This window comes from Ectopseudomonas khazarica (assembly GCF_017915135.1).
GTDB classification, from domain to species: Bacteria; Pseudomonadota; Gammaproteobacteria; order Pseudomonadales; family Pseudomonadaceae; genus Aquipseudomonas; species Aquipseudomonas khazarica.
Genome location: NZ_CP068551.1, coordinates 5,293,997 through 5,384,159, shown reverse-complemented (window position 1 = coordinate 5,384,159; position 90,163 = coordinate 5,293,997). Strand labels below are relative to the sequence as shown.

Below are 90,163 nucleotides of genomic sequence, written 5' to 3'. Positions count from 1 at the left end.
AAAGCCTTAGTTACATTCATCAGGCTTATCTTGGGCGCGCTAAACCTTGTGGATAAGCGCCCCTGAACATTCTGCAAAAGCCTGGGGATGAGTGCAGGGATAAACGACCTGTGGGTAAACCGGCATTCTGTCCTCAGGCTGTACCCAGCGGGCACACACCTCACGCACCCGTTTCAGACAGGCTTATGATTCCGCGCACGCCACAGGCAGCCGGCTCTGCAGCGGGTTTTCCACAGCGGGGCACGGCGCTAATCATCATAAAAAAAGAAAAGGTTCTTTAAACCCTTTCCTTCTTTCTATTCTTATCTGGCGAATAAGGTTGGTTGGAAATTGACCTACCGTGCGGCTTTCTCTAGAATTGCCGGTCTCTTTAAACCGGGGTCATTCCGACCCTAGTCGATCACCCAGGTAACGCACCATGAAACGCACTTTCCAACCCAGCACCATCAAGCGCGCTCGCACCCACGGTTTCCGTGCTCGTATGGCCACCAAGAACGGCCGTCAAGTCCTGTCGCGTCGTCGCGCCAAGGGCCGCAAGCGTCTGACTGTCTAATTCATCCAGACAGGTGGTGAGTCGAGGCTTCGGCCGGGAAAAGCGACTGCTGACTCCCCGGCAATTCAAGGCAGTCTTCGACTCCCCAAGCGGTAAGGCTCCGGGCAAAAGTGTCCTGTTGCTAGCGCGCGACAACCAGCTTGATCATTCCCGTCTAGGTCTGGTGATCGGCAAGAAGAGCGTCAAGCTCGCCGTCGAGCGCAACCGCATCAAGCGTCAAATCCGCGAGTCGTTCCGGCTCAATCAGCACAACCTGATTGGCTGGGACATCGTGGTGGTCGCCCGGAAAGGGCTAGGCGATCTGGAAAATGCCGAACTCGCTCAGCAGTTCGGCAAGCTCTGGAAACGCCTGGCCCGTAACCGGCCCAGTCACGACGCAGAACCATCCCCCGGGACAAGCGACACGCCCCATGCGTAAAGTGGCCCTAGCCTGCATCCAGGTTTATCGCTACGCCATCAGCCCCCTGATGGCCAGCCACTGCCGCTTCTACCCAAGCTGTTCCTGCTATGCCTACGAAGCCATCGATCAACATGGCTTCCTGCGTGGTGGCTGGCTGACAGCCCGCCGGCTAGGTCGCTGCCATCCCTGGAATCCAGGTGGCTACGACCCGGTGCCCCCCGCGAAAACATCCCGATCCCCTTCGATGGCCGAATAATCATGGATATCCAACGCTCGATCCTGATCGTCGCCCTGGCAGTCGTGTCCTACCTCATGGTCCTGCAATGGAACCAGGACTATGGCCAGGCTGCCCTGCCGGCCGAGGTAAGCACCTCGAACGTCGCGACGCCCAACCTGCCTGACACGCCAGCGGCATCCGCCAGCACCAGCGGCGATGACATCCCCACTGCCGTGGCCGAGCCCAGCGCTGCTGCCGTGGCGCCGACCACTGTCACCAGCGACGAGCTGATTCGGGTCAAGACCGACGTGCTCGAGCTGGCCATCGATCCGCGTGGTGGCGACGTCGTGCAACTGCGTCTGCCTCAATACCCCCGCCGTCAGGACCGCCCGGACGTGCCCTTCCAACTGTTCGATAACGGCAGCGAGCGCACCTATCTGGCCCAGAGCGGCCTGATCGGCCAGAACGCTCCGGACAAATCCAGCGGCCGTGCCCTGTGGAGCAGCGAGAAGCAGAGCTATGCGCTGGCCGAAGGCCAGGACAGCCTGGTGGTCGACCTGACCTACAGCGAAAACGGCGTCAGCTACATCAAGCGCTACAGCTTCAAGCGCGGCCTCAACCCGCAGTGCTCGGCCCGTGAGCAGCAGTTGAAGAAGCCTGGCTGCATCGATCCGTCCGCCTACCAGGTCGACGTTCGTTACCTGATCGACAACCAGAGCGACCAAGCCTGGAGCGGCAACCTGTTCGCCCAGCTCAAGCGTGACAGCAGCGGCGATCCGTCCTCGACCACCGCGACCGGCACCGCCACCTACCTGGGCGCCGCCGTCTGGACCCCTGACGAGCCCTACAAGAAGCTGTCGATGAAAGACATCGACAAGCACGCCTTCAAGGAAACCGTCCAGGGTGGCTGGGTGGCCTGGCTGCAGCATTACTTCGTCACCGCCTGGGTGCCGAGCAAGGATGCCAGCAACCTGATCCAGACCCGCAAGGACAGCCAGGGCAACTACATCGTCGGCTTCACCGGCCCGGCCGTACAGGTCGCTGCCAGCGCCAAGGGCGAAACCGGTGCCGTCCTCTATGCCGGTCCCAAGCTGCAGGAACACCTGGGCACCCTGTCCCCAGGCCTGGAGCTGACCGTCGACTACGGCTTCCTGTGGTTCCTCGCCCAGCCGATCTTCTGGCTGCTGCAAGTCATCCACAGCCTGCTGGGCAACTGGGGCTGGTCGATCATCTTCCTGACCATCATCATCAAGCTGATCTTCTTCCCGCTGTCGGCCGCCAGCTACCGCTCGATGGCACGCATGCGTGCCGTATCGCCGAAGCTGCAGGCCCTGAAAGAGCAGCACGGTGACGATCGCCAGAAGATGTCCCAGGCGATGATGGAGTTGTACAAGAAAGAGAAGATCAATCCGCTGGGCGGCTGCCTGCCGATCCTGGTGCAGATGCCGGTGTTCCTCGCCCTGTACTGGGTACTGCTGGAATCCGTGGAGATGCGTCAGGCGCCGTGGATGTTCTGGATCACCGACCTGTCGATCAAGGATCCGTTCTTCATCCTGCCGATCATCATGGGCGCGACCATGTTCATCCAGCAGCAGCTCAACCCGACGCCGCCGGACCCCATGCAGGCGCGCGTGATGAAGCTGATGCCGATCATCTTCACCTTCTTCTTCCTGTGGTTCCCGGCTGGTCTGGTGCTGTACTGGGTGGTCAACAACTGCCTGTCCATCGCCCAGCAGTGGTACATTACGCGCAGGATCGAAGCCGCATCGAAACCGGCCAACGCCTGATTCGACAAGGCTTCCAAGCATCAAGCAAACGCCCCATGATTGGGGCGTTTTGCTATCCATCGTCCCCGTAGCGACCCTGGCCCTGCCTACAACCGAGTGAATGCCATGACCCATGCCCGAGACACCATCGCAGCCGTAGCCACCGCCCAGGGACGCGGCGGCGTCGGCATCGTGCGGGTCTCGGGGCCACTGGCCGGGCAGTTGGCGCAGACGATCTGCCGGCGCGAGCTGAAGCCCCGCTTCGCTCATCACGGCGCCTTTCACGGCGAGGCCGAGCAGGTGCTGGACGAAGGCCTGGCGATCTATTTTCCCGGCCCGAACTCCTTCACCGGCGAAGACGTGCTCGAGTTGCAGGGCCACGGTGGCCCGGTGGTGCTCGACCTGCTGCTGCGCCGTTGCCTGGAGCTGGGCGCACGCCTGGCCCGACCCGGTGAGTTCAGCGAACGTGCATTTCTCAACGACAAGCTCGACCTGGCCCAGGCCGAAGCCATCGCCGACCTGATCGAGGCCAGCTCCGAACAGGCCGCACGCAATGCCCTGCGCTCGTTGCAGGGCGAGTTCTCCAGGCGCGTGCATGCGCTGACCGAAGCGCTGATCCAGCTGCGCATCTATGTCGAGGCGGCCATCGACTTCCCCGAGGAAGAAATCGATTTTCTCGCCGACGGCCATGTGCTGAAGCAACTCGACGGCGTTCGCGCAGACTTATCCACAGTATTGCGCGAAGCTGGCCAGGGAGCCCTGCTGCGCGACGGCATGACAGTGGTCATCGCTGGTCGTCCCAACGCCGGCAAGTCCAGCCTGCTCAATGCCCTAGCCGGGCGCGAGGCGGCCATCGTCACTGATATCGCCGGCACCACCCGCGACGTCCTGCGCGAACATATCCACATCGACGGCATGCCCCTGCACGTGGTCGACACCGCCGGCCTGCGCGCTACCGATGACCAGGTGGAGCGCATCGGCGTGGAGCGCGCGCTGAAGGCCATAGGCGAGGCCGACCGGGTCCTGCTGGTGGTCGACTCCACCGCACCGGAGGCAGCCGATCCCTTCGCCCTGTGGCCGGAGTTTCTCGAGCAGCGCCCGGATCCCGCACGCGTCACCCTGATCCGCAACAAGGCCGACCTGTCAGGCGAGGCCGTCACGCTGGCAACCAGCGCCGATGGCCATGTCACCCTCAGTCTGTCGGCCAAGTCCGCCGAAGGCCTGGAACTGCTGCGCGAGCATCTGAAAGCCTGCATGGGTTATCAACAGACCGCCGAAAGTGGTTTCAGCGCCCGTCGGCGCCACCTCGAAGCCCTGCACCAGGCTGAACAGTACCTCGATCACGGCCGCAACCAGCTGACCCTGATGGGCGCAGGCGAACTCCTCGCCGAAGACCTGCGCATGGCCCAACACGCCCTGGGTGAGATCACCGGCGCCTTCAGCAGCGACGACCTGCTGGGGCGCATCTTCTCCAGCTTCTGCATCGGCAAGTGACACTGGCAGGCTGAGACAGGCCGCCGCGTCGCTCTCTTCCCGTGGTACGAAGCGCGCTCCTCCAGCCTTCTCCCAGCGCCGACTCAGCCTTCCTTGCCACTTCCTGGCTCGCATCCGGGCTGATGCCCGCTGCCTGCAGCTTTCCTTCGCCTCACATATCCAGCGTGCGCCGCCTCGCCAGCGAGTTATTCAGGCCCCGGATAAACCCTGTGGAAAACCGCCCCTGAACCCTGCCCATAAGCCTATGACAAAGCTGGGCGTAACCGCCCCTGTTGATAACCATCCATTCCATCCACAGTGGTTCAGCAGCTTTCCCAGCGCAAACGAGCAGGATCGACACAGCCTTATCATTCTCTGTACACCCTGAAGTACAAGGCCTGTAGCTTGTTATCCACAGAAATGGCCTGCTCTATACATAAACATAAAGAACAAGCTTTATAAAAATTCTCTCTTTCTATTCTTTATAAGCCAGTACCCGCTTTGGCAGGTCAGGAAGGTGATCAGGTCGGGCGCACAGGCGTAGAGAACGGCGGTAACCGATTGGCTATTTTTTGTGCAGAAGGCTTCATTCAGGAGAGCGAAGTCCCTATACTTGCCGCCTTTCTTTCAGACCCCTTTCTCAACAGGCACGAGGTGCGTGGTGGATTTCCCTTCCCGTTTTGACGTGATCGTGATCGGCGGCGGTCATGCCGGTACCGAGGCAGCCCTGGCTGCAGCGCGCATGGGCGTGAAGACCCTGCTGCTCACCCATAATGTCGAGACCCTTGGCCAGATGAGCTGCAACCCGGCCATCGGCGGGATCGGCAAGAGCCACCTGGTCAAGGAAATCGATGCCCTCGGCGGTGCCATGGCGACTGCCACCGACAAGGGCGGCATCCAGTTCCGTATCCTCAACAGCCGCAAGGGTCCGGCCGTTCGAGCGACTCGTGCGCAGGCCGACCGCGTGCTGTACAAGGCGGCGGTACGCGAGATTCTGGAAAACCAGCCCAATCTGTGGATTTTTCAACAGGCCGCCGATGACCTGATTGTGGAAAACGCCGAGGTCAAGGGCGTGGTTACCCAGATGGGCCTCAGGTTCCATGCGGATTCCTTGGTGTTGACCACAGGCACCTTCCTCGGTGGACTTATCCACATCGGCCTGCAGAACTACTCCGGCGGCCGCGCCGGCGACCCGCCTTCCATCGCCCTGGCCCAGCGCCTGCGCGAACTGCCGCTGCGTGTCGGTCGCCTGAAAACCGGCACTCCGCCGCGCATCGACGGACGCTCCGTGGACTTCTCGGTGATGACCGAGCAGCCGGGGGACACACCGACGCCGCTGATGTCCTTCCTCGGCAAGCGCGAGCATCAGCCGCAGCAGATCAGTTGCTGGATCACCCACACCAACGCCCGTACCCACGAGATCATCGCGGCGAACCTCGACCGTTCGCCGATGTATTCCGGTGTCATCGAGGGCGTGGGGCCGCGCTACTGCCCGTCGATCGAAGACAAGATCCACCGCTTCGCCGACAAGGACAGCCACCAGGTGTTCATCGAGCCGGAAGGCCTGACCACCCATGAGCTGTATCCCAACGGTATTTCCACCTCGCTGCCGTTCGATGTACAGCTGCAGATCGTGCGCAGCATCCGCGGCATGGAGAACGCCCACATCGTGCGTCCGGGCTATGCCATCGAGTACGACTACTTCGATCCGCGCGACCTGAAGTACAGCCTGGAGACCAAGGTCATCGGCGGCCTGTTCTTCGCCGGGCAGATCAACGGCACCACCGGCTACGAAGAAGCCGGTGCCCAGGGCCTGCTGGCGGGCTGCAACGCCGGCTTGCGTGCCCAGGGAAAGGATGCCTGGTGCCCGCGCCGTGACGAGGCCTACATCGGTGTGCTGGTCGACGACCTGATCACCCTCGGCACCCAGGAGCCGTACCGCATGTTCACCTCGCGGGCCGAGTACCGGCTGATTCTGCGCGAGGACAACGCCGACCTGCGCCTGACCGAGAAGGGCCGCGAGCTGGGCCTGGTCGATGACGAGCGCTGGGCGGCCTTCGAAGCCAAGCGTGAGGGCATCATCCAGGAAGAACAGCGCCTGAAGAGCACCTGGGTACGCCCGGGCACCCCGCAGGGCGATGCCATCGCGGCGCGTTTCGGTACCCCGCTGGCCCACGAATACCACCTGCTCAATCTGCTGGCCCGTCCGGAGATCGATTACGCCACCCTTGCCGAAGTGACCGAGTCACCGGCTGTGGATAACCAGGTGGCCGAACAGGTCGAGATCAAGACCAAGTACGCCGGCTACATCGACCGCCAGCAGGAAGAGATCGCCAAGCTGCGGGCCAGCGAGGACACCAAGCTGCCGGAGGACCTGGACTACAGCGCCATCTCCGGCCTGTCCAAGGAAATCCAGTTCAAGCTGGGCAACACTCGTCCGGCCACCCTCGGCCAGGCCGGGCGCATTCCCGGTGTCACGCCGGCGGCGATCTCCCTGCTGCTGATTCACCTGAAGAAACGCAGTGCGGGTCAGAAACTGGAGCAGAGCGCCTGATGTCGGTCACCCAGCGTCACGCCGAAGAACTGATCCAGGGCGCTCGCGAGCTTGGCGTCGAGCTCAGCGAGCCACAACAGCAGCGACTGCTCGCCTACCTGGGCCTGCTGATCAAGTGGAACAAGGCCTACAACCTCACCGCCGTGCGCGATCCCGACGAGATGGTGTCGCGTCACCTGCTCGACAGCCTGTCGGTGGTGCCCTTCGTGGCCGAGCGTGGGGATAACTGGCTGGACGTCGGCAGCGGCGGCGGCATGCCCGGCATTCCGCTGGCGATCATGTTCCCCGAACGGCGTTTCACCCTGCTCGACTCCAATGGCAAGAAGACCCGTTTTCTGGTCCAGGTGAAGCTCGAGCTGAAACTCGACAACCTCGAGGTTGTCCACAGCCGGGTCGAAGCGTATCGGCCCGAGCGGCCCTTCGATGGCATCAGCTCGCGGGCGTTCAGCAGCCTGCAGGATTTCAGCGACTGGACGCGCCACCTTGGCAATGCCGACACCCAGTGGCTGGCGATGAAAGGCGTCCACCCGGACGATGAGCTGCAGGCGTTGCCCGCGGACTTCCGCCTCAGTGCCACGCACGTGTTGCGGGTTCCCGGTTGCCAAGGCCAACGCCATCTGTTGATACTGCGTCGCTCGGTCTAAGGGGGAAGGAAGATGGCCAAGGTATTCGCGATCGCCAATCAGAAAGGCGGCGTGGGCAAAACCACGACGTGCATCAACCTGGCTGCTTCTCTGGTGGCGACCAAGCGCCGCGTGCTGCTCATCGACCTCGACCCGCAGGGCAACGCGACCATGGGCAGTGGCATCGACAAGCATGCCCTCGAGCACTCGATCTACGACGTGCTGATCGGCGAATGCGATCTCAGCGAGGCGATGCAGTTTTCCGAGCATGGCGGCTACCAGCTGTTGCCGGCCAACCGCGACCTGACGGCCGCCGAAGTCGCGCTGCTGGAAATGAAGATGAAGGAAAGTCGCCTGCGCTATGCCCTGGCGCCGATCCGCGAGAACTACGACTACATCCTCATCGACTGCCCGCCGTCGCTGAACATGCTGACCATCAACGCCCTGGTCGCCGCCGACGGTGTGATCATCCCCATGCAGTGCGAGTACTACGCGCTGGAAGGGCTCTCCGATCTGGTCAACAGCATCCAGCGCATCGGCCAGTTGCTCAATCCCAAGCTGCAGATCGAAGGTCTGCTGCGTACCATGTACGACCCGCGCATCAGCCTGACCAACGATGTCAGCGCTCAGCTCAAGGAGCATTTCGGCGACAAGCTGTACGACGCCGTGATCCCGCGTAACGTGCGCCTGGCCGAGGCTCCGAGCTTCGGCATGCCGGCGCTGGTCTATGACAAACAATCCCGTGGTGCCATCGCCTACCTGGCATTGGCCGGCGAGCTGGTGCGCCGTCAGCGCGCCGCCGCGAAAACCGCTACCGCTTAAGGAACATCCGCATGGCTGCGAAGAAACGAGGTCTGGGTCGAGGTCTGGACGCCCTGCTCGGTGGCAACACCGTCAGTGCACTGCAGGAAGAGGCCGCCCAGGTCGATACGCGTGAGCTGCAATACGTGCCGCTGGAACTGATCCAGCGGGGCAAGTACCAGCCGCGTCGCGACATGGACCAGACCGCTCTGGAAGAACTCGCCGCCTCCATCCGCGCCCAGGGCGTGATGCAACCCATCGTGCTGCGGCCGATCGGCGATGGTCGTTTCGAGATCGTCGCCGGTGAGCGTCGCTGGCGAGCCAGCCAGCTGGCCGGCCAGGACAAGATCCCGGCCATGGTTCGCGAGCTGGCGGACGAAGCCGCCATCGCCATGGCGCTGATCGAGAACATCCAGCGCGAGGACCTCAACCCGATCGAGGAAGCCGTCGCCCTGCAGCGCCTGCAGCAGGAATTCGAGCTGACCCAGCAGCAGGTCGCCGATGCCGTCGGCAAATCGCGCGTCACCATCACCAACCTGCTGCGTCTGATCGCCCTGCCGGACGAGATCAAGACACTGCTGTCCCATGGCGACCTGGAGATGGGTCATGCCCGTGCATTGCTCGGTCTGCCCCTCGAACAGCAGGTCGAAGCTGCGCGACACGTTGTCGCACGCGGTCTCACCGTACGCCAGACCGAAGCGCTGGTTCGCCAGTGGCTGAGTGCCAAACCGGCGCCGGCAAAAGCCAAGCCCGACCCGGACATCAGTCGCCTCGAACAGCGTCTGGCAGAGCGTCTGGGCTCGCCAGTGCAGATAAAACACGGCGCCAAGGGCAAGGGCCAGTTGGTCATCCGCTACAACTCCCTCGACGAATTGCAGGGCGTGCTCGCTCACATCCGCTGAAACAATTCGCCACACCTGACCATGTAGCGCATGGTCGGAAATCACTACCGGACAGTTGAATGGGGGGAATACGCCCCCTATACTCTGCGCGCAATTTTGTTGGCACTTTTTATGCCAATTCATTGAGTTAAAGCGGTCGATAGTCGAGGGACATCAGTTGATGGAACGCCGCATGCCGAAGCGCCTGCCCTTCCATCGCCTACCGGTCTTCCCGGTGCTGATGGCACAACTCGTCGTATTGCTGCTCGCTGCTACGCTGACCTGGCAATGGCGAGGCAACGTGGCGGGTTATTCGGCACTGTTGGGGGGCATGATCGCCTGGTTGCCGAATCTGTATTTCGCCCACAAGGCGTTCCGCTACAGCGGCGCGCGGGCGGCTAGGGAAATCGTCCGTTCTTTTTATGCGGGCGAAGCGGGAAAACTGATTCTGACGTTCGTGCTCTTTGCACTGACGTTTGCGGGCGTGAAACCCCTGGAGGCACCGATGTTGTTCGGTGTCTACCTGCTGACCCTGATGGTCAGCTGGTTCGCCCCGCTGCTGATAACGAAATTTTCAAGACCTTAAAGCGTTCGAGGCAAATAATGGCAGCAGAAACCGCTTCGGGTTACATCCAGCACCACCTCACCAACCTGACCTATGGTCAGCACCCGGTGAACGGCTGGAGTTTCGCCCACACCGCACAGGAAGCCAAAGAAATGGGCTTCTGGGCCTTCCACGTAGACACCCTGGCGGTGTCGGTGGTTCTCGGCCTGATCTTCATCGTCCTGTTCCGCCTGGCGGCGCGCAAGGCCACCTCGGACCAGCCGGGCGGCCTGCAGAACTTCGTCGAGGTTCTGGTCGAGTTCGTCGATGGCAGCGTCAAGGACACCTTCCACGGTCGCAATCCACTGATTGCCCCGCTGGCCCTGACCATCTTCGTCTGGGTCTTCCTGATGAACTTCATGGACCTCATCCCGGTTGACTGGCTGCCGAAACTGGCTGCCACCCTGGTTGGCGATCCGCACCTGTACTTCCGTGTCGTGCCGACCACCGACCCGAACGCGACCCTGGGCCTGGCCCTGTCGGTGTTCGCCCTGATCCTGTTCTACAGCGTCAAGGTCAAGGGCATCGGCGGCTTCCTCGGCGAGCTGACCATGCATCCGTTCAGCTCCAACAACATCGCCATGAAGATCCTGCTGGTCCCGGTGAACTTCCTGCTGGAATTCGTCACCCTGATCGCCAAGCCGGTCTCCCTGGCACTGCGACTGTTCGGCAACCTGTATGCCGGCGAGCTGATCTTCATCCTGATCGCCATCATGTTCAGCGGCGGCATGCTGCTGGGCTCGCTGGGTGGTGTGCTGCAGCTGGCCTGGGCCATCTTCCACATCCTGATCATCGTGCTGCAGGCGTTCATCTTCATGATGCTGACCATCGTCTACCTGTCGATGGCGCATGAAGACAACCACTAAGGCGCGCTAAGGTTCCGCGGCGCCGCTCAGGCGGCGCCTGCCAGGACAAACCCTCACTGCCCGCGGGCATGAGGGCTGCTGTAAACAAACGATTTCGCTTTACCGCTTCAACAAAAACCTTAACCAATACGACTGTAAGTCGGGAGGAAAAATGGAAACTGTAGTTGGTTTGACCGCTATCGCCGTTGCACTGCTGATCGGCCTGGGTGCCCTGGGTACCGCCATCGGTTTCGGTCTGCTGGGTGGCAAGTTCCTGGAAGGCGCTGCGCGTCAGCCGGAAATGGTCCCGATGCTGCAAGTTAAAATGTTCATCGTCGCCGGTCTGCTCGACGCCGTGACCATGATCGGTGTTGGTATCGCACTGTTCTTCACCTTCGCGAACCCCTTCGTTGGTCAAATCGCAGGCTAATTCACTCGTCTTCGAGTGAATTGGTGTGACGGACAACGAACGAGCGAGGTGTTGGCGTGAACATTAATGCAACCCTGATAGGCCAGTCCGTTGCCTTCTTCATCTTCGTGCTGTTCTGCATGAAGTTCGTATGGCCTCCGGTCATTGCGGCTTTGCAGGAACGTCAGAAGAAGATCGCAGACGGCTTGGACGCTGCCAACCGCGCGGCTCGTGATCTGGAGCTGGCCCACGAGAAAGTGGCCCAGCAACTGCGCGAAGCCAAAGGTCAGGCCGCCGAAATCATCGAGCAAGCCAATAAGCGTGCTGCTCAGATCGTCGACGAAGCCCGTGATCAGGCCCGTGTCGAAGCTGACCGCGTGAAGGCTCAGGCTCAGGCCGAGATCGAACAGGAAATCAACGGCATCAAAGACGCCCTGCGCGCCCAAGTGGGTGGCCTGGCAGTCAGCGGTGCGGAGAAGATCCTGGGCGCATCCATCGACCAAAACGCGCATGCGGAGCTGGTTAACAAACTGGCAGCCGAAATTTAAGCGAGGGCGCGATCATGGCAGAACTGACCACGCTGGCCCGACCTTACGCTAAGGCTGCCTTCGAGCACGCCCAGGCCCACCAGCAACTGGCCAATTGGTCAGCCATGCTCGGCCTGGCTGCAGCGGTGTCGCTCGACGACACCATGCAGCGCGTGCTCAAGGCCCCGCGTCTGACGAGTACAGAAAAGGCCACCACCTTTGTCGAGGTGTGTGGTGACAAGTTCGACGCCCAGGCACAGAACTTCATCCGCGTTATCGCCGAGAACGATCGTCTGGCCTTGTTGCCGGATGTCTTCGCCCTGTTCGAGCTGTACAAGGCCGAGCAAGAGAAGTCGATCGACGTGGATGTCACCAGTGCCTTCGCATTGAGCGATGAACAGCAAGACAAACTCGCCAAGGTTCTCAGTGCACGGCTCGGCCGAGAAGTGCGTCTGCACGCCGCGGAAGATGCCACCCTGATCGGTGGTGTACTGATCCGCGCCGGCGACCTGGTAATCGATGGCTCGGTTCGCGGCAAGCTCGCGAAACTGGCCGAAGCATTGAAATCTTGAGTTTGAAGGGGCAGCAGAGCTATGCAGCAACTCAATCCTTCCGAAATTAGTGAAATCATCAAGGGGCGCATCGAGAAACTCGACGTCGCCTCCCAAGCCCGCAACGAAGGCACCATTGTCTCCGTTTCCGACGGTATCGTGCGTATCTACGGTCTGGCCGACGTCATGTACGGCGAAATGATCGAGTTCCCGGGCGGTGTCTACGGTATGGCACTGAACCTGGAGCAAGACTCCGTCGGTGCCGTTGTGCTGGGTGCTTACACCAGCCTGGCCGAAGGCATGAGCGCCAAGTGCACCGGTCGCATCCTGGAAGTCCCGGTTGGTCCGGAACTGCTGGGCCGCGTCGTCGACGCACTGGGTAACCCGATCGACGGCAAAGGCCCGATCAACGCTCAGGCAACTGACGCGGTTGAGAAGGTTGCACCGGGCGTGATCTGGCGTAAGTCCGTCGACCAGCCGGTACAGACCGGTTACAAGTCGGTCGATGCCATGATCCCGGTCGGCCGTGGCCAGCGCGAGCTGATCATCGGTGACCGTCAGATCGGTAAGACCGCTCTGGCCGTCGACGCCATCATCAACCAGAAAGACAGCGGTATCCGCTGCGTGTACGTGGCTATCGGTCAGAAGCAATCGACCATCGCCAACGTCGTGCGTAAGCTGGAAGAAACCGGTGCGCTGGCCAACACCATCGTGGTGGCCGCTTCCGCTTCCGAATCCGCCGCACTGCAGTTCCTGGCGCCGTACTCCGGCTGCACCATGGGCGAATACTTCCGCGACCGCGGTGAAGACGCCCTGATCGTGTACGACGACCTGTCCAAGCAGGCCGTTGCCTACCGCCAGATCTCCCTGCTGCTGCGCCGTCCGCCAGGCCGTGAAGCCTACCCGGGCGACGTGTTCTATCTCCACAGCCGCCTGCTGGAGCGCGCTTCCCGCGTTTCCGAGGAATACGTCGAGAAGTTCACCAATGGCGCCGTGACTGGCAAGACTGGTTCCCTGACCGCTCTGCCGATCATCGAAACCCAGGCGGGTGACGTTTCCGCGTTCGTTCCGACCAACGTGATCTCGATCACCGACGGTCAGATCTTCCTGGAATCGGCCATGTTCAACTCGGGTATCCGTCCGGCCGTCAACGCCGGTATCTCGGTATCCCGTGTGGGTGGTGCCGCTCAGACCAAGATCATCAAGAAGCTCTCCGGTGGTATCCGTACCGCTCTGGCTCAGTACCGTGAACTGGCGGCCTTCGCCCAGTTCGCCTCTGACCTGGACGAAGCCACCCGCAAGCAGCTCGAGCACGGTCAGCGCGTTACCGAGCTGATGAAGCAGAAGCAGTACGCACCCATGTCGATCGCCGACATGTCCGTGTCTCTGTACGCTGCCGAGCGTGGCTTCCTGACCGACGTGGAAGTGAACAAAGTTGGCGCCTTCGAAGCGGCCCTGCTGGGCTACTTCAACCGTGAGCTGGCCGATCTGATGGCCAAGATCAACGTGAAAGGTGACTTCAACGACGAAATCGACGCGGGCATCAAAGCCGGTATCGAGAAGTTCAAAGCCACCCAAACCTGGTAAGCCGCAGCGGGCGTCGCAAGACGCCCGCCTGCTAACCCGATAGGTGTGAAATGGCAGGCGCAAAAGAGATTCGCAGCAAGATTGCGAGCATCAAAAGCACGCAGAAGATCACCAGCGCCATGGAAAAGGTGGCGGTCAGCAAAATGCGCAAGGCACAACAGCGCATGGCTGCTAGCCGTCCCTACGCGGAGCGTATCCGCCAGGTGATTGGTCATCTGGCCAACGCCAACCCGGAGTACCGCCATCCCTTCATGATCGAGCGCCCCGTCAAGCGCGCCGGTTATGTAGTGGTGAGCAGTGACCGTGGTCTGTGCGGTGGCTTGAACACCAACCTGTTCAAGGCCCTGGTCAAGGACATGGCGAAAGATCGCGAGCAAGGCGTGGAGATCGATCTCTGCGTGATTGGCTCCAAGGGTGCGGCATTCTTCCGCAACTTTGGTGGCAATGTCGTCGCTGCGATCAGCCACCTCGGCGAAGAGCCGTCGATCAACGACCTGATCGGTAGTGTCAAGGTCATGCTCGACGCTTACCTCGAGGGGCGTATCGACCGTCTGTCCGTGGTCTCGAACAAGTTCATCAATACCATGACGCAGAAGCCTACAGTGGAGCAGTTGGTTCCGCTGGTGGCCGATCCGGATCAAGACCTCAAGCATCACTGGGACTATCTGTACGAGCCCGATGCCAAGGAACTGCTCGAAGGCCTGATGGTTCGCTACGTCGAATCCCAGGTGTACCAGGCAGTGGTCGAGAACAATGCGGCCGAGCAGGCTGCACGGATGATCGCGATGAAGAACGCCACCGACAACGCTGGCCAGCTCATCAAAGACCTGCAGCTGATTTACAACAAGGCGCGTCAGGCAGCGATCACCCAAGAGATTTCGGAAATCGTCGGCGGCGCTGCCGCGGTTTAAGAACGGTTCAAATATTCAGAGGAACCAAAGATGAGTAGCGGACGTATCGTTCAAATCATCGGCGCCGTTATCGACGTGGAATTCCCGCGTGATCAGGTGCCAGCCGTATACGAGGCGCTGAAAGTAGTCGGCGCCGAAACCACCCTGGAAGTTCAGCAGCAGCTGGGCGACGGCGTGGTGCGTACCATTGCGATGGGTTCGACCGAAGGCCTCAAGCGCGGTCTGGACATCACTCGTACCAACAAGGCCATCTCGGTACCGGTCGGTAAAGCGACCCTGGGCCGTATCATGGACGTGCTGGGCAACCCGATCGACGAAGCCGGCCCCATCGGTGAAGAAGAGCAGTGGGAAATCCACCGCGCTGCGCCGAGCTATGCCGAGCAAGCGGGCGGCAACGACCTGCTGGAAACCGGCATCAAGGTAATCGACCTGGTCTGCCCGTTCGCCAAGGGTGGTAAGGTCGGTCTGTTCGGTGGTGCCGGTGTCGGCAAGACCGTGAACATGATGGAACTGATCCGTAACATCGCCATCGAGCACAGCGGTTATTCCGTGTTCGCCGGTGTGGGTGAGCGTACTCGTGAGGGTAACGACTTCTACCACGAGATGAAGGACTCCAACGTTCTGGACAAGGTAGCCCTGGTCTACGGTCAGATGAACGAGCCACCAGGCAACCGTCTGCGCGTCGCCCTGACCGGCCTGACCATGGCCGAGAAGTTCCGTGACGAAGGCCGTGACGTACTGTTGTTCGTCGACAACATCTACCGTTACACCCTGGCCGGTACCGAAGTATCCGCACTGCTCGGCCGTATGCCGTCGGCAGTAGGTTACCAGCCGACCCTGGCCGAAGAGATGGGCGTTCTGCAGGAGCGCATCACCTCCACCAAGAAAGGTTCGATCACCTCGATCCAGGCCGTATACGTACCTGCGGACGACCTGACCGACCCGAGCCCGGCGACCACCTTCGCCCACTTGGACGCCACCGTCGTACTGAGCCGTGACATCGCTTCCCTGGGTATCTACCCGGCCGTTGACCCGCTGGACTCCACCAGCCGTCAGCTGGATCCGAACGTCATCGGCAACGAACACTACGAGACCGCTCGTGGCGTTCAGTACGTGCTGCAGCGTTACAAGGAACTGAAGGACATCATCGCCATTCTGGGTATGGACGAGCTGTCCGAAGCGGACAAGCAGCTGGTATCGCGCGCTCGTAAGATCCAGCGCTTCCTGTCCCAGCCGTTCTTCGTGGCCGAAGTGTTCACCGGTTCCCCAGGCAAGTACGTCTCCCTGAAGGACACCATCGCTGGCTTCAGCGGTATCCTCAAGGGCGACTACGACCACCTGCCGGAGCAGGCTTTCTACATGGTTGGCGGCATCGACGAAGCCATCGAGAAAGCGAAGAAACTGTAATCACCCATGCGCCTGGCAACGGGCGCATCAGGTTTGTGGATAACCTGGGTTGTCCACAGCCTGCAACCTGAGGCAAGCGTATGGCTATGACAGTCCATTGCGATATCGTCAGCGCGGAAGCGGAGATCTTCTCCGGCCTGGTGGAGATGGTGATTGCGCACGGCAACCTGGGTGATCTGGGTATCGCTCCAGGCCACGCGCCACTGATCACCGACCTGAAGCCGGGCCCGATCCGCCTGATCAAGCAGGGTGGTGAAGCCGAGGTGTTCTACATCTCCGGTGGTTTCCTCGAAGTGCAGCCGAACATGGTCAAGGTTCTCGCCGACACCGTGCAGCGTGCAGCAGACATCGATGAAGCCGCTGCTCAGGAGGCCCTCAAGGCCGCCGAGAAAGCGCTGAGCGAGCAGGGTGCTGAGTTCAACTACAGCTCCGCCGCCGCTCACCTGGCCGAAGTCGCAGCCCAGCTGCGTACCGTCCAGCAACTGCGCAAGAAGTTCGGCGGCTGAGGCCCCCACTTCAACCGTTGCAAGAGAAAGGGTAGCCTAGGCTACCCTTTTTCATTTCTGCCGTTTCACCCTCCGGCGCCCCGCGACGGAGGCTGCCAAGGAATCGTCGTTCATGTCGCTCGATATCGTCATCCTCGCTGCAGGGCAAGGCACCCGCATGCGTTCCGCCCTGCCCAAGGTCCTGCACCCGGTCGCTGACAAGCCCATGCTCGGGCATGTCATCGCCACCGCACGCAGTCTGCAGCCCAGCAGCATCCAGGTGGTGATCGGGCATGGCGCCGTTACCGTGCGCGAGCGCCTGGCCGCCGCCGACCTGAACTTCGTCATTCAGGCCGAGCAGCTCGGCACCGGCCACGCCGTTGCTCAGGCGCTGCCGCAGCTCAGCGCCGACACCGTGCTGATCCTCTATGGCGACGTGCCGCTGATCGAGAGCGCGACGCTCGAACGCCTGCTGGCCCTGGTCAGTGATGACCAGCTGGGGCTGCTCACCGTCGAGCTGGCCGACCCGACAGGCTACGGCCGCATCGTCCGTGATGACAACGGCGTGGTGCAGGCGATCGTCGAGCACAAGGACGCCAATGACGCGCAGCGGGCCATCCGCGAAGGCAACACCGGCATTCTCGCGGTTCCGGGCAAGCGCCTGGGGGACTGGCTGGGGCGCCTGTCCAACAGCAACGCGCAGGGCGAGTACTACCTCACCGACGTGATCGCCATGGCCGTCGCCGATGGCCTGATCGTGGCCACCGAGCAGGCGGCCGACGAGATGGAAGTGCTGGGGGCCAACGACCGTATCCAGCTGGCGCAGCTGGAGCGCCACTATCAGCAGCGCGCCGCGCGCCGCCTGATGGCGCAGGGCGTGACCCTGCGCGATCCGCAGCGTTTCGACCTGCGCGGCGAGGTGACGGTGGGACGTGACGTGCTGATCGACGTCAACGTGATCCTCGAAGGCCGGGTGGTGATCGAGGACGACGTGCAGATCGGTCCGAACTGCGTGATCAGGGACTCCGTCCTGCGCAAGGGCGCCATCGTCAAGGCCAACAGTCATCTGGAAGGTGCCGAGATGGGCGAGGGCGCCGACTGCGGTCCGTTCGCGCGTCTGCGTCCGGGCACCCGACTGGGGGCCAGGGCCCATGTGGGTAACTTCGTCGAGCTGAAGAACGCCGTGCTGGGCGAGGGCGCCAAGGCCGGTCACCTCAGCTACCTGGGCGATGCCGAGATCGGTGCGCGGAGCAACATCGGCGCAGGCACCATCACCTGCAACTACGACGGCGCCAACAAGTTCCGGACGGTGATGGGCGAGGACGTGTTCATCGGTTCCAACAGCGCCCTGGTGGCGCCGGTCAACCTTGGTGATCGTGCCACCACGGGCGCCGGTTCGGTGGTCACCAGCGACGTGCCGGCAGACACCCTGGCCGTCGGTCGGGCCAAACAGCGCAACATCGAGGGCTGGAAACGCCCGCAAAAGCAGCGATGAGCTGCAAGCCTCCAGCTGCAAGTAAGAGCCCTGGCTGACGCCATTTCCTCTATGCTTTGTGGCTTGTGGCTTGTGGCTTGTGGCTTGTGGCTTGTGGCTTGGAGTTGACTTCATGTTCGGTGTGACGGATTACGCCGCCTTCGTGGTGGCCTTCATCATCCTGCTGGCCATTCCCGGCCCCGGTAACCTGGCGCTGATCCTGTCCACCGGCAAGGGCGGCATTCGCGGCGGGCTGGCCTCCACCTTCGGCATCATGTTCGGCGACCAGGTGCTGCTGTGGCTGGCGGTGGCCGGTGTCGCCGCGCTGCTCAAGGCCTATCCGACAGCCTTCTACCTGGTGCAATGGCTGGGGGCGGCCTACCTGATCTATCTCGGCCTGCGCATGCTGCTGGCCAAGCCGGGGGCTGCGCCGACGCTGAATATCGAGCCGCGCCACTACCTGTGGCAGACGCTGATGATCACCGTCTTCAACCCCAAGGCGATCATCTTCTACATGGCGTTCTTCCCGCTGTTCATCGATCCGCAGCGGCATCAGGGGCTGATCACCTTCGGCTTCATGGCCGTGACCATCATGGCGCTGACCTTCCTCTACGGGCTGCTGATCGTGCTGCTGACTCACTTTCTCGCCGAGCGCATGCGCGCCAATCCACGTATCGCCCGTGGCCTGGAGAAGCTGGCGGGGCTCAGCCTGTTGGGCTTCGGGGTGAAGCTGACCCTCAACTGACCGACGGTTGCTTGCAGAGCGAACGGCCTTATGTTTTGATTCGCGCCATTATCTTTCGAATCGAAACTTAAACATGTCGAAGCGCAACACACCGCAGCGTCGCCACACCATCCTGGCCCTGCTCGCCGAGCAGGGTGAGGTGTCGGTTGATGCGCTGGCCCAGCACTTCGCCACCAGCGAGGTGACGATTCGCAAGGACCTCGCCGCGCTGGAAAAGAACGGCCTGCTGCTGCGTCGCTATGGCGGTGCGGTGCCCATGCCCCAGGAACTGATCGGCGACGGCGCCCAGCCGGTTTCCCCGCACAAGCAGGCCATCGCCCGCGCCGGCGTGGCGCGCATCCGCGAGCACGCGCGGATCATCATCGACAGTGGCACCACCACGGCGGCGATGATTCCCCAGTTGGGGCACAGGCCGGGGCTGGTGGTGATGACCAACTCGCTCAACGTGGCCAATGCCCTGCGCGACATCGAGCACGAGCCCGTCCTGCTGATGACCGGCGGCACCTGGGACCCGCACTCGGAGTCCTTCCAGGGCCAGGTCGCCGAGCAGGTGCTGCGCTCCTACGACTTCGACCAGCTGTTCATCGGCGCCGATGGCATCGATCTGGAGCGTGGCACCACCACCTTCAACGAACTGCTGGGGCTGTCGCGGGTGATGGCCGAAGTCGCCCGCGAGGTCATCGTCATGGTCGAGAGCGACAAGATCGGTCGACGCATCCCCAATCTGGAACTGCCCTGGAGCAGCGTCCATACCCTGATTACCGACGAGCGCCTGGATGCCCAGGCTGCCGAACAGATACGCGCGCGCGGCATCCAGCTGATCCTCGCGCCGCTGGAAAACTGAAGGAGAGCCCCATGTGTGGAATCGTTGGCGCCATCGCTGAGCGCAGCATCACCCCGATCCTGGTCGAAGGCCTCAAGCGCCTGGAGTATCGCGGCTACGACAGCGCCGGTGTGGCACTGCTGACCGAGCAAGGCACGCTCGACCGCCGCCGCCGTGTCGGCAAGGTCAGCGAGCTGCAGGCGGCCCTGCAGGACGAGCCCCTGGCGGGCCGCCTGGGCATCGCCCACACGCGCTGGGCCACCCACGGCGCACCCAGCGAGCGCAACGCGCACCCGCACTTCTCCGGGCACGAACTGGCGGTGGTGCACAACGGCATCATCGAGAACCACGAGGCGCTGCGTGAGCGCCTCAAGGGCCTGGGCTACGTCTTCACCTCCGATACCGACACCGAGACCATCGTCCATCTGCTCGACCACAAGCTGCAGCAGTTCGGCGACCTCAGCGCCGCGCTCAAGGCGGCCATTCCCGAGCTGCATGGTGCCTATGGCCTGGCCGTGATCAGCGCCAGGCAGCCGGATCGCCTGCTCGCCGCCCGCAGCGGCAGCCCGCTGGTGATCGGCCTGGGCCTGGGCGAGAACTTCCTCGCCTCCGACCAGCTCGCCCTGCGCCAGGTCACTGACCGTTTCATGTACCTGGAAGAGGGTGATATCGCCGAAATCCGTCGTGATGGCGTGCAGATCTGGGATGCCAGCGGCAACCCGGTACAGCGTGAAGCCGTGCAGTACCACGAGGGTGCCGAGGCTGCGGACAAGGGCGAATACCGCCACTTCATGCTCAAGGAAATCCACGAGCAGCCCAAGGTGGTGCAGCGCACCCTGGAAGGCCGTCTGGGCAGCGATCACGTGCTGGTGCAGGCTTTCGGCCCGCAGGCCGCCGAGCTGTTCGCCAAGGTGAAGAACGTGCAGATCGTCGCCTGCGGCACCAGCTTCCACGCCGGCATGGTCGCCCGCTACTGGCTGGAAGAACTGGCCGGCATTCCCTGCCAGGTCGAAGTGGCCAGCGAGTTCCGCTACCGCAAGGTCGCGGTGCAGCCGGACACCCTGTTCGTCAGCGTCTCGCAGTCCGGTGAAACCGCCGACACCCTGGCGGCGCTGCGCAATGCCAAGGAGAAGGCGCCGGGGCAGGGCGGCTACCTGGCCAGCCTGGTGATCTGCAACGTCGGCACCAGCTCGCTGGTGCGCGAGTCCGACCTGTGCCTGCTGACCCAGGCGGGCCCGGAAATCGGCGTGGCCTCGACCAAGGCCTTCACCACCCAGCTGGTCGGCCTGATGCTGCTGACCCTGTCGCTCGGGCAGGTACACGGCACCCTGGACAAGGCGCTGAGCGCCGAGCTGGTGGAAGAGCTGCGGCGCCTGCCGACGCGCCTGGGCGAGGCGCTGGCCATGGACAAGACCGTGGAGAAGATCGCCGAGCTGTTCGCCGAGAAGCACCACAGCCTGTTCCTTGGCCGTGGCGCGCAGTACCCGGTGGCGATGGAAGGTGCGCTCAAGCTCAAGGAGATTTCCTACATCCATGCCGAGGCGTACCCGGCCGGCGAGCTCAAGCATGGTCCGCTGGCCCTGGTCGACGCCGACATGCCGGTGGTCACCGTGGCGCCGAACAACGAGCTGCTGGAGAAGCTCAAGTCCAACCTGCAGGAAGTGCGTGCGCGTGGCGGCGAGCTGATCGTCTTCGCCGACCAGCAGGCAGGCATGAGCAACGGCGAGGGCACCCACGTGGTGGCCATGCCGCATATCCACGACCTGCTGGCACCGATCCTCTACACCGTGCCGCTGCAGCTGCTGTCCTACTACGTCGCCGTGCTCAAGGGCACCGACGTCGACCAGCCGCGCAACCTGGCCAAGAGCGTGACGGTCGAATAACGGCTTTCGCCGGGCCGGCAGCTCATGCCTGCTGGCCCAGTTCCTCCAGCAGAAAGTCGATGAACACGCGGACCTTGGCCTGCAACTGACGGCGTGACGGGTAGATGGCGTAGAGCTGCGTCTGCATCATCTGCCAGTCTTCGAGCAGCGGCTGCAGCCTGCCCTGGGCCAGGTCGTCGCGTACGTAGATCTCCGGGACCAGGCTGATACCGTGGCCGGCGCGCAGTGCGGCGCACAACGCCAGGCTGGAGTTGACGCTGTAGCGTCCGCACACCTCCAGGCGGCGCACCTGCTCACCGCGCTGGAACACCCATTCACGGGCATGCCCGGACAGCGAGAACTGCACGCACTCCAGCGCCTGCAGGTCCTCCGGTACCTGCGGCGTGCCGTGCCGGCGCAGGTATTGCGGGGCGGCGCAGAGCACATGGCGCAGTGTCAGCAGCGGGCGAGCGACCAGGCTCGAGTCCTCCAGACGATCACTGCCGCGCACCGCCAGATCGAAACCCTCGGCGATCATGTCCACACGACGGTCATCGAGCTGCAGGTCGAGCGTCAGCTCGGGGTAGCGGGCGAGAAAACGCGGGATGGCATCGGCCAGGCAGACCAGGCTGAACGACATCGGCGCGCTGACGCGCAGGGTGCCGCTGGGAGTCGCCTGCAGCTCGCCCAGGGAGCTGTCGGCCTGCTGCAGGTCGTCGAGGATTCGCGCCACCTGCTCGTAGTAGCGCTGGCCAGCCTCGGTGAGGCTCATGGAGCGTGTCGTGCGGTTGAGCAGGCGGACTGCCAGGTGGGCTTCCAGTTCGCCGATGTTCTTGCTCACGGCGGCCGCTGAAAGCTTCAGGTGGCGGGCGGCGGCGGCGAAGCTGCCACGTTCGACGACCTGGCGGAACACGGCAAGGGCGGTCAGGCGATCCATCGATTATCAACTTCTAGTGAATGGTCATCACACGATAAACGAGATTATCAACCAGGGTCCATGTAACTAACCTGTCGATCATTCACTCACGACAGGACATCGCCATGACCCACCCTCTGCTTGCCGCCATCGAACAACGCAACTCGGTCAACCACTTCGACGCGCAGTACCAGCTCGACGACGCCAGCATCGAAGCCCTGATCGGTTGGGCCGGGCGCGCGCCCAGCGCGTTCAACCTGCAGAACTGGCGCTTCGTCGCGGTGCGCAGCGCTGTGGGCAAACAGCGCCTGCGCGAGCTGGCCTGGAACCAGCCCAAGGTCAGCGAAGCGGCTGTGACCTTCATTGTCTGCGGCGTGCTGCCGTGCGCCGAGTCGCTTGGCGAGCGCCTGTCGCCTGCGGTGGCGTCGGGGCTGATGCCGAGCGAGATGGCGCTCAGCTGGCAGTCCAGCGCTGCGCGAATGTATGCCGAGGTGCCACACAGCCGGCGTGACGAGGCCGTGCGCAGCGCCACCTTCGCCGCGTCGAACCTGATGCTGGCTGGCCAGGCACTGGGGCTGGCAGCCAGCCCCATGAGTGGTTTCGACATCGCCGGCGTCAGCCGTGCCTTCGCCCTGGGCGACGAGGAAATCCCTGTGATGCTGGTGACTCTGGGCAAGGCGCAGGCCAACAACTGGCCGCAGAAACCGCGCCGCCCGGTGAAGGAGATTCTCGAGCTGGCGTGAGAGCGGCGCCCGGCTCAGGCGCCCAGGCGCTGCTCGTCCGGGCGCAGGGTCAGCACACGGACGCCATCACGGGTGACCGCCACCGTGTGCTCGAACTGCGCCGAGAGGCTGCGATCGCAGGTGACCACCGTCCAGCCATCGGCCAGCGTGCGTACATCCGCCTTGCCCAGGTTGAGCATGGGCTCGATGGTGAAGGTCATGCCTTCGCGCAAGGTCAGGCCGGTATTGGCCTTGCCCCAGTGCAGCACTTCGGGCGGCTCGTGCATGTCCCGGCCGATGCCGTGACCGCAGTATTCGCGAACCACCGAATACCCATGGGCCCGTGCATGCCGTTCTATGGCGTGGCCTATGTCGCCGAGGCGGGCACCCGGGCGCACCGCCTCGATGCCTTTGCACATGGCTTCGTAGGTGACGTCGACCAGCTTGCGCCCGGCTTCTGAAACGGAGCCGAGCAGGTAGGTCTTGCTGGAATCGGCGATGTAGCCGTTCTTCTCCAGGGTGATATCGAAGTTCACCAGATCGCCATCGCGCAGTATGTCGCTGGCGCTGGGCACGCCATGGCACACCACCTCGTTGCGCGAGGTGTTCATGGCATAGGCGAATCCATACTGGCCCTTGCTCGCCGGGCGCGCCTCGAGCGTGTCGACGATGTACTTTTCCACAAGGTCGTTGACCTGCAGCGTCGACAGGCCGAGCAGATCCAGACGATCGAGATAGCCGAACACCGACGCCAGCAACCTGCCGGACTCGGCCATCAGCGCTATCTCCTGCGCGGTCTTGGTCATGAGGTCGCTGCCAGGCTCGGCTGCACGGTAATGCCGGCTGCGCGCATCTCGGCCGCCATCACGTCGTTGAAACTCAGCGTCGGGTTCATTTCGCAGAGCATGCCGATGCGAATCCAGAACCCGGCCTGAGCATTGATGGAGCGATGCGACACGCTGCTCGCCCGGCGAATCTGGTCGTGCAGTTCGTCATCGATGTTGACGATACCCATGGAACCTCCTGGCTATATGATTCGTATATAAATCATATAGCCACGTTTCGTCAGTTTCTTCAACAGGGGGCGCCATCCTTTAAACTGTGGGGGCTGTTCGCATGGCAGGTGCGATGGCAGGACATTGCAGTCAGGTTGAAACGGGAGAAACGATGAAACGTGCGGATGTAAAACGCAGAACGGCTGAAGGGGTCATGTTCGACACCCAGATCATGGCGAACCCGGCCAATACCGCCGAGTGGATCGTCTTCTTCAAGAAAGACGCCGGGCGCAGCTTCTTCCTGGTGGATGCGGCCGAACAGGTCGAGAGCTTTGCCAGCCTCGACGAGCTGGTGGTCGAGTTGCGGGCGGTGGGTATCAAGCGGTTGGAAGTACAGCTTTGAGCGGTTGCTAACAGTTGGCGTGGATCATCCTGTGGATATCCTCGTGATACCTGGCTGAAGTCCTTGTGCTCAGGGCGTTTCAGGCAGTTGTACAAAAACTGAGCCTTGTTTCAGGGCTATCCACAAAGAGTTGGGATAAGTTCTTTTCTAACCTGTTGATAAGGTTCTGCAGGCCTCTGTTTACGGTACTCTCAGCGCTTTGTGCAGTTTATCGCCAGCGCAGCTCGGCTCAGTCGCTGCTCGGGCGATAGAGATGACGGTGCGCGGCGTCATACAGCGCCGACTCGGCGAAGGCGCCCGGGTCGAGCACGCGGCCGACGAGGATCAGCGCCGTGCGGCGGAAGTCCTTGGCTGCGACCTTCTCCTCTATGTCGCTGAGCGTTCCTTGCACCCAGTCCTGGTCCGGCCAGGTCGCTCTGTGGATAACCGCGACGGGGCAGTCGGCGCCATAGTGCGGCAGCAGTTCGCCGACGATGGCGGGTAGCTGGCGCACGCCGAGGTGGATGGCCAGGGTCGCCCGATGCCGGGCGAGATCGTGCAACTGTTCACCTTCGGGCATCGGCGAGGTGGTGCCGTAGCGGGTGAGGATCACCGTCTGGGCGATGCCCGGCAGGGTCAGCTCGCTTTCCAGCAACGCCGCGCAGGCGGCGGCGGCGGTGACGCCGGGAACGATCTCGAAGGGAATGCCCAGGCGGCGTAATTCGCGGATCTGTTCGCCGATGGCGCCGTACAGCGAAGGGTCGCCGGAATGCACGCGAGCCACGTCCTGGCCGCGTTCATGGGCCAGGCGTAGCAGCTCGACGATTTCCCCGAGATGCAGCTCGGCGGTGTTGACCACCTGCTCGGCGCGATGGCCCTGCAGCACGGCTTCGGGCACCAGCGAGCCGGCGTAGAGGATCACCGGGCAGCTGTGGATAAGCCGTTGGCCCTTGACGGTGATGAGCTCGGGGTCGCCGGGGCCGGCCCCGATGAAATAGACGGTCATGCGGACTCTCTCGTGAATGCTGCCAGGGCGCAGGTTGCCCTGGCGGTTTTGCGTTTTTCGCCAAGCAGGTGCGCCGTGCTCTTGCCCATGCGTCTGGCCAGCGCGAGCGCACAGGGCTCGGCCACGGCAGCAGCGCCAGTGGCTGCTTGGACACGGGGGTTGCCGGGTGCTGGTGGCTGGTAGGGCGAGAGCTCTGCGGCCGTGAACAGGTGCAACTCCAGCTGCAGATGCTCGGCCAGTTGCTGCAGGCCCGCCTCGTTGCGCTTGTGGGCGCTGCTGGCCAGTCCTGCCAGGTTGCCCAGCGTCAGCTCATGCTGCGCCAGGCTGTCGACGAGCAGGTCGAGCAGCTCCTGCATGGCGCAGCCACTTCTGCAGCCCAGCCCGGCAACGACCTGCATCGGCGAGGCTGGATGGCGTGCGGAGGGGGTCGGCAGCATGAGCGGCATTCGGCTTGGACGGGGGCGTAGCTCATCATGGCACCTGCCGGCGGTCAACCGTGATTGACCGGCCGCCGTGGCCTGCGTAGCCTTCGCGCATTCGAGGTTCTTCACGGCGCGGTTGTCGTGAAGCTAAGAGGGAACAGGGTCGATGCCCTGGCTGCCCCCGCAACTGTGAACGGTCTCAAACCCTTCGATACACCACTGCCCAGGGCGGGAAGGTGAAGGGCGCACCCTGTGCAGACCGTGAGCCAGGAGACCTGCCTCGTTTCGTCAGCCAACTGTTCGGACGGGGTGATCCGATGCGGCCTGCATGCTCGCGCGTGCCTGTCTGCCCGTACCCGTCCGCCGAATTCATCGTCGCCACGGGGCCTTTCATGCAAACCCTCGCCAAACTGCCTGTCACCATCGTCACCGGTTTTCTCGGTGCCGGTAAAACCACCCTGCTGCGCCACCTGCTGGCCAATGCCGGCGGCCGTCGCATCGCGGTGATCGTCAATGAGTTCGGCGAGCTGGGGATCGACGGCGAGATCCTCAAGCAGTGCTCCATCGGCTGCAGCGAGGAAGAGGCCAGCGGCCGCGTGTTCGAGCTGGCCAACGGCTGCCTGTGCTGCACCGTGCAGGAAGAGTTCTTCCCGGTGATGCGCGAGCTGGTGGCGCGCCGTGGCGACCTCGACCATATCCTCATCGAGACCAGTGGCCTGGCCCTGCCCAAACCGCTGGTACAGGCCTTCAACTGGCCGGAAATCCGCAACGCCTGCACCGTCGACGCGGTGATCACCGTGGTCGACAGCCCGGCGGTGAGCGTAGGCACCTTCGCCGCCTTCCCCGAGCAGGTCGACGCGCAGCGCAAGCTGGATCCCAACCTCGACCATGAGTCGCCGCTGCATGAGCTGTTCGCCGATCAGCTGGCCAGTGCCGACCTGGTGATCCTCAACAAGGCCGATCTGCTCGATGCCGAAGCGCTGGCGGCGGTACGCGCGGAAGTCGCCGAGGAGCTGCCGCCGGCGGTGAAGGTGATCGAAGCGCATGGCGGCGATCTGCCGATGGATGTGCTGCTGGGACTGAACAGCGAAACCGAGCTGCATATCGAGAATCGTCGCACCCATCATGACGATGAAGACGAGGATCACGATCATGAAGAATTCGACTCGTTCCACGTGGAACTACCGGAAGCCGAGGAGTCGCGCCTGCTGGCTGCGCTGAAGGCGGCGGTGGTCAAGCACGGCATCCTGCGGGTGAAAGGCTTCGCCGCCATCCCCGGCAAACCGATGCGTCTGCTGGTACAGGGCGTGGGTCAGCGCTTCGACCGTCACTTCGACCGTGCCTGGCAAGCCGACGAGCCGCGCATCAGCCGTCTGGTGGTGATCGGCCAGCAGCTCGACCGTGCGGCCATTCAGGCCGAGCTGCAAGCGGCGCTGGCCTGAGTGAGCATGGGAGGGGCTTCAGCCACGACCTGGCTCGCTGATCGTCGCGGCTGAAAACCCCTCCCACGGATCGACCATGCATTTATTACGCACCCAGCCCGGCGCCCAGCTGCCGGCCGACAGCATTGCCGACCTTGGCCAGACGCCGGCCGAGCTGGTGATTCTCTGCACCGGCGACTCGCACCTGTCTCTGCTCGCCGAGGCCGCCCGGCAGTTGCCGGACGATTACCCCAGCCTGCGCCTGGCCAGCCCGGCGCAGTTGAGCAACCACGCATCGGTGGACTTCTACGTCGAGCAGGTGCTGCAGCATGCGAAGGTCATCCTGATTTCCGTGCATGGCGGGGTGAGCTACTGGCGCTACGGGATCGAACGCCTGGTCGAACTGGCCGGGCTCGGTGCGCAGGTGATCATGGTGCCGGGCGACGATCAGCCCGATCCGCAGCTGATGGCCATGGGCAACGCCTGCGAGGACGACAGCTGCCGTCTCTGGCAGTACCTGCGCCAGGGCGGGCTGGACAACGCACAGCAGTTGTTCCGTTTCATCGGCAGTCGCTGGCTGGGACGCAGCGACAGCTGGGTCGAGCCGCAGCCGTTGCCCCGGGTCGGGCTCTATCACCCGCACCGCAGTCCGGCCACGCTGGCCGATTGGCAGGCGCACTGGCAGCCCGGTGCGCCGGTGGTGGCGCTGCTGTTCTACCGCAATCACGTGCAGGCGGCGAACACCGCCTTCGTCGATGCCTTCTGTGCGCAACTGCGCCACCAGGGGCTCAACCCGCTGCCGATCGCCGTGGCCAGCCTCAAGGAGGCGGCCTGCCTGGCCCAGGTGCAGGACTGGCTGGATGAAACCGCCACCGCCCTGATCATCAACACCACCGGCTTTGCCCTGTCCAATCCCGAGGCGCCGCAGAATCGACCGTTCCGCCGCGACATTCCGGTGCTGCAGGCGATCTGCGCGCTGGATAACCAGGCGCAGTGGCAGGCCAGCGCCCAGGGCCTGGGTGCCCGCGACCTGGCCATGCACGTGGTGCTGCCGGAGCTGGACGGGCGCCTGATCGGCACGGCGATCAGCTTCAAGGGCCTGGCCTGGCGCAGCGAGCGCAGCCAGAGCGATGTGGTGTGCTACCAGGCGCATGAGCAGGGCATGTCTCATATCGCGGAAATGGCGAGAAAATGGTGCGATCTTGCGAATAAAAGCAATGAAAGCAAACGTATTGCGCTGATTCTTGCCAACTACCCGACGCGTGACGGGCGGATTGGCAACGGGGTCGGTCTGGATACCCCGGGCGCTGCGCTGAACATCCTCCGCGCCCTGCAGGCCGAGGGTTACCCGGTGGATAGCCTGCCGGACAGCGGCACGGCGCTTATCCACAGCCTGCTCGGTGGCGTCACCAACGACCTCGATGGTCTCGACATGCGCCCCTGTGCGCAGAGTCTGGCGCTGGACGACTACCTGGCGTTCTTCCACCGCCTGCCGGCGGCCAACCAGCAGGCAGTGCGCGAGCGCTGGGGCGAGCCGCAGGACGACCCGATGTTCCGCAGCGGGCGGATGATGGTCGCCGGCCTGCGCTTCGGCCTGACCTTCGTCGGCATCCAGCCGGCGCGTGGCTATCAGCTCGACGCGGCGGCGGTCTATCACGACCCCGACCTGGTTCCGCCGCATGGCTACATCGCTTTCTACGCCTGGCTGCGCACGGCGTTCGCCGCCGATGCGCTGGTCCATGTCGGCAAGCACGGCAACCTGGAATGGCTGCCGGGCAAGAGCGTCGGTCTCTCCGCGAGCTGCTGGCCCCAGGCGCTGATCGGCCCGCTGCCCAACGTCTATCCGTTCATCGTCAACGATCCGGGCGAGGGCGCGCAGGCCAAGCGGCGCACCCAGGCGGTGATCATCGATCACCTGATGCCGCCGTTGACCCGCGCCGAGAGCTACGGCCCGTTGCGCGACCTGGAGCGCCTGGCCGACGAGTACTACGACGCCAGCCAGCTCGACCAGCGCCGCGCCGTCGAGTTGCGCGGCGAGATCCTGGCCAAGGTGCGCGAGGCCAGCCTCGACCGCGAGCTGGGCCTGCAACTGAATGACGACGGTGACAGCTGGCTGCCACAGCTCGACGCCTACCTGTGCGACCTCAAGGAATCGCAGATCCGCGATGGCCTGCATGTGTTCGGCGAATCGCCCTGTGGACAACTGCGTCGCGACACCCTGCTGGCGCTGCTGCGCATCCCCCGCGGCGACGGCCAGGGCGCCAACGCCAGCCTGCTGCGTGCGCTGGCTCGGGGTCTCGAGCTGGGCCTCGACCCGCTCGACTGCGACATGGGCCAGCCCTGGGACGGTGCCCGTGCGGATGCCCTGCAGGCTGTGGACAACAGCCCCTGGCGCACGGTCGGCGATACCCGTGAGCGGCTCGAGCTGCTGGCGTTGGCGCTGATCGAGCGCTGCCTGAACGGCGAGCGTATCGATGCCTTCGGCGCCGACGTCGCGGCGATTCTCGATGGCCTGGCCGGGCATGTCGCGCCCCTGCTGGATGCCTGTGGTGATGCCGAGATGGGCGGCCTGCTCGCCGCGCTGTCAGGGCGTTTCGTCCCTGCCGGGCCGAGTGGCGCGCCGAGTCGCGGGCGCCTCGACGTGCTGCCTACCGGGCGCAACTTCTTCACCGTCGACGTGCGCCACCTGCCCACGCCGACGGCCTGGCGTCTCGGTGTGCAGGCCGCCGAGCGCCTGCTCGAACGCCACTTGCAGGACGAGGGCGACCACCTGCGCCAGCTCGGCCTGTCGGTGTGGGGCACGGCGACGATGCGCACCGGCGGTGACGATATCGCCCAGGCGCTGGCGCTGATGGGCGTGCGCCCGGTATGGCAGCCGGGCAGCCAGCGTGTCGAACGCTTCGAGGTGCTGCCGCTGGAGCAGCTGGGCCGGCCACGGGTGGATGTCACCCTGCGCGTGTCGGGCTTCTTCCGCGATGCCTTCAGCAACCTCATTCGCCTGTTCGACGATGCCGTGCAGGCGGTGATCGAACTGGACGAGCCGGAAGACATGAACCCGCTGTCGGCGCGGGTCTGGCGCGAGTCGCTGGCGCTCGAGGACGGCGGCCTGGACGAAGCCGAGGCGCGTCGCCAGGCCGGCTGGCGGGTGTTCGGTGCCAAGCCGGGCGCGTATGGCGCCGGGGTGCAGAACGCCATCGAGGAGCGCCTGTGGCAGAGCCGCGAGGATCTCGCCGAGGTGTACCTCAACTGGGGCGGCTATGCCTACGGCAGCGGCGCCGAGGGCGCGCCGGCGCGGCAGCGCTTCGTCGAGCGCCTGGAGCGGATGCAGGCGGTGTTGCACAACCAGGACAACCGCGAGCACGACATCCTCGATTCCAACGACTACTACCAGTTCCAGGGCGGCATGCTGGCAGCGGTGGAGACCCTGCGCGGGCTCAAGGTGGCCAGCTACTTCGGCGACAACAGCCAGCCGGATACACCGCGCATCCGCAGCCTCAAGGAAGAGCTGAACCGCGTGGTGCGCGCCCGTGCGGCCAACCCCAAGTGGATCGAGGGCATGAAGCGCCATGGCTACAAGGGCGCCTTCGAGCTGGCGGCGACCATCGACTACCTGTTCGCCTTCGACGCCACCAGCGAACTGGTCGACGACCACCAGTACGCGCTGCTCACCGATGCCTACCTGCTGGACCGCGACACCCGCGAGTTCATCCAGCAGCACAACCCCGGAGCCCTCAACGACATGCTCGAGCGTCTGCTGGAGGCCCAGCAGCGTGGTCTGTGGGAGCATCCCGGCGAGTACCGCGAGGCGCTGGAGAATCTGTTGCTCGACAGCGAGGAATCCTGAAGCGACTCGTTTCCGTAGGGTCCTGAAACGGTTTCCGTTTTCCTGAACCTGCACCCCCGGATTTCATCCGGGCTACCCTGTCTGGCGGCTTGTGGGTGGCCCAGTTCCCGTAGGGTGGGTTAGCCGCCTGACGCAGCGCTTAGGCGGATTGCTGATGTGGGGCGGCGTAACCCACCATCGTTGTCAGGCTGGGCATCGTTCGGTGGGTTACGCGGCGCACTGCCTTTCTGCGCGGCTGCAGGACCGGTGTCCTGCGCCGCTAACCCACCCTACGGGGCATGGCGGCTCCTGAAAGGGTTTCCGTTTGCCTGAGCCCGCACTCCCGGATTTCATCCGGGCTACCCTGTCTGGCGGCTTGCGGGTGACTCAGTTCCCGTAGGGTGGGTTAGCCGCCTGACGCAGTGCCTGGGCGGATTGCTGATGTGAGGCGGCGTAACCCACCATCGTTGCTAGGTCGAGCATCGTTCGGTGGGTTACGCGGCGCACTGCCTTTCCACGAGGCTGCAGGACCCGTGTCCAGCGCCGCTAACCCACCCTACGGGGTATGGCGGCTCCTGAAACGGTTTCCGTTTGCCTGACCCCGCATTCCCGGATTTCATCCGGGCTACCTTGTCTGGCGGCTTGCGGGTGACTCAGGGGATGGAGTTATCCACAGCAGGCACAGATCAAGTCGCCACTACTTGGGCACGGAACACTTCTCCTCGCTGACCCAACACTTGTCGCGGATGCCTCGGGGTCTTACCCTGAGCGCTCATTTCATGTCGGAGTCTCGTCCAATGCGTCAGTAATGCCGTCGTGTCCGCACGACCAGTGATCGATCGCGGCTTCAGCCCGCGCGTACTCACGGCATTGCCTGGAGGCATGGATGACCGATTCCCCGCATATCGCGCTCGAGCGCGTTTCTTTTCGCTTTGCCGATGGCGTCATGCTGTTCGAGGGGCTCAGCGAAGTATTCGATGACCGTCACACGGGTCTGGTCGGACGCAATGGCGTTGGCAAGACGCTGCTCGGCCGCTTGCTGGCCGGTGACCTGCAGCCCAGCGAGGGGCGTGTCGTGCGACAGGGGCGTATCGCCTACCTGCCGCAACGCATCGTGGCCGCCGCCGACGCCCGTGTCGTCGACCTGGCGGGTTGCGCACACTGGTTCGATGCCATGCAGCGGGTCATGCGTGGTCAGCCGCATGAGGACGATATCGAGCGCCTCGAAGGGCGCTGGGACCTGGTCGAGCGGCTGCAAGCTGCCTTGCATGAGGAGGGCCTCGGTCACCTCGATGTACAGACGCCGGCGGCGCAGCTGAGCGGCGGGGAATGCAGCCGCATTGCCCTGCTTGGCGCGCTGCAGGCGGATGCCGATCTGCTGATTCTCGACGAGCCCGGCAACCACCTCGACCAGGCCAGCCGCTCGCGCCTGGGCCAGCGCCTGGCGAGTCGGCGCGGCGGCGTGCTGCTGATCAGCCATGACCGTGACTTGCTGGCGGGCATGCAGCGTATCGTCGAGCTGTCGGCTTCCGGCTTGCGCAGCTACGGCGGTGACTATTCCTTCTATCAGGCGAGCCGTGAGCAGGAGCGCGAGGCTGCGTGGCAGACCTTGAGCAGCGCCCGTGTCGAGCGCAAGCGAGGTGAGCGGGCGTTGCGCCAGCAGCATGAGCGTCAGCAGCAGCGCATGGCCAGCGGCCTGCGCCAGGGCAAGGACAGCAACCAGGCGAAAATCCTCCTGGGCACGCAGAAGAACCGCAGCGAGAGCAGCGCCGGGCGCGTTGCCACGCGTTTGCAGGCGCAGCGCCAGAAGCTCGACGAGCAGGTGCGCGACGCCGCGGCGGCGCTGGACGAGGAGCGGGAGGTGACCCTGCACGGGCAGGCGGCGCCGCTGCCGCCGGGACGCCGGGTTCTGTCCTGGCGTGATCTGCGCCTGCCGTTCGGCTCGGCGCCGTTGCCGGATGTCGAGCTGTTCGGCTCGCGGCGGATGGCTATCGTGGGCCCCAACGGCTGCGGCAAGTCGAGCCTGCTGGCGGTGCTCAGCGGTCGCCTGGCCGCGCGCTCGGGCGAGTGTCGGGTCGAGGTGCCCTGGGCGTTGCTCGACCAGGAACTGCATGGTTTGGCGCCGCAGGAATCGGCGCTGGAACATCTGCACCGCCTGGCACCCGGCAGCGCGCAGAGCGTGCTGCGTACCCGCCTGGATCACCTGGGCATCGGCCCTGATGCCGCGTTGTTGCCCTGTGCCAGGCTCAGTGGCGGTCAGCGCCTGAAGGTGGCGCTGGCCGGGGTCCTGGCCCGTGAGCCACAGCCCCGACTGCTGATGCTGGATGAGCCGGACAACTCAATCGACCTCGACTCGCGCCTGGCGCTGGAGCGCTTTCTGCGGGCCTATCGAGGGGCGCTGCTGGTGGTTTCCCATGACGGCGCCTTTCTCGACGCATTGGCCTTGACCGACCGCCTGCAGTGGACGGCCGCTGGCTGGCTGCACGAGGTGTTGTGAAACGCCAGTGGCCGAGGGCTCTGGTCTACAATGCCGATCTTTGCCGCCAGTGAATGCCGCCATGACCGAACATCACTTCCCCCTTGCCGCCGTGGTCGGCGCCGACTCGCTGAAGCTGGCGCTGTGCCTGGCGGCCATCGACCCGGCCATCGGCGGGGTGCTGATCGAAGGCCCGCGCGGCATGGCCAAGTCCACCCTGGCCCGTGGCCTGGCCGATCTGCTCGACGGCGGGCGTTTCGTCACTCTGCCGCTTGGCGCCAGCGAGGAACGTATCGTCGGCACTCTGGATCTGGACGCTGCGCTGGGTCAGGGCCAGGCGCGCTTTTCCCCGGGTTTGCTGGCGCGCGCCGATGGCGGCGTGCTGTATGTCGATGAGGTCAACCTGCTGCCCGATCATCTGGTCGACCTGCTGCTCGATGCCGCTGCCAGCGGGGTCAACCATGTCGAGCGAGATGGCATCTCCCATCGCCACGCCGCGCGCTTCGTGCTGATCGGCACCATGAACGTCGAGGAAGGCGAGCTGCGCCCGCAGCTGCTTGACCGCTTCGGTCTCAACCTGGCGCTGGACGGCCAGCCGCAGCCGGTCGAGCGCGCCGAGATCGTTCGTCGGCGCCTGGCCTTCGATGCGTCTCCGGATGCCTTCGTACAGCGTTGGCAAGCTGAACAACAGGCCCTGGCGACGCGTTGCCAGAGCGCCCGCCAACAGCTAGCCGCCATTGCCCTGGATGATGCGTCGCTGGGCGAGATCAGCCAGCGCTGCTTCGCGGCAGGCGTCGACGGCCTGCGCGCCGACCTGGTCTGGCTGCGCGCCGCCCGCGCCCATGCCGCCTGGCGGGGTGCCGGGGCCATCGAGCCTGTGGATATCGACGCGGTGGAGGACTTCGTCCTGCGTCATCGCCGTCGCCAGCAGGCACCACAAGCGCCTGCCGCCACGCCGCCCGAGCGGCCGCAGGCGCAGCAATCCGAGCAGCCGCCACAGCAGGGCGAAGGCCAATGGGGCGAGTTGCCGGCGCAGGTGCAGGCCATGGGTGAGCGGCGGGTGCCGCCGCGCTGGACAAAAAAGCCCTGAGCATCCGCCCGCGCAACGCCACAGGCGCGGATGCCGGCAAACGGCCCGGACGACTCGGCGGCGGCTTGCGCGGCGCCGCGCGGGCGGGTGCGCACGGCCGCATCGACTGGCCGGCGAGCCTGCGCCATGGTCGCCCGCTACGCCGCGAGCACCTGGTGCTGCGGCCGCGCAGCCGTCAGGCCGATGAACTCTGGCTGGTGCTGGTGGATGCTTCTGCCTCGACCCGCCGCCATGGTGCGCTGAGCCTGAGCAAGGGCCTGCTCGCCGAGCTGTTCGACAGCGCCTACCGTCAGCGTGCGCGCCTGGCCGTGCTGCAGGCCGGCGGCCGCGAGGCGCAGTGGCTGTGGCAGGGGCGCAAGGCCAGCGCCGAACTGCATGCCTGGCTGCAGCAACTCGGCGCCGGCGGCGGTACGCCACTGCTCGATGCACTGCAGCAGGCCGGTGACTGGCTGGTGCGGCGGCGGCGACAGAAGCCCGCCGAACAGCAGCGCCTGCTGATCCTCACCGACGGCCGCCTGCGCGACTGGCCGGCCATGCACCCACTGGGCTGCCCGACCCTGCTGATCGACAGCGAACGCGCGCCGATCCGCCTCGGTCGCGGCCGCGAGCTGGCGCGCCAGCTGGGCGCCGATTACCAGCACATCGATGACTTACTACCCTGTAGGAGCCCGCTGGCGGGCGATGATCGCCGGCAAGCCGGCTCCTACGGGTTGTCCATTCCCTGGAGAACCCCATGAAAACCCTGCTGCTGGTCGGCATCGGCGCCGGCGACCCGGACTACATCACCTACCAGGCGATCAAGGCGCTGCGCCGCAGTGACGTGATCTTCCTGATGGACAAGGGCGCGGCGAAGCACAAGCTCAATGCCCTGCGTCGTGAGATCTGCGCACGCTTTCTCGATGGCCACACGCCGCGTTTCGCCGAGGGCCAGCAGCCGGAGCGCGAGCGCGAGGCCGCCGACTACCGCGCCAGCGTCGACGAGCTCAACCGCGACAAGCAGGCGGTATTCGAGCAGTTGCTCGACGAGCAGATGGCGGACGGCGAGACCGCCGCCTTCATGGTCTGGGGCGACCCGTCGCTGTACGACAGCAGCATCCGCATCATCGAGGCCATCGCTGCCCGCCGCAGTGACTTCGCCTACGACGTGATCCCCGGTATCACCAGCCTGCAGGCGCTCACCGCACGCCATCGCATCCCGCTCAACAGCATCGGCCGCGCCGTGGAAATCACCACCGGCCGCCTGCTCGCCGAAGGCTGGCCGCAGGGTGTGGACAGCGTGGCGGTGATGCTCGACGCCAAGGACACCTATCGCCGCTTCACCGGCCAGGGCCTGACCATCTACTGGGGCGCCTACGTCGGCACCGCCGACGAAATCCTCATGGCCGGCCCGCTGGACGAACTGGCCGACAAGATCGCCGTCATCCGCGCCGAGGCGCGCGAGCGTAACGGCTGGATCATGGACAGCTACCTGCTGCGCAAGGAAGGGACGGTGCAGGCTTGAGGTGAGGGGGCGTTGTTCGCCCTGCGCCGGGTCATGCGTAGGGCGGACATCGCTTTTCATGTCCGCCAATATGTGGACTCAGGAATCCGATGGGGGGATGAAGAGCGTCGTCCACCTTCTTGCTTGACCAGGCTGCTTCCGCGCAAGAATGCTGGGCAGCGAAGCGTTATCCACAAGCCGGCAGCGTCTTTTCCATCACCACGGTGCGTTCCGCCCCATGGAATTCATCACGTACCTTGCGGTAACCGAGGCCTGCGTAGAAGCTTTCGGCAGTCAGCGACGACGGCACCAGCAGCTTGGCCATGCCGAGGTTCAGCGCTTCGGCGTGGAGCGCTTCCATCAGTCGGCGACCCACTCCGCCGCCCTGGTACGCCGGATCGACGAAGACCGTCCTGACCACCTCGCCATCGAGGCTGGCGGTGGCGATCGGCATTCCGTGCAGCGAGGCGACGAAGACCCTGCGCGTGCCGAGCAGTGCAGCCACGGCTTGAGGTGTGAAGCTTTGCTCGATCCGAGAGATCACCTCGGGTGCATAGTCCCGGGCGTTCGACTCGCGTAACGTGGCAATCACGACTCGACTGATCGCTGCCGCATCGTCCTGTGTCGCCGGTCTGATCATGCAGTCCATGCTGTTCTCGCTCCGTTGCCGGTCAATGACTCAATCGGCGTTGTTGATCTCTTCCTGATAGACCCGCATCCCTCGTGCCTGATAGTTGGCCAGTGCAGCTGGATGGTCGAAGGTGCAGGTGTGTACCCAGACACGTTCGGTACCGGGCCACTGCCATGCGGAAGCGATGGCGTGGCTGAGCAGGGCGCCGCCGAAGCCACGGTCGAGAAACTGCGGGGCCAGGCCGAAATAGCGGATTTCGGTGTTGTGACCATCGGGGCGCAGCAGCTCGTAGTAACCGGCGATGGCGCCACGGTGGTACGCCACCCAGGTGCGGTGCGCCGGGTTCTCCACCATGGCCTGCCACTGCGCGTCGTCCCAGTCGTCCAGATCACCCCATTCCCAGGCCGAACCGACCAACTGGTAGAGAAAACGGTTGAACGCGCCTTGTGGCTCCTCGCATTCGACGATCTGCAGTTCGCTGCGTGGCGCCTTGGCGCGCAGCTGTTCGGCGCGGGTCATCTCCAGGTAGTAGGTGGTATAGGGTTGGCTCATCACGGACCTCACGGACAGAGCCGGACTATAACCCGGCGCTTGCCGTGCGTTGTTATCGTCGGCGTGTTGGCGCTTCGTTGGAGGACAAGCTTCGCGTTGTCCACGCTATGCCGGGTCATGCGTAGGGCGGACAGCGCTTTTCATGTCCGCCAATTGTGGACTCAGGAGTCCGATGGGTGGATGCAAATAGCGTCATCCACCGGCGAGCAGGGCGGTTTACAGCCAGCTCCAGGAAACCCCCGTGTATACCCCGAACCCTTCCCCGGGCGTGGAGCGCGCGGCGTCCGCGCCCTTGTCGTCATAGCCGGGAGTGACGGTGGCGGCGTAGCGCTTGTCGGTGAGGTTGCGCAGGTCGAGCCAGGCCTGCCAGTCGTCCTTCGGCGAGGTGTAGCCGAGGGTGGCGCCGAAGAGGGCATAGGCGTCGGCGTAGTAGGAGTTGGCGTAGTCCACCGCGACCCTGGAGGCGTACCGGGTATTCACCCCGGCATAGAAGCCGCTCGGGTGGTCGTAGCGCAGTTCGGCCTGGTAGTAGTGGCGCGGCAGGCCAGGCAGGCGATTGTCGCCGAAGCTGTCGTCATCGCGGTAGTGGAAGTCGCTGAAGGTGTAGGCCTGACGCAGGCTCAGGGCGCTGCCGTGGTCTTGCCAGAGCAGGCTGTTCAGGCCGGCTTCGATGCCCTGGTGCACGGTGGGGCTGGCGTTGGACTCACGGGTGACTGCTGGGGCGACTTCGACGCTGAGCAACTCGTGGCGTACTTGCGCGTGGTAGAGCGCCAGGTCCCATTGGCCGAGCGGCGAATCGCCACGACCACCGACTTCGAACGTCGTTGCCGTCTGGTTATCCAGAGAGACCGGGGCGCGGTAGCGACCTGTCGCCGGGCCGCTGCCGGCCGGAAAATAGTCGTTCGAGCTCCAGATCATCGACCAGGCATGCGCTGGTTCCACCGAGCGGCTGATGTTGCCATACAGCTGTACGGCGGGGGCGAGCTGGTAGCGCAGGCCGATGCGGGGAGCGTAGTCCCAGGTGTCGGTGTCGAGCCTGTAGGGATTGGCCGGAGCGGTCACCTCGACCTTGCGCCGGGTATTGATCAGCGCCAGGCCGGTATCCAGCCACAGCTCGGGGCGTAGCTGCAGTTCGTTGCTGATGTGCAGCGTGTTGTCCGAACCCTGGTGGATGTATTCGCGCATCAGGGTGCCGGCCGGGTAGGTGTTGCCATCGACGGTCAGCGGTTGCGTGGCGTTCTCTCGCGCTTTGCTGCCGGGCAGGTTGCGGGTGCTGCGCAGGCCGACGCTGGTGCTGCTGTCCAGACCGAACAGGCTGTGGCGGCGTGTGTAGTTCAGCGTGGCGCTGATGTCGCTGTAGTCGACGCGGACACGGTAGGCACTGTTGCGGTAGGGGCTCTCGACGATATCCATCGGGTAGTGGTGGTACGCCAGGCCGGCGACCAGGGTGGCGTCGTCGTCCAGGTACCAGGTGGTCTTGTTGGCCAGCCAGGTGCTGCCAGGCTGGTCTCGGTGGGCGTCGATGCGCAGGTTCGCGGCTGCGGCATCGCGCGGATCGTGCTTGATCTGTGCCTTGCTCAGGCGCCCCGGCGTGTCGTGCTCGGTCTCGCGGTAGCGCAGGTAGAAGCGCGTTTCCAGGCTGTCGTTGAGGCGATAGCCGACGTTGCCGGCAATGCCCTTGCCCTGTCCGGAGGCGTGATCCTGATAGCCGTCGTAGTGGCTGTCGGTGAGGTTGAGGTAGTAGTCGACATCGCCCAGCACCTGGCCCGAGGCGATACTGCGTTTCTGGTAGCCATGGCTGCCGGCCTCGTAACGCAGTTGCAGCTTGGGTGCGCTGTAGCCGGTGTGGCTGATGTAGTCGATCGCACCGCCGAGGGCCAGCGCGCCGCGTTCGAAGCCGTTGGCGCCGCGCAGGACTTCCGCGCGACTTATCCACAGGGGTTCCAGCAGCTCGTAGGGGGTGCCACCGGAGCCGGTCAGCGGCAGGCCGTCGAGCAGGATGTGCGTGCCGGAGGCATGGGCGCCGGGGCCACGGTTGATGCCGGAACCCCGCATGCTGATCTTCACGCCTTCGTTGCCCGGCGACTGCGCGTAGACGCCCGGCTGGTAGGCCAGCACGTCGGCGACACCGGCCACGCGGCCCTGCTCGACCTGGTCCATGTCTACCAGGTTGGTGGCACCGGATACGCGCTCGAGCGTCTTGCGCGCGGCGTCCGCTTCACTGACCGGTGTTGCGCTGATGTGCAGTGCATCGAGCTGCACAGGTGCGTCGGCCAGGGCGTGATTGATGCCCAGGCTGGCGAGCGCCAGCAGGGTGAGTCGGGCAGGTTGGCGGGAAAGTGGCAGGGGCGGCATGCAAGGGCTCCGTTGAGCGGACAGCGAGTGTGTCTGATGGATGCCACCGGGGATTGGTCACCACCGACGGGCTCGTCACTCGCGCTACGCTCAGGGAGCCACGGGGCGCTCGGGCTATGGCCGACCTCGCCCTGTAGACGGGCCCTCAGGCCAGACCGGCCTTGTCCAGTCCGTACAGCTTGTCGGCGGAGCCGGGGACGTTGCGGAAGGCCACGCTGAGGCGGTTCCAGCCGTTGATGGCCACCACCAGCAGGGACAGATCGGCCAGCTCCTGCTCGGAGAACTGCTCACGCACGCTGTTGTAGATGGCATCGCTGACGCCGTGCGGCGACAGGACGGTCAGGGCTTCGGTCCACTCCAGGGCAGCCCGCTCGCGGTCGGAGAACAGCGGCGATTCGCGCCAGACGGCGACATGGTGCAGGCGCAGTTCGCGTTCGCCGTGAATCTTCGCCTCCTTGACGTGCATGTCCACGCAGAAGGCGCAGCCGTTGATCTGCGAGGCGCGCAGGGTGACCAGGTGGGCGAGTTCGGTGAGGAACGGCGTCTTGCTCAGCAGGGTGGAAAATTCCGCGTACTTGCTGGAGGCCTTCGGGGAGAGTTTGAAGTAGTCGAGACGCTGGCTCACGGTTTTCACCCTTAATCCGAGTCGAGAAGAAACCGATGCGTCTCTGCGACTGGCAGAACCACAACGGCCCGGTGAAGAGAAATCTACGCACCGGTGGGCCAGTCACATAGATCCATTTCACCCAATTCTGCTTGGTCCACTTTCGTGCAGAGGCGTGTGCCTCCCGCTACTCGGTGCAGTTGCCGTGCGTGGCAGTCCGACACGACGGTGGCGTTGCTCTGAGCGACTTCAGCCCTGGGGGAACTGCGCCGGGTCGGAAAAGCAGGCGCGCAGGTGATCGAATACCAGGCGCACTCTGGGCGATACGGGGCCTTGTTGCGGGCGGTAGATGAACAGCTGCCAGGGGGCGGGGGCCTGCTGCGCCATCACGGCCTGCAGGCGGCCGCTCTCCAGGTGCGGCTGGGCCAGGTAGGCGGGCAGCTGCCCGTAGGCCAGGCCGGCGAGCACGACTTCCAGCTCGGCTTCGGGGTCGTCGCAGGTCAGTGCCGGGTTGGCGGGAAGCAGGCTTGGGCCGTCCGCGAAGGTCCAGGGCCAGGGCCGGCCGCTCTTGCGGTCGATCAGTACCGAGAGCGGGCGTTGCTGCAACTCGGCTAGCGTGCGCGGGCTGCCGGTAGTGGCAATCAGTTCGGGCGTGGCCACCACCTGCAGCGGCACGGGCGCCAGGGTGCGGGCGACGTAGCGGCTGTCGCGCAACGAGCCGATACGGATGCCGATATCGATCTGCGCATCGACCGCGTCGGTGATCTCGTCCTCCAGGCGCAGGGTCAGCTGCAGGTGCGGGTGGCGCTTGAGCAGGGGCTGCAGGAAGCCGACCAGAAAGCGCTTGCCGATCGCCTGTGGCGCGGTGATGCCGACACGCCCGCTGAAGCCCGACTCGGTATCGGCGCGATGGCCACGAAACAGCGAGTCGAAGCCTTCCAGCGTCTGCCGTGCCCGCACGGCATAGGCCTCGCCGAAGGCGGTGATGTGTACCTGGCGGGTGTTGCGGTGGAAGAGAATCTCGCCCAGCTCTTCCTCCAGCGCCTTGATCGCGCGCGTCACGGCCTGCGGGGAGACGCCGAGCCGCGTCGCTGCCTCGCGGAAATTGCTGCAGTCGGCCGCGCTGCAGAAGATGCGGATCATCTCCATGCGGTTGAGCATGTCGCTACGCCTTTGTATTCCAGAATGTGGAATAGCCTAATCCAAACACTTCCATTCATTGAAACGAAAATCGCCTCTAGTGTGAGCCCATGTCCGGCATACGGCGCGGACACTTCAACGAATCCGAAAGAGAGGCTTACCGATGAGCAACAACATTTCCGGCAAGGTCGTGGTCATTACCGGCGCCAGCAGCGGTCTGGGCGAAGCCAGCGCACGTCATCTGAGCAAACTGGGCGCCAAGGTGGTGCTGGCTGCACGGCGCAAGGAGCGCCTCGAACAACTGGTCGGCGAACTGGTCGCTGCCGGTGGCGAGGCGGTCGCCTACCAGACCGACGTCACGCGTGCCGATGAGGTCAAGGCCCTGATCCAGGGTGCCGTGGATACCTACGGCCGGGTCGACGTGCTGGTCAACAACGCCGGGTTGATGGCCATTGCGCCGATGAGCGATCTGCGCACCGACGAGTGGGATCGCATGATCGACATCAACATCAAGGGTGTGCTGTATGGCATCGCCGCTGCGCTGCCGGTGTTCCAGCAGCAGAACGCCGGGCATTTCATCAACATCGCCTCGGTGGCCGGGATCAAGGTGTTCAGCCCGGGCGGTACCGTGTACAGCGGCACCAAGTTCGCCGTGCGCGCCATCTCCGAGGGCCTGCGTCACGAGGTCGGCGGCAGCATCCGTACCACCACCATCGAGCCGGGTGCGGTGGACTCCGAGCTGAAGTTCGGCAGCTCGCACCAGCAGAGCCGCGACTTCGTCGTCGACTTCTACAAGCAGGCCATCCCGGCGGATTCGGTGGCCCGCGCCATCGCCTATGCCATCGAGCAGCCGGCGGATGTGGATATCAACGAGATCGTCCTGCGTCCGACCGTGCAGGAGTTCTGATCCCGATCCGCTGCATCCGGGCGCTTGCGATGCTGGTCCGTACGGACCAGCATGCAGGCGCCTTTTTCGCTTTCAGGAGTCTGCATGAGCGCGTCCATTCGTCCGGTCGATCTGGCCAAGGCTTACCGCCTGCTCAACCACGGCCCCACCGTGCTGGTGTCCGCACGTCACCAGGCTGTGGATAACGTCATGGCGGCGGCCTGGTGCTGTGCGCTGGATTTCGACCCACCGAAGCTGAGCCTGGTGCTGGACAAGGCCACCCGCACCCGTGCGCTGGTCGAGGGCAGTGGCCTGTTCGCCGTTCAGGTGCCGACCGTGGCGCAGCTGCAGCTGACCCAGGCGGTGGGCAATGCCAGCCTTGGCGATGACCCGGCGAAGCTGGCGCACGCCGGGGTCGACCTGTTCGAGATGGCAGGCCACGATGTGCCCTTGGTTGCCGGCTGCTCGGCCTGGCTGGTCTGCCGGATGATCAATGAGCCGCATAACCAGCAGGCCTACGACCTGTTCATTGGCGAGGTGATCGCCGCCTGGGCCGACGAGCGGGTGTTCCGCGATGGCCGCTGGCACTTCGAAACGGCCGACCCGAACCTGCGCAGCCTGCATCATGTGGCGGGCGGGCACTACTACGCGGTTGGCGAGGCGCTCAAGGCCTGAGTGGACGAGGTGCCTGAAGCGCTGCAGCCAGGCGCTCGCCTCAGCGTGCCAATGGCAGCGCCATGCCGATCAGCACGAACAGCGTGCCGCAGCTGCGGTTGAAGGTGTGGCCGCCGCGTTGCAGCCAGGGGCGTACGCGCACGGCGGTCAGGGCCAGCAGCAGTTCGACGAGGAACTCGACCACGGCGAAGGTCGCCGCCATCACCACGAACTGCACGGCCAGGCCGCGCTGGGGGTCGAGGAACTGCGGCAGGAAGGCGCCGTAGAACAGAATCACCTTGGGGTTCGACAAGGCCGACAGCAGGCCCTGGCGAAACAGTCGCCCGGCGCTGGGGCGCACGCCGCTGTCGGCCAGCGTCAGGTTCATCGGCGGGGCGCGCCAGAGCTGGATGCCGAGCCACACCAGGTAGGCGCCGCCGATCCACTTGAGTGCCAGCAGCGCGGTGGGTGCGGTCTTGAGCAGGGCGCCAAGGCCGAACATGGCCAGGGCGATCAGCGTGCCGAAGCCGACCACGCCGCCGAGGATGGTCGCCAGCGCCATGCGTGCGCCGTACAGCCCGCCATGGGTCAGCGCCAGCAGGCTGTTGGGGCCGGGCGTCAGCGCCAGGCCGAGGGTTGCGACGAAGTAGACGAGCCAGAGTTCGAGGGCCATGTGGGTCTCCTGGGAAGGTGGCCAGTCTACTCAGCGCTGCAGTCAGTAATGAGGTAGATTCTGGTCATCTACCAGTCGATTCTGGACGACTCATGTCGCAACGCCCTGACCTGCGCTTCCTCCTGCTGCCTCTGCCGGAGTTCGCCCTGCTGCCGTTCGGCGGCTTTCTCGACAAGTTGCGCTTCAGCGCCGACGACGAGGATTACAGCCGTCAGCGCTACTGCACCTGGACCATTCTCGGCCTGCAGCCGGGGCATGTGTCGTCGAGCAGCGGTGCGGCGTTGCGAATCGAGGCCACGCCGCAGGAGCTGACGCTGGCCGAGCACGACTATCTGGTGCTGTTCGGCGGGCGTAACGCGCAGGCCACGGCGGCGCTGGCGCCGGCCTACCGGGCCCTGTTGCGCCGCGCCGTACGTGCCGGGGTGAAGCTGGTGGCGATCGACAACGCCAGTTTCCTGCTGGCCGCCTGTGGCCTGCTCGATGGCCATCAGGTCGCGGTGCACTGGCGTCACCAGGCGGAGTTTCGCGCCAGCTTCGCCCACCTGCGGCTGGCGCACGAGCGCCTGTACAGCATCGATTCCGAGCGGATTTCCTGTGCCGGGGGCACGGCGGCCATCGATCTGGCGGTGGAGTTGCTGGCCCGTGGCAGCGGACGGGCGCGGGCGCTCAAGGGCCTGGCCGACATGCTGGTGGACGAGACGCGCAGTGGCCAGCACGCGCTGCGCTCGCTGCATGGAACGTCCAGCGGCGAACGTCATGTCGACCGTGCCATCGCCCTGATGCGTCACGGCCTGGCCAGCGCCGACGGTATCGAGCAACTGGCGGCCAGTGTCGGTATCAGTCGCCGGCAGCTCGACCGCCTGTTCCGCGCCCGCCAGGGCATGAGTGCCCGCGAGTACTGGAACGAGCTGCGCCTGCAACACGTGCGCTGGCGCCTGCTCAACTCCAGTCACAGCCTGGCGCAGATCGCCGACGAGATCGGTGCCAGCGACGCCAGCCACCTGGGCAAGCTGTTTCGCCAGCGGTTCGGTGTCGCTCCCGGCGCTTTTCGTCGCCAGGGCGCCATGTCGTCGTAGGGTGGATCACGCTTCACCGATCCACCGTCAGCGCATGCGCACTGTGCTTCATCGATCCATCAGCAACGGCAGCCACACCGATGCCAGCAGCAACAGCGCCATGGCCCGGTTGAACAGCAGCAGTCGCGACGGTTGCCGCAGCAGGCGGGCGCTGCCGGCGCCGAGCAGGCCCCAGCTGAGCAGGCAGGGTGTGGAGACCAGCAGGAACAGCGCGGCATGGATGGTCACGCGGCTTGGTGAAGCCTGGCCATCGAGAAATATTGCCGTGACCGAGAGGGTCATCAGCCAGGTCTTGGGGTTGATCAGTTGCAGGACGGCGCCCTGGACGAACCCCTGGCGTCGCTCGATGGGCCGTGCCTCGATACCGGCCGCGTCGCGGCGCATCAGCTTGCAGGCCATCCAGCTGATCCAGGCGGCGCCGGCCCAGGTCATCGCCGTTTGCAGCAGCGGCGTGCGCGCCAGCAGCTCGCCCAGGCCGAGGCCGACCACCAGCAGCATGAGACTGGCACCCAGGCTGGCGCCGAGGGCGATGGTCAGGGCAATGGGCAGGCCGAAACGCGAGGCGCTGCCGAGGATCAGCAGGTTGGTCGGCCCCGGGGTGATCGAAGCCGCCGAGGCGAAGAGGATGAAGGGCAGCCACTGGTTCATGGCCGGGGCCCTGGTGCGGTGAGGGGCATCGATGATCGCTCCATGTCGGGTCATGGTGGCGATTGTCCAGTGGCCCCGCTCAGCGGTCTTGAAGCTTTGTGCAGAGGCTGCGGTAGGCGCCGGGGGTGACACCATTGGCGCGGCGGAACCAGCGGCCGAGGTGGCTCTGGTCGGCGAAGCCCAGGTCGCTGGCGACGTCGGCGGGCGCACTGCCGAGGGCCAGTAAGCGGCGCGCGCGCACCAGGCGCAACTGGATCAGGTAGCCGTGCGGGGCGATGCCGAAGGCGGCCTTGAAGGCTCGCGTGAGGTGGAAGCGGTCCACGCCGCAGACCCGGGCCAGTTCACCGAGGCCGATGTTCTCGTGGAAGTGCGCGTGCAGGTAGTCGCGTGCGCGCAGGGCCACGCCGGGAATCTGCGGGTTGCCCTGCATGCGCTGGCGCCATTGCAGGTTGCGCGATAGGCGTTCGAGCAGGCCATCCAGGGCCGCATCGCGGACCATGCGCGGCTCGCCCTCGCGCAGCGCCTGCAGGGCGTTGGCGATGTGCGGCAGCAGGCCGGGGTCGTCCGGCTGGGTGCGTGGCACGCTGGGCAGGCAGTCGACGGGAGCCTGTTCGAACAGCGCCGGCAAGGCGCCTTGGAGCCAGGCCGGTTCCAGGTACAGCGTGGAGTAGGTGAAGCCCCCTGGCGCCGGGGCGTTGCCGTCATGAATGTCGCCGGGCTCGAGGAAGAAGGTCTGCCCCGGCACGCTGCTGAACAGGGCGCGGCGGCAATTGAACTGCTGCACGCCCTGCTCGGTGAAACCGATCAGGTAGCTGTCGTGCCAGTGCGGATCGTAGGCATGCCCCTCGAAATGCGCGCGGATCACCTCGATGCCGGTATCGGCATCCTGCTTGAGGTCGACCCATGATTGCGCGTTCATCGCCCGGCTCACAGTGGAAAGTGGAACGCCCGAGCTTAACCCGTTTGCCGGGCATTCCTAGAACGTTTGTGCAGATGGCAGGGGCTGTGAATAAAAACAGGCGCCTTGATCCGTAGGAGCGGCTTCAGCCGCGAAATTCGCGGATAAATCCGCTCCTACGAACGCTTGGCAATACTGCTTGAGGACGATGGTCTAGTCGGCCTGCGCGGGGTACCAGCGCGGTGTGTAGACCCAGTCGCCGCCCTCGGCGCGGGGGAAGCGGCGGGTCTGGCTGGAGCCGATGATCACCAGGGTGCGCATGTCGACCATCTCCGGGGTCAGCTCGCCCAAGGTGAGGCTGCGCAGCGCTTCGGCCGGGCGGCCAATGTCGCGGCCGAGCACCACCAGGGTTTCCGCCGCACGGTGCTGGCGCAGCAGTTCCAGCGCGCGGCCGAGCTGCCAGGGGCGGGCCCTGGAAATCGGGTTGTAGAAGGCCATGGCCAGATCCGCGGCGGCGGCGTGCTGCAGGCGCTGCTCGATCACCGCCCAGGGTTTGAGGTTGTCGGACAGGGAGATAAGGCAGAAGTCATGGCCCAGCGGCGCACCGGCCTTGGCGGCGGTGGCCAGGGCAGCCGAGACGCCCGGCAGCACCTCCAGTTCGACCCCGCGCCAGGCCTCGCTCTGCGGGCTTTCCAGCGCTTCCATCACGGCGGCGGCCATGGCGAACACGCCGGGGTCGCCCGAAGAGATCATCACCACCCGCCGGCCCGTGGCAGCCAGCTCGAAGGCATGGGCGGCGCGCTGCAGTTCCTCGCGGTTGTCGCTGGGGTGCAGGCGCTGGTCGGCGCGCAGCGGGCCGGCCATCTTCACGTAGGTGTCGTAGCCGAGCAGGTCTTCGGCCTCGTCCAGGGCGCGGCGCACGGCGGGGGTCATGTGCTCGGCGGCGCCAGGGCCGAGGCCGACCACGCTGAGGCGGCCACGACGCTGGCCAAGGCGTTCGACATCCAGCGGCTGCTCGGCCAGCAGCAGGCGCAGGCCGTCGCCGGCGAGCTGCCGGGCGGGCAGTTCTGCGCTTGCGCCGTGAATGAAGCGCAGCGGCAGGTTCAGCTCGCGCGCGGCTGCGTGCAGTTCGGCATCGGCCATCCGGGCCTTGTCCGCAAGCAGAGCGGCCAGGGCCTGTGGCGCCAGGTTGGCGGCGCTCAGCGCCCGGTGAATGCGTGCCGCCAGTTGGTCGTCGGTTCGCTCGACCAGCACGGCGACGCTGCGCGGATGGATCAGCAGCTCGTCGGGCTGCGCCGGGCGGGCCTGCTGGGTGATGTGGATAACCCGCTTCGCAGCGTTATCCACAGGCAGCTGGGCGGCCTCCAGCCAGGGCGCCTGGCCTTCGATGCGCACCGTTTCGCCGCCGAGCAGGTCGCTGACGAAGCGCTTGCCCTGTTGCAGGTCGGCCAGGGCGTAGCCGGCCGGCGGCTCCAGCAGGCAGGTGCCGAAGCGCAGCTCGCCGCTGGTGGTGATCGCCGGCGTGACCTCCAGGTGTGCAGCGATCTCGCGGGCCAGGCGATTGACCCCGGCCAGGCCACCGAGCAGTGGCACCACGGCGCTACCGTCTTCGGCGAGGGCCAGCACCGGTGGCTCGCTGCCCTTCTCCGCCAGCAGCGGGGCGAGGCTGCGGATGACGATGCCGGCGGCGCACAGCACCAGCAGCGGTTGCCCGGCCCGATAGAGCGCACGCAGGCTGTCGCCGAAGTCGTCGTAGTGACGCTCGGCAGCCTCGACCCGGCCGCGCAGGCCATGGATCAGCGCCTGTGGATAAAGCGTCTTGAGGCGTTGTGCAGTGGCCAGCGCGCTGCTGCCGAGGATGACGATGTTCATGCGGTAGATCCTGTAGCCCGGATGAAATCCGGGGTGTGTGTTTCCCGGATTGCATCCGGGCTACGTGCGAGCTGGGGGAGCGTGTAGGGTGGATGGCGCTTCACCCATCCACCGCCACGATGGTGGATGAAAAACGTCATCCACCCTACGAATCCAGGAGCGGCTGGGCCGCATTCCGCTCCCACAGGGAATCGATCACCCCCGCCATTTCTGGCCGGGCACCAGAATCATCGAGAAGTACGGCGAATCCATCGGCTCCACCTCGTCCAGCGCGACGATCTTCTGGCTGGCCATGGTCGCGCGCTCGACGTAATGGGCACGGTCGTCCAGGCCGAGCTTGCGCAGCACGCGGCGGACCTTGTCGAAGTTGCGCCCGAGCTTCATCACAACGGCGGCCTCGGCGTCGCGCAGGCGCTGTTCGAGTTCTTCCTCCGGCAGCACGCCGGAAAGCACGCTCAGGCTCTGGTTGCGGTACACCAGCGGCGTGCCCAGCACCGAGGCGCAGCCGAGCATGGAACACACACCAGGCACCACCTCGACGTCGTAGCGCTCGGCGAGGCGGTCGTGCAGGTACATGTAGGAACCGTAGAAGAACGGGTCGCCCTCGCAGATCACCGCCACGTCCTGGCCGGCGTCCAGCAGCTGGGCGATCTGTTCGGCGCAGGTGTCGTAGAAATCGGCGATCACATCCTCGTAGGACAGCGGTGCGGCGAGCTTCTCGGTGGTCACCGGGTAGACCAGCGGCAGGCGCTGCTGGGCGTCGTCCAGGTGCGCCTCGATGATGCCGAAGGCGTTGCCACCCTGGCCGGCGTTGTGTTTCGCCTTGGCCACGAAGTAGGCCACCACCGGCGCCGACTTGAGCAGGCGCAGCGCCTTGAGGGTGAGCAGCTCGGGGTCGCCGGGGCCGACGCCGAGACCAAGCAGACGACCGGCCATCACTCCACCTCCGAGGCCAGCGCGTTGACCGCGGCCACCGCCATGGCGCTGCCGCCGCGCCGACCGCGCACGATCACATAGGGCACGCCACGGCTGTCTGCGGCCAGGGCGTCCTTGGATTCGGCGGCGCCGATGAAGCCCACCGGCATGCCGATGATCAGCGCCGGTTTCGCGGCGCCGGCGTCGAGCATTTCCAGCAGGTAGAACAGCGCGGTGGGGGCGTTGCCGATCACCACCACGCTGCCCTCCAGGTGTTCGCGCCAGTGTTCCAGGGCCACCGCCGAGCGGGTGTTGCCGACCTCACGGGCGAGTTCGGGCACGCCGGCGTCGTGCAGGGTGCAGAGCACCGGATTGTTCGCCGGCAGGCGCGGGCGGGTGATGCCCTCGGCGACCATGCGCGCATCGCAGAGGATCGGCGCGCCGGCCAGCAGGGCTGCGCGGCCGGCGGCGCCAGCTCCGGGGGAGAAGCGCAGGTCCTCGACCACGTCGACCATGCCGCAGGCGTGGATCACCCGCACGGCGAGTTTCTCCAGGTCGGCGGGAATGCCGGACAGGTTGGCCTCGGCGCGAATGGTGGCGAAGGAGCGGCGGTAGATTTCCTGGCCGTCGCGGATGTAATCAAGCATCAGGGAGTCCTGCGGGAAGGTGGCGGGCGAACCAGGCGCCGGCCTCGTCGATGGTCATGGACGGCACCAGCAGGCGACCGAAGCCGGTCACCTCGGGGGTGCGTTGATAGAGCTGGTAGTGATCGGGCGTGCTGGCCAGCAGGGTGTAGGGCTGTACCCGCGCGCTGGCGCAACTGCGCGGGCAGGCGCTGAGGTGAGTCTGCGGGCGGGCGCCGTTGGCGCGCAGCAGCTCGGCCAGGTGCAGCGCGTGGTGCTTGCTGTCGGCCAGGCCACGGGCGCAGGCGGCCGATCCGGTGCAGGCGACCAGCCCGAGCAGTGGGTCGCCGGCCTCGTGCAGCAGGCCGAGTTCGCCCAGTGCGTTGCTCAGGGTTGCGGCCTCAGCCTGCGGCACGTTGCCCAGCAGCAGGCCCTGCCAGGGGGTCAGGCGCAGTTCACCGCCGGCATACCGCTCGCTCAGCTCGGCGAGGGCCAGCAGCTGTTCGGCGTGCAGGCGACCCAGCTGGGCCCCGGCGACGACCATGCACAGGCCGGCCCGGGCCTGTGGATAAATCCCTGCGGGCGCCCGCTCGACGCCTGCGGGCGTCTGCCAGTCGGCTGTTGGCGGCTGCAGGGGGAAGTCCAGGCGTGCCTGCAGGCGCTGCAGCAGTTCGCTGGCCGGGAGCTGCGCCAGCAGCTGGCGCATGCGTGATTGTTCGGGCGTGGCCAGTTCGAGGAACAGCAGCAGCAGCTGGTGCACCAGCTCGACCGCCTGCGCGGCTTCGATGCGCGCCAGCGGCGCGTCGCTGGGGCAGCCGGCCAGGCCCAGCAACAGGTGGCGTTCATCTGCGGCGGCCAGCCACAGGTCGTGCGGGTGTTCGCGCATCGCCAGGGCTTCGCCGCCATCCAGCTGCAGGGCGAACTTGGCTGACAGGGCATGCAGCGCCGGGGTGTCCTGCAGCAGATCGAGGAGTTGCCCGGCGAGCGGGCGAACGTCCATCCGTGCCTGCGGGTCGAGGCCAGCGGCAGGGCTGAGCAGGAGGTTGCGTACGTCGTCGGCGGCGGCCACGCGCGGACCGAGACCGGCAGCGAGCAGTGCGCCGATCAACGCGCTCTCCTGGCCGGGCAGCACGCCGCGAATCTGCAGGTTGCTGCGGTTGGTCAGCTCCAGGGTACCGCTGGCGTAGCGCCGGGCAGCCTCTCCGATCGCACGCGCCTGGGCACTGTGCAGCACGCCGCCAGGCAGCTTGACGCGGCAGATGCCGCCGTCCAGTGCGGGCACGATGCGCAGCAGGCCCGGACAGGCAGAAGCCCGAGGGGTTGGCAGTTCGGCGGTGAGGGGACAGTCGCGCACAGGGTTCACCAGCAACAACGACGCGGCGACCGGACCAGCGAAACCCGTCGAGAGGGTTTCATGGCATCGGTACACCCCGCCCGATGTTGGCACTCGCGACCAGCGTTCGTCGGCAGGTCTCCTGGCTGACAGGTCTTCATCCGCTACGGCCTTCCCGGTTGCCCAGTGGCGCATGTGCAGCGGACTCGCTGTTTACAGTTGCGGGGGCAGCTCGGTGGCGATGGTTGATCGCTCCGGATTCCCTCTTCGAGGCTGTCGACGATCCACTGCAGCAACGCCAGGCTCGGAAAGCCACCGGCGGCTGACGCATGCAGATCGTGAACAGACTCTTGGGCCCGTTTACAAGGGGCACCGACGAAGGCGCTATTATGCCCGCTTTGCGCGGCGTCGCGACACGCGCCCTGTCGGCTACTTGCGAGGAAGGTGGATGAAACCCTGGTTGACCCTGGTGGGTATCGGCGAAGACGGCTACCCCGGCCTGGGCAAGGCTGCGCGGCGGGCCCTGCTGGCGGCCACGCGTATCGTCGGTGCGCCGCGCCAGCTGGCGTTGCTGCCGCCGTGCATCGCTGGCGAGCGGGAACACTGGCCGAGCCCCTTCGACCTGCAGCCGTTGCTGGCGCGGCGCGGCGAGGCGGTATGCGTGCTGGCCAGCGGCGATCCGATGTTCTACGGCGTCGGGGCCAGCCTGACGCGGCAATTGGCGGCCGATGAGCTGCAGGTGTTGCCGGCTCCGTCATCGGTGTCGCTGGCGGCGGCGCGCCTGGGCTGGCCGCTGCAGGAGGTGGACGTGGTCTCGCTGGTCGGCCGGCCGCTGGCCACGCTCAATGCCCGCCTGTTTCCCGGTGTGCGCCTGCTGCTGTTGAGCGCCGACGGCGACACGCCTGCCCAGGTTGCCGCAGCGCTGTGCGCGCGCGGTTTCGCTGCCAGTCGCCTGACCCTGCTGGAGCACCTCGGCGGGCCCGAGGAGCGCCGTATCGATGGCCTGGCCGCGCAGTGGAGCCTGCCGCGCGCGGCCGATCTCAACCTGCTCGCCGTGGAGTGCCTGGCGGACGCCGGGACCCAGGTGCTGCCGCCGACCTGCGGCCTGCCTGACGATGCCTATCGGCATGACGGCCAGCTGACCAAGCGCGACGTGCGCGCCGTGACCCTGGCGCGCCTGGCGCCGCTGCCCGGCGAGCTGCTGTGGGACGTGGGCGCCGGCTGCGGCTCCATTGGCATCGAGTGGATGCGCGCCCATCCCGCCTGCCGCGCCATCGCCATCGAGGCCAACGAGGGCCGTCAGGCGCATATCCGGCACAACCGCGACGCCCTTGGTGTGCCCGCTCTGCAGCTGGTGGCCGGGCATGCGCCGGAGGCCCTGGACGGATTGCCGGCAGCGGATGCCATCTTCATCGGCGGCGGCGTCACCGTGCCGGGGCTGCTGGAACAGTGCTGGGCCGCGCTCAAACCGGGCGGGCGGCTGCTGGCCAACGCGGTGACGATCCAGAGCGAGGCGGCGCTGGTGGCCTTTCGCGAACGGCAGGGCGGCGAGCTGCTGCGCCTGACGGTGGCGCAGGCGCAACCGCTGGGCGGGTTCGATACCTGGCGGGCGGCGTTGCCGATCACCCTGCTGGCGGTACGCAAGCCGTGAGGCCGCGCATCCTGCTGCTGGGCGGCACCAGCGAGGCGCTGCGCCTGGCTCGTCAGCTGGGCCCCGAAACGCTGTACAGCCTGGCCGGCCTGGGCCGGGTACCGGACGACCTGCCCTGTCGCGTGCGGGTGGGCGGCTTCGGTGGTGCCGACGGGCTGGCCGCGTTCATCGCCGCCGAAGGCATCGAACTGCTGCTGGACCTGACCCATCCCTACGCCGCGCAGATCAGCGCCAACGCGGCACGGGCCGCCGTGCTCAGCGGTGTGCCCTGCTGGGCGCTGCGGCGCCCCGGTTGGCAACCTGCGGCCGGCGACGACTGGCGCGAAGTGGAGGGCTGGGACGGGCTCAGCCATGCCCTGGCACCCTTCCAGCGGCCATTCTTCACCTCCGGGCGCGAGCCGCTGGCGCATCTGCATGAGATTCCTGCGCACCAGCACTGGACGGTGCGTTGCCTGCAGAGCGAGCCGGCGCCGCCCCGCGCGGAGATCATCGGGGCTCGCGGGCCTTTCTCGCTGGACGAGGAGCGTGCCCTGTTCGCCCGTATCCGCTGCGACGTGCTGGTGAGCAAGAACAGCGGCAGCCAGGCGACCGAGCCGAAACTGCAGGTGGCGCGCGAGCTGGGTCTGCCGGTGCTGCTGTTGCGCCGGCCCGAGCCGGCGCCGGCAACGCGCAGTTTCTGCGACCTGCAGACGCTGCTCGAGGCGTTGCCGCGCTAGGTCGCCTTCACCAACAGGCCGTCACTCAGCCACTGGTGCAGCCAGCGTGCGGCCTGCACAGGGGCCTGCTCCCCCAGTTCCTGCAGGCTGTCGCACAGCTCGGCGAAGTTCAGCCCCTCACAGGCCATGGCCTGCAAGGCCTGCGCTTGCGCGGGGTCGAGGCTGCGATAGCGGGTGACCAGTTGCTCACGCCAGATCAGGCACGTCTCGGCGTGCTCCAGGGCATGACTGCCCGGGAATGCCTGCTCGTGCTTGAGGGCACGCCACAGCTCCAGGCTGTTGTGCTGCAGGGTCAGCCATTGCACGCTCGGTTGCAGCGCCACGCGCAGCAGCGGCCAGTCCTGTGCCGCCAGCTGCGCCAGGTGTTCGGCACGCAGCAGCTCGGCATCGTGGGCGTCGAAGGCCAGGGTGAAGGCCCATTCCAGGCGCGCCAGTTCGGCCAGCGGTGCAGCCTGCTCGGCGACCAGGTGCTGCTCGATGAAGCCGGCCAGGTTGGCGCCCAGCCAGCGCAGGCTGAAGTGCGCCGAGGGATGGGCGTCGAGGTAGTCGCGGCCGAGGCGCTCAAAGTCGTCGTCGCCGAGCCAGGCGTGGATCGCCGCGTAGTCGCCCTGCAGGGCTTCGAGCAGGCGTGCGCGATAGGCGTTGTGATAGATCGCCAGGCCCTGTTCGGCGCTCAGTGCGGCGCTGCCGAGCAGGCTGGCGGCGAGGGCGGCATCGGGCGTCGACTGGTTGCCGAGCAAGTAGCGCTCGACCTCGCGCTGCCATTCGTTCAGGCGCATGCCGCCTCCTCGCCGAGCACCTCGCGGGCGATGCGCCGCGCCTGCTGCAGTTCGCTCAGCAACTCGTCGAGAGGCGGCAGGTGATCGTCCCGCTCGAGCAGGGTGGAAACCGGGCCCAGGTGCGCCAGGGTACGCCGGTACAGCTGCCAGACCGGGTCGCACACCGGGTGGTCGTGGGTATCGATCAGGTAGTCGCCGTAGTCGTGGTGACCGGCCAGGTGGAACTGGCGGATGCGCTCGGTCGGCAGTGCGCTGATGAAGTCCCACGGCTCGAAACCATGGTTGCGCGCGCTGACGTAGACGTTGTTGATATCCAGCAGCAGCTCGCAGCCGCTGAGTTCGCACAGGGCCGAGAGAAACTGCCATTCGCTCATCTGGTCATCGGCGCAGCGCAGGTAGCTGGAGACGTTCTCCAGGACCAGCGGCCGCTCCAGCACGTCCTGCACCTGGCGCACGCGTGCGGCGACGTGCTGCAGGCTTTCCTCGGTGTAGGGCAGCGGCAGTAGGTCATGCAGCTGGTGGGCATTGCCCCGGCTCCAGCACAGGTGGTCGGAGATCCACGCCGGGCGCACGCGCCTGGCCAGTTGCGCCAGGCGCTGCAGGTAGTCGCGGTCCAGCGCGTGCGGCCCGCCGATCGACAGCGATACGCCGTGCATGACCAGCGGGTAGTGTTCGGCGATGGCGTCGAGGTAGTACAGCGCCTTGCCGCCATCGACCATGTAATTCTCGGAGATGATCTCGAACCAGTCGACCGCGGGCCGCCGTTCGAGGATTTCCTGGTAGTACTCGCTGCGCAGGCCCAGGCCGTGGCCGAGCATCGTCGTTGCTTTCATCGCCGCCTCCGCAGGTGAAAACGGGGCGACCGGCCGGCCGCCCCTCGTGGCTCTTAGGCGCCTACGGTGCCGCCGGCAGCGGAGCACTCTGCCTTGGTCATCACCTTGAAGCCGTGGCCCTTGCAGACTGCCTGGCCCTTGCAGGCGTTCTCGGCGGTCTTGCAGTCGTTCTGGCCTTTGCAGGAGGTCACGCCGTAGCAGTGTACGGTCGCTTCCTCGGCCGAGGCGACGCTGGCGGTCATGCCGGCGAACAGCGAGGCGGCGGCGAAGGCAATGGCGGCGCCAGCGGCGGTGGTCTTGATAGTCATGCGCTTATCCTCTGGAAATTGGAGAGGCCGGCTGAAGCATCGTCGTTCAGGCCCGGCAACTCACTAGAGTCGGACCTGCCGCTGGCGTTACAGGGGTGGAAAAAACTTTCTGCTCAGTGCTCCTGCGCACTGTCGTCAGGCTGGTCGATACGCAGCTCCGGCACGGCCCGCCCCGCGACCAGGCGCTCGTCCACCAGGCGGATGACCGCTGCCTCGTCGTTGACGCCGTACCACTCGCCCTGTGGATAAAGGCTCGCCGTCGGGCCCAGGTCACAGGGGAACTGGCACTGGCTGCGGGTGATGTGCACACCGCCGGGACATTCCAGGCGGCCGGCGGCCTTGAGGCGCTGGCGCAGGGTTTTCCACAGGCCGAGGGCGCCCTTGCGCGTGCAGCGCGGACCGTTGCACAGCAGCAGGCGCTGGCTGTGCGGCGGAATCTGCGACCAGGGGTGCTGCTCGGGCAGGGCCGGCACGTCCTGGCAGGGCAGGTGGCGGCCGGTCTGTTCGAGCAGTGCGGCCAGGCCGTCCAGCCAGGCGTCCTCGAGGGCGCTGCACACCACGAAGACGGCTTCGCCGTTGCCGCGCTCGGCGATGCGCTGGCGCAGCCAGTCACGGTGCATGGCATCGGCGCGGGGTTCCAGGTCGACCACCAGCAGCGGCCGTGGTGCATCCGCCACGGCCTGCCAGAAGGCTTCGGGGTCCTGCTCGCTGTCGTGCAGATGGGCCTCGCCGAGCAGGGCTTCGGCACGTTGGCGCAGGCTCTGGGCCAGTGCGCCACGGGACAGACCCGGCCCGCTGAACAGGACGCGGGCGTAAGCGATTCGAGTCATGGCCGTCTCCGGGAAAAGGGTGGGGCAGTCTAGCGGCTCGGCGCGCTGCGCGCAGGCTCAATGGCCGAGTTGCCTTGACGCGAGGCGGCGGCGATGGTCATATCCGCCCCGCTTCAGGTGTCTCACGCCGCCGCGCGTGAGGTGAAACGGGAAGTCGGTTGAAGTCCGACGCTGCCCCCGCAACGGTAAGCGAGCGACCGCATCGAAACGCCACTGTGCGCCACGCGCATGGGAAGGCGATGCGTTCATGCCCCTCGCAAGCCCGGAGACCGGCCTGGAGTCACTCTGTCTGGCAACCCGCGGTGGGCGGGCGTTGACTCCAGTAGGGCGCGTTCGTGCCCCTGTCTGCTGTTGCGCATTTCCATCGGATTGCCGTGCCTTTTCCTTTGCGATGGAACACTCATGGCGCGCCATTTCCGCTTCAACGACCTTTTTTCTCAGGACTTCCTGCGCCGGCCGGCTGGCCCGGGCGAGCGGCTGCGAAACAGCATATTGTTATGTTATAACAATAACATTATGCCTTTCGGGTCTGCTTCATCCGCGTCGACACCTGCTGTCGAGCCGGTGGCGCGGGTCCCTGCCGGGCCGGTTTCCCTGCGCAATCCTGGACGTTCTGCCGTGTCTCACTCCCTGTTGTATTGCTCCGTGCCACTCGCCCTGGCGTTTGCCGGCCTGGCCGTGGCCAGCGAAGACCCCGTCGACCTGCCCGGGCTGACCATCCAGGCCAAGGCCGCCGAGGAGGGCGAAACCGACCTGAATACGCCCACCAGCGCCGGTTCGCGGCTCGAGCTGTCGGCTCTGCAGACGCCGGCCAGCACCACCAGCCTGAGCGGCGCCGAGGTGCGCGGGCGCAACAACCGCAGCGTGCAGGATGCGGTGACCCGCACGCCGGGCATCAGCAGCATCGGCACGCCGGGTAACGGCGGTACCGCGCTGTCGGCGCGTGGCTTCACCGGCCATTCCGCGACCATGCAGCTGTACGACGGCACGCGCCAGTACGTCGGAGCCGGCACCGTGACCTTCCCGGTGGACACCTGGTCCGTGCAGCGTATCGATGTGCTGCGCGGCCCGGCTTCGGTGCTGTACGGCGAGGGCGCCACCGGCGCGGTGATCAACGTGGTGCCGAAGAAACCCTTCGCCGGTCCGATCCACAATCAGCTGCGCCTGGGTTACGGCAGCGACGACCGGCGGCAGATGGCGCTGGACAGCGGTGGCTCGCTGAGCGACGCGCTGAGCTATCGCTTCAACGTCAATCAGCAGGCCAGCAACGGCTGGGTGGACCGGGGCGACTCGAAGAGCCTGGCGTTCAGCGCCGCGCTGCGCTGGGAGGCGAGTGACGAGCTGAGCTTCACCCTGTCCCACGACCATGGCGACCAGGACCCCGAGCGCTACTTCGGCACCCCGCTGGTCAACGGCCATTACCGCGAGAGCCTGCGCGAGCACAACTACAACGTCGGCGACGCCGAGGTCCGCTACAACGACCAGATCACCCGCCTGGTGACCGACTGGCGCATCAACGATGCGCTGACGGCGAGCAACCAGCTCTACTACATCAAGACCCAGCGCTACTGGCGCAATGCCGAGTCCTACCGCTGGCAGCCCGGCGACCTGGTGCTGCGCAGTGACTTCTACGAGATCAAGCACACCCAGGAACAGGTCGGCGACCGTCAGAGCTTCACCCTGGACCACTCACTGTTCGGTCTCGACAGTCGCACCGTGGTGGGCGTGGACTACAACCGCATCCACTTCGCCCGTCAGCATGACTTTGCCAGCAGCTTCAGCGACAGCGTGCCGCTGGCGGGTTCTGGCGGTGGCCGCTACCAGAGCGACGATCCGCAGGGCTACGGCCCGCGCGAACGCAACCTGGCCCGGCAGTTCTCGCTGTTCGCCGAGAACCGCACGCAACTGAGCGAGCGCCTGTCGCTGGTGACCGGCGTGCGCCGCGACCAGGTGCATATCCAGCGCGACGACCTGCTCGGCGACAGCCGCGTCGACCGCAGCCTGAGCGGCGGCAACTGGCGCGCCGGCCTGGTGTTCGCCCTGACCCCGGAGCTGTCGCTGTACGGCCAGCATGCCACCAGCACCGAAGGGGTGAACAACCTGCTCACGCTCAGCCCCAGCCAGCAACAGTTCGACCTGAGCCGGGCCAGGCAGACCGAGGTCGGCCTCAAGCAGGCGTTCTGGAACGGTCAGGGCGAGTGGACGCTGGCCGCCTACCATATCGTCAAGAAGAAGCTGCTCAGCCGCGAGACCCCCAGCTCGCCCACCGAGCAGGTCGGCCAGCAGTCTGCCGACGGCCTCGAGGCCAGCCTGGAGCTGGCGCTGGGGCGCGGCTGGCAGGTATCGGCCAACGCGGCCTTCGTCCGTGCCGAGTACGACGACTTCGTCGAAGGCGGTGGCGAGCGCAGCGGCAATCGTCCGAGCAACGTACCCCGGCGCACCGCCAACCTGTGGTTGAACAAGGCGCTGGGGCCTGGCCTGGATATCGGTGTCGGCGCGCGTTATGTCGATGCCCGCTACGCCGACGCCGCCAACCAGATCGAGGTACCCGGCTACACCGTGGTCGACGCCAACATCGCCTGGCAGGCGCTGCCGGACGTGCGCCTGGGCCTGGAACTGAACAACCTGTTCGACCGCCAGTACGCCACCACCGCCAGCAGCGCGGGGCAGCAGTGGTACCTGGGTGCGCCGCGCTCGTTCTTCGTCACCGCGGATTACAGCTTCTGATGCAACGCCTGCGTATTCGCCAGCTGGCCTGGTCGCCCAACGGGCAGCAACCGCTGCTCGACGACATCGACCTCGACGTCGCTGACGGCGAGCTGCTTGGTCTGCTCGGCCCCAACGGCAGCGGCAAGACCAGCCTATTGCGCTGCGCCTATCGCTTCCAGCGGCCCAGCGCCGGCCGCGTCGAGCTGGATGGCGAGGCGCTGTGGCAGCGCTCGCCGCGCTGGTGTGCGCAGCGTGTGGCGGTGGTGCTGCAGGAGTTCCCGCAGGACTTCGGCCTGCGCGTGCATGAGGTCGCGGCCATGGGGCGCACGCCGCACAAGGGGCTGTTCGACAGCGACGATGCCGAGGACCAGCGCCTGGTCAGCGAGGCGCTGGCGCGGGTTGGTCTCGGCGAGCTGGCGCAGCAGCCGTTCGCCTGCCTGTCCGGCGGCGAGAAGCAGCGCGCGCTGCTGGCGCGGGCCCTGGTGCAGCAACCGCAGCTGCTGATCCTCGACGAGCCGACCAACCACCTCGACCCACGCTACCAGCTGGAGCTGCTGCGGCAGATCAAGGCGCTGGGGCTGGCGACCCTGGCCAGCTTTCACGACCTCAACCTGGCGGCGGCCTTCTGCGACCGTCTCTGCGTGCTCGACCGCGGGCGCCTGCTGGCGGTCGGAACGCCGGCCGAGGTGCTCACCGCCGAACTGCTGCAGCAGGTATTCGGCGTGCAGGCCCTGGTCGATACCCATCCACTGGCGGGTTACCCGCGCATTACCTGGATACTCTGATGACACGCCTCACCTCGACGCCAAGGCGCCTTCCATGTCGCCGTGTTTCGTTCCTCGTGGCAGCGGCTGCAGGGCTGCTGCTGGCCAGCAGCCCGAGCTGGGCCGTCACCGTGACCAGCTGCGACCGCCAGGTGACCATCGAGCGTCCGCCGCAACGCGCGGTCAGCCATGACATCAGCCTGACCGCCATGCTCCTGGAGCTGGGGTTGAAGGCGCGCATGGTCGGCTACAGCGGCGTCAGCGCCTGGAAGACGCCGGCGCCCGAACTGCAGGCCGATCTGGATGACCTGCCCGAGCTGGCGCCGCGCTACCCCTCGCTGGAAAACCTGCTGGATGCCGACGCCGACTTCTTCTTCGCCGGCTGGAACTACGGCATGCGCGTCGGTGGCGAAGTGACCCCGGCCAGCCTGGCGCGCTTCGGCATCCCGGTGTACGAGCTGAGCGAGTCCTGCGCGCATGTCATGCCCAATCGCGTTGCCAGCCTCGATGACGTCTACGGCGACCTGCGCAACCTCGGCCGCATCTTCGCCGTCGAGGCGCGTGCCGAGGGGCTGGTGCAGGGCATGCAGACGCGGGTGGCGGCGGTGCAGGCGCGCCTCGGCGAGCAGCCGCAACGGCCGCGCGTGTTCGTCTACGACAGCGGCGAGGACGTACCTTTCAGCGCCGGGCGACTGGGCATGCCGCAGTCGCTGATCGACGCCGCTGGCGGGCGCAACGTGATGGACGGGGTCGCCGGCAACTGGATGCAGGTCGGCTGGGAGGCCGTGGTCGAGCAGGACCCGCAATGGATCCTGATCGTCGACTATGGCGAGCGCAGCGCGGCGCAGAAGCGCGACTTCCTCATGCAGCATCCGGCGCTGCAGGGCGTCAGCGCGATCCGCCAGCAGCACTTCGTGGTGCTGCCCTACCTGGCGGTGACGCCGAGCCTGGACAACGCCGCCGCCATCGAGACCCTGGCCGCCGCGCTGCATCCCGAGGCCTTCGCACCGTGACGCGCCTGCGCCTGTTGCTGCTCGTGCTGGCGCTGCTGTTGCTGCTGTCGTGCGCCGTGTCGCTGGCGTTCGGGTCGGCGCAGGTGCCGCTCGAGCGTGTGCTGGCGATTCTCGGCCGGCACCTGTTCGGCATCCAGCCCGAGCAGGCGATCAGCGTCGGCCAGGACAGCATCGTCTGGCAGCTACGCGCGCCGCGAGTCCTGCTCGGCGCGCTGGTCGGCGCCGGGCTGGCCCTGGTCGGCACCGTGCTGCAGGCGGTCACCCGCAACCCGCTGGCCGACCCGCATCTGCTCGGGGTCAGCTCGGGAGCGGCGTTCGGTGCGGTGGTGGTGGTGCTCTACCTGGGTGAATTCGCCGGCGTCCTGAGCCTGCCGCTGGCCGCCTTCGTCGGCGCGCTGGCGAGCATGCTGCTGGTGCTGCTGATCGCCAATCGGGGCGGTCGCCTGCACAGCGACCGCCTGCTGCTGGCGGGGGTGGCGGTGTCCTTCGTGATGATGGCGGCGAGCAACCTGCTGCTCTACCTGGGCAACCCGCACGCGGCCAGCTCGGTGCTGTTCTGGATGCTCGGCGGCCTTGGCCTGGCGCGCTGGGAGCTGCTCTGGCTGCCGACGCTGTGCCTGGCCCTGGCGTTGCTGGTGCTGCTGGGGCTGGCCCGCGCGCTGAACGGCCTGATGGCCGGCGAGCAGAGCGCGGTGAGCCTGGGCCTGGAGCCGCGCCGTGTACGCCTGCTGGTGTTCGTGGTGGCGTCCCTGCTTACCGGCGTGCTGGTGTCGCTGTCCGGTGCCATCGGTTTCGTCGGGCTGATGCTGCCGCATGTGGCGCGTTTCCTGGTCGGTGCCGAGCACCGCCGCGTGCTGCCGGTGGCGGCACTGCTCGGCGCGCTGTTCCTGGTCTGGGTCGATGTCGCCGCGCGCACCTGGCTGGCGCCGCAGGACCTGCCCATCGGCATCGTCACCGCGGCCATCGGCGGGGTGTTCTTCGTGGCCCTGCTCAGGCGCCGCTAGTCAGCCACGTCATCCGCCCAGGAAGGACGACCCTGCCCGCCGCACGTCGACGGGCGCCACGATCTGCCCAGGACGTGCGCCGATCTGCAGGCCCGATGCAGTAAAATGGCCCGCGTGTCGATCCCGCGAGCCGTCCCATGCCTTTGCCGCAGCGCCATCGCTACCGTGTTCTGTTCACCGTTCTGGCGATTCTCGTCGGCCTGCTGCTGAGCGTCTGGCTGGGCGGGCGCTACGCCGAACGACGTGCCTGGGACGAGCGCAGCGCCGAAGCCCGTGGTCAGCTGCAGCTGTATGCCCAGTCCATCCGCACGCTGGTCGAGCGCTTCAGCTCGGTGCCCGAAGTGCTGGCGCTGGACAGCGACATCCGCAGCCTGTTGCGCGCGCCCCACGACCGCCAGTTGCGCCTGGCGCTGAATCAGCGGCTGGAGCGCCTGAACGCCGCTGCCGGCTCCACCGTGCTGTACCTGCTCGATGCCCGTGGGGAAACCCTGGTCGCCAGCAACTGGCGCGACTGGAGCAGCTTCGTCGGCAACAACTACGCCTTCCGTCCCTATTTCCAGAACGCCGTGCGCAACGGCGGCGCGCGTTACTTCGCGGTGGGCGTGACCACCGGGATTCCCGGCTACTTCCTGTCCCATGTGGTGCGCGGCGACGACGGCGAGCTGCTCGGCGTGCTGGTGGTCAAGCTGGAGCTGGAGGACCTGCAGCGCGAGTGGGTCGGGCAGCCCGGCGTGCTGCTGGTCGCCGATGGCTACCAGGTGGTGATCCTCAGCAACAAGCCGGCCTGGCGCTTCCGCGCGTTGCAGCCGCTGGACGAGCAGGCGCGCGCCGAGCTGGTGGAGGTACGCCGCTATGCCGAGCAGGCGCTGCAACCGCTGACGCATCGGGTGTACCGACGTATCGACGACGAGGCCGACTGGGCGCGTGTCGACGGCCCCGATGGCAATCACGATTACCTCTGGCAACGCCTGGTCATGCCCGACGAGGGCTGGACCCTGCACCTGCTCAGCGAGCCGGCCGGGCTGGCCGACAGCATCCGCAGCTACCGCCTGGCCGCCGCCGGGGTGTGGATGACGCTGGCCTTCCTCCTGCTGTTCCTCGCCCAGCGGCGCAAGAACCAGCGCCTGCAGGCCGGTATCCGCGAGCGCCTGGAACGTGAGGTGGCGCTGCGCACCGCCGAGCTGCGCGAAGCCCAGGACGGCCTGGTGCATGCCGCCAAGATGGCCGCACTGGGGCAGATGTCGGCCGCCCTGGCGCACGAGATCAACCAGCCGCTGACCGCCCTGCAGATGCAGCTCGGCAGCCTGCGCCTGTTGCTCGACAGTGGCCGGCCGGAGGCGGTGCACGAGGGCCTGCAACGCATCGATGGCCTGTTGCAGCGCATGGCCGCGCTGACCGGTCACCTGAAGACCTTCGCGCGCAAGACGCCGGCCGGTCTCAGCGAGCGCCTGTGCCTCGGCGACGTGCTGGAGCAGGCCCTGCAACTGCTGGCGCCGCGCATGCGCAGCGAGCAGGTGGAGCTGCGCACCCAGGTCGACAGCGAGGCCGAAGTGCTCGGGGACGCCATCCGCATCGAGCAGGTGATACTCAACCTGCTGCACAACGCCCTCGACGCCATGCTCGACAGCGATTCGCGCATCCTCCTGGTACGCATCTTCCGTGACGGCGCCGCCTGTGTGCTGAGCGTCGAGGACAGTGGCGGCGGTATCGCCGAAGAGGCCCTCGGCCGAGTCTTCGAACCCTTCTTCACCACCAAGCCGGTGGGCCAGGGCCTGGGGCTCGGGCTGGCGGTGTCCTACGGTATCGTCCGCGACCTCGGCGGCATGCTCGAGGCGCACAACGGCGAGCGCGGCGCGGTGTTCACCCTGAAGCTGCCGAGCGCACCCTGATACCTGTGGGTGAGGCGTCATTCACCCTGCGCCGAGCCCTCGTAGGAGCGGCTTCAGCCGCGAACGGCCGCTGGCCAACGCCGCTCCTGCGGGTTCTTCTCCTGACGCTGCGGGTGGTCTCAGGAGATCGCTTCCGGGCTACACTGCCTGCCGTTTTCCTCAGGAGGTGTCATGAGCGCTCAGGTCATAGTGGTCGACGACGAAGCGGCGATTCGCGAGGCGGTCCAGCAGTGGCTGGAGCTGTCCGGCTTCACGGTGCGCACCTGTGCCAGCGCGGCCGAGGCCCTGGCCCTGGTCGACCGTGACTTTCCCGGTATCGTCGTCAGCGACGTGCGCATGCCCGGCAGTGACGGCCTGCAACTGCTCGACAGGCTGCTGCAGGTGGACACCGACCTGCCGGTGATCCTGGTCACCGGCCATGGCGATGTGCCGATGGCGGTGCAGGCGTTGCGCCAGGGTGCCTATGACTTCATCGAGAAACCCTTCACCCCCGAACGCCTGCTCGACAGCGTGCGGCGTGCCCTGGACAAGCGCCGGCTGGTCTGCGAGAACCGCCAGCTGCGCCAGCAGGTCGCCGACAAGGGGCGCATCGAGAGCCAGCTGATCGGCATGTCGCGCTCGATGGAAAACCTGCGCCGGCAGATCCTCGAGCTGGCTGGCACCTCGGTCAACGTGCTGATCCGTGGTGAAACCGGCAGCGGCAAGGAGCGCGTGGCGCGCTGCCTGCACGATTTCAGCCCGCGCGCCGGCAAGGCCTTCGCTGCGCTGAACTGCGCGGCGATCCCCGAGACCATCTTCGAGAGCGAACTGTTCGGCCATGAGAGCGGCGCCTTCACCGGCGCGCAGGCCAAGCGCATCGGTCGCATCGAGCATGCCGACGGCGGCACCCTGTTCCTCGACGAGGTGGAGAGCCTGCCGCTGGCGCAGCAGGTCAAGCTGCTGCGCGTGCTGCAGGAAAAGACCCTGGAACGCCTGGGCTCGAACAAGAGCATCCAGGTCGACCTGCGGGTGATCAGCGCGGCCAAGCCGGACCTGCTCGACGAGGTCAGGGCAGGCCGCTTCCGCGAGGACCTGGTGTACCGCCTCAACGTGGCCACCCTGCATATCCCGCCGCTGCGCGAACGGCGCGAGGACATCCCGCTGCTGTTCGAGCATTTCGCCCAGGAGGCGGCCCGTCGGCATGGCCGCGAGGCGCCGCCGCTGGCGCCCAGCGAGCTGGCGCGTCTGCTCGGGCATGACTGGCCGGGCAACGTGCGCGAGCTGATCAACGCCGCCGAGCGCCATGCCCTGGGCCTGTCCAGCCCGCCCCCGGCGGAGCGTTTCGCCGGCCAGGCGCTGGCGCAGCAGATGGAGGCCTTCGAGGCGCAATGCCTGCACAACGCGCTGCTGCACTGCCAGGGCAACATCACGGCGGTGATGGAGATGCTGCAGCTGCCGCGGCGCACCCTCAACGAGAAAATGCAGCGCCACGGTCTGTCGCGCGGCGACTACCTGCCCGGCGGCGAGGAATGACAGCGGCGCTGGCGATGTGGCTGGCCGCCTGGCCCGGGGCAAGCCGTGGAAACAACCTGATCCGGGCGGGTCTTTCATCCAGGCTCATGCGATAAGCGGATTTCTGCCGACGCCGTCACAGGTGTCGGCGGTTTCTCGCTCAGTGACCGTCTGGTCGCTGGATAGAACCCCTCTACCTCGGGCCTTTCGCGCCCTGGCACGGCATCTGCTATAGCCATGGCAGCCGCGCCGCATCCTGCCGACGTGGCGACCATAACAACGACAAGAGGTCAGCCCATGAACTGCCACGCCCCCCGTACCCTGCTGCACGCGCTGTTCAGCATGGGCCGCCTCTGCACCGCGCTCGCCGCGGCTCTTGTCCAACGCTGCACCCTGCGCTGCTGATCGCGCACCGCCGATGACGCCAGGCCGGCGTCGTCTAGAGTGAAACTCTGCATAAAGCCATAACAACGACGGAGATACTTCCATGCGACTGACCAAGAAAATCAGCCTGTTCGCCGCTGCCGCGGCCATCACTGCCAGCACCGCCGTGCTCGCTGCGCCGACCTTCATCAACGTGCTCACAGGCGGTACCAGTGGCGTGTACTACCCGATCGGCGTCGCCCTGTCGCAGCTGTACACCAATGGCATCGAAGGCTCCAAGACCTCGGTCCAGGCGACCAAGGCCTCAGTGGAAAACCTCAACCTGCTGCAGGCGGGTCGTGGCGAACTGGCCTTCGCTCTCGGTGACTCGGTAGCCGATGCCTGGAACGGCGTGGAAGACGCGGGCTTCAAGGCGCCGCTGAAGAAGCTGCGGGCCATCGCCGGCACCTACCCGAACTACATCCAGATCGTGGCCAACGCCGAATCCGGCATCAAGAGCCTGGAAGATCTCAAGGGCAAGCGCATCTCCGTCGGTGCGCCGAAGTCCGGCACCGAGCTGAACGCCCGCGCCATCTTCAAGGCCGCCGGCCTGAGCTACGAGGACATGGGCAAGGTTGAATTCCTGCCGTACGCCGAGTCGGTCGAGCTGATCAAGAACCGCCAGCTGGACGCCACCCTGCAGTCGTCCGGTCTGGGCATGGCCGCCATCCGCGACCTGGCCTCGACCATGAAGATCAGCTTCGTCTCCATCCCGGCCGACGTGACCGCGAAGATCGACAACGCTGCCTACCAGGCCGCCACCATCCCGGCCGGCACCTACGACGGTCAGGACGCTGACGTGCCCACCGTAGCCATCACCAACATCCTGGTCAGCCACGAAGGCGTCTCCGATGACGTGGCCTACCAGATGACCAAACTGATGTTCGACAACCTCGACCGCCTGGGCACCGCCCACTCCGCGGCCAAGGACATCAAGCTGGAAACCGCTACCAAGAACCTGCCGATCCCGCTGCATCCGGGTGCCGAGCGCTACTACAAAGAAGTCGGCGCGCTGTAATCACGGCCTGGGCCACGGCGCGCGCGCCGTGGCTCCTGCTACAGAATCGCGAATAAAACCGGCGTTCATGGACGGTGGGTTTTGTTGGCGACTCTGCCCCGTATCGAAGTAGTCATGAGGTTTGCACTCCATGAGTGAACAGAACAACGGCCTGTCCGCCAGTCCGTCCGACTGGCCGAAGGCGCTCTTCGCCGTCGCGCTGCTGTTTTCCATCTTCCAGATCGTCACGGCGGCGTTCCACCCGGTGTCGACCCAGGTGCTGCGTGCGGTGCACGTGGGCTTCCTGCTGCTGCTGGTGTTCATCAGCTACCCGGCGCTGGGCAAGGGCCGTCCGTGGCAGCCGCTGGCCTGGCTGCTGGGCCTGGCCGGCATGGCCACGGCCATCTACCAGTGGTACTTCGAGGCGGACCTGATCCAGCGTTCGGGTGACCTGACCAGCGCCGACATGGTCATCGGCCTGACCCTGGTGGTGCTGGTGTTCGAAGCCGCGCGCCGGGTCATGGGCATCGCCCTGCCGATCATCTGCGCGCTGTTCCTGGCCTACGGCATGCTCGGCCAGTACCTGCCGGGCGACCTGGTGCACCGCGGCTATGGCATCGATCAGCTGGTCAACCAGCTGTCGTTCGGCACCGAAGGCCTGTACGGCACGCCGACCTACGTCTCGGCCACCTACATCTTCCTGTTCATCCTGTTCGGCGCCTTCCTCGAGCAGGCCGGGATGATCAAGCTGTTCACCGACTTCGCCATGGGCCTGTTCGGTCACAAGGTCGGCGGCCCGGCCAAGGTCTCGGTGGTGTCGTCCGCGCTGATGGGCACCATCACCGGTTCCGGCGTGGCCAACGTGGTCACCACCGGCCAGTTCACCATCCCGCTGATGAAGCGCTTCGGCTACCGCCCGGCCTTCGCCGGTGGTGTCGAGGCCACCTCGTCGATGGGCAGCCAGATCATGCCGCCGATCATGGGCGCCGTGGCCTTCATCATGGCCGAGACCATCAACGTGCCGTTCTTCGAGGTGGCCAAGGCCGCGCTGATCCCGGCGCTGCTGTACTTCGGCTCGGTGTTCTGGATGGTTCACCTGGAGGCCAAGCGTGCCAACCTGCGCGGTCTGCCCAAGGACGAATGCCCGAACCCGTGGAAGTCCGTACGTGAGCGCTGGTTCCTGCTGATCCCGCTGTCCATCCTCATCTACCTGCTGTTCTCCGGGCGCACGCCGCTGTTCTCCGGTACCGTCGGCCTGGCGCTGACCGCCATGGTCATCCTCGGCTCGGCGATCATCCTGCAGGTGTCGTCCAAGATCATGCGCTTCGCCTTCTGGATCGCCCTGGGCGTGCTCTGCGCCGGCTTCTTCCAGCTGGGGATCGGCGTGGTGTTCGGCGTCATCGCCGTGCTGGTGGCGGTGTGCTGGTTCGTCAAGGGCGGTCGCGACACCCTGACCCTGTGCCTGCACGCGCTGGTCGAGGGCGCTCGCCATGCGGTGCCGGTCGGTATCGCCTGCGCCCTGGTCGGGGTGATCATCGGCGTGGTGTCGCTGACCGGCGTGGCGTCGACCTTCGCCGGCTACATCCTCGCCATCGGCCAGGACAACCTGTTCCTGTCGCTGGTGCTGACCATGCTCACCTGCCTGGTGCTGGGCATGGGCATTCCGACCATCCCCAACTACATCATCACCAGCTCGATCGCCGCCCCGGCGCTGCTCGACCTCGGCGTACCGCTGATCGTCTCGCACATGTTCGTCTTCTACTTCGGCATCATGGCTGACCTCACGCCGCCGGTGGCGCTGGCCTGCTTCGCGGCCGCGCCGATCGCCAAGGAGCGTGGCCTGAAGATCAGCCTGTGGGCGGTGCGCATCGCCATCGCCGGCTTCGTCGTGCCGTACATGGCGGTCTACTCGCCGGCGCTGATGCTGCAGGGCGACAGCCTGCTGGCCACCTTCTACGTGGTGTTCAAGGCCGCGCTGGCCATCGGCATCTGGGGCGTGGTGTTCACCGGCTTCCTGCAGGCCAAGCTGAGCTGGTGGGAGCGCATCCTGGGCCTGGCGGCGGGCACCAGCCTGATTCTCGCCACGCCGATCAGCGATGAGCTGGGCTTCGCCCTCAGCGCGCTGTTCATCGGCCAGCACTTCTGGCGCGCGCGTCGCGCCGAGGTGGCGGCGGCGTGATCGGTCTCTGTCTGGGACTGGCCGGGGCGGTGTGGGCGGAGCTGCCCACCGCCGAGTTCACCCTGGCCTGGACCCACACCATCGAGAAGATCCGCTGGGAAGAGGATTACCGCGTCACCGCCGAGGGCCTGCTCCTCGGCGAGGCGCGGGTCAAGGGTTCCGGCGCCGGGATGGAAATTCCCGATGGCGCCGAACTGCGCAATGGCAGCTGGCACTACCAGCGTCAGCTACCGCCTTTGCAACCCCTGCGAGTCGGGCGTACGCCCGAAGCCGGGGATTACCAACTGTGTATCGACCAGCGTTGTCGCCCGATGAGCGACTGGCTCGGCCCGCCAAAAGCGAGCCAGCCGGCGTTGGAACTCTGGAGCTGCGAGCTGAGCTCCCCTGCGCCTGACGCAGGCTAGGTTCGCCCGAGCGGACCCATGCTCCCGGCGCCACAAGTGCCGGCTGAAAAAGAAGGAAACCCCCATGCGGTGCAAGCCGGTGGGGGTTTTGTTCGTCTGCGGCTACGCTTGAGCAATGCCCCGTTCGAGGAGACCCGTCATGCACCCTGTCTTTCGCTTCGCCCTGCCGTTCGCCCTCTGCCTGTCACCGACCCTGGCCAGCGCGCTGGATATCCAGCCCGGCGTCTGGGAGGTCAGCTCGCACAACATGCAGGTCGGCGGCCAGGCCATGCCGGCGATGGAGGAGATGCTGGCGCAGTTGCAGAACCTGCCGCCGGAGCAGCGCCAGATGATGGAGAACATGCTGGCCGAACAGGGCATCAGGCTCGGCGCGGGTGGTGTGCAGATGTGCCTCACCGCCGAGCAGATCAAGGCCCAGGACATTCCCCTGCACGACCCCGAGTCCGGTTGCCGCAACGAGGTCCTCGAACGCAGCGCGACGCTGTGGAAGTTTCGCTTCACCTGCCCGGATGCCCAGGGCGAAGGGGAGACGCGCTTCGTCAGCGACAAGGAATTCACCACCCAGGTCAGCGGTACCTACAACGGCCAGCCGAGCAGCATGGAGAGCCGGGCGCGCTGGGTCGGCGCGGACTGTGCCGTGCTCAAGCGCTAGATTTCACAGGCCGTGGCGCAGGCGAATGGCCTCGACCTGTTCGCTGCGCTCCTCCAGGAAGCGGTTGAAGGCCTCGATCACCTGCGGGTAGCGGATGCTCGACAGGTAGTAGTGGTCTTCCACGTGCGGCAGCTGCGGGTCGAGCACCAGCGCCTGCTCCGCCAGGTCCATCAGGCGCAGCTGGTGGGCCACCACGCGGGGGTTGAGGTAGACCGCGTCGACCCGGTCATTGATGGCCATGAGCAGCAGCGACTCGATCTGGTTGGCCTGGATCAGCTTGATACGTCCGGCGTGGATCTCCGTCAGGTACGGCCAGGGGGTGAAACCGTTCTGCGTGCCGAGCAGGCGGATACGCGCCACGCCCTGGCCGAGCTGCTGCGGCTTGACCAGGATGCCGTCGACATAGGGCGCCGCCGGGCGGCTGTAGTGGATGGCGTGGCCGGCCTTCTGGTCGGCGTTCCACTGCGGGTGGTCGGGGAACTTCAGGTCGACCCGCCCGCCGAGGAAATCCCCCAGCAGACGCCTCACCGGCAGTGGCACGTAGACGAAGCGGTAGCCGTGCTCGGCGGCAAAGGCATCCAGCAGGTCGCGCGCATAGCCACGGTATTCGCCGTTCTCCACGTCGGAATAGGGCTGGTAGGGCTGCAGTTCCACGCCGACACGAATCACCTCCTGCGCCAGGCAGGGCAGGGCGAGTAGGCAGAGGCAGAACAGCTGGGCGAGGCGCGTCTTCATGGGGCAGTGCCAAGGGCGGCAGACTCCATAACCATAGTCGTGCCGCGAGGCCTGTTCAAAGTCGCGCCGGCAGGCGCCCGGGGTGGCGAAAGTGCGCGATATAGCAGTGAACGGGCAGGTTTCAGGCTTCTCAGAGGATGGGCGAGATCAGCCGCGCCACGCGCATGCCCAGTTGCTGCAGGCGGTGCAGGTTGCGGCGGTCGGCATTGACCAGCTCGCGCGAGCGGCTGAAATCCGCCTCCAGCATCTGAGCGACCTCGGCGTTGAAGCCTGCGTCGACTATCAGCAGGCTGGCCTCGAAATTCAGGCGGAAGGAGCGGTTGTCCAGGTTGGCGCTGCCCAGCACGCAGGCGTCGTGGTCGATCAGCAGCGCCTTCTGGTGCAGGAAGCCCGGCTGGTAGCGCAACACGCGCACCCCGGCGCGCAGCGCCTCGAAGGCGTACAGGCTGGACGCGGCATAGACGATACGGTGGTCGGGGCGCGCCGGCAGCAGCAGGCGCACGTCCACCCCGCGCATCACGGCCAGGCGCAGGGCGGCGAACAGGGCTTCGTCGGGGACGAAATACGGGCTGCTCAGCCACACGCGTTCGCGCGCGGCGTGGATCGCCTCGACGAACATCAGCGAGCAGGTTTCCTGGGCGTCGGCCGGACCGCTGGCGATCACCTGGCAGAGCACGCCGGGTTCGTCCTGCTTGCTCGGCATCAGCAGCGGCGGCAGCTTCTGGCAGGCCCAGTACCAGTCTTCGGCGAAGGCCTCCTGCAGGCTGGCCACCACCGGCCCGCGCACTTCCACGTGGGTGTCGCGCCAGGGCGCCAGCGGCGGCTTCTGCCCGAGGTATTCGACGCCGACATTGAGGCCGCCGAGAAAGCCGATCTCGCCATCGACCACGACGATCTTGCGGTGGTTGCGGAAGTTCAGCTGGAAGCGATTGAACAGGCCGGAGCGGGTGGGGAAGGCGTGCACCTGGACGCCACCCCGGCGCAGCCGATCGATGAAGGCGCCGGACAGCGCATGGCTGCCGACGCCGTCGTACAGCACGTGCACCTGCACCCCGGCTGCGGCGCGCTCGAGCAGGATGTCATGCAGGCGGCGACCGAGGCTGTCGTCGCGGATGATGAAGAACTGCAGCAGGATCACCTGCCGGGCGCCGGCCAGCGCATCGAGCATCGCCGCGAAGGTGGCTTCGCCGTCGATCAGCAACTGCACCCGGTTGCCGGTCAGGCCGGGCAGGTGCGACAGGCGCGGCAGAGCCCGCAGGCGTGCATAGGCGGGCGACAGGTGCGCCGCCTTGGCTTCCTCGACCCAGGGCCGCCAGTCCTGCTCGGCCATGGCCAGGTGCATTTCCCTGTCGGCCTGGCGGCGTGCCTTGACGTAGGCGTCGAAGCGGCTGCGGCCGAACACCAGGTACGGCAGCAGCGTCAGGTAGGGCATGAAGAACAGCGACAGTCCCCAGGCCAGGGCGCCCTGGGCGGTACGTACGGTCAGCACGGCATGGATCGCGGCCAGCATGCCGAGGGCGTGGATGCTGGCGATCAGGTAGGCGAACAGGTGGGGAATGCCGAAATCCGCAGGCATGCAGGGTCTTCCTTTGCACGGGCTGTGTGCAGCTGACCACGGGGGTTACGCAGCGTTCGATGGTCATCCTGCCATGGCCATCCAGGGAATGGCAGTGCCAGGCAGATGGCCAGCTTCCGGGGAATTATTCGAGGCTTTCACGTGTCTTGGATTCTGAGTGAGCGGAATTCATGTGTTACCCTTTCCCGTTCGACCCGAGTGTGGGTCGTCTTTAATTGGAGGAGGGCATCCGTCCTGTTCACGCTCGTCTAGCGAGTCAAACGCATCAAGGAGCACGCCACGTATGGGAAACGTCCCTTCGCATGACATGACCCCGCCACCCGCAGCGGAAACCCACGAGGGCATCCCGGCACCGACCGGTGAAGCCAACCTGATCGACACCGATTACGTCATCGGTCAGGACAACATCAAAGGGCAGTTCGTCTTCGCCCTCGACATCCATGGCAAGGTCTTCACCATTTCCGCGCTGGTCGCGGTGATTTTCGTGATCCTGGCCCTGGCTCTGCAGAACCAGATCGAACCGCTGTTCAGCGGCGTGCGCGACTGGCTCACCCACCACATGGCCTGGTTCTTCATCGGCGCCGCCAACATCTTCGTCCTGCTCTGCCTCGCGCTGATCGTCTCGCCATTGGGCAAGGTGCGTATCGGCGGCAAGGAAGCGACCCCCGACTACACCTACATGGGCTGGTTCTCCATGCTGTTCGCCGCCGGCATGGGCATCGGCCTGATGTTCTACGGTGTGTCCGAACCCATGTCGCACTACAGCTCGTCGATCGCCGGCATCACCGTGGGTGAAGACGGCGTGCGCACCGACTGGGCACCGCTGGGCGGGGCCGAAGGCAACGCCGAGGAAGCGGTGCGCCTGGGCATGGCCGCGACCATCTTCCACTGGGGCCTGCACCCCTGGGCGATCTACGCCATCGTCGCCCTGGCCCTGGCGCTGTTCTCGTTCAACAAGGGCCTGCCGCTGTCGATCCGTTCGATCTTCTACCCGATCCTCGGTGAGCGCGTGTGGGGTTGGCCGGGGCACATCGTCGACATCCTCGCGGTGTTCGCCACCCTGTTCGGCCTGGTCACTTCGCTGGGCCTGGGTGCCGAGCAGGCGGCCGCCGGGGTGGAGTACCTGTTCGGCATTCCGGCCACGGACACCACCAAGGTGCTGCTGATCATCGCCATCACCATGATCGCCCTGGCCTCGGTCGTCGCCGGCCTGGACAAGGGGGTCAAGCGCCTGTCGGAGATCAACATGGCCCTGGCCATGGCCCTGTTGCTGTTCGTCATCATCGCCGGGCCGACCCTGGTGATCTTCACCGACTTCTTCAAGAACCTCGGTGCCTACCTGCAGTACCTGCCGGCGCTGTCCAATCCGGTCGGGCGCGAGGACGCCAACTTCAGCCAGGGCTGGACGGCGTTCTACTGGGCCTGGTGGATCAGCTGGTCGCCGTTCGTGGGCATGTTCATCGCGCGGGTCAGCCGTGGCCGAAGCGTGCGTGAGTTCCTCATCGCCGTGCTGCTGGTGCCGTCGCTGGTGTCGGTGCTGTGGATGACCGCCTTCGGCGGCACCGCCATCAATCAGCTGCTGGTGGACGGTTTCACCGGTGCGCAGGATGCCGGCCTGGAGCTGAAGCTGTTCAGCATGCTCGGTGAGATGCCGCTGACCGGCATCACCTCGTTCATCGGCATCGTGCTGGTGGTGGTGTTCTTCATCACCTCGTCGGACTCCGGCTCGCTGGTGATCGACACCATCACCGCCGGCGGCAAGGTCAACGCACCGGTACCGCAGCGCGTGTTCTGGGCCAGCATCGAGGGTGTCATCGCCATCGCCCTGCTGCTCGGTGGCGGTCTGGTGGCGTTGCAGGCGATGGCCGTGTCGACGGGCCTGCCGTTCACCATCGTGCTGCTGGTGGGTTGCATCTCCATCGTCAAGGGGCTGATGAGCGAGCCGCGCTGAGCAGGCTGCTCGCCGTTGCCAAAAGCGCGCCTTCGGGCGCGCTTTTTCGTTCCCGGGTAACGGGTCGTTAATGGGAAAACCCGCGGCGTTCCCGCGGTGCAGGCCGCTTTTTCCTTCTGCTAGCGTCGGCTTCCGCGATTCGCAGTCCCTGCGCGCGCCCTAGAAAAAGAAGGAGCAGCCCCTTGAGCCAAGGCCCCGTACCCCGCAACAACGACTCATCCGCAGACGGTATTCCCGCCCCGAGTGGTGCCGTCACCCTCATCGACACCGACTACGTGGTCGGCCAGGACAACATCCGTGGCCGCTACCTGGTCAATCTCGACATCCATGGCGTGGTCTTCCTGATCTCGGCGGTGACCGCATTCATCTTCGTCGCGCTGGCGCTGGCCATGCACGACCAGATCGAGCCGCTGTTCAAGGCCGTGCGTGACTGGCTGACGGTGCACCTGTCGTGGTTCTTCATCGGCTCGGCCAACATCTTCGTGCTGCTGTGCCTGGGGCTGATCGTGTCGCCGCTGGGCAAGGTGCGCCTCGGCGGTACGCTGGCGCGCCCCGATTACTCGTACTTCTCCTGGTTCGCCATGCTGTTCGCCGCCGGCATGGGCATCGGCCTGATGTTCTACGGCGTGGCCGAGCCGATGTCGCACTACGGCACGGCCCTGGGCGGCACCAGCGTGGACGCCAACGGCGTGCGCACCGACTGGGCGCCGCTGGGTGCCGCTGCGGGCGACTCCGCCGAGGCGGCGCGCCTGAGCATGGCCACCACCATCTTCCACTGGGGCCTGCACCCCTGGGCGGTGTATGCCATCGTCGCCCTGGCGCTGGGCCTGTTCGCCTTCAACAAGGGCCTGCCGCTGTCGTTCCGCTCGATCTTCTTCCCGCTGCTCGGTGAGCGCGTCTGGGGCTGGCCGGGCCACCTGATCGACATCCTCGCGGTGTTCGCCACCCTGTTCGGCCTGGTCACCTCGCTGGGCCTGGGCGCCGAGCAGGCCACTGCGGGCCTGCACGCGCTGTTCGGCCTGCCGGCCGATACCACCACCAAGGTGTTGCTGATCACGGTGATCACCCTGATCGCCCTGTGCTCGGTGCTGACCGGCGTGGACAAGGGGGTCAAGCGCCTGTCGGAGATCAACATGGGCCTGGCCCTGGCGCTGCTGCTGTTCGTGCTGCTCGCCGGGCCGACCGCTCTGCTGCTGACCGGCGTGCTGGACAACCTGGTTGCCTACCTGCAGTACCTGCCGGCGCTGTCCAACCCGGTCGGGCGCGAGGACGCCAACTTCAGCCAGGGCTGGACGGCGTTCTACTGGGCCTGGTGGATCAGCTGGTCGCCGTTCGTGGGCATGTTCATCGCGCGGGTCAGCCGTGGCCGCACCGTGCGCGAATTCCTCACGGCCGTGCTGCTGGTGCCGTCGCTGGTGTCGGTGATCTGGATGAGTACCTTCGGCGGGACCGCGCTGCACCAGGCCCTCGGCGGCCTCACCGAACTGCAGCAGGCGGCCCTGGAGCTGAAGATGTTCGTCATGCTCGATCAGCTGCCGATCAGCGCCATCAGCTCGTTCGCCGCGATCGTCCTGGTGGTGCTGTTCTTCATCACCTCGTCGGACTCCGGCTCGCTGGTGATCGACACCATCACCGCTGGCGGCAAGATCAACGCACCGGTCTCGCAGAAGATGTTCTGGGTGATCATGGAAGGCGCCCTGGCCGTCGCGCTGCTGCTTGGCGGTGGCCTGGTGGCCCTGCAGGCGATGGCGGTGTCGACCGGCCTGCCGTTCACCGTGGTGCTGCTGGTCGGCTGCGTGGCGATCATCAAGGGGCTGAGCAGCGAGCCGCGCTGAGCGGCCGCTGGCCCTCTTCCGATACTGGGAGAGGGCTTCCCCCGGCAGCAACGAAAACGCCGCGAACCTTTGCAAGTTCGCGGCGTTTTCGCGTCTAGCGGTCGAACATCAGCATTCGATGATGTTCACCGCCAGGCCGCCACGGGCGGTTTCCTTGTACTTGGTCAGCATGTCGGCACCGGTCTCGCGCATGGTCTTGATCACCTTGTCCAGGCTTACGTAGTGCGCGCCGTCGCCGTACAGCGCCATGCGCGCGGCGTTGATCGCCTTCACCGAGGCGATGGCGTTGCGCTCGATGCAGGGAATCTGCACCAGGCCGCCGACCGGGTCGCAGGTCAGGCCCAGGTGGTGCTCCATGCCGATCTCGGCGGCGTTCTCGACCTGCTCCGGGGTGCCGCCGAGTACCGCGCACAGCGCGCCGGCCGCCATCGAACAGGCCACGCCGACTTCACCCTGGCAACCCACTTCGGCGCCGCTGATCGAGGCGTTCTCCTTGTACAGGATGCCGATGGCGCCAGCGGTGAGGAGGAAGTCGATGATGCCGCGTTCGCTGGCGCCGGAGATGGCGTTGGCGTAGTAGTGCAGCACCGCCGGGATGATGCCGGCGGCGCCGTTGGTCGGCGCGGTGACCACGCGGCCACCGGCGGCGTTCTCCTCGTTCACGGCCAGGGCCCAGAGGTTGACCCAGTCGAGCATGCGCAGCGGATCTTCCATGTAGCTGCGCTGGAAGCCGCCCAGCTTGCGCGCCAGGATCGCCGCGCGCCGGCGCACCTTGAAGCCGCCCGGCAGGATGCCTTCGGTGCGGCAGCCGCGCTCCACGCAGGCCTGCATCACCTTCCAGATTTCCAGCAGGCCGGCGTCGGTCTCTTCGTCGCTGCGCCAGTGGCGCTCGTTGCGGCGCATCACCTCGGCGATGCCGATGCCGTGCTCGCGGCTCAGGCGCAGCAGGTCGGCGCCGCTGCGAAACGGCAGTGGCAGGGCCGTGGCGTCCGGGGCGATGACCTTGTGCTTGGAGCCATCGGCGAGAATCGCCTCGCTGACCACGAAGCCGCCACCCACCGAGTAGTAGGTGGCCTCGTGCACCTGGATGCCCGCGCCGTCGAAGGCGGCGAAGCGCAGGCCGTTGGCGTGCAGCGGTAGCGCCTTGCGGAACATCTTCAGGTCGGCCTTCTCGTCGAAGGCTACGGCGTGCTTGCCGGCCAGGACGATGCGCTTGTCGCGGCGGATGGTGTCGATGTACTCGGGGACCTGGTCGACATTGACGGTATCCGGCTCATGGCCGCTGAGGCCGAGCAGGACTGCCTTGTCACTGCCGTGGCCCTTGCCGGTGGCGCCCAGCGAGCCGTACAGCTCGGCGACGACACGGGTCACCTGCGGCATGTGGCCGTGGTTCTCCAGGGCGTGGGTGAACAGGGCGGCCGCGCGCATCGGGCCGACGGTGTGGGAGCTGGACGGGCCGATGCCGACTTTGAACAGGTCGAAAACGCTGATAGCCATGGCGAGGTTCTTCTTCTGGGTGAGTGGACACGCGCCCGGTTCCGCGCGTGTGGACAACTCTATCTAAGAACGGCTTTATCATTATGTATACTGATTTATTTTTAATATATTCGTTAGCAACTCTTAACTATTGAGATCCTGCCATGGACATCACCCGCCTGCGCACCCTGCGTGAACTGGCCCGTTGCCGCACCATGGCGGCCGCTGCCGAGTCGTTGCACCTGACGCCGTCGGCCGTGTCGCAACAGGTCGCCTTGCTCGAACGCGAGGTGGATGTCGCGCTGATCGAGCGGCGTGGGCGCGGCGTCGTGCTGACGCCGGCCGGCGAGCGTCTGGTGGCGCATGCCGAGCGCATCCTCATGGTGCTCGACGAAGCCCGCTCGGAGCTGGCGCTGCTGCGCGGCGAAGTGGCCGGCGAACTGCGCGTGGCGGCCTTCGCGTCGATCTCCGTGGCGGTGATCGCGGAAACCGTGCGCGCCCTGCGCAGCAGCTATCCCCGGTTGAACGTGGTGGTGCTGGAGCTGGAACCGCAGGAAAGCCTCAGTGCCCTGGGCGCCTGGCAGATCGACGTGGCGGTGATCGACGACCTGGCCGTGACCCCGGACGAGAACCGCGAGCACTACGCGCTGATTCCGCTGACCCAGGACCTGCTGCACGTGCTGCTGCCCATCGACCACGCCCTGGCCAGGCACGCCAGCCTGACCATCGCCGACCTGCGCGAAGAGGCCTGGGCGCTGGACTCCACCGGCAGCTCGTTCGGCGAATTCATCACCAACCTGTGTCGCCGTTCGGGCTTCGCGCCGCGCATCAATGCGCACTGCGCCGGTTTCGAGATGGTCGCGGCGATGGTTGCTTCCGGCAACTCCATCTCCATCGTCTCCGGCCTGCGCCTGGTCCGCCCGCTGCCCGGTGTCACCGCCGTGCCCCTGCTGCCCGACATCCAGCGCGGCGTGTTCCTCGCCTATCGCAAGGGCGAACGCGACCATCCGGCGGTCAACGCGTTTCTCGACGAGGCGGTGTACACGGCAGACAAGGTGCTGGGTTAGTTCCACTGCCTCCTGTGGGAGGGGCGTTGGCCGCGATGCTTCTGCGGCGTTGAGCCCAGCCATATCTTGGCCATCCGCCTGCCTGATGGTGGATAAGCTTCGCGTTATCCACCCTACGCGGCTGACCTGTAGGAGCGGCTTCAGCCGCGATGTTCTCTGTTTGCGTCTTACTCAGCGGGCGTGACGCTCTCTTGAGCGGCCTCAGCCGCCAGCTTCGCCCTGTCGGCCTTGCTGATGTACTTGGGTTTGTTGCTCTTGGGCGCGAGCTTGGCGTTGGCCTTCCTGGCGTGGGCTTCGAGTAGTTGCTTGATCTTCTTGCGGCGATTCATGGGTGTGTATCTGCTTTGTCCTGAATGGATGATCCTCACGCGGAGCCCGTAGGGTGCAGGCTACTTGCTCGCGCCACCGACCCCGTAGGAGCGGCTTCAGCCGCGATGCTTTTGCGGCGTTGAGCAGACGGTGCTCTGCCGGCCATATCTTGGCTATCCGCTCGCCTGATGGTGGATAAGCTTCGCGTTATCCACCCTACGTGACTCGGCTGACACGACGGGCCTGTAGGAGCGGCTTCAGCTCCACAGCGCGCCCACCGGCGTATGCGCCGGGTAGTGCCTGGCCACCTGGGCCTGCAGCAGTTCGCCGCAGGCGAGGGCGTCGGTCAGGGCGTGGTGGGCGCTGTACAGCGGCAGGCCGTAGCGCAGGCGGCTGTCGGCCAGGCGGATGGACAGCGGTTCGCGGCCGCGCAGGCGGTCCCACCAGCTGACCGTGCGCTTGGGATGCAGGCGCGCTTCCAGCTCCATGGTGTCGATGATGGGGAAGAGCAGCCCCTCGCCCAGGTGCTCGCGCAGGGCCTGGTCGAGGAAGTTGCGCTCGATGTTGCGGTAGTGCGCCACCACCACCTTGCCCGCCAGGGCCTCCAGCAGTTCCTCCAGCACATGGGCCAGGCGCGGTGCGTGGCGGATGTCGGAGTGGGTGATGTGGTGGAAGGTCACCGACTCGGCGCTCAGCTCGCTGGTGGGTTTGACCACCCAGTAGCGCGCCTCGGCGCAGCGGATGCGCTGCAGGTCCAGCGGCACCAGGCCGAGGCTGACGATGGCATGCTCGCGCGGATCGAGGCCGGTGGTTTCCACATCCAGCGCCACCAGCGGCGCCTCGGCCAGGGGCGTATCGGCGGTGATGCAGCCGGCCGCGTAGTAGGCGCGCAGGCGTTCGTCCTGACTGCTGGCGGCGAGTTCGGCGAAGCGCTGCGGCCAGTCCGGGTTGTGATCGGCACTCATTGCGGACGGGTCAGCGGTTGGGCCGGGTAGCGGAAGCGCAGGAACTTCTGCGCGTTGCTCACCACCTGGAAGGCTTCCTTGAGGTGGTGGCGCTCGCTGGAGCTGAACTGCTCCGGCTCGACGTAGTTGTCCGGCGGGTTGCCGGCTTCCACCTCGCGCGCCTGGTGGCGGATGCGCACCAGGCTGAGGAATTCGAAGGCGTAGCGCAGGTGATCCAGGGCTTCCTTGGGCAGCAGCTTGGTGGCGGCGATGGCGTCGAGGCGCTCCAGCGAGTTCTGCGCCTTGGAGCCGCAAGCCAGGGCGTGCACGCGGATCAGGTCGGTGAGCGGCGCGGTGCCGCGTCCCTTGAGGTTGATGATGTTCTTCTGGCGGCCGTCGGTTTCCATCACGAAGGTGCGGAAGAAGCCCAGCGGTGGCGTGCGGTTGAGGGCGTTGCGCGCCAGGGCGGCAAGGAACGCCGGAGTGCCGCTGGCCTTTTCCGCCAGCAGCTCCTTGAGGTTCTCCACCAGTGCGGTCTTGCCGTACACCCCGTCGAGGTCGAAGAAGATGCTGCTGTTGAGCAGGGTCTCGGGGTTGGGCTGCTCGATCCAGCGCGTGAAGTAGCCGCGCCAGACCTTCAGCGGCTGGCGCCACTTGGGGTTGCTGGCCATGATGCCGCCCTTGCAGTAGGCGTAGCCGCAGGCGGCCAGGCCGTTGCTGACGAACTGCGCCAGTTCGGCGAAGTAGGCGTCGTGCTGTTCCGGATCGAAGCTGTCGTCGAGCACCAGGGCGTTGTCCTGGTCGGTGAGCAGCAGCTGTTCGTCGCGCGCCATCGAGCCGGCGATCATGAAACAGTAGGGCACCGGCGGCGGCCCCAGGTTCTCCTCTGCGAGCACCAGCAGGCGGCGGGTGAAGGCGCGGCCGATGCTGCTCATGGCGCGGCCCACCATGTGTGCGCTGGCATCGTCGGCGACCATGCGCACGAAGGTGGCGTGCAGGTCCGGCAGCAGGCCCTTGAGGCCGTCCACGGAGTCCTTGTTGAAGATGCTGTTGACCAGGTACAGGCTGCTGCGCGACTCGTAGCGGATGACGTCGGCGAGGGAGATCATGCCCACCGGGCGCCGGCGTTGCAGCACCGGCAGGTGGTGGATGTTGTTGCGCAGCATGCACAGCATGGCCTCGAACACCGACTCGTCGGCCTGCACGGTGACCGGGCCGGGTGTCATCACCTGGCTGACCGGGGTGTCGCCGGGCAGCCCTTCGGCGAGGACGCGCACACGCAGGTCGCGGTCGGTGAGGATGCCCGCCATCACCTGGGTCTGCTGGTCGGCGACCTGTACCTGCGCCGGGTTGGGCCAGCGCCGGCCGGGGTTGACGATGATCACCGAGGACACGCTCTGCTCGCTCATCACCTGCGCCACCTGCTGCACGGGCATGTCCAGCGGCACGCTGACCGGCGCCCGGCCGATCAGTTTGCGCACCTTGATCTTCATCAGCTCGCTGGCCTTGCCGTGGCTGTCTTCCAGGGCCGACTTGAGCCGCGACTGGCCTTCGGCCTCGACGAAATCGGCGAAGCTGTCGAACTGGTCGCACAGCTGCTGGAACAGCGGGCCGGGGATGAAATAGATCAGGCTGTCTTCCAGCGCCCTGGCGGCCAGGCGTACCTTGTTGCCACGCAGCAGGCCGGCCTGGCCGAAGAGGTCGCCTTCGGTCAGGCGATTGTGCAGTTCGCCACTGCGCCGGTGGATCTCCACCGCGCCACTGCGTACATAGTGCAGTTCGTGGATCGGTTCGCCAGCGATGAGGATTTCGCTGCCGGCCTTGAAGTAGCCTACTTGCACTTGCCGGGCGATATCGTCGAGGGTCTGCTCCGGCAGATTGTCGAAGGGGGCGAAGCGATTCAGGTGATCGCGTATCTCGATCAGCTCGATCTGCATGCGGGCCTCGCGGGTTGGCTGGCATTACAGGATACGAGCATCGCGCCGGGATGTCCCCCCGGGGTGTCGCGATGAGGACAGTCGCCGTCACAACAGGCTGAACAAGGAGAAGCTATGCAGGGTTCGGGTTTATGGTGGGGCGTCGGCGTGCTGCTGGTGCTGGCCGGTGCGACGGTCTTTTACTACAACCGCCTGGTGTTCAATCGCCACCGCGTGGCCGAGGCCGCGAGCGGCATCGATGTGCAACTCAAGCGGCGCTCCAGCCTGATCCCGGCGCTGGTGGAGTGCGTGCGGCAGTATCTGGGCTACGAGCAGCAGACGCTGGAGCGGCTGGTGCGTGAGCGACAGCGCGCGGAGCAGCTGAGGGATTCGCCGCTGGGCCAGCGGGCGCCGGTGGAGGCGCAACTGGGCAGCCAGCTGCGTCAGCTGTTCCTGCTGGTGGAGGATTACCCGGAGCTCAAGGCGGACCAGCGCTTTCGCGAGCTGCAGGGCTCGATCAGCGAGGTCGAGAACCATATCCAGATGGCCCGGCGTTACTACAATGGTGCGGTGCGCGAACTGAACGTGCTGGTCGAGTCGGTGCCGAGCAACCTGGTGGCACGGGCGTTCGCCTTCGAGCAGGCCGAGTACTTCAGCCTGGATGATCCGGGTGACGCCGAGTCACCGAAGATGGAGTTCTGAACATGCAAGGATGGCTACGTGGCCTGTTGCTGGTGGCCTGCCTGCTGCCCGGTCTGGCACTGGCGGAAGAAGCGATCGAACACTTCGCCGTGACCCTGCAGGTCGAGAGCGATGGCAACCTGCTGGTCACCGAGCGCATCCTCGTGCGTGCCGAGGGGCAGGACATCCAGCGTGGCATCTACCGCGATCTGCCGGTCAGCTATGCGTTGCCGGCGGGCCTGCGGGAGACCAGCCCGATCACCCTGCTGGGGGTGACCCGCGATGGCCAGCCCGAGTCGGTGCACAGCGAACGCAACGGCGCCTGGGTGCGCTACTACCTCGGCTCGTCGTCGGTGCTGCTCGAGCCTGGACGCTATCGCTACGAGCTGCGCTACCGGGTGGCGCGCGCCCTGCTGCATCACGCCGATCGCGATGAGCTGTACTGGAACGTCACCGGCAACGGCTGGGTCTTTCCCATTCGCCGTGCCTCGGTCGAGGTGCGCCTGCCCGCCGGGGCGCGGATCGGCCAGCTGGCGGCCTACACGGGGGCCTCTGGCGCGCAGGGAAAGGACTATGAGGTACTGCTGCGCAGTGACGACTTCGTGAGCCTGGCCACTACCGGGCAACTGCCGGCCTATCACGGCCTGACGGTCGCGGTGGACTGGCAGGCGGGCCTGGTGCCACGGCCCACGGCCATGCAACGTGCCGCCCAGTTGCTGCGTGACAATCTGGGCCTGGCCCTCGGCGCGGCGTTGCTGGTCGGGCTCGCGCTGTTCTACCTGATCGCCTGGTGTCGCGTCGGGCGAGACCCGCGCAAGGGCGTGATCATTCCCCTGTTCGAGGCGCCACAGAACATGACGGCGGTGCAGGTGGGCTACCTCTGGCACCGTGGCCTGCGTGGCGATTTCTCGGCGGCGCACGCCTTCGGCGTATGGCTTACCGACATGGCCATCGGCAAGCACCTGCTGATTAAGGATCGGCCGCGCAGTGGCTTCATCCTGAGTCGCAGCACCGAGGCACATGCTGAGCTGACGGCGCTCGACGCCGACGTGCTCGAACGCCTGCTGCCTGCCGATAAGGCGGATGCCTCGTTGCAGGTCGGCAGCAAGTACGAGCCGCGCATGGCCGACGCCCTCGGTGGCCTCGGTGAACACCTGAGCAAACAGGGCAAGGCCTGGTTCAGCAACAACCGTGGGATCTGGACGCTGGGCCTGTTCTGGGCCTTGCTGGCGTGCCTGACGATGCTGCTGGTCGACGCCAGGGGCGACGACGACTGGCCCATGGCGCTGGTTGGGCTGGCGTTCAGCCTGGCCTTCGCCGTGGCGTCGTTGATCATGTTCACGCTGGCGCTGCACCAGCCGTCGTTCGGCAAGAAGCTCGGCATGGGCTTCGGCGCACTGATGTTCTTCTGGCCGGTCCCGATGGGCCTGCTGATGATCGCCGAGGTGACGTCCTGGGCGGCCATTCTGCTGATCGCGCTGTATCTGCTGCTGCTGGTGGTGTCCTACATCCTGCTGCCGGCGCCGACGCTGCTCGGGCGCCGCCTGCTGGACGGCCTCGAAGGCTACCGTGACTACCTGCAACTGGCCGAGCGCGACGTCCTGGCGCTGGCCGCTGATGCCCCGGCGATGAGCATCGCGCTGTACGAGCGCCATCTGCCCTACGCCATGGCCCTGGGCGTGGAGGACAAATGGAGCGCGCGTTTCAGCGAGGCGCTGGCCAGTGGCCTGATCGATCCGCAGCTGCGTGATTACCAGCCGGACTGGTATGAGAGCCGTCGCCGTTTCAGCTCGGCGCAGGTCATGAGCAGCGCCCTGGCCACGGGCCTGAGCAGTGTGGCCGCCCTGGCCTCGACGCCACCGTCGAGCAGTTCGTCGGGCGGCTCCTCGGGTGGTTCGTCCGGGGGCGGCTCCTCCGGTGGCGGCGGCGGTGGCGGTGGAGGCGGCGGCTGGTAGCACGCCGTCGCTCTGCCGGCGAATATCCTGCGCCTGTGCGGTATTCGCTTTTTCTCGCCGGGTCGCTCGGGTAGGGTGCCGCTCCGATTTGCCCGAGAGATGGCTGCGCAGGTACGCGCATCGAGGAGAGTGTCATGTCAGGAAGACTGCGGGTGCTGTTGTGGCTGTGCTGTTTCTGCGCGTTCGGCCTGCGTGCCGAGGAGGCGATTCAGGCCTATGACGTGCGCATGCAGGTCGAGCCGAGTGGCGACGTGCTGGTGACCGAGCGCATCGCGGTGACGGCCGAAGGCAAGATGATCGTCCGTGGTATCTACCGCGACATTCCCGTCCGCTATCGCCTGGGCAACGGCCTGTTGCGCAGCACGCCGCTGACACTGATATCGGCCACGCGTGACGGGCGTCCGGAAAGCGTCACCGAGCAGCGCCTCGAGCATGCCCTGCGTCTGCGTCTGGGCAGCGCCGATGTGCGGCTCGAGTCAGGGCCTCATGTCTACGAACTGACCTACCGGATGAATGCGCAGCTGCTGCATCACGCCAGCGTCGATGAACTCTACTGGAACGTGACCGGCAATGACTGGTCGCTGCCGATCCGCCACGCCAGCGTCGAGGTACTGCTGCCGGAGGGCGCGCAGATCCAGGCGGCACATGGCTATACCGGCTACCGGGGTTCGCGTGAAGGGGCCTACGAGGTGCTCGAGCAGCAGGGCAACCGCCTGCGCCTGGCGACCACGCGCGAGCTGGATGCGCGTGAAGGTTTTACCGTCGCCCTGGCCTGGCAGGCGGGGCTGGTCACTCGCCCCGGCTGGTGGGACGAGCTGCTGGTGCTGCTCGCCGACAACCTGCGGCGCATTCTGCTGGTGGCCGCTTTCAGCGGGTTGCTGCTGTTCTACGCACTGATCTGGTGGGCGAAGGGGCGCGGGCCGGCCAAGGGCCTGGTGATCCCGCTGTTCGAGCTGCCACGTGGCGTCAGTCCGCTGATGGCCGGGTACGTGTGGCGCCGTGGCCTGAAGCATGACCGCAAGTGCGTGCGGGCGCTGAGCATCATGTTCACCGACCTGGCCATTCGCGGCTGGCTCAGCCTGCAACGCAACGCCAGCGGCCTGGTGCTGACGCGGGGCGAGGTGGACGGGGATGCCATACGCGAGGAGGAGCGGCGCGTGCTCAATGCCCTGATCACGCGGGAGGGCGGCTCGCTGACCCTGGGCGGGCGCTACGAACCGCGTCTGGCGAACGCCCTGGAGGTGCTGCTGAAGAGCGTCAAAGGGATCGAGCGGAACAACTTCAGCAATGCTACCGGGCACTGGCTGTTCGGTGCCTTCTTCGCCCTGGTGACGGGGATCGCGCTGCTGGTGAGCTCCACGGGTGACGCGGAGGCTGCGAACAACGCCGTCTGGCTGATGCTGCTGGGGATGCTGCTGGGGGCCGGGACGCTCTACTGCCTGACCCACGGGATGATCGGGGCCGGACTCCCGCTGCTGCTGTTCGCCCTGGCGTGCCTGGGCCTGGCCGCAGGCCTGGTGGGCGGCGATGCCGTGCTGCAGTGTCTGGCACTGTTCGCCATCGTCGCCGTGGCACGCAAGCTCATGCGCTCGCCGACCATCGCCGGACGGCGCCTGCTCGACGAGCTGGAGGGCTACCGCAACTACCTGAGCCTGGCCGAGAGGGACGTGCTGGACAAGGCGGGCCAGGCTCCGGTGATGAGCATCGCGCTGTACGAGCGGCATCTGCCCTACGCCATGGCCCTGGGGGTCGAGCGGCAGTGGACCCAGCGCTTCACCGCCGAGCTGCGCAAGGGCACGCTGGCGCCGGTGGAGGTGGACTACCAGCCACAGGGTTTCACGCAGCTGATGACCTCGGGTGAGGCGATGACGCTGGCCTGGAATCTCGACCGGATGCTGATGACGGCGTCCGTGCCTCCCGAGGCGCCGAGATCGGTCGACAGCTTCTCCGGTTCCAGCAGCGACGACAGCGGTTCCGGCTCGTCCGCCTCCCATGGCGGCGGCTCCTCCGGCGGAGGGGCTGGCGGCGGCGGAGGCGGCGGCTGGTAGCTCAGGCGCGTCGGTAGCGCAGCGGCAGGCCCTGGCAGTCGTCCTGCACCTGGCCGGCGTGCCAGGCCAGCTGCCCGGACACCAAGGTGCTGCGCACGGCATGGCGGAAGCTGCGGCCCTGGAAGGGTGTCCAGCCGCAGTGGGCGAGGATCGGCTGCTGCGCTACCGGGCAGGGTTCGGCCAGGCGCTCCACCAGGGTCAGGTCGGCCCAGTAGCCTTCGCGCAGGTAGCCGCGCTGCTCGATGGCGAAGCGCTCGGCCACGGCGTGGCTGGTCTTTTCCACCAGCAGCGGCAGTGGCAGCAGGTCGTCGGCCACCAGCTCCAGCAGCGCCGGCAGGGCGTGCTGCACCAGCGGCAGGCCGGCCGGCGCCTGCCGGTAGGGACGCCGCTTCTCCTCCAGGCTGTGCGGCGCGTGGTCGGTGCCGATGATGTCCAGGCGTCCACAGAGCAGGGCCTGGCGCAGGGCGTTGCGATCGGCGCGCTGCTTGATCGCCGGGTTGCACTTGATCAGGTGGCCGAGGGCGGCGTAGTCGCTGTCGTCGAAGTACAGGTGGTGGGCGCAGACCTCGGCGGTGATCCGTTTGCTGGCCGCCGGGCCGGGCATGAACAGCTCGAGTTCGCGTGCCGTGCTGATGTGCAGCACGTGCAGGCGCGTGCCATGGCGCCGGGCCAGACTCACCGCCAGGCTGGAGGACTGGTAGCAGGCCTCGGCATCGCGGATCGCCGGGTGCTGGTCGGCGGGGATGTCGTCGCCGTACCTGGCCTGCCACCTCGCCTCGCGTTCACGGATGCGCGGGGTGTGTTCGCAATGCGTCAGCAGCAGGGTCGGACAGTCACGGAACAGGCGCTCCAGCGCAGGCAGGTCGTCGACCAGCATGTTGCCGGTGCTGGCGCCCATGAACACCTTCACCCCTGCCACGCGGTCAGGGTCGAGCGCGGCAACGGTGTCGAGGTTGTCGTGACTGACGCCGAAGTGAAAGCCGTAGTTGACCCGCGAGCAGCGGGCGGCGCGCTGCTCCTTGGCCGCCAGCGCCTCCAGCGTCAGGGTCGGCGGCTGGGTGTTGGGCATGTCCATGACGCTGGTGATGCCGCCGGCCACCGCCGCGCGCGACTCGCTGGCGAAGCTGCCTTTGTGCGGCGCGCCGGGGTCGCGGAAGTGCACCTGGTCGTCGATCATGCCCGGCAGCAGGTACTGGCCGGCGGCGTCGAGCACGGCCTCGCCGGGGAGGTGGGCGAGGCTGCTGGCGATGGCGTCGATGCGCCCGTGGCGGATGCGCAGGTCGGCCTCGAACACACGACCTTCGTTGACCAGCCGGGCGTTGCGGATCAGCACGCTCAAAACTCGTTCTGCAGGGCCTTGTAGCCCCGCACCAGGTCGATGTTGGTACGCGCCACGTCTTCCGAGAACTCGCTGGCCGAGACGCTGACGCGGGGCAGGCTGGCGAGGTCGGTCTTCGGCCCGATGCGCTGGGTGGAGGTGACGTGGAAGCCCGCCGGCAGATCGCAGCCGTCCACCACCGCGTTGTGCCGCACCACGCAGCCGTCGCCGACGCTGCAGTTGAACAGCACGCTGTTGAAGCCGATGAACACCCGGTTCCCGACCCGGCACGGGCCGTGGATGATCGAGCGGTGGGCAATGGAGCTGTGCTCGCCGATGGTGACCGCCGCACCAGACTTGGAGTGGATCACCACGCCGTCCTGGATGTTGGAATTGGCGCCGATGACGATCGGCTGCATGTCGCCGCTCTCGTCCACCTCGTCGGCGCGGATCACCGCGTACGGACCGACGAAGACGTTGTCCTCGATGATCACCTTGCCGCAGATGATGGCGGTCTTGTCGACATAGGCGGACTCGGCGATGAGCGGCAGGTGGCCGGACGGATTCTTGCGGATCATGGGCGTTCCTTGGGCGAGGGTTCGGGCACCGGGTCGTAGCCACCCGGGTGCCAGGGATGACAGCGCAGCAGCCGGCGCAGGCTGAGCCACAGGCCGCGCAGCAGGCCGTGTTTCTCCAGGGCCTCGATGGCGTAGTGCGAGCAGCTCGGATGAAAACGGCAGCGCGGGCCGAGCAGGGGGCTGAGCAGGTACTGGTAGAGGTGTACCAGGGCGATGGCGATGCGTTTCATCCCGGGCGGCTCACGACGACGCGCAGCTGCTCGCCGTCCAGTTCGTTGTAGAAGCAGGCAGGGCGCCCGGTATGGCAGGCCGGGCCGGTCTGTTCGACCCTGAGCAGCAGGGCGTCGCCATCGCAGTCAAGGCGGGCGCTGTGCAGGCGCTGGCGATGACCGCTGGTTTCGCCCTTGCGCCACAGGCGCTGGCGCGAGCGCGACCAGTAGCAGACCTGGCCGCTGCTCAGGGTTTCCGTCAGCGCGGCGCGATTCATCCAGGCCAGCATCAGCACCTCGCCGTCATCGTGGCGCTGGCTAATCACCGGGATCAGGCCGGCGTCGTTCCAGGCGATGGCGTCCAGCGTTGCCTGCAACGACCGAGTGTGACCGGCGCGGGCCGACTCCAGCTGCAACCAGAAGGGTTGGGCAGGCATGCCTCAGCTCCAGTTGCAGCGGCTTTCGGCCACCGCGTCGTGGGCGTGCAGGCTTTCCGCATGGACCACCCTGAGGCGGAAGGCGCTGACCTCGGGCAACTGGCCCAGCGCATGGTGCAGGCGGCGTGCGGCGTCCTCGCAGAACATCAGGTTCTGCCCGTTGGCCAGGGCGAACGCCTGTTCGTCGGCACGCTTCACCGCCGTCTGAACCGGTGTGCCCAGGGCCTGCTCGGCGCTGTCGATCAGCGCCAGCAGGGGCAGGTCGATGCATGCCGGGTGCAGGCGCAGTTGCAGCGTCGCCGTGCTGCGCTGGCTGTGCGGCGTGGCGACGATGCCCTGGGTCGAGCCGAGCCAGTCGAGCGTGTTCAGGTAGTCCGCCTGCCGGTCGGGAAAGTCCCAGGCGAAGCGCTGCTGGATCAACTGCCGCGCCAGCGCCGCCGAACAGGGGCAGGTGGAGGAGTACTCGACCTCGACCTGCAGCTCGATGGTCAGGCCGCGGCCGTCCTGGCGGGCGCGTATCTCGAACGGGTAGGCCTTCCAGCCGTGCAGCGGGCTGACCAGTGCCGGGCGCTTCAGCGGCACCGCGCCGCGCAGGGTCAGGCTGGCGCTGTCGGACAGTGCCTGGTGGCTGCTCAGGCAGTCATCCAGCACCTGCAGGATGGCCGGCACCTTCAGCTCGAGGTGCACCAGGCGCTGGGCCGCCAGGTACAGGCGCGACATGTGGATGCCACGCGCCGCGGCATCGTCGAGGCTGACGCCGATGTCGACGCTGGCCGTGACCGCCTCGCCCGCCAGGCGGATCGGCAGGGCGATGCCGGCCATGCCGACCCAGTCTAGCGACAGGTCGTGGTGGGTGGCTTGGGCGGCGATATCCGGCAGGGGTTGTTCGTTCATCGTAAATCCGTGGGTCGCTGTCAGAAATTAATGTTATGTTATAACAATCAAAACAAGCTAGCCGATTTGCCATGACCCTGACCGTGCCCACCCAGGTCGAGCTGCTCGCCCAGCCGGCCGACGACTACATGAACGAGGCCCAGCAACAGTTCTTCCGGGCGTTGCTGCTGGGCCAGCGCAGCGAACTGCAACTGCGCATCGACGACGAATTCGCCCAGTTGCGCGAACCCGACAGCAGCAGCGACGTCGCCGACATCGGCGCCGCCGAGGAGCAGCGGCAATGGCAGCTGCGCCTGCTGGAACGGGAAAAGAAGTTGCTGGACAAGATCGACCAGGCGCTCGAACGCCTGGCCCGTGGCGAATACGGCTGGTGCGCCGAAACCGGCGAGCCCATCGGCCTGAAACGCCTGCTGCTGCGCCCGACCGCGACCCTGTGCATCGAAGCCAAGGAGCGTCAGGAGCAGCGCGAAAAACATCAGCGTGACCGTGACTGAACGAGGA

84 protein-coding genes and 3 riboswitches are annotated in these 90,163 nt (G+C 66.3%); of the genes, 52 read left to right on the top strand and 32 right to left on the bottom strand.

Annotated features, from left to right (window positions below; all coding sequences use genetic code 11):
• Positions 1 to 418 precede the first annotated feature (418 nt).
• The 22 genes from rpmH (at position 419) to glmS (ending at position 21,519) form a co-directional block, all read left to right on the top strand.
• Complete coding sequence (gene rpmH, locus JLK41_RS25315; RefSeq protein WP_003290924.1) at positions 419 to 553, top strand: 50S ribosomal protein L34; 135 nt, start codon at positions 419 to 421, stop codon at positions 551 to 553.
• 16 nt (positions 554 to 569) lie between these two features.
• Complete coding sequence (rnpA, locus tag JLK41_RS25310; RefSeq protein ID WP_134676624.1) at positions 570 to 971, top strand: ribonuclease P protein component; 402 nt, start codon at positions 570 to 572, stop codon at positions 969 to 971.
• On the top strand, positions 964 to 1,209 hold the full coding sequence (gene yidD, locus JLK41_RS25305; protein ID WP_080757053.1) for a membrane protein insertion efficiency factor YidD: 246 nt from the start codon (positions 964 to 966) through the stop codon (positions 1,207 to 1,209). The genes rnpA and yidD (JLK41_RS25305) overlap by 8 nt, the downstream gene beginning before the upstream one ends.
• Before the next feature lie 2 nt (positions 1,210 to 1,211).
• Positions 1,212 to 2,957 (top strand): membrane protein insertase YidC, encoded by a 1,746-nt coding sequence (gene yidC / locus JLK41_RS25300; protein ID WP_210390095.1) that lies wholly within the window; start codon positions 1,212 to 1,214, stop codon positions 2,955 to 2,957.
• 105 nt (positions 2,958 to 3,062) lie between these two features.
• Positions 3,063 to 4,430 (top strand): tRNA uridine-5-carboxymethylaminomethyl(34) synthesis GTPase MnmE, encoded by a 1,368-nt coding sequence (mnmE, locus tag JLK41_RS25295; protein ID WP_210390094.1) that lies wholly within the window; start codon positions 3,063 to 3,065, stop codon positions 4,428 to 4,430.
• Between the two features lie 640 nt (positions 4,431 to 5,070).
• Complete coding sequence (mnmG, locus tag JLK41_RS25290; protein WP_210390093.1) at positions 5,071 to 6,963, top strand: tRNA uridine-5-carboxymethylaminomethyl(34) synthesis enzyme MnmG; 1,893 nt, start codon at positions 5,071 to 5,073, stop codon at positions 6,961 to 6,963.
• On the top strand, positions 6,960 to 7,607 hold the full coding sequence (gene rsmG / locus JLK41_RS25285) for a 16S rRNA (guanine(527)-N(7))-methyltransferase RsmG (protein ID WP_210391271.1): 648 nt from the start codon (positions 6,960 to 6,962) through the stop codon (positions 7,605 to 7,607). Before mnmG ends, rsmG begins: the two co-directional genes overlap by 4 nt.
• Positions 7,608 to 7,619: 12 nt before the next feature.
• Positions 7,620 to 8,408 carry a ParA family protein gene (locus tag JLK41_RS25280; protein ID WP_037054778.1) on the top strand — a complete coding sequence of 263 codons (789 nt, stop codon included), beginning with the start codon at positions 7,620 to 7,622 and terminating at the stop codon, positions 8,406 to 8,408.
• An 11-nt stretch (positions 8,409 to 8,419) separates the two neighbouring features.
• A complete protein-coding gene (locus JLK41_RS25275) occupies positions 8,420 to 9,289 on the top strand; it encodes a ParB/RepB/Spo0J family partition protein (protein ID WP_037054776.1) in 870 nt (289 codons plus the stop codon).
• Between the two features lie 160 nt (positions 9,290 to 9,449).
• The gene (locus JLK41_RS25270) at positions 9,450 to 9,854 is read left to right on the top strand and encodes a F0F1 ATP synthase subunit I (RefSeq protein WP_037054774.1); all 405 of its coding nucleotides are present in this window, start codon (positions 9,450 to 9,452) and stop codon (positions 9,852 to 9,854) included.
• A gap of 17 nt (positions 9,855 to 9,871) precedes the next feature.
• Entirely contained in the window at positions 9,872 to 10,738 is an 867-nt protein-coding gene (gene atpB, locus JLK41_RS25265; protein ID WP_037054772.1) for a F0F1 ATP synthase subunit A, read from the top strand.
• A 151-nt stretch (positions 10,739 to 10,889) separates the two neighbouring features.
• Entirely contained in the window at positions 10,890 to 11,147 is a 258-nt protein-coding gene (atpE, locus tag JLK41_RS25260) for a F0F1 ATP synthase subunit C (protein WP_003097235.1), read from the top strand.
• A gap of 56 nt (positions 11,148 to 11,203) precedes the next feature.
• Entirely contained in the window at positions 11,204 to 11,674 is a 471-nt protein-coding gene (locus JLK41_RS25255) for a F0F1 ATP synthase subunit B (protein ID WP_037054770.1), read from the top strand.
• Between the two features lie 14 nt (positions 11,675 to 11,688).
• Positions 11,689 to 12,225 (top strand): F0F1 ATP synthase subunit delta, encoded by a 537-nt coding sequence (locus JLK41_RS25250; protein ID WP_037054769.1) that lies wholly within the window; start codon positions 11,689 to 11,691, stop codon positions 12,223 to 12,225.
• Positions 12,226 to 12,246: 21 nt separating this feature from the next.
• A complete protein-coding gene (gene atpA / locus JLK41_RS25245) occupies positions 12,247 to 13,791 on the top strand; it encodes a F0F1 ATP synthase subunit alpha (protein ID WP_037054768.1) in 1,545 nt (514 codons plus the stop codon).
• Positions 13,792 to 13,841: 50 nt separating this feature from the next.
• Positions 13,842 to 14,702, top strand: coding sequence for a F0F1 ATP synthase subunit gamma (gene atpG / locus JLK41_RS25240; RefSeq protein ID WP_037054767.1), 861 nt, complete (start codon positions 13,842 to 13,844; stop codon positions 14,700 to 14,702).
• Between the two features lie 30 nt (positions 14,703 to 14,732).
• A complete protein-coding gene (gene atpD / locus JLK41_RS25235) occupies positions 14,733 to 16,109 on the top strand; it encodes a F0F1 ATP synthase subunit beta (RefSeq protein WP_037054766.1) in 1,377 nt (458 codons plus the stop codon).
• An 80-nt stretch (positions 16,110 to 16,189) separates the two neighbouring features.
• Positions 16,190 to 16,615, top strand: a complete 426-nt coding sequence (locus JLK41_RS25230; RefSeq protein WP_037054758.1) for a F0F1 ATP synthase subunit epsilon — start codon at positions 16,190 to 16,192, stop codon at positions 16,613 to 16,615.
• Positions 16,616 to 16,727: 112 nt separating this feature from the next.
• On the top strand, positions 16,728 to 18,089 hold the full coding sequence (gene glmU, locus JLK41_RS25225; RefSeq protein WP_210390092.1) for a bifunctional UDP-N-acetylglucosamine diphosphorylase/glucosamine-1-phosphate N-acetyltransferase GlmU: 1,362 nt from the start codon (positions 16,728 to 16,730) through the stop codon (positions 18,087 to 18,089).
• Between the two features lie 112 nt (positions 18,090 to 18,201).
• Positions 18,202 to 18,813 carry a LysE family transporter gene (locus JLK41_RS25220; protein ID WP_037054755.1) on the top strand — a complete coding sequence of 204 codons (612 nt, stop codon included), beginning with the start codon at positions 18,202 to 18,204 and terminating at the stop codon, positions 18,811 to 18,813.
• Positions 18,814 to 18,886: 73 nt separating this feature from the next.
• Complete coding sequence (locus JLK41_RS25215) at positions 18,887 to 19,657, top strand: DeoR/GlpR family DNA-binding transcription regulator (protein ID WP_037054754.1); 771 nt, start codon at positions 18,887 to 18,889, stop codon at positions 19,655 to 19,657.
• 11 nt (positions 19,658 to 19,668) lie between these two features.
• Positions 19,669 to 21,519, top strand: a complete 1,851-nt coding sequence (glmS, locus tag JLK41_RS25210) for a glutamine--fructose-6-phosphate transaminase (isomerizing) (protein ID WP_210390091.1) — start codon at positions 19,669 to 19,671, stop codon at positions 21,517 to 21,519.
• A 22-nt stretch (positions 21,520 to 21,541) separates the two neighbouring features.
• Here glmS and JLK41_RS25205 read toward each other — a convergent pair whose 3' ends face one another.
• Positions 21,542 to 22,435 carry a LysR family transcriptional regulator gene (locus JLK41_RS25205; RefSeq protein WP_047591590.1) on the bottom strand — a complete coding sequence of 298 codons (894 nt, stop codon included), beginning with the start codon at positions 22,433 to 22,435 and terminating at the stop codon, positions 21,542 to 21,544.
• A gap of 104 nt (positions 22,436 to 22,539) precedes the next feature.
• Between JLK41_RS25205 and JLK41_RS25200 the strand changes: the two genes are divergently transcribed.
• Positions 22,540 to 23,157, top strand: coding sequence for a nitroreductase family protein (locus tag JLK41_RS25200; protein ID WP_197738856.1), 618 nt, complete (start codon positions 22,540 to 22,542; stop codon positions 23,155 to 23,157).
• Positions 23,158 to 23,171: 14 nt separating this feature from the next.
• On the opposite strand, the gene map is transcribed toward JLK41_RS25200, so the two are convergent.
• The gene (gene map, locus JLK41_RS25195) at positions 23,172 to 23,942 is read right to left on the bottom strand and encodes a type I methionyl aminopeptidase (RefSeq protein WP_080757102.1); all 771 of its coding nucleotides are present in this window, start codon (positions 23,940 to 23,942) and stop codon (positions 23,172 to 23,174) included.
• A complete protein-coding gene (locus JLK41_RS25190; RefSeq protein WP_037054749.1) occupies positions 23,939 to 24,151 on the bottom strand; it encodes a ParD-like family protein in 213 nt (70 codons plus the stop codon). Before JLK41_RS25190 ends, map begins: the two co-directional genes overlap by 4 nt.
• 152 nt (positions 24,152 to 24,303) lie before the next feature.
• On the opposite strand from JLK41_RS25190, the gene JLK41_RS25185 reads away from it, so the two are divergent.
• Complete coding sequence (locus JLK41_RS25185; RefSeq protein WP_037054745.1) at positions 24,304 to 24,534, top strand: hypothetical protein; 231 nt, start codon at positions 24,304 to 24,306, stop codon at positions 24,532 to 24,534.
• Between the two features lie 229 nt (positions 24,535 to 24,763).
• Here the strand turns inward: JLK41_RS25185 and cobM are convergent, their stop codons facing one another.
• Complete coding sequence (gene cobM, locus JLK41_RS25180; RefSeq protein WP_210390090.1) at positions 24,764 to 25,519, bottom strand: precorrin-4 C(11)-methyltransferase; 756 nt, start codon at positions 25,517 to 25,519, stop codon at positions 24,764 to 24,766.
• A complete protein-coding gene (locus tag JLK41_RS25175; RefSeq protein WP_210390089.1) occupies positions 25,516 to 25,956 on the bottom strand; it encodes a cobalamin biosynthesis protein in 441 nt (146 codons plus the stop codon). The genes cobM and JLK41_RS25175 overlap by 4 nt, the downstream gene beginning before the upstream one ends.
• An 86-nt stretch (positions 25,957 to 26,042) precedes the next feature.
• Positions 26,043 to 26,238, top strand: a riboswitch (cobalamin riboswitch).
• A 95-nt stretch (positions 26,239 to 26,333) separates the two neighbouring features.
• Between JLK41_RS25175 and cobW the strand changes: the two genes are divergently transcribed.
• From cobW to cobF, 6 genes are all read left to right on the top strand, one after another.
• Positions 26,334 to 27,383: a cobalamin biosynthesis protein CobW gene (gene cobW / locus JLK41_RS25170; RefSeq protein WP_210390088.1), complete on the top strand. Its 1,050-nt coding sequence runs from the start codon at positions 26,334 to 26,336 to the stop codon at positions 27,381 to 27,383.
• A gap of 76 nt (positions 27,384 to 27,459) precedes the next feature.
• Complete coding sequence (cobN, locus tag JLK41_RS25165) at positions 27,460 to 31,206, top strand: cobaltochelatase subunit CobN (RefSeq protein ID WP_210390087.1); 3,747 nt, start codon at positions 27,460 to 27,462, stop codon at positions 31,204 to 31,206.
• Positions 31,207 to 32,071: 865 nt separating this feature from the next.
• Positions 32,072 to 33,682: an ATP-binding cassette domain-containing protein gene (locus JLK41_RS25160; protein WP_210390086.1), complete on the top strand. Its 1,611-nt coding sequence runs from the start codon at positions 32,072 to 32,074 to the stop codon at positions 33,680 to 33,682.
• 61 nt (positions 33,683 to 33,743) lie between these two features.
• A complete protein-coding gene (locus tag JLK41_RS25155; RefSeq protein WP_210390085.1) occupies positions 33,744 to 34,751 on the top strand; it encodes a magnesium chelatase ATPase subunit I in 1,008 nt (335 codons plus the stop codon).
• The gene (locus JLK41_RS25150) at positions 34,733 to 35,488 is read left to right on the top strand and encodes a vWA domain-containing protein (protein WP_342357386.1); all 756 of its coding nucleotides are present in this window, start codon (positions 34,733 to 34,735) and stop codon (positions 35,486 to 35,488) included. The genes JLK41_RS25155 and JLK41_RS25150 overlap by 19 nt, the downstream gene beginning before the upstream one ends.
• Complete coding sequence (gene cobF / locus JLK41_RS25145) at positions 35,485 to 36,252, top strand: precorrin-6A synthase (deacetylating) (RefSeq protein ID WP_210390084.1); 768 nt, start codon at positions 35,485 to 35,487, stop codon at positions 36,250 to 36,252. The genes JLK41_RS25150 and cobF overlap by 4 nt, the downstream gene beginning before the upstream one ends.
• Before the next feature lie 166 nt (positions 36,253 to 36,418).
• On the opposite strand, the gene JLK41_RS25140 is transcribed toward cobF, so the two are convergent.
• From JLK41_RS25140 to JLK41_RS25120, 5 genes are all read right to left on the bottom strand, one after another.
• Positions 36,419 to 36,880, bottom strand: a complete 462-nt coding sequence (locus JLK41_RS25140) for a GNAT family N-acetyltransferase (RefSeq protein ID WP_210390083.1) — start codon at positions 36,878 to 36,880, stop codon at positions 36,419 to 36,421.
• Positions 36,881 to 36,910: 30 nt separating this feature from the next.
• Positions 36,911 to 37,414, bottom strand: a complete 504-nt coding sequence (locus tag JLK41_RS25135) for a GNAT family N-acetyltransferase (RefSeq protein WP_047590567.1) — start codon at positions 37,412 to 37,414, stop codon at positions 36,911 to 36,913.
• Positions 37,415 to 37,630: 216 nt separating this feature from the next.
• Entirely contained in the window at positions 37,631 to 39,769 is a 2,139-nt protein-coding gene (locus JLK41_RS25130) for a TonB-dependent receptor family protein (protein ID WP_210390082.1), read from the bottom strand.
• 145 nt (positions 39,770 to 39,914) lie between these two features.
• Positions 39,915 to 40,403 (bottom strand): carboxymuconolactone decarboxylase family protein, encoded by a 489-nt coding sequence (locus tag JLK41_RS25125; protein WP_210390081.1) that lies wholly within the window; start codon positions 40,401 to 40,403, stop codon positions 39,915 to 39,917.
• 219 nt (positions 40,404 to 40,622) lie between these two features.
• Positions 40,623 to 41,534, bottom strand: a complete 912-nt coding sequence (locus JLK41_RS25120) for a LysR family transcriptional regulator (protein ID WP_037054709.1) — start codon at positions 41,532 to 41,534, stop codon at positions 40,623 to 40,625.
• Positions 41,535 to 41,676: 142 nt separating this feature from the next.
• Between JLK41_RS25120 and JLK41_RS25115 the strand changes: the two genes are divergently transcribed.
• Both JLK41_RS25115 and JLK41_RS25110 read left to right on the top strand, forming a co-directional pair.
• Complete coding sequence (locus JLK41_RS25115) at positions 41,677 to 42,420, top strand: SDR family oxidoreductase (RefSeq protein WP_037054708.1); 744 nt, start codon at positions 41,677 to 41,679, stop codon at positions 42,418 to 42,420.
• A gap of 84 nt (positions 42,421 to 42,504) precedes the next feature.
• Positions 42,505 to 43,074 carry a flavin reductase family protein gene (locus JLK41_RS25110; protein WP_150607275.1) on the top strand — a complete coding sequence of 190 codons (570 nt, stop codon included), beginning with the start codon at positions 42,505 to 42,507 and terminating at the stop codon, positions 43,072 to 43,074.
• 40 nt (positions 43,075 to 43,114) lie between these two features.
• On the opposite strand, the gene JLK41_RS25105 is transcribed toward JLK41_RS25110, so the two are convergent.
• The gene (locus JLK41_RS25105; protein ID WP_037054705.1) at positions 43,115 to 43,726 is read right to left on the bottom strand and encodes a LysE family translocator; all 612 of its coding nucleotides are present in this window, start codon (positions 43,724 to 43,726) and stop codon (positions 43,115 to 43,117) included.
• A 92-nt stretch (positions 43,727 to 43,818) separates the two neighbouring features.
• Between JLK41_RS25105 and JLK41_RS25100 the strand changes: the two genes are divergently transcribed.
• Entirely contained in the window at positions 43,819 to 44,802 is a 984-nt protein-coding gene (locus JLK41_RS25100) for a GlxA family transcriptional regulator (RefSeq protein ID WP_210390080.1), read from the top strand.
• 48 nt (positions 44,803 to 44,850) lie between these two features.
• On the opposite strand, the gene JLK41_RS25095 is transcribed toward JLK41_RS25100, so the two are convergent.
• The 6 genes from JLK41_RS25095 to cobG form a co-directional block, all read right to left on the bottom strand.
• Positions 44,851 to 45,450, bottom strand: coding sequence for a LysE family translocator (locus JLK41_RS25095; RefSeq protein ID WP_037054701.1), 600 nt, complete (start codon positions 45,448 to 45,450; stop codon positions 44,851 to 44,853).
• A 79-nt stretch (positions 45,451 to 45,529) separates the two neighbouring features.
• Positions 45,530 to 46,369 (bottom strand): AraC family transcriptional regulator, encoded by an 840-nt coding sequence (locus JLK41_RS25090; RefSeq protein WP_037054699.1) that lies wholly within the window; start codon positions 46,367 to 46,369, stop codon positions 45,530 to 45,532.
• A 192-nt stretch (positions 46,370 to 46,561) separates the two neighbouring features.
• Entirely contained in the window at positions 46,562 to 48,220 is a 1,659-nt protein-coding gene (gene cobJ / locus JLK41_RS25085; protein WP_210390079.1) for a precorrin-3B C(17)-methyltransferase, read from the bottom strand.
• A 195-nt stretch (positions 48,221 to 48,415) separates the two neighbouring features.
• Positions 48,416 to 49,156: a precorrin-2 C(20)-methyltransferase gene (locus JLK41_RS25080; RefSeq protein WP_047587061.1), complete on the bottom strand. Its 741-nt coding sequence runs from the start codon at positions 49,154 to 49,156 to the stop codon at positions 48,416 to 48,418.
• Positions 49,156 to 49,782, bottom strand: a complete 627-nt coding sequence (locus JLK41_RS25075) for a precorrin-8X methylmutase (RefSeq protein ID WP_037054693.1) — start codon at positions 49,780 to 49,782, stop codon at positions 49,156 to 49,158. Before JLK41_RS25075 ends, JLK41_RS25080 begins: the two co-directional genes overlap by 1 nt.
• On the bottom strand, positions 49,775 to 51,112 hold the full coding sequence (gene cobG, locus JLK41_RS25070; protein ID WP_244976460.1) for a precorrin-3B synthase: 1,338 nt from the start codon (positions 51,110 to 51,112) through the stop codon (positions 49,775 to 49,777). Before cobG ends, JLK41_RS25075 begins: the two co-directional genes overlap by 8 nt.
• 94 nt (positions 51,113 to 51,206) lie before the next feature.
• Positions 51,207 to 51,387: riboswitch (cobalamin riboswitch) on the bottom strand.
• Between the two features lie 152 nt (positions 51,388 to 51,539).
• On the opposite strand from cobG, the gene cbiE reads away from it, so the two are divergent.
• Together cbiE and JLK41_RS25060 are read left to right on the top strand one after the other, a co-directional pair.
• Positions 51,540 to 52,742 (top strand): precorrin-6y C5,15-methyltransferase (decarboxylating) subunit CbiE, encoded by a 1,203-nt coding sequence (gene cbiE / locus JLK41_RS25065; protein WP_210390077.1) that lies wholly within the window; start codon positions 51,540 to 51,542, stop codon positions 52,740 to 52,742.
• Positions 52,739 to 53,458, top strand: a complete 720-nt coding sequence (locus JLK41_RS25060) for a cobalt-precorrin-6A reductase (RefSeq protein WP_047589512.1) — start codon at positions 52,739 to 52,741, stop codon at positions 53,456 to 53,458. The genes cbiE and JLK41_RS25060 overlap by 4 nt, the downstream gene beginning before the upstream one ends.
• Here the strand turns inward: JLK41_RS25060 and JLK41_RS25055 are convergent.
• The 4 genes from JLK41_RS25055 to JLK41_RS25040 form a co-directional block, all read right to left on the bottom strand.
• On the bottom strand, positions 53,455 to 54,237 hold the full coding sequence (locus JLK41_RS25055) for an HvfC/BufC N-terminal domain-containing protein (protein ID WP_210390076.1): 783 nt from the start codon (positions 54,235 to 54,237) through the stop codon (positions 53,455 to 53,457). The genes JLK41_RS25060 and JLK41_RS25055 overlap by 4 nt on opposite strands.
• Complete coding sequence (gene bufB / locus JLK41_RS25050) at positions 54,228 to 55,070, bottom strand: MNIO family bufferin maturase (protein WP_037054686.1); 843 nt, start codon at positions 55,068 to 55,070, stop codon at positions 54,228 to 54,230. The genes JLK41_RS25055 and bufB overlap by 10 nt, the downstream gene beginning before the upstream one ends.
• Positions 55,071 to 55,123: 53 nt before the next feature.
• Positions 55,124 to 55,378, bottom strand: a complete 255-nt coding sequence (bufA2, locus tag JLK41_RS25045) for a BufA2 family periplasmic bufferin-type metallophore (protein ID WP_037054684.1) — start codon at positions 55,376 to 55,378, stop codon at positions 55,124 to 55,126.
• Between the two features lie 113 nt (positions 55,379 to 55,491).
• Complete coding sequence (locus JLK41_RS25040) at positions 55,492 to 56,208, bottom strand: (2Fe-2S) ferredoxin domain-containing protein (RefSeq protein ID WP_210390075.1); 717 nt, start codon at positions 56,206 to 56,208, stop codon at positions 55,492 to 55,494.
• Between the two features lie 98 nt (positions 56,209 to 56,306).
• Positions 56,307 to 56,500: riboswitch (cobalamin riboswitch) on the top strand.
• Positions 56,501 to 56,826: 326 nt separating this feature from the next.
• Between JLK41_RS25040 and JLK41_RS25035 the strand changes: the two genes are divergently transcribed.
• From JLK41_RS25035 to JLK41_RS24990, 10 genes are all read left to right on the top strand, one after another.
• The gene (locus JLK41_RS25035) at positions 56,827 to 58,935 is read left to right on the top strand and encodes a TonB-dependent receptor (RefSeq protein WP_210390074.1); all 2,109 of its coding nucleotides are present in this window, start codon (positions 56,827 to 56,829) and stop codon (positions 58,933 to 58,935) included.
• Positions 58,935 to 59,702, top strand: coding sequence for an ABC transporter ATP-binding protein (locus tag JLK41_RS25030; RefSeq protein ID WP_134676593.1), 768 nt, complete (start codon positions 58,935 to 58,937; stop codon positions 59,700 to 59,702). The genes JLK41_RS25035 and JLK41_RS25030 overlap by 1 nt, the downstream gene beginning before the upstream one ends.
• Positions 59,702 to 60,694 carry an ABC transporter substrate-binding protein gene (locus JLK41_RS25025; protein ID WP_210390073.1) on the top strand — a complete coding sequence of 331 codons (993 nt, stop codon included), beginning with the start codon at positions 59,702 to 59,704 and terminating at the stop codon, positions 60,692 to 60,694. The genes JLK41_RS25030 and JLK41_RS25025 overlap by 1 nt, the downstream gene beginning before the upstream one ends.
• Complete coding sequence (locus JLK41_RS25020) at positions 60,691 to 61,698, top strand: FecCD family ABC transporter permease (protein ID WP_037054673.1); 1,008 nt, start codon at positions 60,691 to 60,693, stop codon at positions 61,696 to 61,698. The genes JLK41_RS25025 and JLK41_RS25020 overlap by 4 nt, the downstream gene beginning before the upstream one ends.
• A gap of 137 nt (positions 61,699 to 61,835) precedes the next feature.
• The gene (locus tag JLK41_RS25015; protein WP_150607255.1) at positions 61,836 to 63,587 is read left to right on the top strand and encodes a sensor histidine kinase; all 1,752 of its coding nucleotides are present in this window, start codon (positions 61,836 to 61,838) and stop codon (positions 63,585 to 63,587) included.
• A gap of 171 nt (positions 63,588 to 63,758) precedes the next feature.
• Positions 63,759 to 65,099 (top strand): sigma-54-dependent transcriptional regulator, encoded by a 1,341-nt coding sequence (locus JLK41_RS25010; protein WP_134676591.1) that lies wholly within the window; start codon positions 63,759 to 63,761, stop codon positions 65,097 to 65,099.
• A gap of 466 nt (positions 65,100 to 65,565) precedes the next feature.
• Positions 65,566 to 66,519 (top strand): TAXI family TRAP transporter solute-binding subunit, encoded by a 954-nt coding sequence (locus JLK41_RS25005; protein ID WP_037054668.1) that lies wholly within the window; start codon positions 65,566 to 65,568, stop codon positions 66,517 to 66,519.
• A gap of 130 nt (positions 66,520 to 66,649) precedes the next feature.
• Entirely contained in the window at positions 66,650 to 68,677 is a 2,028-nt protein-coding gene (locus JLK41_RS25000) for a TRAP transporter permease (protein ID WP_210390072.1), read from the top strand.
• On the top strand, positions 68,674 to 69,081 hold the full coding sequence (locus JLK41_RS24995; RefSeq protein WP_037054664.1) for a DUF1850 domain-containing protein: 408 nt from the start codon (positions 68,674 to 68,676) through the stop codon (positions 69,079 to 69,081). Before JLK41_RS25000 ends, JLK41_RS24995 begins: the two co-directional genes overlap by 4 nt.
• Positions 69,082 to 69,220: 139 nt before the next feature.
• Positions 69,221 to 69,733 (top strand): DUF3617 domain-containing protein, encoded by a 513-nt coding sequence (locus JLK41_RS24990; protein ID WP_134676589.1) that lies wholly within the window; start codon positions 69,221 to 69,223, stop codon positions 69,731 to 69,733.
• Between the two features lie 3 nt (positions 69,734 to 69,736).
• On the opposite strand, the gene JLK41_RS24985 is transcribed toward JLK41_RS24990, so the two are convergent.
• Together JLK41_RS24985 and cls are read right to left on the bottom strand one after the other, a co-directional pair.
• Positions 69,737 to 70,468 (bottom strand): substrate-binding periplasmic protein, encoded by a 732-nt coding sequence (locus tag JLK41_RS24985; protein WP_037054660.1) that lies wholly within the window; start codon positions 70,466 to 70,468, stop codon positions 69,737 to 69,739.
• Positions 70,469 to 70,598: 130 nt separating this feature from the next.
• Positions 70,599 to 72,044: a cardiolipin synthase gene (cls, locus tag JLK41_RS24980; protein WP_134676588.1), complete on the bottom strand. Its 1,446-nt coding sequence runs from the start codon at positions 72,042 to 72,044 to the stop codon at positions 70,599 to 70,601.
• Positions 72,045 to 72,327: 283 nt separating this feature from the next.
• On the opposite strand from cls, the gene JLK41_RS24975 reads away from it, so the two are divergent.
• Together JLK41_RS24975 and JLK41_RS24970 are read left to right on the top strand one after the other, a co-directional pair.
• Entirely contained in the window at positions 72,328 to 73,995 is a 1,668-nt protein-coding gene (locus JLK41_RS24975; protein WP_210390071.1) for a BCCT family transporter, read from the top strand.
• A gap of 182 nt (positions 73,996 to 74,177) precedes the next feature.
• The gene (locus JLK41_RS24970; RefSeq protein ID WP_210390070.1) at positions 74,178 to 75,830 is read left to right on the top strand and encodes a BCCT family transporter; all 1,653 of its coding nucleotides are present in this window, start codon (positions 74,178 to 74,180) and stop codon (positions 75,828 to 75,830) included.
• Positions 75,831 to 75,938: 108 nt separating this feature from the next.
• Here JLK41_RS24970 and JLK41_RS24965 read toward each other — a convergent pair whose 3' ends face one another.
• Positions 75,939 to 77,327 (bottom strand): L-serine ammonia-lyase, encoded by a 1,389-nt coding sequence (locus JLK41_RS24965; protein WP_047588376.1) that lies wholly within the window; start codon positions 77,325 to 77,327, stop codon positions 75,939 to 75,941.
• Between the two features lie 143 nt (positions 77,328 to 77,470).
• On the opposite strand from JLK41_RS24965, the gene JLK41_RS24960 reads away from it, so the two are divergent.
• Positions 77,471 to 78,373 (top strand): LysR family transcriptional regulator, encoded by a 903-nt coding sequence (locus JLK41_RS24960; protein ID WP_037057521.1) that lies wholly within the window; start codon positions 77,471 to 77,473, stop codon positions 78,371 to 78,373.
• A gap of 167 nt (positions 78,374 to 78,540) precedes the next feature.
• Here JLK41_RS24960 and JLK41_RS24955 read toward each other — a convergent pair whose 3' ends face one another.
• From JLK41_RS24955 to JLK41_RS24945, 3 genes are all read right to left on the bottom strand, one after another.
• Positions 78,541 to 78,702: a DUF2986 domain-containing protein gene (locus JLK41_RS24955; RefSeq protein ID WP_134676584.1), complete on the bottom strand. Its 162-nt coding sequence runs from the start codon at positions 78,700 to 78,702 to the stop codon at positions 78,541 to 78,543.
• A gap of 237 nt (positions 78,703 to 78,939) precedes the next feature.
• The gene (locus JLK41_RS24950; RefSeq protein WP_037055601.1) at positions 78,940 to 79,647 is read right to left on the bottom strand and encodes a 3'-5' exonuclease; all 708 of its coding nucleotides are present in this window, start codon (positions 79,645 to 79,647) and stop codon (positions 78,940 to 78,942) included.
• A complete protein-coding gene (locus JLK41_RS24945) occupies positions 79,644 to 81,563 on the bottom strand; it encodes a DUF294 nucleotidyltransferase-like domain-containing protein (protein WP_037055600.1) in 1,920 nt (639 codons plus the stop codon). The genes JLK41_RS24950 and JLK41_RS24945 overlap by 4 nt, the downstream gene beginning before the upstream one ends.
• Before the next feature lie 114 nt (positions 81,564 to 81,677).
• Here JLK41_RS24945 and JLK41_RS24940 point away from each other — a divergent pair, with 114 nt between their 5' ends.
• The 3 genes from JLK41_RS24940 (at position 81,678) to JLK41_RS24930 (ending at position 86,226) form a co-directional block, all read left to right on the top strand.
• The gene (locus tag JLK41_RS24940; RefSeq protein ID WP_175253183.1) at positions 81,678 to 82,244 is read left to right on the top strand and encodes a LemA family protein; all 567 of its coding nucleotides are present in this window, start codon (positions 81,678 to 81,680) and stop codon (positions 82,242 to 82,244) included.
• 2 nt (positions 82,245 to 82,246) lie between these two features.
• Entirely contained in the window at positions 82,247 to 84,178 is a 1,932-nt protein-coding gene (locus JLK41_RS24935; protein ID WP_210390069.1) for a DUF2207 domain-containing protein, read from the top strand.
• A 134-nt stretch (positions 84,179 to 84,312) separates the two neighbouring features.
• Entirely contained in the window at positions 84,313 to 86,226 is a 1,914-nt protein-coding gene (locus JLK41_RS24930; RefSeq protein ID WP_210390068.1) for a DUF2207 domain-containing protein, read from the top strand.
• Position 86,227: 1 nt separating this feature from the next.
• Here the strand turns inward: JLK41_RS24930 and JLK41_RS24925 are convergent, their stop codons facing one another.
• Genes JLK41_RS24925 through folE2 form a run of 5 tightly spaced genes read right to left on the bottom strand, consistent with a single transcriptional unit; the run spans position 86,228 to position 89,662 of the window.
• A complete protein-coding gene (locus tag JLK41_RS24925; RefSeq protein ID WP_210390067.1) occupies positions 86,228 to 87,565 on the bottom strand; it encodes a dihydroorotase in 1,338 nt (445 codons plus the stop codon).
• Positions 87,562 to 88,122: a gamma carbonic anhydrase family protein gene (locus JLK41_RS24920; protein WP_037055589.1), complete on the bottom strand. Its 561-nt coding sequence runs from the start codon at positions 88,120 to 88,122 to the stop codon at positions 87,562 to 87,564. The genes JLK41_RS24925 and JLK41_RS24920 overlap by 4 nt, the downstream gene beginning before the upstream one ends.
• Positions 88,119 to 88,352: a membrane protein insertion efficiency factor YidD gene (yidD, locus tag JLK41_RS24915; RefSeq protein WP_037055587.1), complete on the bottom strand. Its 234-nt coding sequence runs from the start codon at positions 88,350 to 88,352 to the stop codon at positions 88,119 to 88,121. The genes JLK41_RS24920 and yidD (JLK41_RS24915) overlap by 4 nt, the downstream gene beginning before the upstream one ends.
• A complete protein-coding gene (gene hisI / locus JLK41_RS24910) occupies positions 88,349 to 88,768 on the bottom strand; it encodes a phosphoribosyl-AMP cyclohydrolase (RefSeq protein WP_210390066.1) in 420 nt (139 codons plus the stop codon). The genes yidD (JLK41_RS24915) and hisI overlap by 4 nt, the downstream gene beginning before the upstream one ends.
• A gap of 3 nt (positions 88,769 to 88,771) precedes the next feature.
• A complete protein-coding gene (folE2, locus tag JLK41_RS24905; RefSeq protein ID WP_134676578.1) occupies positions 88,772 to 89,662 on the bottom strand; it encodes a GTP cyclohydrolase FolE2 in 891 nt (296 codons plus the stop codon).
• Positions 89,663 to 89,733: 71 nt separating this feature from the next.
• Here folE2 and dksA point away from each other — a divergent pair, with 71 nt between their 5' ends.
• Positions 89,734 to 90,156, top strand: coding sequence for an RNA polymerase-binding protein DksA (gene dksA, locus JLK41_RS24900; RefSeq protein WP_037055581.1), 423 nt, complete (start codon positions 89,734 to 89,736; stop codon positions 90,154 to 90,156).
• Positions 90,157 to 90,163 lie beyond the last annotated feature (7 nt).

Excerpts from the sequence above, each read along its gene's own strand:
- rpmH (WP_003290924.1), top strand. The coding sequence starts at position 419 with ATGAAACGCACTTTCCAACCCAGCACCATCAAGCGCGCTCGCACCCAC.
- yidD (WP_080757053.1), top strand. The coding sequence starts at position 964 with ATGCGTAAAGTGGCCCTAGCCTGCATCCAGGTTTATCGCTACGCCATC.
- yidC (WP_210390095.1), top strand. The coding sequence starts at position 1,212 with ATGGATATCCAACGCTCGATCCTGATCGTCGCCCTGGCAGTCGTGTCC.
- mnmE (WP_210390094.1), top strand. The coding sequence starts at position 3,063 with ATGACCCATGCCCGAGACACCATCGCAGCCGTAGCCACCGCCCAGGGA.
- JLK41_RS25280 (WP_037054778.1), top strand. The coding sequence starts at position 7,620 with ATGGCCAAGGTATTCGCGATCGCCAATCAGAAAGGCGGCGTGGGCAAA.
- JLK41_RS25275 (WP_037054776.1), top strand. The coding sequence starts at position 8,420 with ATGGCTGCGAAGAAACGAGGTCTGGGTCGAGGTCTGGACGCCCTGCTC.
- JLK41_RS25270 (WP_037054774.1), top strand. The coding sequence starts at position 9,450 with ATGGAACGCCGCATGCCGAAGCGCCTGCCCTTCCATCGCCTACCGGTC.
- atpB (WP_037054772.1), top strand. The coding sequence starts at position 9,872 with ATGGCAGCAGAAACCGCTTCGGGTTACATCCAGCACCACCTCACCAAC.
- atpE (WP_003097235.1), top strand. The coding sequence starts at position 10,890 with ATGGAAACTGTAGTTGGTTTGACCGCTATCGCCGTTGCACTGCTGATC.
- JLK41_RS25250 (WP_037054769.1), top strand. The coding sequence starts at position 11,689 with ATGGCAGAACTGACCACGCTGGCCCGACCTTACGCTAAGGCTGCCTTC.
- atpA (WP_037054768.1), top strand. The coding sequence starts at position 12,247 with ATGCAGCAACTCAATCCTTCCGAAATTAGTGAAATCATCAAGGGGCGC.
- atpG (WP_037054767.1), top strand. The coding sequence starts at position 13,842 with ATGGCAGGCGCAAAAGAGATTCGCAGCAAGATTGCGAGCATCAAAAGC.
- atpD (WP_037054766.1), top strand. The coding sequence starts at position 14,733 with ATGAGTAGCGGACGTATCGTTCAAATCATCGGCGCCGTTATCGACGTG.
- JLK41_RS25230 (WP_037054758.1), top strand. The coding sequence starts at position 16,190 with ATGGCTATGACAGTCCATTGCGATATCGTCAGCGCGGAAGCGGAGATC.
- glmU (WP_210390092.1), top strand. The coding sequence starts at position 16,728 with ATGTCGCTCGATATCGTCATCCTCGCTGCAGGGCAAGGCACCCGCATG.
- JLK41_RS25220 (WP_037054755.1), top strand. The coding sequence starts at position 18,202 with ATGTTCGGTGTGACGGATTACGCCGCCTTCGTGGTGGCCTTCATCATC.
- JLK41_RS25215 (WP_037054754.1), top strand. The coding sequence starts at position 18,887 with ATGTCGAAGCGCAACACACCGCAGCGTCGCCACACCATCCTGGCCCTG.
- glmS (WP_210390091.1), top strand. The coding sequence starts at position 19,669 with ATGTGTGGAATCGTTGGCGCCATCGCTGAGCGCAGCATCACCCCGATC.
- JLK41_RS25205 (WP_047591590.1), bottom strand. The coding sequence starts at position 22,435 with ATGGATCGCCTGACCGCCCTTGCCGTGTTCCGCCAGGTCGTCGAACGT.
- JLK41_RS25200 (WP_197738856.1), top strand. The coding sequence starts at position 22,540 with ATGACCCACCCTCTGCTTGCCGCCATCGAACAACGCAACTCGGTCAAC.
- map (WP_080757102.1), bottom strand. The coding sequence starts at position 23,942 with ATGACCAAGACCGCGCAGGAGATAGCGCTGATGGCCGAGTCCGGCAGG.
- JLK41_RS25190 (WP_037054749.1), bottom strand. The coding sequence starts at position 24,151 with ATGGGTATCGTCAACATCGATGACGAACTGCACGACCAGATTCGCCGG.
- JLK41_RS25185 (WP_037054745.1), top strand. The coding sequence starts at position 24,304 with ATGAAACGTGCGGATGTAAAACGCAGAACGGCTGAAGGGGTCATGTTC.
- cobM (WP_210390090.1), bottom strand. The coding sequence starts at position 25,519 with ATGACCGTCTATTTCATCGGGGCCGGCCCCGGCGACCCCGAGCTCATC.
- JLK41_RS25175 (WP_210390089.1), bottom strand. The coding sequence starts at position 25,956 with ATGCTGCCGACCCCCTCCGCACGCCATCCAGCCTCGCCGATGCAGGTC.
- cobW (WP_210390088.1), top strand. The coding sequence starts at position 26,334 with ATGCAAACCCTCGCCAAACTGCCTGTCACCATCGTCACCGGTTTTCTC.
- cobN (WP_210390087.1), top strand. The coding sequence starts at position 27,460 with ATGCATTTATTACGCACCCAGCCCGGCGCCCAGCTGCCGGCCGACAGC.
- JLK41_RS25160 (WP_210390086.1), top strand. The coding sequence starts at position 32,072 with ATGACCGATTCCCCGCATATCGCGCTCGAGCGCGTTTCTTTTCGCTTT.
- JLK41_RS25155 (WP_210390085.1), top strand. The coding sequence starts at position 33,744 with ATGACCGAACATCACTTCCCCCTTGCCGCCGTGGTCGGCGCCGACTCG.
- cobF (WP_210390084.1), top strand. The coding sequence starts at position 35,485 with ATGAAAACCCTGCTGCTGGTCGGCATCGGCGCCGGCGACCCGGACTAC.
- JLK41_RS25140 (WP_210390083.1), bottom strand. The coding sequence starts at position 36,880 with ATGGACTGCATGATCAGACCGGCGACACAGGACGATGCGGCAGCGATC.
- JLK41_RS25135 (WP_047590567.1), bottom strand. The coding sequence starts at position 37,414 with ATGAGCCAACCCTATACCACCTACTACCTGGAGATGACCCGCGCCGAA.
- JLK41_RS25130 (WP_210390082.1), bottom strand. The coding sequence starts at position 39,769 with ATGCCGCCCCTGCCACTTTCCCGCCAACCTGCCCGACTCACCCTGCTG.
- JLK41_RS25120 (WP_037054709.1), bottom strand. The coding sequence starts at position 41,534 with ATGCTCAACCGCATGGAGATGATCCGCATCTTCTGCAGCGCGGCCGAC.
- JLK41_RS25115 (WP_037054708.1), top strand. The coding sequence starts at position 41,677 with ATGAGCAACAACATTTCCGGCAAGGTCGTGGTCATTACCGGCGCCAGC.
- JLK41_RS25110 (WP_150607275.1), top strand. The coding sequence starts at position 42,505 with ATGAGCGCGTCCATTCGTCCGGTCGATCTGGCCAAGGCTTACCGCCTG.
- JLK41_RS25105 (WP_037054705.1), bottom strand. The coding sequence starts at position 43,726 with ATGGCCCTCGAACTCTGGCTCGTCTACTTCGTCGCAACCCTCGGCCTG.
- JLK41_RS25100 (WP_210390080.1), top strand. The coding sequence starts at position 43,819 with ATGTCGCAACGCCCTGACCTGCGCTTCCTCCTGCTGCCTCTGCCGGAG.
- JLK41_RS25095 (WP_037054701.1), bottom strand. The coding sequence starts at position 45,450 with ATGAACCAGTGGCTGCCCTTCATCCTCTTCGCCTCGGCGGCTTCGATC.
- JLK41_RS25090 (WP_037054699.1), bottom strand. The coding sequence starts at position 46,369 with ATGAACGCGCAATCATGGGTCGACCTCAAGCAGGATGCCGATACCGGC.
- cobJ (WP_210390079.1), bottom strand. The coding sequence starts at position 48,220 with ATGAACATCGTCATCCTCGGCAGCAGCGCGCTGGCCACTGCACAACGC.
- JLK41_RS25080 (WP_047587061.1), bottom strand. The coding sequence starts at position 49,156 with ATGGCCGGTCGTCTGCTTGGTCTCGGCGTCGGCCCCGGCGACCCCGAG.
- JLK41_RS25075 (WP_037054693.1), bottom strand. The coding sequence starts at position 49,782 with ATGCTTGATTACATCCGCGACGGCCAGGAAATCTACCGCCGCTCCTTC.
- cbiE (WP_210390077.1), top strand. The coding sequence starts at position 51,540 with ATGAAACCCTGGTTGACCCTGGTGGGTATCGGCGAAGACGGCTACCCC.
- JLK41_RS25055 (WP_210390076.1), bottom strand. The coding sequence starts at position 54,237 with ATGCGCCTGAACGAATGGCAGCGCGAGGTCGAGCGCTACTTGCTCGGC.
- bufB (WP_037054686.1), bottom strand. The coding sequence starts at position 55,070 with ATGAAAGCAACGACGATGCTCGGCCACGGCCTGGGCCTGCGCAGCGAG.
- bufA2 (WP_037054684.1), bottom strand. The coding sequence starts at position 55,378 with ATGACTATCAAGACCACCGCCGCTGGCGCCGCCATTGCCTTCGCCGCC.
- JLK41_RS25040 (WP_210390075.1), bottom strand. The coding sequence starts at position 56,208 with ATGACTCGAATCGCTTACGCCCGCGTCCTGTTCAGCGGGCCGGGTCTG.
- JLK41_RS25030 (WP_134676593.1), top strand. The coding sequence starts at position 58,935 with ATGCAACGCCTGCGTATTCGCCAGCTGGCCTGGTCGCCCAACGGGCAG.
- JLK41_RS25025 (WP_210390073.1), top strand. The coding sequence starts at position 59,702 with ATGACACGCCTCACCTCGACGCCAAGGCGCCTTCCATGTCGCCGTGTT.
- JLK41_RS25015 (WP_150607255.1), top strand. The coding sequence starts at position 61,836 with ATGCCTTTGCCGCAGCGCCATCGCTACCGTGTTCTGTTCACCGTTCTG.
- JLK41_RS25010 (WP_134676591.1), top strand. The coding sequence starts at position 63,759 with ATGAGCGCTCAGGTCATAGTGGTCGACGACGAAGCGGCGATTCGCGAG.
- JLK41_RS25005 (WP_037054668.1), top strand. The coding sequence starts at position 65,566 with ATGCGACTGACCAAGAAAATCAGCCTGTTCGCCGCTGCCGCGGCCATC.
- JLK41_RS25000 (WP_210390072.1), top strand. The coding sequence starts at position 66,650 with ATGAGTGAACAGAACAACGGCCTGTCCGCCAGTCCGTCCGACTGGCCG.
- JLK41_RS24990 (WP_134676589.1), top strand. The coding sequence starts at position 69,221 with ATGCACCCTGTCTTTCGCTTCGCCCTGCCGTTCGCCCTCTGCCTGTCA.
- JLK41_RS24985 (WP_037054660.1), bottom strand. The coding sequence starts at position 70,468 with ATGAAGACGCGCCTCGCCCAGCTGTTCTGCCTCTGCCTACTCGCCCTG.
- cls (WP_134676588.1), bottom strand. The coding sequence starts at position 72,044 with ATGCCTGCGGATTTCGGCATTCCCCACCTGTTCGCCTACCTGATCGCC.
- JLK41_RS24975 (WP_210390071.1), top strand. The coding sequence starts at position 72,328 with ATGGGAAACGTCCCTTCGCATGACATGACCCCGCCACCCGCAGCGGAA.
- JLK41_RS24965 (WP_047588376.1), bottom strand. The coding sequence starts at position 77,327 with ATGGCTATCAGCGTTTTCGACCTGTTCAAAGTCGGCATCGGCCCGTCC.
- JLK41_RS24960 (WP_037057521.1), top strand. The coding sequence starts at position 77,471 with ATGGACATCACCCGCCTGCGCACCCTGCGTGAACTGGCCCGTTGCCGC.
- JLK41_RS24955 (WP_134676584.1), bottom strand. The coding sequence starts at position 78,702 with ATGAATCGCCGCAAGAAGATCAAGCAACTACTCGAAGCCCACGCCAGG.
- JLK41_RS24950 (WP_037055601.1), bottom strand. The coding sequence starts at position 79,647 with ATGAGTGCCGATCACAACCCGGACTGGCCGCAGCGCTTCGCCGAACTC.
- JLK41_RS24945 (WP_037055600.1), bottom strand. The coding sequence starts at position 81,563 with ATGCAGATCGAGCTGATCGAGATACGCGATCACCTGAATCGCTTCGCC.
- JLK41_RS24940 (WP_175253183.1), top strand. The coding sequence starts at position 81,678 with ATGCAGGGTTCGGGTTTATGGTGGGGCGTCGGCGTGCTGCTGGTGCTG.
- JLK41_RS24935 (WP_210390069.1), top strand. The coding sequence starts at position 82,247 with ATGCAAGGATGGCTACGTGGCCTGTTGCTGGTGGCCTGCCTGCTGCCC.
- JLK41_RS24930 (WP_210390068.1), top strand. The coding sequence starts at position 84,313 with ATGTCAGGAAGACTGCGGGTGCTGTTGTGGCTGTGCTGTTTCTGCGCG.
- JLK41_RS24920 (WP_037055589.1), bottom strand. The coding sequence starts at position 88,122 with ATGATCCGCAAGAATCCGTCCGGCCACCTGCCGCTCATCGCCGAGTCC.
- yidD (WP_037055587.1), bottom strand. The coding sequence starts at position 88,352 with ATGAAACGCATCGCCATCGCCCTGGTACACCTCTACCAGTACCTGCTC.
- hisI (WP_210390066.1), bottom strand. The coding sequence starts at position 88,768 with ATGCCTGCCCAACCCTTCTGGTTGCAGCTGGAGTCGGCCCGCGCCGGT.
- folE2 (WP_134676578.1), bottom strand. The coding sequence starts at position 89,662 with ATGAACGAACAACCCCTGCCGGATATCGCCGCCCAAGCCACCCACCAC.
- dksA (WP_037055581.1), top strand. The coding sequence starts at position 89,734 with ATGACCCTGACCGTGCCCACCCAGGTCGAGCTGCTCGCCCAGCCGGCC.